The organism is Castellaniella sp. UC4447_H14, assembly GCF_052978285.1.
This window is the reverse complement of the sequence record NZ_CM129666.1, coordinates 1,636,680-1,751,008: the sequence shown is the minus strand read 5'-3', so window position 1 is coordinate 1,751,008 and position 114,329 is coordinate 1,636,680. Positions and strand designations below refer to the sequence as shown.

Here is a 114,329-nt window from a genome sequence, read left to right as displayed (position 1 = left end):
CTCATCAAGACCTCGAAGATCGTGGACGATGCCAAGGCGAAGCAGACGCTGGAGACGCTGCGTCAGCGCATCGAACATGGCGAGTCCTTTGCGGAACTCGCCAAGCGCTATTCCGAGGACGCCTCTGCGCCGCAGGGCGGTGATCTGGGGTGGCTCAGCCCGGGTGATACGGTGCCGGCTTTCGAGCAGGCCATGAACGCGCTGAAGGACGGCCAGATCAGCCAGCCGGTGAAATCGCCTTTTGGCTGGCACCTGATCCAGGTCGAGGGCCGCCGCACCAAGAACATGGAAGAGGAATACCGCCGCATCCAGGCACGCCGCCAGCTCATGGAGCGCCGCATCGGTCCCGCCTATGAGGATTGGCTGGATCAGCTTCGCAGTCAGGCTTATATCGACAATCGGTTGGACAAGAAGACCACCGGGCAATAGGCCATGACGCATCAGGCGCGCAAGCGTTTCGGCCAGCATTTCCTCAGCGACCTGTCGGTCGTGGACGAGATCGTCCGGGCGATTGCGCCTCAAGCGGGCGATCTCATGGTCGAAATCGGGCCAGGGCTGTCGGCCTTGACGCAGCCGCTGCTGCAACACCTCGATCACCTCACGGCGGTCGAGCTGGACCGTGACCTGGCGGCGCGACTGCGCCAGACCTGGCCGGATGGCCGCCTGACGATCATCGAAGCCGACGCGCTGGAGGTGGACTTTGGCGCGCTGGGTACTCCCCAAGGCGCATTGCGGGTGGTCGGCAATTTGCCCTACAACATCTCCACGCCGCTGCTGTTTCATCTGATGCGCTGGGCCGGACACATTCGCGATCAGCATTTCATGCTCCAGCGCGAGGTCGTGGACCGCATGGTGGCCGTGCCGGGTGACAGTTCGTACGGGCGGTTATCGGTGATGTTGCAGGCCCGCTATCGCATGGCTGCCCTCTTCGAGGTGCCCCCGCAGGCCTTCGATCCACCTCCCAAGGTCATGTCGGCGGTGATCCGGATGCGCCCGTTACCGCCGGACCGGTTGCGTCTGCCGCGAGATGTGGACCTGTTCGAGGCGGTGGTGGCTCGCGCGTTCGAGCAACGGCGCAAGATGGTGCGCGGCAGTCTGGCACAGTGGTCACAGTGGCTGGATTGGGAGGGTGCCGGCGTGGCACCCACCGCGCGCCCCCAGGAGCTGTCGGTTGCTCAGTTCATGGATGTGGCCGACGCGCTGTCGGCTGCGGGCGCGCCCGTCACCCCGGCGGCCTGAGCGGTCGGTTGCTGGCTCAGCTTTTGCGCGAATTGCGCTGGACGAGCTCGATCTTGTAGCCGTCGGGGTCTTCGGCGAAGGCGATCACGGTGGTGCCATGCTTCATGGGGCCCGCATCGCGGACCACCAGACCGCCGCGGGCCTTGATGGTGGCACAGGTGTCATAGGCGTCTTCGACTTCGATCGCGATATGGCCGTAACCGTTGCCGATGTCGTAGGATTCCGTGTCCCAGTTGTGGGTGAGCTCGATCACGGCACCCTCGTCTTCGTCCTGGTAACCCACGAAGGCCAGCGTGAAGCGCCCCTCCGGGTAGTCTTTGCGGCGCAGGAGATGCATGCCCATGATGTCGGTGTAGAACATCAGGGAACGATCCAGGTTGCCGACGCGCAGCATGGTGTGTAACAGGCGCATGGTGAGATCCTCTGTGAGAGCCAGACTTCATCATACGCAAATGCGCGGCCCGCCGGAAACCGGGCGCACCCGCGGGAGGCCCTCGGCCGGCATGCCGCCCGTTGGCCCGCGTCCGCCGTCAGAACAAGGGCAGGGTTGCGGGCGTGTGGCGCGCCAACATGTCGCGCGCCTGTTTGAAGCCGGGATACAGGCGGTCGACTTCGCGCCAGAAGCGGGGGCCGTGGTTCATGTGTCCCAGATGCGCGACCTCATGGGCGACCACGTAGTCGATCAGGTGGGGCGCAAAGTGGATCAGCCGCCAGTTCAGGCGGATATGGCGCTGGACGGTGCAGGATCCCCAGCGCCCCTGGGCTGACGACAGGCTCCAGCCGGCCATGGACCGCCCGGACCGCATCAGGCAATCATGGAGCCGCGCTTCGAAGTCGATTCGGGCGCGCTGCTGCAGCCATCCCTGCGCACGTTCCTGGATCCGGCCGGAGTCCGCGTCCCGTGGCAGCGGCAGCCACAGACTGTCGCCGGTGTGCGGGGCCAGCGGGTCCCCTTGGTAGCGCAGCGGACCGCTGCCATCCAGGTGCAGTGTGACGGTTACGCCCAGGTAGGGGATTCGGCCGCCGTCCCGCCATTGTTCGGCCTGCAGGGCGAGCAGTTCCAGCCGTTCGCCGCGCGCACGAAGCTTGTCGCGGATCCAGGCCGACTTTTGCGCGATGGCTTCTTCGATCTGGCGTTGGCTGGCCCAGACGGGAGCCTGGATGAGCAGTCCCGTGTCGCGCACCACCAGGCCGATCGATCTTCGGCGTGATCTCCGCAAGGCATAGCCCAGCGCTTCGCCCGCCACGGTCAGGACGTGCCAGCTGCAGTCGTCGGGCAGCGTGGCCGGCGGCGTGTCGGGCCGCGCCGGAAACAGGGCGAGCTGCTGCGGGGCCACCTCAGTGCGGCGCATACCTTTCGGGGTTCAGAACACGCATTTCCCCCTCGATCCAGTCGCGTACCGCACGGTTCAGAGTGGCCGGGCTGTAGTTCGCCGGATCGATGACCGGACCATACGACACGGTCACCACGCCCGGCGTCTTGATGAAGGCATTGCGCGGCCAGCGTTCGCCGGCATTGTGAGCCACCGGGATGACCGGGGTTCCGGTGCGGCAGGCGAGCAGGGCTCCGCCCTGCTTGTAGCGGCCTTCCTTGCCAGGGGCGACGCGGGTCCCTTCCGGAAACAGCACCGGCCACCGGCCTTCCCGGAGCCGCTGGCCGCCGATGCGGACGACCTGCTCGAACGACTCCCGGCCCTTGGTGCGGTCGATGGGAATCATGCTCAGCAGCGCCAGGCTCCAGCCGAAGAACGGAACGTGGTGCAGTTCCCTCTTGTAGACGAACACGACGTCACGCGGCATGCTGACGGCGAAATACAGGGTTTCCCAGGCGGACTGGTGCTTCGAAAGGATGATGACCGGCCCGTCGGGCAGGCGTTCCATGCCTTGGGTCCGGTAGCGGATGCCGAGGATCCAGGTGGCCGCCCACAGCGCCAGGCGCGGCCATCCCAGCGTCAGCCGATAGCGCCAGGCCAGCGGCAGCGGCGCCCACAGGATGCAGCACACTGCGTAAGGGACCACCGTGATCACCAGAAAGACCATGAAAAGCAGGGAACGCAGGAAAGTCAGGGAGCGCGCGAAAGTCATGGCGTGCTTTTGATCAGTGCGTCGGCCACGGCGGCCAGGTCGTCCCGGACTTCGGTGCCGGCGGGAAGCCCTCCGGTGGGGCCGTGCGTATCCCAAGTCGCCCGGCCCTTGCCAGTGAGTACCAGCCAGGGGCGGCAGTTGCACGCGGCGGCCGCCTGCAGATCGCGCAGGCTGTCGCCCACCACGGGGACGCCTTCCAGGCGGACGTCGAGCCGCTTGGCGATGTCGTGCAGCATCCCGGGGTTCGGTTTGCGGCATGCGCAGCCTTCGTCCGGCCCGTGCGGGCAGAAGAAAATCGCATCGATGCGGCCCCCGGCGGCGGCGACGGCCTGCCGCATCCTGGTGTGAATGGCTCCCAGCGTTTCCATGGTGAAGAGCCCGCGCGCAATTCCGGACTGGTTGCTGGCGACCACCACGGTCCAGCCGGCCTGCGTCAGCCGCCCCATGGCTTCCAGGCTGCCAGGCAGCGGAATCCATTCGTCGGGCGTCTTGATGAAGGCACCGCTGTCCTCGTTGATGACGCCATCCCGGTCCAGGATGATGAGCTTCACCGGGCCAGCCTCGAGAGATCCGCGACCTGGTTCATCAGCGCGTCCAGCGATTGCAGCAGGGCCAGCCGGTTGGCACGGATGCGGAGATCGTCGGCCATGACCATGACGTCGGCGAAAAAGCGGTCGACGGCCGCACGCGCCTGTGCCAGGGTCGTCAGGTTGCCGGTGAAGTCGCCCTGGGCCAGCGCGGCGGCCGCTTGCGGCGCCAGCCGCGTGATCATGGCCGCCAGATCGCGTTCGGCGGGTTCGGCCATCAGGTCCGCATCGAACGCCGGCAGGGTGTTTTCCGCCTTCTTCAGCAGGTTGCTCACGCGCTTGTGGGCGGCTGCCAGAGCCTCCGCCTCGGGAAGCGTGGAAAACTCCATGCAGGCCCGCACGCGCGCGCCGACCTGATGGATCGGGGGGTGCAGCGCCAGCACGGCATCGACCGCCGCACGGTCGCAGTCGCCCGAGAGCTGGTTGCGATACCGCTCGTAGACGAATTCCAGCACGTCCTGGGCGGTGCCGTCGGCCAGCGTGCCGACCGGGAAGCCGGCGGCGGCCCGTTCCAGCAGGGTCGAGAGGCGGGCCGATGTGTCCTGGCTGGCCCGCAGGAACCCCCCCGCGGTCAGTTGTTCGTACGCGCTGATGAGCCCCAGGGCCGCGCGGCGCAGGCCGTACGGATCGCGCTCTCCCGTCGGGACCAGGCCGATTCCCCAGATGCCGACGAGCGTCTCTGCGCGTTCAGCCATGAAGAGCGCCGCAGAGGTCAGGGTGTCGTCGGCGATGGCCTCATCCAGGCGGATCCGGTACTGATCGCGCAATGCACGCACCACGTCGGCACGCTCCCCGTCGTGGGCCGCATAATAGGCTCCCATGATGCCCTGAAGCTCCGGGAACTCGCCCACCATCTGGGTGCCCAGGTCGGCATGCGCCAGCCACGCGGCCCGGCTTGCGGACTCGGGGTCGCCGCCCAGTTGCGGGGCCAGCCACTGCGCCAGCGCCTGAACCCGTTGCGTGCGTGCGAGCTGGGATCCCAGTTTGTTGTGGTAGACGCTGTGTTCCAGTTGGGCGACGCGGTCGGCCAGGCGAGTCTTCAGGTCGGTCTGGTAGAAGAACTGGGCGTCGGCCAGGCGTGGCCGCACCACGCGCTGATTGCCGTGGATGATGTGGCGGGGATCCTGCGGACGCATGTTGCTCACGATCAGGAACTGATGCGTGAGCCGCCCGGTCGTCGGATCGAAGAGCGGGAAGTACTTCTGATTCAGGCGCATCGTGAGGATCAGGCACTCCGGCGGTACGCTCAGGAATTCCTGTTCGAAAGCGCCCACGTACACTGTGGGGAATTCCACCAGCGCGGTCACTTCGTCGAGCAGGGCCTCGACTTCCGGTCCCTGGCCGATGGTGGCGCCCACACCTTTGGAGGCGCTGGCCAGTTGCTGCTCGATCTGGTGTCGACGATCCTGGAAAGACGCCAGGACGTGGCCTTCACGCAGCGTGTCCAGCCATTGATCGGCATGTTCGACCGTCAGGACGCCGCTGCTCATGAATCGGTGTCCCAGCGTCGCGCGGTCTGCCTGCAGACCGAGGGCGTGTACGGGTATGACCTCGTCGCCCCAGAGCGCCAGCAGATGATGGGCGGGGCGCACGAACTTCACGCTGGTGTGCCCGTCGGCCAACTGGTATTGCATGACCTTCGGAATCGGCAGGTGCGTGATGGCGTATTCGAGCGCCTGCTGCAGCCCATCGGCGAGCCGCGCGCCCGGCGCCGTGCCTTCGGCGTAAAGGAGTTCCTGCTTGCCGTCGTGGCGGCGTGTCAGGCTGTCCACCGCTGTGTGTGCCAGTCCCCGGGCCTTCAGCTTCTTCAGGAGGGCGGGCGTGGCGGCGCCCTGGGTGTCCAGGCCGATCGCGACGGGCATGAGTTTTTCGGCGTAAGGCTGATCCGCCGCCTGACCGAGAACAGCGTCCACGCGCACGGCCAGGCGGCGTGGCGTGGCATAGGCTTGCCAGCTGGCGTCGGCCGCCACCAGACCGCGATCCCGCAGGACCCCGTGGAGGCCTTGTGCAAAGGCGGTGCCCAGCGCGTTCAGCGCCTTCGGCGGAAGCTCTTCGGTCACCAGCTCGACGACCAGCGGACGCGTGGCGATGCTCATGCGGCCTCCTGGCGCTGCATGGGGAAGCCCAGGCGTTCACGCGAATCGTAATAGGCCTGGGCCACGGCGCGGGACAGGTTGCGGATGCGGCCGATATAGGCAGCACGCTCCGTCACGCTGATCGCTCCGCGCGCATCCAGCAGATTGAACGTGTGGGCAGCCTTGAGGGTGGCCTCGTAGGCCGGTAGGGCCAGCGGGACGGTGATCAGCCGCCGGGCCTCGGCCTCGTAGTCGTTGAAATGGGCAAACAGCATGGTGGTGTTGGCGTGTTCGAAATTGTAGGTGGACTGTTCGACCTCGTTCTGGTGGAACACGTCGCGGTAGTAGACCTTGCGGCCATCCGGCGCCTGTGTCCAGACCAGGTCGTAGACCGATTCCACGCCCTGCAGGTACATGGCCAGGCGCTCCAGACCATAGGTGATCTCGCCCATGGTCGGATTGCAGTCCAGGCCGCCGACCTGCTGAAAATAGGTGAACTGGGTGACTTCCATCCCGTTCAGCCACACCTCCCAGCCCAGGCCCCAGGCGCCCAGCGTGGGGTTTTCCCAGTCGTCCTCGACGAACCGGATATCGTGCTGCTGGGGATCGATGCCCAGGCTGCGCAGGGAGCCGATGTAGAGATCGAGGATATGCAGGGGGGCTGGCTTGAGCACGACCTGGAACTGGTAATAATGCTGCAGGCGGTTCGGGTTTTCGCCGTAGCGGCCATCATTGGGACGGCGCGAAGGCTGGACGTACGCCGCGCGCCAGGGCTCCGGCCCGATGGCGCGCAGGAAGGTGGCCGTGTGGGAGGTACCTGCGCCGACTTCCATGTCGTACGGTTGCAGCAGGGTACAGCCCTGCTTGTCCCAGTACTGCTGGAGCGACAGAATCAGTTGTTGGAATGTGAGCATGACGGGGCAGGCGGCGCCTGCAAGGTTGGTCCGTATCATGGGTTCGACCGAGGCCGTACCCAAAGCGCCCATTTTATCCACTAATGGTATCGTCTGATTTGTCGTTGGGGAGAACGGTATGAGCGATTGTGTGGCAGTGCAGCGTCTGGACGGGGTCTGGATCATGCGGTTGAACCGTCCGCAGGCGCGCAACGCCGTGAATCTGGAAACGGCCCAGGCGCTGGCGGCCGCGCTGGACGTGCTGGATGATGATCCGGAGCTCCGGATCGGCATCCTGACCGGCGAAGGAGGAAATTTCTGCTCCGGCATGGATCTGAAGGCTTTTGCGGCGACGGGGCAGCGGCCCTATGTCGGGGATCGCGGCTTTGGCGGCCTGTGCGAGCGGCCCCCCGTAAGGCCGCTCATCGCGGCCGTCGAAGGCTACGCCCTGGCCGGCGGCTGCGAGCTGGCGCTGGCCTGTGACTTGATCGTGGCCTCCCGCGAGGCGCGCTTCGGCGTGCCCGAAGTCAAACGCGGGCTGGTGCCGGGTTCGGGCGGGATGCTGCGCCTGCCGTCGCGGATCCCCTACCATGTGGCGATGGAGGCCGTGCTCACCGGCGATTTTCTGGGCGCCGAACGCCTGCATCAACTGGGGCTCGTGAATCGCCTGGCCGAGCCCGGACAGGCGCTGGATGCGGCCCTGGATATGGCGCGCGGGATTGCGGCGAACGGGCCCCTCGCGGTGCGCGTGGCGAAGTCCATCATTTCCCAGTCGCGCAATTGGCGCCCTGAAGACCAGTTTGACCTGCAGCGGCCGCGTATTGCGCACGTGTTTGTGTCCGAGGACGCGCACGAGGGCGCGACGGCCTTTGCCGAGAAGCGCAAGCCTGTCTGGAAGGGGAAGTGATGCCCGAAGCCGCCCTGCGTTCCGCGTTGTTCGTCCCGGCCATCCGGCCCGACCGTTTTCCCAAGGCCATCGCCAGTGGGGCCGATGCGGTGATCGTGGATCTCGAGGACGCCGTGGCGCCCGAACAGAAGGCAGCCGGCCGCGAGGCGCTGGCGCGCTATGCGCAGGAACATCCCGACGACCGGCTGTGGGTGCGGATCAATGATGGCACGACCGCGTGGTTCGAGGAAGATCTCGCGCTGTGCCGTTCGCTGCCGTCGATTGCCGGCATTGTGCTGCCCAAGGCCCAGAAGGCGGAGCACGTCTACATCGTCTCGGGCGCCGGCAAGCCGCTCATGCCGGTGATCGAATCTGCCGCCGGCGTGCGGGAACTGAGCCACATCGCGGCGGCAAACGGAGTGGTGCGCCTGTCCTTCGGCATCCTGGACCTGATGGTGGAACTCGGTACGCGTCCGGGGTCCCGCGCCGCGCAGTTCGTGCTGGATCAGATGCGCTTCCAGATTCTGGTAGCCAGCCGCATGCATGGTCTCGCTTCTCCGCTGGACAGCGTGTTCGCCGATTTCTCCGACCTGGAAGGCCTCGCGGCGGCCGCCGGCATGGCCCGCGACATGGGGTTTGGCGGCATGCTGTGCGTGCACCCGGCCCAGGTTCCGGTGGTCCACGACGTGTATCGGCCATCGGCCGAGGACCTCGATTGGGCGCGGCGCGTGGTTGCCCATGCGGATGAGACGGGAGAATTCGCGTTCCGGCTGGATGGCCGTATGGTGGATCGGCCGCTCATCGAGCGCGCGCGCCGCGTTATGAGGCAGTCCGCATGAAGCCGTATCTGGATCTGGTGCGGACCATTTTCGAGCAGGGCAGCTGGCAGGACAACCGGACCGGCGTGCGTACGCTCAGTCTGCCGGGCGCCTGTCTGAGATTCGATCTGCGCGACGGTTTTCCGGCCGTCACGACCAAGCGCCTCGCATTCAAGTCCGCCATCGGTGAACTGGTGGGGTTTCTGCGGGCCGGTGACAGCGCGGCCGATTTCCGCGACCTGGGGTGCCGGGTCTGGGACCAGAATGCGAATGAAAATTCGGCTTGGCTCGCCAGCCCCTGGCGCGATGGCGAGGACGATCTGGGCCCCGTCTATGGCGTGCAGTGGCGGCAGTGGCCCGCCTACAAGCTGCTGCCTGAAGGGCAGGCGGCCCGCATCGAAGCCGCGGTGGCCGACGGGTACCGCCGTGTCGCCGCCATCATGGACGGCGGCCAGCCCCAGGTATTGCTGTACAAAGCCATCGACCAGCTTCGGGCGTGCCTGGATGCGCTGATCCGGAATCCGGGCAGCCGGCGCATCCTGTTTCATGGCTGGAATTGCGCCCAGATCGAAGAAATGGCGCTGCCGCCGTGCCATCTGCTCTATCAGTTCCTGGCCAATCCGCAGACCCGCGAATTGTCCTTGTGCCTGTATATCCGCAGCAACGACGTGGGCCTTGGCACGCCCTTCAATCTGGCCGAGGGCGCCGCGCTGGCGCACCTGGTCGCGCGCCTCACCGGCTACGAGCCGCGCTGGTTCACCTACTTCATCGGTGATGCCCACATCTATGAGACGCATGTGGACATGCTGCGCGAACAGTTGCAGCGCGCGCCGTACCCCGCGCCCGTCCTGCGCCTGTCCGACCGCATCCCGTCGTATGCGCGGACGGGCCGCTACGAGCCGGAGTGGCTGGAACAGGTGAAACCGGGTGATTTCAGCCTGGAAGGCTACAGACACCACCCCCCGCTGACGGCGCCCATGGCCGTCTGACGGCGCCCGGTGCTCCGGTGCGTTCGCCAGGAGGCTTCGGGACTTCGGCCCCGCCCGCGGCATCCGGAATCAGGGCGCTCCCCGCGCCCGTAGCGCGGGTCAGCCTTCGGCGATATCGACCGAGAAGGTGATCTTTGCGGTCTTTTCAAGCATGCCGACGGCCGAGCAGTATTTGGTGTGCGAGAGTTCCACCGCTCGTTCCACGGCCTCTCGCGGCAACTGGTGGCCGGTGACTTTGAAGGCGTAGTGAATCAGCGTGAAGACCTTGGGGTCGGTTTCCGCGCGTTCGGCCGTGAGCCTGGCCTGGCAGCCAGTCACGGCATGGCGGCCGCGCTTGAGGATCAGCACGACATCGTACGAGGCGCAACCGCCCGCGCCCACCAGGACCAGTTCCATCGGGCGCGCGGCCAGGTTGTTGCCGCCGCCGGCGGGGTTGCCATCCATGGCCAGGACATGCCCGCTGCCCGTTCGGGCCACGAACAACATGCCTTCCGGGCCTTGCCAGTCGATGGTGCATTCCATGATGCGCGATTCCTTGAGTGGGTCTGGCCGCGGGCTATCGCAGCCGGTTGGAGGGGGCCAAGTTGTCCTTGTCCAGCATGGGGTAATTCAGGATTGAATTCGGCAACGCGGTTTATCATAAACCAAATCTCAGACTACAATACCGTGTTTGCCTAGGGCTCGATTTTCGGGGCCCTGCGTCACTTTTTTGAACCTCGGAAGCGCTGTGGATACCGTAACCGTATTACTCCTGACTTTCATCCTGTCCGTGACGGGGCTGTTTGTCTTCATCTGGTCGTTGCGCCGGAGCATGTTCGACGATAATCCCGAGGCCGCGAAGGTGATCTTCTCGACGGGCGAAATCGGCCACGTCGAGGATCCCTCCGCCACGCCTGAACAGCGGGCCGGCCTGCAACAGGTCGTGATCGACAGCGGCAAGGCCGTGATCGATCCGTCGCTCGCCCAGCAGCTCAAGGAAGAGCTGGCCGAGCGCCTGGAGGCCGACCGCTCCACTTCTTATGTCTGTTTCATCTTCCTGGCCTGTGCCATCGTCTGGTTGATCGCCGCGTCGACTTTCGGGCTCATCAGCTCGATCAAGCTGCATGATCCTGAATTCCTGACGCAGTACGCATGGCTGACCTTCGGGCGCACGCGCACCCTCCACCTCAACATGGTGGCGTATGGCTGGTGTCCGATGGCGGCCTTCGGGGTGGCCATCTGGACGCTGCCGCGTCTGTTGAAGACGCCGCTGATCGGCGGGCGTTTCGCGCTGCTGGGCTGTGTGCTCTGGAATGCCGGGCTGATCGCGGGGCTGGGCGCCATTGCGGCCGGCATCAACGACGGGCTGGAATGGCTGGAAATTCCCTGGCAGGTCAGCATCCTGATCGTCCTGGGCGGCGCGCTCATCGCGCTGCCCCTGGTGTTCACGCTGCGCAACAGGCGCGTGCAGCACATCTACGTGTCGATCTGGTACATGGGCGCGGCGCTCTTCTGGTTCCCGGTGCTCTACCTGGTCGGCAAGGTTCCCGGCGTGCACTTCGGCGTGGAGCAGGCCACCATGAACTGGTGGTTCGGCCACAACGTGCTCGGTCTCTACTACACGCCGATCGCGCTGGGCTCCATTTATTACTTCCTGCCCAAGATCATCGGCCGGCCGATCCAGTCGTACAACATGTCGCTGATCGGCTTCTGGGCATTGGCATTTTTCTACGGCCAGGTCGGCGGCCACCACCTGGTCGGCGGCCCGGTGCCACACTGGCTGGTCACGCTGTCCATCGTGCAGTCCATGATGATGATCATCCCGGTGCTCGCCTTCTCGGTGAACCAGCACCTGACGATGAAGGGCCACTTCAAGACCACCTACTATTCGCCCACGCTGCGGTTCATCCTGCTCGGGGCGATGATGTACACGCTCAGTTCGTTCGAGGGTTCGTTCGAAGCCTTGCGCAGCGTGAGCACGGTCGCCCACTTTACCCACTTCACGGTAGCGCACGCGCACCTGGGGCTGTATGCGTTCTTCACGCTTACCATGTTCGGTGCGATCTATTTCGTCATGCCGCGCATCATGTCGTGGGAATGGCCACACCCCAAGCTCATCATCGTGCACTTCTGGCTGGTGGCGCTCGGCTTCGCCATCTACTTCGTGAGTCTGTCGATCGGTGGCTGGCTGCAGGGACTGGACATGCTGGACCCGGCCAAACCCTTCATGGATTCCGTGCGCGTCACGCTGCCGTATCTCGAGGGCCGCTCCGTGGGTGGTGCTCTGATGACCCTGGGGCATCTGGTCTTTGCGGTGCATTTCGTCCTGATGGCTCTGCGCTATGGCACGAAACGCGTCGGCCCCGCCTTGTTACACAAACATCGTTTGCCTGAGCAGCAGGCGATTGCAGGTGCCTGAATCATGGAAAGCGAATACAAACTCCTCAGCGGCGCGATGGTGACGCTTGCGCTGGCTACCGCCACGCTGGTGGTGCTGCCTTACATGCAGCTCGACAATGTGCCGCCGTCGCCGGGCCTCAAGCCCTATACCGAGCAGCAGCTTCGCGGCCGCGAAGTCTACATCGCAATGGGTTGCCTCTACTGTCACTCGCAACAGCCGCGCAGCCAGTCCCAGGCGCCGGACTTCGAGCGCGGCTGGGGCCGCGCACCGGTGGCGGGCGATTACTACTACGATCACCCGCACCTGCTCGGAACCAGCCGGACCGGGCCGGACCTCTTCAATATTGGCGCCCGCCAGCCCAGCGTGGACTGGAATCTGGGCCACCTGTATGAGCCGCGCGCCTATACGCCCGGCAGCATCATGCCGGCGTTCCCGTTCATGTTCGACCTCAAGGACAAGGCAGAGCCGGGCGACAAGGTCGTGAATCTGCCCCCCAGCTATGCGCCCCCCGGCAAGGTGGTGGTCGCCAAGCAGGAAGCGCTGGACTTGGTGGATTACCTGGTCAACCTGAACCACACTTATCCCGTGGATCCGGGCGCACAGTTGCCGCAGTTGTCTCCTGAGCAGGCGGCCAAGGACGGAGTCAAGCAATGAGCGAAAAAAGAGATGCCCAGCAGCGCCGCGAGTACTCCGAACCGTACGAGGGCGGTCACCCGGTCCCCCGGGTAGTTCTGGTCATCATTGGGCTGCTGGTGGTCTGGGCGGTGTATCACCTCTACGTCAGCTTCAATCCGATGCCGGCCTCGGTGGGCGACGACCGTGTCGCTCAGGACTTCATCGTGCCCAAGACGGCCAACGGCGGCCAGCTCTACACGGCCAACTGTGTGGCCTGCCACCAGGCCAATGGCGCAGGCGTGCCCGGCGTGTTCCCGCCGCTGTCCAAGTCCGAATTCGTCGATGCCAAGGATCCGGGCGTGATGGTACGCATCGTGTTGCACGGCATCCACGGCCCCATCACGGTTGAAGGCAAACAGTACAACGGCGAGATGCCGCACTTCCAGGACAAGTTCTCCGACGAGGAGGTTGCGGCGCTGGTCACCCATGTGCGTTCCAGCTTTGGCAATAGCGCTTCAGCGGCTGATGCAAAGCTCGTGGCCAAGGTCCGTGAGGAAACCAAGGACAGGACCACTCCCTGGAAGGGTGACGAGGACTTGCGTCCCTTGTTGAAGTAGCCAGGTTTTTGCGGGGTTGCCGTGCGGCTGGTATTGGCCCTGGTGTTGGCCCTGGCAGCGGGCTTGGGGTCGCTGTACGCGGTGACCTCGGGCTTCACCGTCCTGACCGCCGAGGGCGCGCGGCGCCAGAGCGTCGCTGCCCATCCGCGCGTCTTGCCCGACGCGAGGGTAGTGGATTCGGCCGGCCATGCGTTCCCGCTCGATGTCGACCTGCGCCGTGACGGCCGCGTCGCCATCGTCAATTTCTTCTACACGCGGTGCGTGGCCCTGTGCCTGGCCCAGGGGGCGCTGACCGATCGTTTGCAGCAGGCGATCACTGCTGAAGGTCTGCAGCATCGCATCCGACTGATCAGCATCAGTTTCGATCCCCGCGACAAGGCGCCCGACCTGGCGCGCTACGCCCAGCGGATGGGTGCGGACCCGGACACCTGGCAGTTTCTCTCCTTTGCGGACCCCGTGCAGGCACAGGCCGTGCTGAAGGCGTTTGGCATTCTCGTGGTGCCGGCGCCATTGGGTGAATTCGAACATAACGCCGCGTTCCACCTGGTGACGCCGGATGGGCGGCTCGCCCGCGTTCTCGATCTGGATCAGGCCGGCCGGGCGCTCGAGGCTGCGAAACAGTGGCTGGCGCTTCGAAGCCCGGGCGGCACCCCGACTTCCATAAGGCCCCAGGCATCGTCGGTGGGGGTGCCCCGCTCATGATGAACGTGGCGCGCGGCTGGAAGTTCTCGCTGTTGGCGGCCGTTGTTGCGCTGGGTCTTGCGCTGGGATTGCGCCATGCATTGACGGCGCTCATGAGCCTTCATATGCTGGTGCAAATTCCATTGCTCGTGTTGGCGGGTCTGTTTGCCGAGCAGGCCTGGCACCGGTTCCACGCGGGTGCGGCATCGGCAGTGGGACGGTCCGCGGCACCGTCCGTCCGCTGGTCCTGGAATGCCCATGGTCTGCCCGGCCTATTGCTGGTCAGCCTGATCGGCGCCTGCTGGATGATTCCCAAGGCGCTCGACGATGCCCTCGTCGACTGGCGGGTGGCGGCGTTCAAGTATCTCGGCCTTCCGGTCTGCGGCTGGGTCCTCCGGGCCTCGCTGCGGGAGTCGAACGTCGTCGTTAAACTGTTCTTCCTGGGCAATTTTTGCTGGATGAGCGCCATCGTCGGTATCGAATACATGAGTGAGCCCATCCGGCTGTGCAACGCCTATCTGCAGGATGATCAGGACTGGTCGGGCAGGGGACTGATCGCGCTGGCCATCATTCTGCCGTCCTGTTGGCTGTTGGCGGAACTCAAGCCTATCTGGCGTTTTCTGAATCGTTGAACGGAGGGCATCATCATGGTGGATGCGGACAATGCGACGACCGCGGAAGCTGTCTGGACACGCGAGGGGTTTCGCCACGAGGATTCGGCATCGACCGGGTGGCAGCGCCGGGATCGCTGGGTGGACCGCGTGTTGGCGGAGGCTGGGCGGGCGCTGAATGTACTGGACGGATCGGTCCCGCATGCGCGGCCGTATCCGGCTGGTCCGGCCCTGGGTGGGGAACCGGCGCTTTCCGAGGCCGAGGCGCGCCATGCGGCTGGCCTCATGCGGGTCAACCATGTGGGCGAAATCTGTGCGCAGGCGCTGTATCGAGGCCAGGCGTTGCTGTGCCGCGATGCCTCCGTTCGTGGGGTGATGCAGCATGCCGCCGAAGAAGAAGTCGATCACCTGGCATGGTGCCGTGAGCGTCTCAACGAATTGCACAGCCGGCCGAGCTTGCTCAATCCCGTGTGGTATCTGGGCTCGTTCGGGCTGGGTCTGATGGCCAGCCGCGCCGGCAGTGCACGGAATCTCGGTTTCATGGCGGAGACCGAGCGCCAGGTCGAAGAGCATCTCGACGGCCACCTGTCGGCGTTGCCGGCGCAGGACCTGCGCTCGCGCCAGGTGGTCACGCAGATGCGCGATGATGAAATCGGCCATCGCGCGACGGCGGAACGACACGGGGCGGTGTCGTTGCCGGCGCCCGTCCGGATCGCCATGCGCTGCATGTCGCGGGTCATGACCGTCACGGCTTACCGCCTTTAGCGACGCCACGGGAAAGCGGGAAGATGTAACGATATCTGAGGAACAGGGCCATGGCGGCAGCGTGCGCTGTCGGGCGGGCGGGCTAAACCCTAGGAATCATAACGTTTTCCCTTTGTTGTTGCCCTGGTGCAACGAAACTAAGGCCGATATCTATTGACAACAATTTGAACTTGATCGGCGGTGAAAGCCTTCTATATAATTTGCTTATTGGATGTCGAGACGTGATTGCAGCGGGAAAACCCTAGCCAAAGTCACGGGCGGCTCGGACCCAGGTCCTAGTAGCCGCGACATGCCCCGGTTGTCTCCTCCACCCTCCTCCTTTGGTGGATTTAGCCCAGGATCTTCGGATCTTGGGCTTTTTTTTGGCCTGATTCACCGCCATTGCCGTACGCGGGGCGGCTTTTTGTTGCATTTGGGCCTCCCCATAGGCGCGCATGTGTCACAAATCGACCGATAATAGGGTTTATCCTCGCTTTTCGTGACTGACTTGAACCCCTCCAACCTGTCTGCTTCCCTCGGCTGGCCCATCATCGGCATTGTGGCCTTCACGGTAGGGGGGCTGATCGTAGCGTCGGAACGCTGGCATGGCCGGTTCACGGATGATACGGATATGCACAAACCCCAGGCCATGCACAAAAAGCCTGCGCCCCGGGTGGGCGGCCTGGCGGTGGTGGCGGGCAGTCTGGCGGGGCTGCTGGTGCTGGGGCCGCACAATATGACGCTGACCTGGCTGTGGCCGGCGCTGTTCGTCGCGGCGCTGCCGGTCTTCGTGGCGGGCCTTCTCGAAGATATCACCAAGGACGTGGGCGCGGGCAAGCGTCTGCTGGCCGCGTTCATCTCCGCCGGCATCGCGTGGTGGCTCCTGGGCGGCGTGTCCCGGGTGGGCCTTCCATGGGCGGACGGGCTTTTGTCGAACTGGCCCATCATTTCCCTGGTCTTCACGATCGTGGCGGTCGGTGGTTGCACCCACGCGCTGAACATCATCGACGGCATGAACGGGCTGGCCGGCATGATTGCGACCCTGATGGCGGTGTCGCTGGCGCTGGTGGCATTGCAGGTCCAGGACACTCCCATTTTTCTGATTTCGACGGCCCTGGCCTCGGCCGCGCTGGGCTTTCTGGTCTGGAATTTTCCTTTTGGCCGTGTCTTTCTTGGGGACGGCGGAGCGTACTTCCTTGGCTTCATGTTGGCCGAACTCGCCGTGCAGCTTGTCGTGCGCAATCCCGGCGTCTCGCCTTTCTATGCGTTGGCCGTGTTGTTCTATCCGGTGTTCGAGACGCTGTTTTCAATCTGGCGGCGCAAGTTCAAGCGTGGCGTCCCTGTCGATCAGCCGGATGCCCTGCACTTGCATCAACTGGTTTTTCGCCGCCTGGTGCGTGTGACCTTCAGCCGGGATCGGCGTCACGCGCTGCCCGCGCTCTGCAATGCCATGACATCGCCTTATCTCTGGGTGCTGGCCCTGATCGGACTGGTACCCGCGACGATCTGGTGGGACAACGCCTGGGCTTTGTGCGTCAGCATGCTTTGCTTTGCGGCGGTGTACATCTGGCTGTATATCCGCCTGGTCAAATGGCGCCGGCCACGCTGGCTGTTGCTGCCGTCGCTGGGCCGAGGCGGCCGGCACCATTAGAGTGGGATCATCAACATTATTCTGCACAACACGGCACATGAGCCGGGGAGAATCAACTTGAACATTCAGGACGTCAAACTGGCCGTTGTGGGCCTGGGTTATGTGGGCCTGCCGCTGGCGGTGGAGTTTGGCAAGCAACGATCCGTTCTTGGTTTCGACATCAACGCGCGGCGCATCGACGAGTTGCGCGCGGGAAGAGATCACACGCTGGAGGTCAGCGGTCAGGAGCTGGGCGAGGCCAGCCATCTGCGGTTTTCCAGCGATCCGGCGGAGCTCGCCTCGGCCAATGTCTTCATCGTGACCGTGCCGACCCCCATCGACGAATACAAGCAGCCAGACCTCACACCGCTGGAGCGCGCCAGCGAACTCATCGGCCGCATCCTCAAGCGCGGTGATACCGTCATCTATGAATCCACGGTCTACCCCGGCGCAACCGAGGAGGTCTGTGTCCCGGTGCTCGAACGCGTGTCGGGGCTGAAGTTCAACGTGGATTTCTACGCGGGCTACAGTCCCGAGCGCATCAACCCGGGCGACAAACAGCACCGGGTATCGACGATTCGCAAGGTCACCTCCGGCTCGACGCCGGAAGTGGCCGATCTCGTGGATGCGCTTTATCGCCAGATCATCAAGGCCGGAACCCACAAGGCCTCGTCGATCAAGGTGGCCGAGGCCGCGAAGGTCATCGAGAACACCCAGCGCGATGTGAACATTGCGCTCATCAACGAACTCGCACTCATCTTCAACCGCATCGGCATCGACACGCTGGACGTGCTCGAAGCCGCTGGCACCAAGTGGAACTTCCTGCCGTTTCGCCCCGGGCTGGTGGGCGGGCACTGCATTGGCGTCGACCCCTATTATCTGACCCACAAGGCGCAGGCCATCGGCTACCACCCGGAGGTCATCCTGGCGGGGCGCCGCCTGAACGATTCCATGGGCACCTACGTGGTGGCGCAGCTCGTCAAGGCAATGACCAAGCGTCGCATCCAGGTCCAGGATTCGCACGTGCTGGTGATGGGCCTGACCTTCAAGGAAAACTGTCCGGACCTGCGCAATACACGGGTGGTCGACATCGTGCGCGAGCTGCGCGAGTACAACATCAAGGTCGACGTCTACGATCCGTGGGTGGATCCCGCGGAGGCCAGGCACGAGTACGGCATCACGCCGATCGCCAAACCGGAGGCCGGCTCGTACGACGGTGTCATCGTTGCCGTTGCACACCACCAGTTTGCCGAGATGGGCGCCGCTGCCCTGCGCGCGCTGGGCAAACCCCAGCATGTGCTCTATGACCTCAAGTACATTCTCGCCCGTGGCGAGTCTGATCTGCGTCTGTGAGGCGGGCATGACGACACGTTATGAGGCGGTCCGTGCTGAATTGCAGGCCAAGCCGCGCACCTGGCTGGTGACCGGGTGTGCCGGCTTCATCGGCTCGAACCTCCTGGAAACCCTGCTTTCGCTCGACCAGACGGTGGTGGGGTTGGACAACTTTTCGACCGGCTATCAGCACAATCTGGACGAGGTCCGGTCGCTCGTCACTCCGACGCAGTGGGTGCGCTTTCGGTTCATCGAAGGCGACATCCGCGATCTGGATACCTGCCGCCAGGCGATGGAGGGCGTGCAGCACGTGCTGCATGAGGCCGCGCTGGGCTCGGTGCCGCGTTCGCTGAAGGACCCGATCACCACCAATGCGGTGAACGTCGGGGGGCAGCTCAATATGCTGGTGGCTGCGCGCGATGCGCAGGTGCAATCCTTCGTCTATGCGGCCTCCAGTTCGACCTATGGCGATCATCCGGGCCTGCCCAAGATCGAGGACCAGATCGGCAAGCCGCTGTCTCCCTACGCGATCACCAAATACGTCAATGAGCTTTACGCCGATGTGTTCGCGCGCGCCTACGGGTTCAAGGCGATCGGGTTGCGGTACTTCAACGTCTTTGGCAGGCGCCAGGACCCGGATGGCGCCTATGCGGCGGTGATTCCGAAGTGGGTCTCGTCGATGATCCGCGACCAGGAAGTCGTCATCAACGGCGACGGTGAAACCAGCCGGGACTTCACCTTCATCGAAAACGTGGTCCAGGCCAATCTGCTGGCCTCCCAGGCGGGCCCGGAGGGCCTGAACCAGGTTTACAACGTGGCGTTCAATGCCCGCACCACCCTGAACGAGTTGTTCGGCCATTTGCGTGATGTCCTTGGGCGCAACGGCGTCAGCTACGCGCGCGAACCGCGCTACGGCGACTACCGTGCGGGCGATGTGCGCCACTCGCAGGCCGATGTTTCGAAGGCTCGGCGGCTGCTGGGCTACGATCCACTCTTTGACATCCTGCACGGGCTGGAAGTCGCCATGCCGTGGTACACGCAGTTTCTGCGCTGACAGGCAGGGCGCGATCACCGTCATGATCGGGAGTGCCGCGTGTTTGCGCCCCTGAAGCGCTGGTACGGCAGCCTGCCGGCTGATCATCTGCGGATTGCGCAGGGGGCTGCCCGCGTCGCGTTCTTCCTGCTCATGGGCAAGGCGGTCGGTGCGTTCAAGGAGATGGCGGTCGCCTACCGCTACGGCGTCAGCGACGTGGTCGATGCCTATCAGTTCACGCTGACGCTGGCGAACTGGCTGCCGCTGACCCTGGTGGGTGCTTGCTCGGTGGTTCTGATCCCGGTGCTGGTGCGCAGCCGCCACGGCAATCGGAGGATGCACGGGCGGTTCGTAGGCGAGCTGCAGGGCTGGTCCTGGCTGCTGGGCGCCCTGATTGCGCTGCTGCTGGCCCTCGGGTGGCCCGTCGTGTTGCGCGTGGCCGGGTCCGGCCTTTCTCCGGCCGTGCGCGGCATGAGCCTGGAACTGATCCTGGCTTTTGCCCCCGCGGCGCTGTTCACGATCTGGACCGGCCTCAGCGCGGCCCGACTGCGCGCGCATGAGCGCCACATCAATACGCTGCTCGACAGTGTGCCTGCCCTGATGATCATGCTGTGGGTCCTGCTGGCCTCGCCCGGGGCGGGCGTGCTGCCGCTGCTGTGGGGCACGCTGCTCGGGTATGCGCTGCAGTCCTTGCTCGTGGAATGGCTGGCGAGGCGCGCGGATGCCGTGCCGGTCCGGGTCCGTTTGCACCGCCGTGCGCCGCAATGGACCAGCCTGACGGCTGCAGCGAGCATCATGCTGCTCGGGCAGCTCGCCATGAGTTTCGTGGGGCCCATCGATCAGTACACTGCCGCTCGGCTCGGACAGAACGCCAACGCTACGCTGGGCTATGCGGCGCGGCTGCTGTCGCTGCTGATCGGACTGGGCGCGGCATCGGTGGGGCGAGCGGCGCTGCCGGTGCTCTCTGACGTGCAGGCGCGTGGCGACGCGGCTCACGCCCGCGGGATGGCGCTGAAATGGTCAGCCGCCATGCTGCTGATCGGTGCTGTGGTGGTGGGACTGGGCTGGTGGCTGGCCCCCTGGGGCGTGTCGGTGCTGTTCGAACGGGGCGCCTTCACCGCACAGGATACGGTGCTCGTGGCCGAGGTCCTGCGCTGGGGGCTGTTGCAGATTCCGTTTTACTTCGGGGTGCTGATCCTCGTGCAGTTGCTGGCCAGCCAGAACCGCTATGGCTGGATGGCCACGATCGCAGTCGTGAATTTTCTCATCAAGGCATGGATGAACACGGTGCTCGCACCGCGGATGGGTGTCGCCGGCATCATGCTGGCTACCAGTATCATGTATGCCATGTCGTACGTGTGTTATCTGGGGCTGGCCCTGAAGGGGCTTCCTGATACAGCACGCCGGACGGAGTAGATACAGGTGGACAGTATCCGGGAGCGGTCGCATCTGATGATCGTGATTCATTCCTTGCAAGGTGGCGGGGCCGAAAGAGTGGCCGTGGATATGGCCGGTTACTGGCTGGAGCGCGGCTCCGGGGTGTCCGTGGTGACGCTGATGGACGCGTCCGAAGACGCCTATCGCCTGCCCCAGGGCGTCACCCGGTATGCGCTGCGCCTTGCCGCGGATACCGGTGGCGGCGTGCGGGCATTGTGGAGCAATCTGCGGCGCATTCTGGCGGTGCGCCGGCTGGTGCGCCGGCACCGGCCGACCGTGGTACTTGGGATGATGACCCGAGGTTCCATCCTGGCCGTGGCTGCCGCGAGGGGACGGTGCCGCGTGGTAGCCACCGAACATACCCATCCGCCGATTCAGGCTCTTCCACCCTCTTGGCAACGCCTGCGGCGCTGGGCTTATCCACGCGCCGACGCGGTGGTCGCATTGACGCATGGCACCGCGCGGTGGCTGGACAGCCACGTACCCGGCGTGCAGGCGCAGGTCATTCCCAATGCTGTCCATTGGCCGCTTGAAGCGGGCGAGCCTGCCGTGCCGGTCGCCCGGACCACCGGGCGGCTGCGCCTGCTGGCCGTGGGCCGCCTGCATGCCGTCAAGGGCTTTGCGTGCCTGCTGCGCGCCTTTGCAATGCTGGCCGCGATCTTTCCGGACTGGGATCTGACCATCCTGGGCGAGGGAGGCGAGCGCCTGGCGCTCGAGGCCTTGCGCGACGAGTTGGGGTTGCAGGAACGTGTCAGCCTGCCCGGGCGCGTCGGGAACGTGGGGGCGTGGTACCAGGCCTCGGACCTGTACGTCCTGAGTTCGGTGGCCGAGGGGCTCTCCAATACGCTGCTGGAGGCGATGGCCAGCGGTTTGCCCTGCGTGGCTTTCGACTGCGAGACCGGGCCGCGCGAAATCATTCGTGATGGCATCGACGGCGTACTGGTGCAACCCGTCCAGGATCCTGACGCACTGGCCGCCCGCCTGTCCGAACTGATGGCGGATCCGGCCCTGCGCATGCGCTATGCGGACCGGGCGGTGGACGTGCGGGATCGTTTCAGTACCGCACGTATCATGGCGCTGTGGGGCCAGGTTTTTTGCGGCAATCGGGTAAATTGACATGCGGATACTGTTTCTCGTCAGTTCCATGCATGGAGGCGGCGCCGAACGCGTGGCGGCGACGCTGGCCAGTGCCTGGGCGCGTCGCGGGGACGAAGTCATCCTCGTGAGCTGCTACACGGGTCACGGGGGCTGTGATCAGCAGCTCGATCCGGGCGTCCGGCTGCTCTGGCTGGCGGACCGTATCCGGGGTCCCGCCTGGTTGCGGCCGGCGAGCAAGCTGCTGGCTTTGCGCGCGCTGGCGCGTGAGTTGCATCCGGACCGGGTGTTGTCGTTTCTCACCAATGTCAATGTCACAGCGCTGCTGGCGCTCTATGGACTGGGCTTGCGGGTGGTCGTGTCCGAGCGCACGGATCCGGCTCAGGGCGCGCTTCTGCTGGAACGTTCCTTGCGCGGGTTGCGGCGCCTGACTTATCCCCTGGCGCATTGTGTGGTCGTGCAGACCCGGCAAAGCGTGCCGCATCTTCGCCAGGTCGCGCCGGGCGTGCGGCGCATCGCGGTCATTCCCAATCCCCTGCCGGACGGCTTGCCGCCCGTGCGCGACGCCGAGGCTTCGGCCGGGCGTTTCGTGCTGGCCGCGCTGGGCCGGTTCGATCCCGCCAAGCAGTTCGACCGCTTGATCGAGATCTTTGCCGGGCTTGCCAGTCAGTTCCCCGACTGGGATCTATGGATATGGGGCGATGGCCCCCAGCGCGAGCCGTACCAGCGGCGGGTCCGCGATCTGGAATTGGAGGATCGCATCCATTTGCCGGGCTTCAGCCGCACTCCGTGGGAGAACCTCCGCGCCGCGCACGGGTTCGTGCTCAGCTCCCGGGTGGAAGGCTTCCCCAACGCGCTCCTCGAAGCCATGGCACTGGGATTGCCGTGCGTCAGTACCGACTGCCCCTCTGGTCCGGCGGAGTTGACGCGCAACGGCCAGGATGCGACGCTGGTCCCCCTGGACGACTCCTCGGCCATGGCCGACGCGCTGGCCGCGCTCATGCGGTCAACGCCGGCGCAGCGGCTTGCGAGCGGGCTGTCCGCGGCGGCCTCCGTGCGCAGCCGGTATGGACTGACCGCCGTTCTGCGGGACTGGGATGCCGCCTGGGAGAGCGATCCCCCCCCGACAATATCCGCCGCCGCAGGCGACACCGACATCGAATGAACGCAAAGGACATCATGATGGCAGACCGCACAGAAGGCGATCTTCCCGAGCCAGATTTCCAACAAGGCACTTCCGGCGTCGCCGCGCCGCTGCACGTCGTCCACATCATCTCGGGTCTGCTGCATGGCGGCGCGGAGACGGTACTGCGCAGACTGGTGACGGCGCCCGGAACTTCCATGCGGCATACCGTCATCTCGATGGGCGGCGAGGGCGTCATAGGGCCGGTGTTGCGCGAGGAAGGCGTCGAGGTGCTGACCCTGGAGATGCAGGGGGTCTGGGGCGCGCTGCGCGGATTGTGGCGATTGTTCCGGATCCTGCGCGAGCGACGGCCGGATGCGGTGCAGACATGGATGTACCACGCCGATTTGCTGGGGGGGCTGGTGGCCCGCCTCGCGGGCGTCCGGGCGGTGGCCTGGGGGATTCGCAATTCGGGGGTGGGTCTGGCCGAAACCAGCCGCTCCTCCCGCGCCGCCGCATGGGTCTGCGCGCGCGTGTCGGGCTGGTTGCCGGGAGTCATCGTGGCGTGTGCACGCCGTGCCGCCCAGGTGCACCAGGAGTGGGGCTACCGTGCCGATCGCATGCTGGTGGTGCCCAACGGCTACGATCTGTCAGTCTGGCACCCGGACGCGGAGGACCGCGCCCGCTGGCGTAGCCAGTGGGGCGTCTCGGATGGCACCGTGCTGCTGGGCAGCGTGGCGCGCTGGAACCCGCAAAAGGATCACGCCAATCTGCTGGCGGCGATGGGGCTGGTGGTTCGCCGTCATCCGGCCTTGCGGTGTGTGCTGGTCGGCCTGGGCATGTCGCGCGACAATGCGGCGCTCATCGATCTGGCCCGGCACTATGGACTGTTGGATCATCTGATCTTTCTCGGGCGCCGTGACGATGTGCCGTCCCTGATGCGCGCGCTGGACGTGCACGTACTCTCCAGCAAGGCCGAAGGCTTTCCCAATGTGGTGTCCGAGGCCATGGCCTCGGGGGTCGCGTGTGCCGTCACCGACGTGGGCGATGCCGCCGATATCGTGGGCGAACATGGATGGGTGGCGCCCGCCCAGGATGCGGCCGCGCTGGCCGAGGCCATCGAACAGGCCATCGCGGCGGTGCAGGGTCCGCAATGGAGGTCGTTTTCCGAGGCGGCTCGCGCTTCCGTGGCGCAACGCTATAGCCTTCAGGCCATGGTGGACCGCTATGAGACTGTCTGGCGGCGACTGGCAGCCGATTATCCCGCGCGACGACCGGGTGCAGGCCGCGCGTCCGCCGCGGCACGGGCCGGCGAGCCTCGCGCCACCCGGCCTGCAGGGTCCGGCGACGCCGTTCCGGCGGCCTCCCGCCTGCTGTTCCTGGTCAACAACCCGGCCTTCTTCCTGTCGCACCGGCTGCCGCTGGCGCTCGCCGCGCGCGATGCCGGTTACGACGTGCATGTCGCGACCATGGACGGGCCTTCGGTTTCTGAAATCCGCTCCCATGGCCTTGCGCACCACGTCGTGCGGATGTCGCGCAGCGGGATGAACCCCTGGGCGGAGGCAAAGACCCTGTGGGCGTTCTGGCGCTTGCTGCGGGCGCTTCGCCCCGACCTGGTGCATGCCGTCACCATCAAGCCCGTCCTGTATGGCGGAATTGCCTGCCGGTTGGCCCGGGTCCCGGCGTTCATCGCGGCGATCTCGGGACTGGGCTATGTGTTCCTGCAGCCTTCGGGAAGCGGGGGCCTGTTGCGGCGGCTGGCGCTCGTGCTCTATCGATGCGCGTTGGCGGGCCGCAACAGCCGCGTGATTTTCCAGAACACTGCCGATCGGGACGTGCTGGTGGCCGCCGGGGCCGTGCGACCTGAACAGGCGGTGATGCTGCGCGGCTCGGGGGTGGATCTGGACCGGTTCACCCCGCAGCCGTGGCCTGAGGAGCCCGTCACGGTCTGCATGGCATCGCGCCTGCTGCGGGACAAAGGCGTCGAGGAGTTCGCCGCTGCCGCGCGCCTGGCGCGCGAACAAGGTGCCGCGCTGCGCTGGCGTCTCGCGGGCAGCCCGGACCCGGGCAACCCTGCGTCAATCGATCTTGCGCTGGTACGGGGCTGGGAGTCCGCGGGATTGCTGGAATACGTCGGCGAATGCACGGACGTCGCCGTCCTGTATGCCCAATCGCATATTGTGGCGCTTCCGTCCTATCGCGAGGGTCTGCCCAAGTCCCTGATTGAGGCGGCCGCCTGTGGGCGTCCGGTGGTCACCACCGATGTGCCGGGGTGCCGGGATGCCGTGGAACCGGGGATGAGCGGCCTGCTGGTTCCCGCGCGCGATGCACGGGCATTGGCAGAGGCCGTCCTTCGGCTCGCCGGGGATTCGTCGTTGCGGGAACGCATGGGTGCGGCGGGACGTGCGCTGGCCGAGCGGGACTTCGGCCTGGCGGGGATCGTCCGCGCTCACCTGGACCTGTATGCGGAACTGACCGCCTCAGAAGGGCAGCGCGTGGCCGGGCAATAGCGCGCGGATCGCGTCGCGGAATTCATCCTGGATCTGTTTCAGCGCCTCGGGGGTATCGCCCTCGAAGCGCAGCACGACGACGGGGGTGGTGTTCGAGGCGCGCGCCAGCCCGAAACCGTGAGGGTATTCCGCGCGGATTCCATCGATCGTGATGCGCTCGGTTGCGCCGGGGAATTTCCCTTCGGCCTGCAGCCGGGCGATGAAGCGGTGAGGTTCGCCCTCGGCCATGGCGAGCTTCAGCTCGGGCGTCGATTGGCCTTGCGGCAGGCTCTCCAGCAATGCGCCGGGATCGGTACTGCGCGACAGGATCTCCAACAGGCGCGCCCCGGCGTACAGACCGTCGTCGAAGCCATACCACCGTTCGTTGAAGAAAATGTGGCCGCTCATTTCGCCGGCCAGCGGCGCGCCCGTTTCGGCCAGCTTGGCCTTGATGAGCGAGTGCCCGGTCTGCGACATGGTCGGTACGCCGCCGGCGTCGCGGATGGCCTGCACCAGGTGGCGGCTGCATTTCACATCGAAAATGATAGGGGCGCCCGGAACCCGTTGCAGAATGTCGCGTGCAAACAGGATGAGCTGGCGATCCGGCCAGATGATCTGGCCATTGCGGGTGACCACGCCCAGCCGGTCGGCGTCTCCGTCGAAGGCCAGGCCGAGTTCGCAGTCGGTGTGCCGGAGATGGGCGATCAGATCCTGCAGGTTGGCCGGATCGGCGGGATCGGGATGGTGATTGGGAAACGTGCCGTCCACCGTGGCGTAAAGTTCATCCACCGTGCAGCCCAGCGCGCGGAACAGTCGGCCCGCGACCACAGCGCCCACGCCGTTGCCGCAATCGATGGCAATCTTCAGCGGACGCGCCAGGCGGATGTGGTCGGTGATGTGGCGGATGTAGGTGTCGACCAGATCCTGGCTGTTGCCCTGGCCCGGCGCGATGCCTTTTGGCGCCTCGATGTCGGCCATGGCCGTGCGCAATGCCTGGATGTCATCGCCGTGCAGCGTGCGGCCGGCGATCATGAGTTTGAAGCCGTTGTACTCCGGCGGATTATGGCTGCCGGTGATTGCCACGCCGGATCCGCTGCCGTCCAGGTGCGTCGCAAAGTAGACCAGCGGCGTGTGGACGAGCCCCAGGTCCACGGTATTGAGGCCGCCCGTCTGCAAGCCCGCCTGCAACGCATCAGAGAGCGCCGGACTGCTGATCCGGCCGTCATGTCCCACCACCATGCCGCGGACGCCTTCCTGGCGCGATTGCGCGGCCAGCGCCAGCCCAAGGCGATAGGCAAAGCGCTCATTCAACTGGGCGGGGACGGTTCCGCGAATGTCGTAGGCCTTGAAGACGGCGGCGGGCAGGGAAGTTTGATCGGTCAAGGCAGTCTCCAGAGTTGGGTTTCATTATCGCCGATTACAATCGGGGATCGATTCGTTGACCGGATGCAGAAGGCCCTGACCATGGAAACTCTGGAAGCTTTGCGCGCGATGCTGGGAGCACCGCATGTCCTCACGGGCGCCGACGCGCAGCCCTTTATGGTGGACTGGCGCGAACGGTACCGCGGCCAGGCCCTCGCTGTCGTGCGGCCTGCTGATACGGGCCAGGTCGCCCAGGCTGTGCGTTTCTGCGCGGATCACGGCATCCCGCTGATCCCCCAGGGCGGCAACACGGGGTTGTGCGGCGGCGCCACGCCGGACGCATCGGGCTCGGCCATCATCCTGTCCCTGCAGCGGCTCAACCGCATTCGGGGCATCGACACGGACAATGACACCATGGAAGTCGAGGCGGGCTGCGTCCTGCAGTCGGTGCAACAGGCCGCCCGTGAAGCCGGCCGCCTGTTTCCGCTCAGCCTGGCGGCCGAAGGCAGCTGCACGATAGGGGGTAACCTGGCCACCAACGCGGGCGGCACTCAGGTGCTGCGCTATGGCAACATGCGCGAGCTCGCATTGGGGCTCGAGGTCGTCACCGCGCAGGGCGACGTCTGGCATGGCCTGCGGGGCTTGCGCAAGGACAATACCGGATACGATCTTCGCGACCTGTTCATCGGCAGCGAGGGAACGCTGGGGGTGATCACCGCGGCCACACTGAAGCTCTTTCCATTGCCGGTGGCGCGGTGCACGGCCTTGCTGGCGCTGGAATCCATCGAGGCGGCCATCCAGATGCTGGGGCGCGCGCGCGCCGGGTTGGGAGCCTCGCTCACCGGTTTTGAACTCATGGCCGGCGACTGCCTGCGCGACGTGGTGCGCTGCTTCCCGCAGCAGCGTTTTCCCTTCGAGGGTCCATCGGCCCAATTGCCGTGGTTCACGCTGCTGGAGCTGTCCGACAGCGAATCCGAGACCCATGCGCGCGAACGCTTCGAGGTCGTGGTCGGCGAGGCCATCGAGAATGGCTGCGTGCAGGACGCCGTGATTGCCGAATCGGTGGCGCAGAGCCATGCCCTGTGGCACTTGCGCGAGAGCATCCCGTTGGCCGAAAAGGAAATCGGCAAGAGCATCAAGCACGATGTCTCGATCCCGGTCTCCCGCATGGCCGAATTCGTAGAGGGCACCAATGCGGCGCTCCAGGCTGCGTTCCCGGGGATTCGCCATGTGATCTTCGGACACCTGGGCGATGGCAACCTGCACTACAACGTAGCGCGCGGCGCAGACTGGGCCGAAGGCCAGCTCCTGTCACGCCAGGACGATGTGTACGCGCTGGTGCACGACCGGGTTCACAGGGTCGGCGGGTCGATCAGCGCCGAGCATGGCGTCGGTCAATTGAAGCGGGATGCCCTGCCGCGCTACAAGGACCCCGTCGAAATGGCCCTGATGCACAGGATCAAAGCAGTACTGGACCCCCAGGGCATCATGAATCCCGGGAAGGTGCTGCAGTAGAGCCGTTGCCTGTCGCGGACGCCTTGCCGTGAATCGGCGGAGCGCTCCGCAGGGCGCGCGCCCGGAATCGTCAGGCCGCTGGGGCGGGGGGCCGGGTGCGGGCGCGAATCGCCAGCGCGAGCAGGATCCCCAGGGCTGACAGCGTGCTGGTGGCGACCCAGGTCCACTGCCAGTCGTTCCCCGCCGTGTGCACCACCCAGGCCACCAGCGGCGGGCCTGAGAACTGCCCCAGCGACGAGCATTGCTGCATCCAGCCCACAGTGGCGGATGCGGTCTGCGGGGTGGGTGCCAGCGTGAGGGCCAGCACGAACAGCGTCGCCGGCACCAGGCCGCCCACCAGCGAAAACAGCAGCACGGCCACGAACTGGCCTGCGGCCGGCAGGCCGGCGCCGAAGGCTCCCCAGGCGCAGACGATCATGGTCGCCAGACCGAGCACCAGCAATTGCCAGGCGGCTGCCCCGCTATGCAGCAGCCGCCCCGCCAGCAGGTTGCCGATGGCGTTGGATCCGGCGACGATGGCAGTCAGCAGGCCGGCCGTCGTGCCCGAGACCCCTTCGGCGGCGTAAATGATGGGCAGGAAGCCGATGATGGCGATCCATTGCCCTGAATACATGCCGAAGGTCAACGCCACCAGCCAGGCGTTCAGCGATTTCAGCGTTGTCGCCGCCAGGGCGAACGCGGAGACAGAGCCTCCCGGAGGTGCGGTGACTTGGTCGGCCGGAACGAGGCGAAGAACCAGGATCAGGCAGAGTGCCGTCAGGGCCGACAGCAAAAACCACAGAACCTGCCAGTGGCCAAAATCCAGAATCCACGAGCCCGCCAGCAGGATGACGACTGTGCCAACCGGCATGTAGCAGCCCCACAGGCCCATGACGCGGCTCAGGCGCCGGGGAGGGACCAGACGGCGGATCAGCGCGGGAATGGGCATCACGACCATCAGGAAGCCCACGCCTTCGACGGCGCGGCCCAGCAGCACCATGAGGCCGGAATCGAAGACGGCGCCCAGGGCCGACGCAATCGACAGGATGCCCAGGCCAAGGATGATGCAGCGGCGCAGGCCCACGCGTTCAGCCAGCAGGCCGACAGGCAGGCCCAGCAGCATGCCGCCCATCTGGACGACCGACAGCAGGAACCCCGAGGCCACCAGTCCCAGGTGGAAGTCCGCCTGCAATTGCGGGAGGGCGGGTGGAAGCTTCCAGATGTGCAGGGCCGCGCAAATGCCCACGAGCACCAGAAACAGGGCCGCGCGCGCGTGGTCGCGTGACGGAGGGAGCTCGGGGTGGGCGGGTTCGGGCGAGGACGCGGTGGCCGGTGGTGTCATCGTGTGGCGGGGCTGCGGAATCGTCGGGCTCCTATTGTGGCATAGGCGGCGGCCCCGAGCGGCCGCGCCGCGAGCGGGCCGGGAGCGGATTCAGCGAGTCTGGCAGTGAGGGCAGAAGTAGGTCGCCCGCTGCCCCTGCACAATGCGCCGGACCAGCGTCGCGCAGCGCGGGCAGGGCTGCCCCTCGCGTTCGTACACCGCCGCGTGCAGCGTGAAATAGGCGCCCGGTGTGCCCTGGGCGTCTACGTAGTCGCGCAGGGTGCTGCCGCCGGATTCCAGCGCCTGAGTGAGAGTTCTCCGGATGGCGGCGTGCAGCCGCGCGCAGCGGGGACGGGACAGGCGATCCGCGCGCGTGCGGGGGTCGATTTCCGCCTGGTACAGCGATTCCGAGGCGTAGATGTTCCCGACACCCACGACGACATGGCCGCCCAGCAGCACTTGCTTGATCGTCTGGCGATGCGCGTGAATGCCGGCGTGGAGCGCTTCGGGGGTGAAGGCCGGATCGAATGGCTCCAGTCCGAGGCTGGCCAGCAGTGGATGCGCCAACAGGGGGCCGGCGTCCGATGGATGCCACAGAAGGGCGCCAAAGCGCCGGGGATCGTGTAACAAAAAACGCGCATCGTCGAACAGGAATTCGACGTGATCATGCTTGCGCAGTGGGGCTTCCTGGGGGACGCGCCGCAACGATCCCGACATACCCAGATGCAGGATGATCGTGCCGTGCACAAACCGGATCAGCAAGTATTTTCCGCGCCGTTCACAAGCGACGACCTGGCGGTTCCGGACTTGCTCCGGCAGGGTGGGTGGAATCGGCCAGCGCAGTCTGGATTCATGGACGATGAGCGCACGCAGGACGCGCCCCGGCATGACCGTGGCGATTCCACGACGAGTTGTTTCAACTTCGGGCAGTTCGGGCATGGCGGGGTGATAACATCCACTTTCGTATGACGCAATTTTGCCACCAGACGCGATGATGATCCGCGTACCGGCTCATGGTTACCGCAAATGAGATTCCCCGCTTCTGTGTTTCCCGTTGTGCTGGCGCTGGCCGCCGCACACGAGACGGCATGGGCTGCGCCGCCATCGGCGGTACCGGCCGACCCGGTCGAAACGATTCATTTGCGTAGCGGCGAGCCGCCGGCCGTCAATCTCTCTCCCGATCTGCTGTATCGCATCCTCGTCGCCGAACTCGCCGCGCAGAATGACCAGTTCGACGATGCGTCGCAGGAACTGCTCTCGCTGGCGCATGACACGCTGGATCCCCGCCTGGCGCGGCGCGCCTTCCAGATGGCGATGTCGGCCCATAATTTGAACCTGGCCCTGCGGGCGGCCCGCGAATGGGCATTGCTCGCGCCCAAGGACCCGGAGGCGGTTGCTGCGTCGCTTGCGCTGTCGGCCTCCAGCGGCCAGACCGAGGGACTGGCGCGGACGCTGGCGCGCCGCATCCAGTCGGCATCGGACCGGGATGAGGCCATCGTGCAGGCGGCCGGCATTGTCGGCAAGATGACGGACAAGCGGCTGGGGCTGGAAGTGCTGGACCGTGCGTTGGCCGGCGTGCAGGACGCTCCGCTGGCTCACCTGGCGCTGTCCGATGCGGCCTGGGCGGCCGGCGAGGCGCGCCGTGCCGTGGATGAGGCCCGGAAGGCGCAGAAACTGGACCCCGATTCGACGGATGCGGCCCAGCGCGTGCTGGAATACGGCTTGCGGGTGGCCCCGCAGCGCGCACTGCGCGACACCTACGCCTTTCTGGACAAACACCCCAATGAACGGGCGCTTCAGCTTTTGCTGGTGAGTCGCCTCACCGGGATGGGTTCGTACGATGATGCGCTTTCGCTGCTGGGCAAGATGCTTCAGCGCACGCCGGAGGACTTTGATCTTCTCTACACCGAAGCCGAGGTCAATACGCGGGCGGGCCGGTATGACGCGGCCAAGACTCTGCTGGCCGAATACCTGACGGTGCAACAGTCTCGCCGCAAGGCCCTGGCTGAAGGCGCCACCAATGCGCAGGCCGATACCTCGGATGCCCGTCTGCTGCTGGTGCAGATTGCCGAACGTCAGCACGACTACCAGGAGGCCATCCGCCAGTTGCGGCTGATCGATGAGCCTTCGTTGCGTTTCCAGGCACGCACCCACGAAGCGGTGCTCTACGGGAAGATGGGGGATCTGGCGCGTGCCCGCGCCACGCTGGATGCGATCAAGCCGACGGATCGGCACGAGCGGGTGGTGGTCCAGCTCACGCTGGCATCGATTTATCGCGATGCCGGGCGCACGGATCAGGCCGCCGAGATCCTGAAAGCCGCCGACCTGGCGATGCCTGATACTCCCGAAATCAAATACGACCTGGGGATGCTGCTGCACCAGCAAGGCAAGGCGGCCGAATTTGAGCGGCTCATGCGGCGTGTCATCGAGCTCGATCCGGACAATGCCAACGCCTACAACTCGCTGGGCTACACGCTGGTCGAACAGAACCGGCGCCTGCCCGAGGCGCGCGATTTGCTGGAGCGAGCCCTGGAGCTGGAGCCGGACAACGCCTATGTGCTTGACAGTGTCGGCTGGTACCTGTTCCGCACCAAGGACTACCAGGGGGCGCTGGAATACCTGCGCCGTTCCTACGAACAGTTGCAGGCGCCCGATGTGGCGGCACACCTGGGCGAGGCGCTCTGGATGCTCAAGCGCCATGAAGAAGCCCGGGCCGTCTGGTCCGAAGGACTGAAAAGCGATCCCGGGAACGAAGCGCTGCGGTCCACTCTCAAGCGCCTCGGGGTCCATCTGCCATGAAGGGGCCATTCAGCGTCCGGCTCGTGCGCGCATGGCTGGCCCTGGCGCTGATAGGGCTCCTGGCCGCCTGTGCCACGCCGGGCCGCATCGCTGGCGAGGGGGCGGCTTTTGAACGGGTAGGGCGCTTCGCCGTGAATCTGCAGCCGGTCGCCGAGGCGCCCTACGCCGCCCAAGGCGGATTTTCGTGGCGTGATGACGGCCGCGCGCTGCGTCTGGATCTCACCACGCCGCTGGGCAGTGTACTGGCCCGGATCCAGGTGGAGTCCGGGCAGTCAGTGCTGGAACGCGCCGACGGCAGCCATGAGGCGGCCGCCGATCCGGACGCGCTGCTGGCGCTCATCTGGGGGCATGCCATGCCGGTTTCCGGACTGCGTGCCTGGATCCGGGGACGGCCTGTATCGGGGCGGCCGGTACAAGACGCCCGGCGCGACGGGCAGGGCCGTCTGGTGGCGATGGAACAGGATGGCTGGCAGGTGGAGCTGTCCGACTATGATGACCAGGGGCCCCGGCGGATTCGCTTGCAGCGGCGCGACGATCAGGGGCAATGGCGGCTGCAGCTCATCGTCGACCGGGGTTGAGGGGTGCAGTCCCTTCACGACGTGCCGGCCCCGGCCAAGCTCAATCTCTTTCTCCATGTGGTCGGGCGGCGGGCGGACGGCTACCATCTGCTCCAGACCGTTTTTCGCTTCGTCGATTTGTGCGATCTCCTGCACTTTGAGCGCACTCCGGACGGCCGTGTCGTGCGTGAGGGCGATGGTCTGGCCGGGCTTTCGCCGGACGATGACCTGGTCGTGCGGGCAGCACGGGCACTGCGGGTCGCGACGGGCGCCCGGTACGGGGTCCGCATCCGCTACGAAAAGCGCATTCCGGCGGGTGGCGGCCTGGGGGGCGGCTCCAGTGACGCGGCTTCCACCCTGGTGGCTCTCAATCGCCTGTGGGGAACTGGACTGCGGCGCGCGGAACTGGGCCGGCTGGCGGTCACCCTCGGTGCTGACGTCCCGATATTTGTGTTCGGGCAGCCGGCCTTCGCCCAGGGCATCGGTGAGGAGCTGACCGCCGTCACGCTACCGGACTGTGCGTATTGGATCGTCCAGCCTCGGGCCCAGGTGTCCACGCGGGAGATTTTTGCAGATCCTGATTTGACAAGAAATTCTGAATCGGTAAAAATCGCTGTCTTTACTGATTGGCAGAAAGGGCGATCAGGCCTATTTGGCCGCAACGACCTTGAAGCCATCGTCTTTCGACGACATCCGGCGGTTTCGCGGGTAGCGCAGGTCATGCGCGAAGCGGGACTGGAAGTTCGCATGACAGGTTCGGGCGGATGCCTCTTTGCTCCCTTCGAAAATCTGGCCGATGCGCGGCTGCAGCAGGATCGAATAATCAGTAAAATATCCAGCCTGCCTGGTGGCGCGGTTGGCGGATCCTGGGTTTGCCGGGGTTTGGCCGATCATCCGCTGCGCGGTTGGATTGTGGACTGAATATTGGGGAATCGCCAAGCTGGTTAAGGCACCGGATTTTGATTCCGGCATGCGAAGGTTCGAATCCTTCTTCCCCAGCCACTTCTGCGCTTAGCAGGCAGTATCCAGGCTGTTGAGTCGGCCCCTTCGGGGAGCAGTTCAACAGCCTTGTCATTTGACACATTGGTTCGAGACCATGGCACAAGACAGATTCATGATTTTCACCGGCACGGCCAATCCTCGTCTGGCGGTCGATGTGGTGAATCACCTGGACATGTCGCTGGGCAAGATGACCGTCGGCCGTTTTTCCGACGGCGAAGTCATGGTCGAGATCAACGAAAACGTGCGCGGCAAAGACGTCTTCGTGCTGCAGCCGACTTGTGCACCCACCAATGACAACCTGATGGAAATCATGGTGATGGTCGATGCGCTGCGGCGTGCTTCGGCCCGCAACATCACGGCCGCCATTCCGTACTTCGGGTATGCCCGCCAGGATCGCCGGCCGCGGTCGGCGCGCGTGGCCATCTCGGCGCGCGTTGTGGCCAACATGCTGCAGGTCGTGGGTGTGGACCGGGTGTTGACCATGGACCTGCATGCCGACCAGATCCAGGGGTTCTTCGACATTCCCGTGGACAACATCTACGCCGGTCCCATCCTGCTGGGCGACATCTGGAGCCGCAACTTCCGGGACCTGGTCGTGGTGTCTCCCGACATCGGCGGCGTGGTTCGGGCACGGGCACTGGCCAAGCAGCTTGAATCCGACCTGGCGATCATCGACAAGCGCCGCCCGCGGGCGAATGTGTCCGAGGTCATGAACATCATTGGCGACGTCAACGGTCGCACTTGCATCATCATGGATGACATGGTGGATACGGCCGGTACGCTGTGCAAGGCCGCGAAGGCCCTGAAGGAACGCGGCGCGGGTGCCGTCTATGCGTATTGCACGCACGCGGTCCTGTCGGGCGAGGCCGTCAAGCGCATCGTGGAATCCGACCTGAACGAGGTCGTGGTCACCAACACGATCCCGCTGTCCGAAGCGGCCCGCCAGTGCGGCAAGATCCGCCAGTTGTCCTGCGCGGCGCTGCTGGGTGAAACCATCCAGAGGATTTCCACGGCGGAATCCGTCAGTTCTCTGTTTGCCGATTGATTTTTCGTCTCCCGCTGGTCGCGGCGGGAGATTTTCGGGTGGCGTAGCCGCCCACAGCCACGGGGGCCGATCATGGCACCCGCCATTTGGAGTTTTCCATGCAATTCACCGCTTCTTCGCGTGGCGTTCAGGGTTCGAGTGCGAGCCGCCGCCTGCGCCGCGCCGGTCGCGTCCCTGCCATCGTCTACGGTGGCAAGTCCGCTCCGGCCAACATCGAACTGGATCACAACGAGATCTACCACGCACTGAACAAGGAAGAGTTCCACGCCTCCATTCTGGATATGATCCTGGACGGCAAGAGCGAACAGGTCCTGGTGCGTGCTGTGCAGTGGCACCCCTACAAGCAACTGGTCCTGCACGTGGACTTCCAGCGCGTGGATGCCACCCAGGCCCTGACCACGCGTGTGCCAGTGCACTATCTGAACGCCGATCAAAGTCCGGCCGTGAAGCTGGCCGGTCAAGTGATCACCCACGGCCCGTCCGAGCTCGACATCTCCTGCCTGCCGGCCAACCTGCCGCAGTTCATCGAAGTGGACCTGAGCGGCCTGATCGGCAGCGCTCGCCTGTACCTGGCGGACATCACGCTGCCGATCGGCGTGAAGTACGTCCCGCATGGCGGCGATACCAACCCCATCATGGCCCAGGCCGCCGATGTCAAGGAAGTGAAGGACGATACCGCCGCCGGTACGCCGGCCGCCCCGGCCGCGCCGGAAGCGCCGGCTGCCGAGTAAGCCTGCTGCTGTCGTGATCTTCGGACCCCCGCACGGCGTGAGCCGGCGGGGGTTTCGTCCTATGATGGACATCGCTCGAAATACGAACTGATAAGGTTGCCTGCCAGATGACTACGCCGATCCGTCTCATTGTGGGGCTGGGAAACCCGGGCCCGGAGTACGAGGCGACCCGTCACAACGCCGGCTTCTGGCTGGCGGATCACTTTGCCGACGATCTGCATGCCGCCTTTCAGCTCGAAAAGCCTTTCTTTGCCTGGGTGGCCCGTGCCCGCCATGCCGGCCAGGGCGTAGTCCTGGCCAAACCGATCACGTTCATGAACAAGTCGGGCCAGGCTGTGGGTGCGCTGGCGCGGTTCTACAAGCTGCAGCCCGAAGAAATCCTGGTGCTGCACGATGAACTCGACCTGCTGCCGGGCGCCGTGAAGCTCAAATTCGGCGGCGGCCATGCCGGCCACAACGGTCTGCGCGATATCCAGGCTGTCCTGGGCACGTCGAAATTCTGGCGGCTGCGCATCGGGACGGGTCACCCGCGCAGCCTGGGACTGGATCAACCCGTGATCAATTTCGTGCTCCACCCGCCGCGCAAGCAGGACATGCCCGGTATCGACGATGTGATCGACCGGTGCCGCGGGGTGTTGCCGCAGTTGCTGGATGGGGATCTGGACCGCGCCACGGAGCGATTGCACCAGAGTAACGCTCATGCCTAGCGTCCCGTCGGGCTGGCTCGCGACATGAACGGACCGAACAGGACTCTTGCCGCCATGCTTGGCTTTTGGCGCCCGCCCGGTCTGCCCACCATGGGCGAGGAGATCCTCGATTTCCTGCGGTTCCTGAAACGGCCGCGGCTTGGTCCGCGCCTGGGCGCCCATGCCGCTGGGCGTAGTATTCGCGCAGACTTTTCTCCCGGGGTGCCCTGGTGGCGATTGCTCGGCTGGGCGCTGCTGCTATGGCTGGTGAATCTCTTCGTGTTTGCGCCGCTGGCCCTGTCGGCCGCTCAGGCCACGGGTGCCCAGCATCGCCTGGATCTCTACAACTTGCCGTGGCTGACGGCGCTGATCTGGGCTCCGGTGATCGAAGAGCTGACTTTTCGTTATGTCCTGCGGCGCCCCGCCATGATCATCTGGTTCGTGCCGCTCATGATCGCCATTCTGGTCCAGGGGCCCGGGGCCACTTCCGCGGCCATGGCTATCCTGGCGCTGTTGCTGTTGGCGGCGCCGGCCTGGTATCCGGCCGGCCATCGGTGGCAGCGGGCCTGGACTCTTTCCTGGCCTCAGCGCAGGGCGGCGCGTCGGCTCTATCCCTGGTTATTTCACTGCAGCGCCGTGGCGTTTGCGGCCGTTCATCTGTATAACTTCCGTTTCGATCGCATGTCGCTGTTTCTGTTGCCCCTGTTGGTACTGCCGCAGTGGGTGACCGGCATGGTGCTGGGCTGGATGCGGACCCGTCGCGGGGTCGGCGCTTCGATGGTGCTGCACGCACTGTTCAACGGCGGGCCGTTGCTGTTGCTGGCGGTGATCCTGCATTTTGCCTCAGGGCTGGCGCCGGGGTGAGGGGTGCTCAAGAGGCTCCGCCGTGCGGCCCCCTCCGGGGGCGGGTAGGCGCACGGCGCCGACGGTACAATAGCGGCGGCGGGTGGCCTCTCGGGGAGTCGTATCCGGCCTCCGGCCACGGGCGTGCGCCGTCGCCCCCGTCCTCTTTTCTTCTCTGATTCGGAATCCTCATGGCACTGCAATGCGGCATCGTTGGCTTGCCCAACGTCGGCAAATCCACCCTGTTCAACGCCCTGACCAAGGCAGGCATCGCGGCGGAAAATTATCCGTTTTGCACCATAGAGCCCAACGTCGGCGTCGTGGAAGTTCCCGATGCGCGGCTGGCGAAATTGGCCACTATCGCGAAGCCGGAGCGTATCGTCCCGGCCGTCGTGGAATTCGTGGATATCGCGGGCCTCGTCGCCGGCGCTTCCAAGGGCGAGGGCCTGGGCAACCAGTTCCTGGCCAACATTCGCGAGACGGATGCCATCGTCCACGTCGTGCGCTGCTTCGAGGACGAGAATGTGGTGCACGTGGCGGGCCGCGTGGATCCCATCTCCGACATCGAAGTCATCAATACCGAACTGGCCCTGGCGGATCTGGCGACAGCCGACAAGGTGCTGCAGAAAAACCGCAAGCTCGCGGGGTCCGGGGACAAGGAAGGCATCCGGATCGCGGCCCTGATGGAACGCATCGTGACGGCCCTGGATGCCGGAAAATCCGTGCGCAGCCTGGGGCTTGACGAGGACGAGCAAGCCACTATCAGGGGCTATTGTTTCATCACCGCCAAGCGGGTCCTGTACGTGGCCAACGTGAAGGACGATGGTTTCACCGACAACCCGCACCTGAAGGCCGTCCAGGATTATGCCGCTGCCGAACATGCGCCCGTGGTCGCCGTCTGCGCCGCCATCGAAGCCGAGATCGCCGATCTGGACGATGAGGACAAGACGGTCTTCCTGGAGGACATGGGCATGACCGAACCCGGCCTGGACCGCGTCATCCGTGCGGGCTACCAATTGCTGGGGCTGCAGACCTACTTCACCGCTGGCCCGAAGGAAGTCCGGGCCTGGACCGTGCGTGTGGGCGCCACCGCGCCGCAGGCGGCGGGCGTCATCCACACTGACTTTGAAAAAGGCTTCATCCGCGCCCAGACCATAGGCTTCGAGGACTTCGTGGCCTGCGGGGGTGAGCACGGCGCCAAGGACGCCGGAAAAATGCGCGCCGAGGGCAAGGATTACGTCGTGCAGGACGGCGACGTGATGAACTTCCTGTTCAATGGGTGAGCTCCGGTCGCCGAATCCCGCTGTCCAGCCACGCTTGGGGCACCGGGCAAGTCGCTAGAGCGACTCCTCCAGCATGCGGATGTAATCGTCGCGCGTGGCTTCGCGCGGGTTGGTCTTGTGGCTGTGGTCTGCGAAGGCGCCTTCGATGATGTGCTCGAATGAGCTTCGCTCCACGCCGAGTTGGCTCAGCTTTGCCGGAAGGCCCAGGCGGTCGTTGATCTCCTCGACAGCGCGGGCGATGTCGCCGTTGGCCGGCAAGCCCATCGCGCGCGCCATGCGCTGCAATTTCTTTTCTCGAACCATGGATTCGCACGGGGCGTTGAAGCGGATCACGGCGGGCAGAAAAATGGCATTGAGCGTGCCGTGGTGCAGCTTCGGATTGATGCCCCCCAGCGAATGGCTCAGGCTGTGGACGCAGCCCAGCCCCTTCTGGAAGGCCATGGCGCCTTCCATCGACGCGCACATCATGTTCAGCCGCGCCTCCCGGTTGGACGGCTCCTGGGTGGCCAGTTCTATGTTCGCCCAGGCCTTTTGCAAACCGTCGAGCGCGATCCCGTCCGCGGGTGGGTTGTACGCGGCCGACATGAAGGTCTCCATGCAGTGCGTCACGGCGTCCATGCCTGTGGCGGCGGTGAGCATCTTGGGAAGGCCCAGGGTGAGCGTGGGGTCGCAGATGGCCAGCTTGGGCACGACGTGAGGCGAAATGAGGGCGACTTTGCGCCCGTCGTCCAGGATGATGAGCGCACCCCGGCCGACTTCGCTGCCCGTGCCCGCCGTGGTGGGAATGGCGATCAGCGGGGCCGTCGCCGCGGTGATGTGGGTCGCGCCCCCTTCGATGAAGGCGAAGTGCTTCAGGGGGCCCTCGTGGGTGGCGCATACCGTGACCGCCTTGCCCAGGTCGATCGAAGAGCCGCCGCCAATGGCAATGACCCCGTCGCATTGCTGGTCGCGGTAAATTTTCGCGGCGGCGCGCACCGCGCGCTCGTTGGGGTTCGGAGGCGTCTGATCGAATATCTCGTAGGGGATGTCCAGATGCCGGGTGACCTGCGCCAGGATGTCGGTCCTGGCAATGCCGGGATCCGTGGTGATCAGCGGGTGTTTCAGGCCCAGTTGCCGACAGCCTTCGTTGAGCGTATCCAGGCTGCCGAAGCCGATCTGGACCTGGGTAATATAATGGATCGTTGCCATGGAGTCCCCTTTGTTTTCTGGGTGCGCCGGGCTCCGTGGTGCGATTCACGGAGACGGGCCACAATGCCTCCAGGCAGCGGAAATCGGCACGGATCCCCGCTCCAGAGGTTCCCTTATCGGAAGAAGCATACGGGAACCGGATGGCGGGGGCAATCGACGGGGCGCTGTCCGCGCCTGTGGCGGATGTCATACGGAAGCGCAGATGACGGCATTGACGATCGCATTCCCTCCTGAACGGATTCGCAACAACCCGTCATTGAATGGCTGATCAACCCACACAGCGTTCCATCGAGTGGCTGCTGGGCGCCTGTTGTTTCGCCAGTTTGGCCTCCATGCGGGCCTGCGACACGCTGTTGCCGGCGCTGTCGGACGAGTTTTCAGTGACGGTGGGACAGGCGGCGCGGGTGATCTTCGTGTTCGCGATTGCGTATGGCGCCTGCCAGCTATGTTTCGGTCCGCTGGGGGACCGTTGCGGCAAGCTGCGCACCATCGCAGGGTGCGCGCTGGCGTGTGTGTTCGGCAATGGCATGGCGTTCGCGGCGCCCGACCTGCACTGGCTGGTGACCGCCCGCATCGTCTCGGGGGGCTGTGGGGCCGGCATTTTTCCCCTGGCGATGGCGTGGATCGGCGATAACGTTTCCTATGGCAATCGTCAGGAGGCGCTGGCGCGCCTCGTCAGTGCCGGCGTCACGGGGATGCTGGCCGGGCAGTGGCTCAGCGGCGTGATCGCGCAGTGGATAGGCTGGCGCCCGGTCTTTGTGTTGCTGTCGGGGGTGTTCCTGGTGGCGGGCGGGTTGCTGCTGCGGGCCTCATCGGCGGATGTCCCGCAGGCCAGCGGAGCCGTCCGGGGCCTGAAGGCGCTGGCGGCCGTGCTCGCGGTGCCCCGAGCCCGCTGGATTCTCGCCGTGACCACGATCGAAGGTGCGTTTGCCTACGGCGCGCTGGCCTTCATTCCCAGCCTCTTGCAGCGCCATCATCAGGTGTCACTGTCCACGGCGGGGGGGATTGCCGCGTTTTATGCAGTCGGCGGCTTCGTCTACAGCCGCCTGGCCGCCAGGCTCCTGCGGCGCATCGGCGAAACGGGCCTCGCGGCTTTGGGCGGGATCCTGTCGTGTGCGGGATACTTGTCCTTCGCTTATGCGCCTTGGCTGCTGTGGACGCCGGTGGCGTGCGCACTGGCGGGTTTCGGATTCTACAGTCTGCATAACACGCTGCAGACGAATGCGACCCAGATGGCGCCGGGGGCGCGCGGTTCGGCCATGTCGCTCTTTGCCTGCGTCCTGTTCCTGGGCCAGTCCGTCGGAATCATGGCGGCTGCCTGGGTGGCCGATCATCTCACGGATGCGCTCATATTTGCGTGGGCCGGGAGCGGCCTGCTGGTTCTGTCGCTCGTCGTGGCGCGCGCTCTCCGCGTGCGGTTGCGCGAGTCCGTGCCGTGACGAGTGGTGCGGCCCCGGCGTGAGGGCCGGCGTTTCACCGTATTCCGAGCCAGGGTACAGCGAGGACGGAGATCATAAGGCCTGAACGTCGCGGGGATACGCCATGCAGGAACCCTGGATCCGCAGGCGAACGCGGTCATTCAACGGCGGTGCCGACAACGAAGGCATGCGCAGATCCAGACACAACTCACCCAGCGTCAAGCGGACCAGCGTGTGGTCGCCCCGGAACGATCGGTGGTCGACATGCGCCGGAACGCCCGGCCCATCGGTCGCCCATTGGACCTGTTCCGGCCGCACCATGACCACGGCCGGTCCGGCGGCCGCGACGCTGGCGTGCACGGGCAGGTCCCCCAGGGGGCAGACGACGCGGCCGGCGTGGGCCTCGCCGGGTACAAAGATGGCGGCGCCCGTCAGTCGTGCCACATCCGGGTTGGCGGGTTGCCAGTAGACGGCCTCGGGAGGTGCGCATTGCATGATGAGGCCGCCCTGCATGGCCGCCAGTTGATCCGAGACGGCAAATGCCTCGCCCGGGTCGTGCGTGACCAGCACGGCCGTCGTGCCGGTCCGCCGCAGCATTCCGGTGACGTCTTCGCACATGCTGCGGCGCAGGTCCAGGTCCAGCGCATTGAAGGGTTCGTCCAGCAGCACCAGCGAGGGGTCAGGCGCCAGTGCACGCGCCAATGCCACGCGCTGTTGCTGGCCGCCGGACAATTCATGCGGAAAGCGCTCGCCCAGCCCTTCCAGCCCGGTGAGCGCCAGAACCTCCTGGATGCGGCGCTGGCGGTTCGCCCGGCTGGGCAGGCCGAACCGGATGTTGCCCTCTACCGTGAGGTGCGGAAATAGCGTGCCTTCCTGAGGCACGTAGCCGATGCCCCGACGCTCCGGCGGGACATAGATTCTTGGCGAGGCGATGGTCCGGTCATCGAATGCGATGCGGCCCTGCTCCAGGGGGTCGAAGCCGGCGATGAGCCGCAGCAGCGTTGTCTTGCCGCATCCGGACGGCCCCAGCAGTGCCAGCACGGAACCTTGGGAAAGCTCCAGATTGACGCCACGCAGGACAGTGGTCTCGCCAAAGCGCTTGTGAACATCGGTGATGGTGATATGGCTCATGAATTCAGCGATTCAGCGGCCCTGATGCAGCATGCGGCGCGTGAAGACCCAGACAGGGATGATGGACACGACGACCAGCAGGGCCGCAAAAGGCGCTGCCGCCGCGTATTCCGCATCCGCAGTGTACGACCAGACCTCGGTGGCCAGCGTCACGGTTCCGGTGGGCGCCAGCATCAGGGTGGCCGTGAGTTCGCGCACGATTTCCAACATCATGAGGGCCAGCGCGGCCCCGATGCCCGGTGCGATATTCGGCAGGACGACGGCCACGAACGCCTGAAATGGCCGGCGCCCCAGGCTGCGGGCAATGGCTTCGAACTGCGGCGGCACCAGCTCGATGGAGGCTCGCAGCGACGATTGCGCCAGCGGCAGGAAGAGGATGGCATAGGCGATCAGCAGCACGGTGATGCCCTGGTACAGCGACGGCACCGCCCGGATGGACAGATAGACCAGCGCGAGCGCGATCACCACGCCCGGCAGGCCATGCACGATGTAGGGCAGGCGTTCCGCGAGCTGGGCCAGACGGCCCCGATGGCGCACCGACAGCAGGACCAGCGGGATCGCCAGGATGCTGGTCAGGATCGCTCCGGAGCCGGCCAGCGTGACCGTCCCGCGGATGGCGGGCCAGATCTGGTCGTAGCCCGCGCCTACCGATCGGCCATGGATCAGCCAGTAGCCCAGGGTCGTCAGGGGTACTCCCAGCGACAACACCCCAAGCAGCAGGAACGCGGCCAGGATCGCCCCGGTGAGACGGCCCAGGCGGATCGGCACTGCGACGCGCGCACTGCCCCGGCCGGTGCGCGCAATGCGGCGCCGGCCGCGCAGCCGCATCTCGGCCCACGCGGCCGGGATGCAGAGCAGCATCAGTACGATGGACTGCGTGGCGGCGGAGGCGCTGTCGAACTGCAGTTCGTAGGATTGGAAGATTGCTGTGGTGAAGGTCTGGACGCGCAACAGGGCCAGCGCGCCGAATTCCGCGAACATATGGGTCAGGACCAATAACGATCCCCCTCCCAGCGCGGGCAGAAGCTGCGGCAGCAGTGCCCGGGTGAAGGTGCGCCAGGGACCATGTCCCAGCGAGCGGGCCACATCTTCCACTCCCGGGTCGGTGCCGCGCAGGGCGGCGGCCACCGGCAGATACACCAGCGGGTAGGTGGCAAGGGCCAGGATGAAAATGGCACCCCAGAGATTCTGGAAGCTGACCGCGATGGACGACCAGGCGTAGCTGGACACGAAGGCGGGGACCGCGAGCGGGAGGCCGGCCGCGACTCGCCATACCTGCCGGCCTGGCAAGTCGGTGCGTTCGACGCACCAGGCGACCGATAAGCCGATGGCGGCCGCCAGCACCATGACGCCGGTCGCCAGGATCACGGTATTGGCGAGCAGTTCGGCCGTATAGGGACGGAACAGTTCGCTGGCGACACCGGACAGCCCCGAATGGACGGCCCGTACGGCAACGTAGAGCAAAGGAAGAGCCACCAGGAGGGTGGGTACCAGGGCGGCACCCGCCATCCAGTTGGGTCGCCGGGTAAAGTGACGACCCATCAGGTGGCTCGCAGAGGTCACGCCAGCCCGGCCTCTCGGCGCAACGCCAGCGCATCGGCGGCATCGCCCAGATCCGCTGGCGTGACGTCCGGCGGGTTCAGGTCAGCGAATGGCTTGAGCGCGAAGGGCGACTTCACCCCGGGACGCAACGGGTATTCCGCGACCGTGTCGACGATGGCCTCCTGGCCCGCCTGGCTCGTCATGAAGGCCAGCAGCTTTTCGGACGCTGCCCGGTTCTTGCCGGTCTTCAGGATGCCCGCGGCCGACACGGTGATCAGCCCGCCTGGGTCCTTGGGACCTGCATAGTGGATCGCCGATTTCATCTTGTCGGCGCCGACCTCGTTGGCCACGATGAACCAGTAGTAGTTGTTCACCAGCCCGGTGGCAACCTCGCCGCGCTCGACCGCGCGCATGGCCGCCATATTGCCGTTATAAGCCCGGCCGTATTCCTTCAGACCCTTCAACCAGCTGAGTGCCGCGTCGCGGCCCTTCAGCAGCTTGATGGCGATGATCTGTTCCTGGAAGGAACCGCTGGTGGGAACGAATCCCACCCGGCCCTTCCAAGCCTGGGTGGCCATGTCCATGATCGAAGCCGGCAGTTCGGATTCTTTCACCATGTCGCGGTTGAATACTGTCACGCGGCAGCGGGCCGACACGCCCGTCCAGCTCCCGTCCTTGGCGGTGTATCCCGGCATCACCTGCTGGAGCGTGCCGGCTGGCAGTTGGGTCAGCAGGCCTTTTTCCGCCAGTGCGGCGACCGGGGGGCTTTCCTCGGCGTAGAACACGTCGGCGGGCGAGCGGGAGCCTTCTTCAATGATTTGATTGGCGAGTTGCGTGCTGCTGCCCTTGCGGATCTCTACCTGGATGCCGGAGGCTTTGGTGAAAGCCGCGACCAGCGCCTGCGTCGTCTTGGCATGCTGGCCGTTGTACAGCACCAGGGTCTGGGTATCGGCTGCGTACGCGCCGCGCAGCGCAGGTGCGCCGATCAGGGCGCCCGCACCAAGGATCAATCCGTTGCGCAGGAACGTGCGGCGGGTGGTTTGCATCATGACAGTGGCTCTCGGAGTGGGAACGAGGGCCATTGTAAGACAAATAAGAATTATTATCCTTACGGTTTGAGACCTTCGGTTCGTTTCGAGCAACAGGGCGTGGAGTCTCACCGGGCACAGGGTGGCGCCGTTCCGCCCTCCGCCCCAGGTGGCCCCGCGCCCCCTCTGAACGGTGATTTGAACGCCGGGGGCTCCGCCTTTTACACTGGAACTTTATTGAATTCGGGCGGAGCGCGCCCAAGTTGTCATGCATTCCATTTTTTCGCAGATTGTGGCTTTTTATCTTGAGTGGCAGACCATCATTCTGGTGTTCCTGACCGTACTGGGATCATTGTTCGTCGGTGTGGTGGTGCGCACCGCGCTTCTGCGGGCGACCCGGCGCCTGCACCCCGTTCGCCATTCGTGGGTCCATGGCTTGGTGGCGGGTTCAGCGACCCCCGCTCAGGCACTGGTCTGGGTGCTGGGGGTGACGGTCGCGGGCCAGCTATTGCTGCAACACAAGGTGGGCGAAGTCTCCAGCGACTCGTTGCTCGCGCATGGGATCGGCCCCGTGAGAGACGTGGGCATCATTCTCGTCGTGATGTGGTTCCTGTTGCGGGCGGTGGGGCAGATCCAGGACAACCTGCTCGCTCGTTCGCACGAGCGGGGCCGGGATCTGGATCCTACGGCCGCCGATGCCATCGGCAAGCTCACCAAAGCGTCGGTGGTGGTGACCGCCATCCTGATGTTGATGCAGGCATTGGGCTTTTCCATTGCCGGGCTGCTGGCGTTCGGCGGCATGGGCGGGATCGCGGTCGGCTTCGCGGCCCAAAGTCTGGTGGCCAACCTGCTGGGCGGCCTGACGATCTTTGCCAGCCGGCCCTTCAAGGTTGGCGAATACATCATCATCCCCGGGACGGAACTGATGGGCGGCGTGGAGCATATCGGCTGGCGAGCCACACGGCTCATCGGCTTCGATTGCAAGCCGTTCTATGTGCCCAACGCGATGTTCAATACGCAGCCGGTGATCAACCATACGCGCATGACCAGCCGGCGCATCATGGAAGACATCCACCTGCGGTACGCCGACATCGACGCGGTTCCGGCCATCGTGGCCGAAGGGCAGGCCATGCTGGGCGGCCATCCCGGCATCAAGCATGATTTCTTTGCCTTCAACTTCAGCAGTTGTGGCAGCTATTCGCTCAAGCTCTTCCTGTATGCCTTCACGGTCAGCACGGACTACAACGAGTACCTGGAGGTGCAGCAGGACGTGCTGCTGAAGATTGCGGATATCATCCGCCGCCATGGGGCGCAGCTTACCGGCCCCGTGTCCACGGTCGAGATGCCCCAGCTTCAGGCATTGCCGCCCGGCCGCGCGCACGTGGGAGGACCCGACCCGCATCAGCCCTTGCCGCCGCCGGTGCCGCCGTCCACGCCGTAAACGCGCTGGCCACCGCGCCAGAATTTTCGAGGAGCGGAGGCGCACCGACCGGTGGCTGCGGCTCTCGTCTTGAATTCCGGCTGGCAGTCCCCACTTGTACGGGCAGCGGGGGACGCCGCTGGCTGGCGCGCCGCCCCAATCCTCAACCCGAAGCCTACCAATACCATGAGTCAAATCGAAACCGAAGCCAAGACGCCTGAAACCTTGGGTTTTCAGGCCGAAGTCAAACAGTTGCTGCAGTTGATGATTCACTCGCTGTACAGCAACAAGGAAATCTTCTTGCGCGAGCTGGTATCCAATGCGTCCGATGCCTGCGACAAGCTGCGCTTCGAGGCGATTGACCATCCGGAGCTGATGGACGGGGACACGGATCTGCGCATTCGCGTGACGTTCGACAAGGCCGCGCGTACCATCACGATCGCGGACAACGGAGTCGGCCTGTCCCGGGACGAGGCCGTTGCCAATCTGGGCACCATCGCCCGTTCGGGCACCCGGGAATTCTTTTCGCAATTGACCGGTGATCGGCAGAAGGATGCCCAACTCATCGGCCAGTTCGGCGTGGGCTTTTATTCCTCCTTCATCGTCGCGGAGAAAGTCTCCGTACACAGCCGGCGGGCCGGCCTGCCGGCCGACCAGGCCGTGTTGTGGGAATCCGATGGACAGGGCGAGTTTTCCGTCGCTGCGCTGGACAAAGCCGAGCGTGGTACTTCCGTGACGCTGACGCTGCGCGCCGACGAAGACGAATTCCTGTCGGGCTGGAAATTGCGCGAGGTCCTGCGGCGCTATTCGGACCACATCTCGCTGCCCATCCAGATGCTGAAGGAAGAGTGGGACGAGAAGAAGTCCGAGCAGGTCGTCACCGACGAGTGGGAAACCATCAACCAGGCCAATGCGCTCTGGACGCGGCCCAAGGCCGACGTCACCGACGAGCAATACAAGGAGTTCTACAAGCACGTTTCCCACGACTACGAGGATCCGCTGGCGTGGACCCACAATCGCGTCGAGGGCCGCAGCGAATATACGCAGCTGCTCTACCTCCCGAAGCATGCGCCGTTCGATCTGTGGGATCGTGATGCCCGCCGCGGGGTGAAGCTGTACGTGCGCCGCGTCTTCATCATGGACGATGCCGAACAGCTCCTCCCCGCCTATCTGCGTTTCGTGCGCGGTGTGGTGGACTCGTCCGACCTGCCGCTGAACGTTTCACGCGAGATCCTGCAGGAAAGCCGCGACGTGCGCACCATCCGAGACGGATGCGCCAAGCGAGTCCTGGGTTTGCTGGAAGACATGGCGGAGAACAAGCCGGATGACTACAAGGTCTTCTGGGAGCAGTTTGGCCAGGTATTGAAGGAGGGCACTGGCGAAGACCCCGCCAACAAGGACAGGATCGCCAAACTGCTTCGGTTCGCCTCCACTCAGGCCGACAGTCCCGCCCAGACGGTGTCGCTGGCCGACTACCTGGGCCGCATGAAGGAAGGCCAGGACAAGATCTACTACCTGAGCGCGGATTCCCATGCGGCGGCGGCCCATAGCCCTCACCTGGAAGTATTCCGACGTAAGGGGCTGGAGGTCCTGCTGCTGTCCGACCGAGTGGACGAGTGGATGCTGTCGTACCTGCGCGAGTTCGACGGCAAATCGCTGGCCTCCGTGGCGAAGGGGGACCTGGACCTGGATGCGCTCGCCGACGAGGCCGAAAAGAAACAGCAGGCCGAGGCTGCGGAAGCCTTCAAGCCCACCATCGAGCGCTTGAAAACGGCGCTGGGCGACCGCGTGAAGGACGTGCGTGCCACCTCGCGCCTCGTGGATTCACCGGCCTGCGTGGTCGTGGACGAAAATGAATTGAGCCCGCATCTGTTGCGCATGCTCAAGGCCGCGGGACAGGAAGCGCCGGACGTGAAGCCTATCCTGGAGGTCAATCCCGAGCATCCTCTGGTCAAACGGCTGGAAGCGCAGCCCGATCCGTTTTTCGGCGACTGGGCCGAACTGCTGCTGGACCAGGCGATGTTGGCCGAAGGGGCTTCTCTGAAGGATCCGGCAGCCTTCGTCAAGCGCATGAATGCGCTGCTGTTGAAGGCGTAAGGGCGAGGCTGTCGAGAAGGCGGCCGACAGGCCGGGGGGTGTCCTGGAGCCTGACAGTGGGTTTCGGGCTCTCTCCTTGCGGTCAAAGCGTCGGGTTGGCAAGCCCGGTTTCACGTGTGAAGCGTCCCCAGTCGAAGGCGGGGCCGGGGTCTGTCTTGCGACCCGGCGCGATGTGCTCATGGCCTTGGGCCCACCGGATCGCGTGCCGCGTCCGGAGCGCCGCCGTCAGCCTGTGGAGGCTCGTGTATTGCGCCTCTGTGTAGGGAAGGACATCGGTGCCCTCCAGCTCGATCCCGATGGAGAAGTCGTTGCAGCGCTCGCGTCCCTGGAAGCAGGAGACGCCGGCGTGCCATGCGCGCAGCAGTGTCGACACGAACTGCACGATGGTGCCATCGCGGCGGATCAGAAAGTGCGACGACACATGCAGGCTGCGGATGTTCTCGAACCACGGGTCCGATGACATGTCGAGCTGGTTCTGGAAAAACTCGATGATCGCGTCGCCCGCGAACACCCCGGGCGGAAGGCTGATGTTGTGAATCACCAGCAGGCTGGGATCCTCGGCGCCGGGCCGCTGGTCGTGGTTCGGGGAAGGGCGGTGCAGCACCGCCGTGCCGGCGTGCAGCCACCCGTCGGAATCGAGGTGGAGCGGTGGCGCGGGCGGCTCGGCGGCAGGCCGGCTGGCCTCGCAGCCCGCGTCGTTTCCGCTCGCGGTCGGTGACTTCACCCTTTCAGCCCGAGCCGCGCATGTTCGGCGCAGCAGAATGTCTGCCCCTGGCTCATGTAGGCCTCGGCGCGCGGCAGGTAAATACGGCAGTGCGCGCACCGCACCATGGTCTCGGCTGCAGCTTGCGAGTCGGCCGATTGTCGACGGGCGGCCTGGCGCGCCTGGTGCTTTTGGGCGTTCAGAATGCGAGAAACCAGCAGGACGGCCAGGATGATGACGGCCCAGATGAGTAGCTTAGCCAACGGTGCCTCGATGCAGGATGACTTCCAGGACGAAACGGCTCCCGGTGTAGGACAGTAGCAGGAACGCAAATCCGGCGAGCGTCCAGCGCAATGCAAGGCGGCCTCGCCAACCCTGGATGTGGCGACCCGCCAGCAGCACTCCGAAGGTCACCCACGACAGCAGAGTGAACACAGTCTTGTGGTCGAACGGCAGTGGATAGCCGCTCAGGCGCATGGACACCACGATGCCGGTGATCACCGTGAGCGTGAGCGCGCCGAAGCCGATCCAGATCAGGCGGAACAGCAACTGCTCGAGGGTGAGCAGCGGCGGCATGGCAGCCATTGCACGCGCCATGGGTCCCTGGTCGCCCCTGGCCTCGATCGGCCGGTGCAGATGGCGATCGAGTACGGTCATCAGCATGGCGTGCAAGGCCGCCACCGTGATGAGGCCGTACGCCATCATGGCGATCAGCAGATGCGTGCGCAGCCAGTCGCTGTTGGCGTGCGGAACGACGTACCCGTGGGGAAAGACGGCCGCCAGAAGGCTGACGACGGCTGCTACGGGCAGCAGCAGCAGAAGCAGGCTGTCCAGCCGCAGCAGGAAATTTTCGACCCAGAATACGATCATCCCCAGCCACATGGCGGTGGACAGCGCCAGCGCCCAGCCCAGATGCAGCCCCGCGGGCACAATGACGGCTGCTGCCAGCCCAATGCCATGCAGCGCGATGGCACCGAGGAGGCAGCTGCGGCCGATGACGCCGGTGGGTGCGACCTGGTCCACCCGGGCAATCGGCCGCCAGAGCGCAAGGCCCAGGGTTGCGTAGGCCAGCGCGGCAAGCAAGTGAAATACAATGCTGACAGCCATAAGTCCTATCGGTGTCCGGCGCGGTGGGCGCTCCAAAAGCTTCCATTTTATGCGCGGATCGGTGGATCAACCAGTTTCGTGGATACTGCATCATGCTCGATAACCTGACTTCCCGACTCTCGCGCATCGTCAAGACCATGCGCGGCGAGGCCCGGCTTACGGAAGCCAATACCCAGGAAATGCTGCGCGAAGTCCGTCTGGCCCTGCTGGAGGCGGACGTTGCGCTGCCTGTGGTCCGCGAATTCGTGGCTCGCGTCAAGCAGGCGGCGCTGGGTCAGGACGTGATCGGCAGCCTCAATCCGGGCCAGGCGCTGGTCGGCGTCGTGCATCGTGAATTGACCGCGCTCATGGGGGGCGATCTGGGCGACGAGGCCGCCGAGCTGTCGCTGGCCACGCAGCCGCCCGCCGTGATCCTGATGGCCGGCCTGCAGGGCGCCGGCAAGACCACCACCACCGGAAAACTGGCCAAATGGTTGTCCGAGGGCGGTCATGTGCAGCATGGCCGCAAGACCGGCCGCAAGAAGGTTCTCACCGTCAGCGCGGACGTCTACCGCCCGGCTGCCATCGACCAATTGCGCACGGTGTCCGAGCAGGTGGGCGTGGATTTCCTGCCGACCGATCCGTCGCAGAAGCCAGAGGACATCGCGCGACTGGCACTGGATCATGCGCGCCGTCACCATTATGACGTGCTGCTCGTCGATACCGCGGGGCGCCTGGGTATCGACCAGATGATGATGGACGAGATCCGGGCCTTGCACGGGCTCCTCTCACCCATCGAGACGCTGTTCGTGGTGGATGCGATGCAGGGTCAGGACGCGGTCAATGTCGCGCGGGCGTTTTCCGATGCCTTGCCCTTGACCGGCGTGGTGATGACCAAGCTCGATGGGGATGCGCGGGGCGGCGCCGCGCTGTCGGTGCGTCAGATCACCGGCAAGCCTCTGAAGTTCGTCGGCGTATCCGAGAAGCTCGACGGGCTGGAGCCTTTTCATCCGGAGCGCATGGCCCAGCGCATCCTGGGCATGGGCGACATTCTCTCGCTGGTCGAGCAGGCCCAGAAGAACATCGACATTGCCGAGGCGCAGAAGCTTGCGGCGCGGCTCAAATCCGACAAGCGGTTCGACCTGAACGACTTCCGCGAACAGTTGCAACAGGTGAAAAAACTGGGCGACATGGGGTCGCTGCTGGAAAAACTGCCGGCCCAGTTTGCGCAAGCGGCTGCGCAGGTCCAGGGCGGGCAAGCCGACAAGCATCTCGCGCGCACCGAGGGCATCCTGAACTCCATGACCCCGCGCGAGCGCGCCAAGCCCGATCTCATCAAGGCCTCGCGCAAGCGGCGCATTGCCACCGGCGCCGGGGTGCCGGTCCAGGAAGTCAACCGCCTGCTCAAGCAGTTCGACCAGATGCAAGGCATGATGAAGCAGATGAAAAAGGGCGGCATGGCCAAGATGATGCGCGCCATGGGCGGCCTGAAGAACCTGGGCGGTTTCGGGCGCGGCGGGTTCCGCTGAGAACCCGCCCTGTCGGGACACTAGTCCCGGGCGTAGCGGTCCGTTGCGGCCAGGAGCTGCTTCAGGTTCCCGGGCTCGTCAAAGGCGTGGCCCGCGTCCGCAATCATGTGAAAGTCGGCCTTGGGCCACGCACGGTGCAGGTCCCAGGCTGAGCGCGCGGGGGTGCAGCAATCGTAGCGCCCCTGGACGATCACTCCCGGGATGTCGGCCAGCCGGCTTGCATCGCGGAGAAGCTGGCCATCGTCCATGAAGCCGTGATTGACGAAGTAGTGGTTCTCGATGCGCGCAAAGGCCAGAGCGGCCTGGTCCGTCGCGTGGGCCCGGATGTGCTCGGGGTTCAGCAGCAGGCTGATGGTGCGGCTTTCCCATTGCGTCCAGGCATGGGCGGCCTGCAATTGGCGAGCCGGGTCACTTCCCGTCAGACGCCGACGATACGCCCAGATCAGGTCGCCCCGCTCAGCTTCCGGAATGGGGGCCAGGTAGCCTTCCCAGTAGTCAGGGAACAGCCACGAGGCGCCCTCCTGGTAGAACCAGCGCAATTCTTCCGGACGCAGCAGGAAAATCCCTCGCACGATCAGCGCCCGAACCCGCTCGGGATGGGCTTCGGAATAGGCCAGCGCCAGCGTGGAGCCCCAGGAGCCGCCGAACACCAGCATCTGTTCGGCTTTCAGCACTACGTCCCGCAACTGTTCGATGTCGGAGACCAGGTCCCACGTCGTGTTGTGGTCCAGGCTGGCCGAGGGGGTGGACCGGCCGCAGCCACGCTGGTCAAAGATCAGGATCTTGTAGCGCTTCGGATCGAAGAGCCGGCGGTGGGCGGCCGAGCATCCGGCACCGGGCCCCCCGTGCAGGAAGACGGCCGGGCGGCCCTCCGGGTTGCCGCACAGTTCCCAATACACGCGGTGGCCGTGCCCAGCATCCAGGAAGCCACTCGCATAGGGTTCGATTTCCGGGTACATCATGCATTCTCCAGGGTTGGAGCGGCGTGCGCCGGCGCGCGTCGCGTGAAAATCAGGTCCCAGACGCCGTGTCCCAGGCGCAGGCCCCGGTTCTCGAATTTTGTCAGCGGCCGGTAGTCGGGCCGGGGAGCGAAGCCGTTACAGGTGTTCCGGAGTTCCGAAGCGCCGGAAAGCACGTCCAGCATCTGGAGCGCGTAATGTTCCCAGTCAGTGGCGCAGTGGATGTATGCGCCCTCGGCCATGCGGCTCGCCAGCAGCGAGATGAATGCGGGCTGGATGAGCCGCCGCTTGTGGTGCCGCTTCTTCGGCCAGGGGTCGGGGAAATAGATATGCACGCCCGCGAGCGCCCCGGGCGCGATCATGTCGCGCAGGACTTCGACGGCGTCGTGCTGGACGATGCGCACGTTGTGCAGGTCGTTCTCGTGGATGCGTTTGAGCAGAGCGCCCACACCGGCGTTGAAGACTTCCACACCGAGGAAGTTGTCCTCTGGCCGTGCTTGTGCGATCTGCTGCGTGGTTTCTCCCATCCCGAAGCCGATCTCCAGAATGGTGGGCGCCGTGCGGCCAAAGGCCTGTGCCAAGTCCAGGGGTTCGTTCCGGTACGGGACGGACCATTGCGGCAGCCATTGGACGATGGCGTGTTCCTGGCTGGGAGTGATGTGAGCCCGGCGGTGGACGAAACTGCGGATGTGGGTGCTGCCGGACGGATCCTGGGCTGTGAGAGGGGGCAAGGGAGCTTTGGAGAAATTCAAAATGGGGTAAACTGTTGGGCTGCAGCTGGGTTGGGTAGACTCTGATTTTACTCAAACGCCGCGACACGCGGCACCCGGGCGGCACAGGCCAATCTTCAGGCCTCGTAAGTCAAAGGCTTACGAACGCGGGCGTAGTTTAATGGTAAAACTTGAGCTTCCCAAGCTTACGTCGTGGGTTCGATTCCCATCGCCCGCTCCAGGATTCGGTCAGAGCTCGGACTTCGGTTTGGGCTCTGTCGTTTTGGGCTTTATCGGCGGCCACGTCCCGGCGTGTTGCCGCGTGGCCTGCGCAAGCCCAGGTGGCCGCGCAGCGTGCTGGTCCCGTAGTCCGTGCGGAACAGCCCGCGTTTCTGCAGCACCGGGACGACCTGCTCGACGAAATCCTCGATGCCCCCGGGCAGGGTGGGCGGCATCAGGTTGAATCCGTCGGCGCCTTCGTGGGTGAGCCAGTATTCCATCTGGTCGGCGATCTGCTCGGGTGTGCCGACCATGGTGCAATGTCCGCCGCCGGCGGCCAGCCGCCCCAGTAGCTGGCGCACGGTGGGCCGTTCGGCCTCGATGATGCGCAGGATCGTGGCGTAACGGCCTTTCGGGCCTTCGAACGCCGACAGCGGTGAGAGGGGCGGGACGGGCGCGTCCAGGTCCCAGTCCCCGCAGTCCTGGCCCAGATACATGCCCAGTTGCCTGAGCGATGCCTCCGATGGCAGCAGCTCGTCGAGCTCGCGCTGCTTGGCGCGGGCCTCCGCTTCCGTCGAGGCCACATATGCCACCAGCCCGGGCATGATGGGTACCGGCTCCGTCCGGCCGGCTTCCCAGACGCGGCGCTTGATGTCCCGGTAGTAGGACTGGGCAGCCGGGAGATCGTAGGCGACCGCATAGATGGCTTCGGCGCGGCGGGCCGCCAGGTCGCGCCCTTCGGCGGACGCGCCTGCCTGGAACAGGACGGGATGGCCTTGCGGGGGACGAGGCACGGTCAGCGGGCCGTCCACCAGAAAATGGGTGCCGTGGTGATTGATGGGCCTGATTCGGTCGGCTTCCCCGTAGATGCCCTGTGCGCGATCCAGCAACAGCGCGTCGTCGGCCCACGAGTCCCACAGCCGCAGCACGACGTCGATGAATTCCTCTGCTCGGCCGTAGCGCCAGGCGTGATCGGGCATGGCTTCGTAGCCGTGATTGCGCGCCTCCGCGTCGAACATCGACGTCACCACGTTCCAGCCCATGCGCCCGCCCGAGATATGGTCCAGCGAAGCGACCAGGCGTGCCGCGTGGAACGGCGTATAGAAGGTGCTCGAAACCGTGCTGATCAGGCCGATGCGCTCGGTTGCGCGGCTGATTGCCGCCAGCATGGTCAGCGGCTCAAGATACCAGCGCGGTCCGTCCTCGATGTGGCTGACCGAGGCGCCGTCGGCGAAGAAGATCGCGTCCAGCTTGCCGCGTTCTGCGATGCGTGCCAGTTCTTCGTAGTAGCCGATGTCGCCCAGGCGTTCCACAGCCGAGGCAGGATGGCGCCAGGCCGCCCGATGATGTCCGCAGCCGAATATGAAGAGATTAAGGTGCAGCATGGTGCTCTTGCGGCTCAGTTGTGCACCAGGCCGCCGTCGACCACCAGGTTCTGTCCCGTGACGGAACGCGACCAGGGCGATGCGAAGAACAGCAGCGCGTCGGCGAATTCCGTCGGGGTGGTGACGCGCCGCAGGGGCGTGCTGCCAGCGATGAGTTCGAACACGGCCTCGGGCGTGGCGGCGGACGCGTCGGTCGTGCGCAGCAGGCCGCCCGAGACCATGTTGACGGTGATGCCGTCTGGCCCCAGGTCGTGCGACAGCGTGCGCGTGAAGGCCAGCAGCGCCGCTTTGGCCGCTGTGTAGTCGTGATAGGGTACGACCGGATTCTGAAAAAGGTTGGTGCCCACGTTGATCACCCGGCCAAAGCCCGCGGCGCGCATGCCGGGCAGCACCGCCTGGACGGTGTTCAGGGCGCCGCGCAGGGTGCCTTCCATCTGCTGGCTGAGGTTTTCCCACGACAGCGTGTCGGCGTGCGGGCGCTGGTCGCCGTTGAACTGGAAATCGGGCAGGGCATTGTTGACGACGGTGCTGATCGGCGTTCCGAAACGCCGGCTCGCCTGGCCGACCATGGCCTGCACGGCGCCCGCATCGCGCACGTCGGCCTGGACGGCGAGTGTGCGGTCGGGAGCCTGCGCGGCCAGCGCGGCGGCTGCGTCGGCACTACGGAAATAATTGACGATCACGCGCGCACCTTCGCGCTGGAAAGCCTGTACGATGTGCGCGCCCAAGCCACGCGCGCCTCCGGTGACGAGGACTGTTTGTTCGTTCAGGGGTAGAGCTTGTTTGGGTCCGGGCATGATGTCTCTCGCAGGGCAGGCGAAAGGCCGAACCGCGGGCACGATGTGCCCCGTCGCGAACATCCCTCCGCCAGTATGAACTGAATCAGGTTCTACGGGTGTCGTCTCAGCCCCGACGTCGTCGGGACACCCCGTGTCGCTATTGCGCAATTTACCACACAGACTCGGCGAACGTCGTTGACAGTCGGGCCCGGCTCTTTTAGTCTTACGCCAGTCCTGGGGGAGCTCATAGCGAGCTGAGATTGCGCCAATTCCGCGCTGACCCTTAGAACCTGATCCGGGTAATGCCGGCGAAGGGAAGGAATCGCGTCATGCGCGAGCGCCCTTGGGCGCGTTCTTCCCGCCAATTCACTGATGGGAAGGACTTTTGCCATGCTCAGCACTTCAACGGCCATTTCCTGGCTGCTTCTTTGTGCGTTCGGCTATGCCGCCGCGGGCATTCTGTATACCCGGCGCTTCAAGAAAGGCCTGGAAGACTACATCACGGCCCGCAACAGCCAGAGCGCCGTTGCCACCATCTTGACCCTGATGGCTTCGACCTTGGGGGCGTGGATTTTGTTCGCCCCCGCACAGGCCGCAACGTGGGGCGGGCTGGCGGCCATCATTGGGTACGCGCTGGGCGCCATGTCGCCGCGCATTGCCATGATCCCGCTGGGGCGGCGTATGCGCGAACTGATCCCCAACGGCCACACCCTGACCGAATTCCTCATTGCCCGCTATGGCCGGCCCATGTACGGCCTGGCGCTGCTCATCATGGTGTTCTATCTGTTCATCGCCATGTCGGCCGAGGTCACCGCCGTGGGCAAGCTGGTTCGGCTACTCGCGCCGGTTCCCATCTGGGCCACGGCCATCGTCGTCGTCGGCGCCACTCTCATATACACTTCTTACGGCGGCCTGCGCGCGTCGATTTTCACCGACCGGGTGCATATGATCGTCATCGTGCCGCTGCTGCTGTTCCTGGTCGCATTGGGCTGGTACACGGCGGGCGGGGCGCTGCCCACGATCGAGGGATTGCGCGCCCGGGCCCCGCGGCTGCTGGACCTGAGCGATCCGGCGGGGGTGAAGGCCGGCTTCACCTTTTTCGTGGCCATCCTTCTGACCGGCCTGTTTCACCAGGGCAACTGGCAGCGAATCTACGCCGCGCGCGACTCGCGCACCATGCGCACCGGCTTCCTGCTGGGCGGCTTGATGGTCGGGCCGTTCATCTTCCTGATGGGCCTGTTCGGACTGGCCTTCATCGGCCTGGCGCCGGGCGGGGACAGTTCCGTGGCCTTGTTCAGCGTACTGATTCCGCACGCCTCGTTGTGGCTTGCGCTGCTCTTGATCCCCCTGGGCCTCGGGTTGGTGATGAGCAGTTCAGACACCGCCATCAGCGCCGTCTCCAGTCTCATTGCCGTTGACCTGGGCAGGTTGCTGCCCGGTGCGGGCAGTGCCACCATGATGCGCCTGGCGCGGGGGTTGATCTTCGTGCTGGCGATTCCCGTCGTGGTGGTCGCGGCGCAGGGGTTCAGCGTGCTTTACCTGTTCCTGTTGGCCGACCTGCTGTGTTCCGCAGCGGCTTTTCCCGTTTTCTACGGCCTGTTCAGCAAGCGTCATGACGGCTTCGCCGCCATGGCTGGCACCCTTTGTGGTCTGGTCGCCGGCCTGTCCCTGTTCCCGCTGCCCGGCGCCAAGCCCGAGCATCTGCTGGAGTCGTTCCTGGCGGCGGCATTGGTGCCAGTCGTCGTGATCCTGATCATGCGTCCGCTGCGCCGCTCGATGCGGGAGTTCGATTTCGCCACGCTGGGCGCGTCGGTGCGATTGCTTGACGATAACGGGGCATAGTGGGCGTTCCACCCATAACCCTATGTATTGACGGGGAAATAGCGCAAGACTAGCATGTCCAGTCGGACCGGACATACACAATAATTTCCCGGCCGATTTCCCCAGGAGGATTTCGATGAGACAGCTACGCTTCGTTTTGGCGACCGCGGCGGCGGCCATGCTGGGCTTCTCCGGCGTCGGCCACGCAGCGAGTCAGGATCCGATTCTGATCGGTGTGAGCCTCACTCAATCGCCCCCCGGTTCGGTGGTCCAGGGCACGGAAGTCAAGCACGGTCTTGACATCATGGCCAAGATGATCAACGACAAGGGCGGCGTTCTGGGCCGTCCCCTGAAGCTTCTTTACGAGGACGATCAGGGCATCCCCGAAAAGGGACGCGCCGCCGTTGAAAAGCTCATCACCACGAACAAGGTCGTGGCGATAGCAGGCGGGCACCAGAGTTCGGTATGTCTGGCTGAAATCGAAGTCGTGCACCGCTACAAGGTTCCCTACATCGACACCAACTGCTGGTCCGACGACATCCGTACCAAGGGCTACCCGGAGGTCTTCAATCCGGCCAATTACAACACGCACGTTGCAACCGCCATGGCCGAAACCATTGCGGCCATGAAGGTCAAGAGCGTGGTCGCCCTGGCTGAAAACACCGACTACGGGATCGGACAGGCCAAGGTGCTGGGCAAGCTGCTGGCAGAACATTCTCCCAACATCAAATACAAGTACCTGACGCTGGACCGCGCCAGCAAGGATTTCACGCCCACCGTCCTCGCGTTGCGCGCCGATCCTCCGGATATGGTCGCCAACATGGCCTTGCCGCCGGCGGCCTACATCATGATGAACCAGCTCTACCAGCAGGGGGTTGCTCCCAGCAAGAAGACCTGGTTCTATGACGGCGGGGGCATCTCCGACTATCCCGACTTCTGGCAGAACGTAAAGGACGCCGGGAAATACATGATCTCCTTCGGGCTGTACCACCCCGGCATGCCCATGCCGCAAATCGGCAAGGACGTGGCCAAAGCCTACGAAGACCAGTTCAAGCATGGGCCCAACCGCCTGACCTTCCAGGCGGCGGATTCGATCCTTGTGATCGCACAGGCCATCGAGATGGCCAAGTCCACCGATCACGCGGCCATCATCAAGGCGCTGCAGACCGGGACTTTCAAGGGCGTGCGCGGGGAATTCAAGTTCTCCGAAAAACCCGGGATCACCTTCCAGCAATGGGTGGACATTCCCTACGTGACCTACCAGATCACGGCTGTCGACCAGCCGCTTGCCAAAACGGTGCTCGTCCAGGCGCCCGGCCAGCCGATCGACGTGAGCAAGCTCCAGCAGCCCGCCAACTAAGCTCGTGACACCGGCCGCCCCCTCGCGGGCGAGCCGATGCACCCGGTCCCCGGCCGTCCGGGCCGGAGAAAAGGACGCCTATCGTGCTGCAGCTAGACCTACTCGTCACCGGGCTGATCACCGGCCTGTATTACGCGCTCATGGCGGTCGGATTGACCATGATCTTCGGCATCCTGAAAATCGTGAATTTCGCCCATGGCGAGTTCTACATGATCGGGGCCTACACCTATACGCTCATTGCCGTGGGGCTGGGCGTGTCGCCCTGGCTTGCCTTGCCCGTCGCAGCCGTCGCAGGCGCCTTCATCGGCTGGGCCACGGAGCGGCTGCTCATGCGGCCGATGTACTCCGGCTACGGCTCGTGGCGCTTCATGAAAGACGAATACGCCGTGGTCGTCACCTTCGGCCTGTCGCTGTTGCTCATCAATCTGGTCAACCGCATCGTCGGACCGTACCCGATGCTCGGGCCGGCACTGTGGGATGCCCAGCGTGTCGCCATCGGGCCCTTTCTCATGAGCGGCCAGAAACTCATCACCTCGGGCCTGGCCATTCTGCTGCTGGTGGGGCTCGCGCTGTTCATCAAGTACTCGCTCTGGGGGCGGCAGATCCAGGCGGTAGCGCAGAACCGCTTCGGAGCCTCGATTGCCGGCATCAATTCGGCGCGTGCCAGCAACCTCGTCTTCGTTGCGTCCGGCGTGCTGGCGGCCACCTCGGGGGCCTTGCTGGCGCCCGTCATCAATCTGGATCCCGCCGTGGGCATTTTTCCCGCCGTGAAGTCTTATGTGATCGTGGTGATCGGCGGCATGGGCTCCATCCCGGGCAGTATTTTCGCGGCGCTTCTGCTGGGGGTCATCGAAAGCTTCGGCGCCGTTTATCTGTCCTACAGTTATCGCGACGCCTATGGCTTGATTCTGCTGATTCTCATCCTGGTGTTCCGCCCGCAAGGGCTGTTTGGCGAGCGGGCGCGGGAGGTCTGAGCCATGGTGCATGAGCACTCGAATCTTCACTCCAGCAAGCTGCGCAGCGAGATTCGCCTGAGTCTGGCGATTCTGCTGCTGTTGGCGCTGGTTCCGCTGGGGGTGCAGTCGCCCTACTGGCTGGGCGTGCTCATCGTCAGCATGTACTTCGCCATCGTGACGTCGGGCTGGAACCTGCTGGCCGGCTGCGCAGGCCAGTTTTCGCTGGCGCCGGCGCCGTTTGCCATGCTGGGCGGATACGCCACCGGGCTGTTCGCCTACCACCTGCATGCCCCGTTGTGGATCGGGTTGCCGACGGCTATCGTCATCCCCGCTCTGGTCGGGCTTGCGCTGGGGCGCATCGTGCTGCGCCTCTCGGGCGTGTACCTGGCACTCACCACGCTGTCGTTTGGGGAGATCCTGCGCGTGGTCGTCTACAACTCGATCGACTTCACCCGGGGAGACCAGGGCCTGAACGTGCCAGGCCTCGTTGAAAGCCGCGTCGCCTACTACTACATTTTTCTGGCGGCGCTCGCCGCCGTCGTGGTCCTTTTGTACTATCTGCTGCGCTTGCCGCTCGGCCGCTTCCTGCAGGCGATCCGCGATGATGAACTCGGAGCGGCGAGCCGGGGTATCGACGTGGTGCGCTACAAGACGGTCGCCTTCGTGATCAGCTGCGCCATCTGCGGCCTCGGAGGGGGACTCTACGGTACCTTTGCGCAGTTGGTCAGCCCCGAACTCGGCCTCATCCAGTCAACCGGACTGGTGATCGCGATGGCCATGATCGGCGGCATGGGTACGCTGGTCGGCCCGCTCATCGGCGCGCTCCTGGTCTATACGGCTTCGGAGCTGCTGCGCAGCGTGGGCAACATCCAGATGATCGTTTTCGCCGTGCTGGTCATCGTCTTCGCACGCTTCTTCCAGGAAGGCCTGTGGGGACTCGTGCGGCACGTTTTCGTGCGTCCGCGCGCCGCCAGGGAGACCGCTTCATGACGCTGCTCAGCGCATCTGATCTCAAGAGGCGCTTTGGCGGTCTGCGCGCCGTCGATGGCGTCAGCCTGGAGGTGCAACAGGGCGAACTCCTGGGCTTGATCGGGCCCAACGGTTCGGGCAAGACGACCCTGCTGAACATGCTGTCGGGGCATCTGCGTCCGGATGCCGGCGGCATTCGGCTCGAAGGCCGGGAGGTCCATGGCGGTCCGCTGGAATTCACGCGCCTGGGCATCCTGCGCATGTTCCAGATGACCCGGGTTTTCAACCGGATGTGCGCCTTTGACAATCTGGTGGTGTGTGGCATCGCGATGGGACTGGACGACGCCGCCGCCCACGAGCGGGCCGCCGAACTGCTCGAAGAACTGGAACTGACGCGCGTCATGTATCTGGATGCCGGACAGCTTTCGGGGGGCCAACGCAAGCTGCTGGAGTTCGGCACCTGCTTCATGGTGACCCCGCGTCTTGCTCTGCTGGATGAGCCTTTCGCCGCCGTCCATCCGGTCATGCGCCAGACCATGGCCCGCTTCATCCGCAAGCGCAACGCCGCAGGCCAGACCTTCGTCCTGGTCAGCCACGACATGCCCACCATCGTCGATCTGTGCCCGCGCTCCGTCTGCATGAATGCCGGCAAGGTGCTGGCCGAAGGCGAGACGCACGAAGTGCTGCAGTCGGCTGCCGTCATGGAAGCCTATCTGGGCGGGGGCGATGCTGAACACGAGGTGCGACATGCCTGATACGCCTCTGGAAGGTGCCGGCATCCCCCGTGCCGAAGGCGATGCCCACCGCCCGGCGCCCACAGCCGCGGCCGGGGCGGGACCGATCCTGGAAATGGCGCAGGTGACCTCCGGCTACATGAGCGACATCGATGTCCTGCGCGATGTTTCGCTCACCGTGTACCCGGGGCGCATCAGCGGCCTCATCGGGCTGAATGGCGCCGGTAAATCCACTCTCTTCAAAACGATTTTCGGCTTCCTGAAGCCCAAGTCGGGATCCATACGGCTCGAAGGGCGGGATATTTCCGGAGCGGAGCCCCATACGCTCATTGACCGCGGCATGTGGTACATCCCGCAGGAATCCAGCCTGTTTCCATTCCTGTCCGTCGAGGAAAACCTGCGTTTGCCGCTCGAGGGGCGCAGGAGGCAATTCGGCGTGACGCTCATCGCGCGGAGGCTGGACGATACTCTGAACCGGTTCCCCATGCTGCGACAGAAATTGCGGACTCAGGCGGGGGACCTCTCGGGTGGTCAGCAGAAGTCGCTCGAATTCGCCAAGGCCTATATGGTCCGGCCGCGCGTATGCCTGATCGATGAACCCAGCATCGGGCTCGCCCCCAAGGTGGCGGCCGAGACCTTTGATTGGGTGCGACAATTTGCCGCAGCCGGCATGGGCATCCTGCTCGTCGACCACAACGTCCGCCGCGTGGTGGCCCTGGCCGATCACGTCTACGTGCTCAGTCTGGGCGAAATTGCTGCTTCGGGCACCCCGGAAGACTTCCAGGGGGATCTGTATGCCCAGGTCAAGGGCTGGTTGGGCATTACCTTCTGAAGAAAGGGGACCGTTCCTCTTCATTCACAGGGGTCCATTCGGGCCCCTGTTGGCGGTGCGGGCGACAATTTGTCGTAAAACCCCTTGAAAGATGGAGAACTCGGAAGTCAAGGTAACGGCGGGAAAAAGACGGGAACGGCGGGCGGGATTAGGGTTCTAATCCTTATCATGAAAACTCACCTCTCTTCTCGCGCAAGGCAGCTTCTGGTGGCACTGGCTGCTGTTTCCGCCCTGGGCGGTTGCGCCGTCTACACCCCCGCGCCAGCCTATTATGGCGATGACAGCGGTGTCGTGTACGCGGCGCCGGCTCCCGCCTATGTCGGTCCCCCGGTGTACCTGAACTTTGGCGTCTGGGGTGGCGGCTATCATCGCGGCTACCATGGCGGTTATCGGGGCGGTTATCGCGGGGGCTGGCATCGCGGCTACCGCTAGCGGGCGGGTCCGAACGCGACGCGCAAAAAAGCAGTATCGTTGCGCAGTTCTGGCGCAGCAGCTCAGGGTGGCTGCTCGTCCACGGTCACGTTCGACGATTCGGTACCCCCATGATCAAGATCAATGAGCACCATCAAAAGCTGCAGGCCAGCTATCTGTTTGCCAACGTCAACAGGCGCGCGCGCGAATTCCAGCAGAAGCATCCAGAGCGCGAACTGATCTGGCTTGGGATCGGCGATGTCACCCAGCCCCTGCCCAATGCCTGCATCTCAGCCTTCCACAAGGCGGTCGACGAACTGGCATCCACCCGCACTTTCCGCGGCTATGGCCCTGAACAAGGCTACGATTTCCTGCGCGAGGCGATTGCCCGTCACGATTTCGCCGCGCGCGGTGCGGACGTCCAGGCCGATGAAATCTTCGTCAGCGACGGCGCCAAATGCGACGTGGGCAATTTCCAGGAGCTATTTGCGACTGACATCCGCGTGGCAATCACCGATCCCGTCTATCCGGTCTACGTCGATACCAATGTGATGGCCGGCCGGACCGGGACATTCGCGGATGGCCGCTATCCCGGGCTGGTTTATCTCGATTGCACTCCCGAAAACGGTTACTCGCCGCAATTGCCGGACGAACCGGCTGACCTGATCTACCTGTGCTCCCCCAATAATCCGACGGGCGCCACCATGAGCCGCGAGCAGCTGCAGGCATGGGTCGACTATGCCCGGGAGAACCGGTCGCTGATCCTGTTTGACGCCGCCTACGAAGCCTTCATTCGAGACGATAGGCTCGTGCATTCCATTTACGAGATCCCGGGGGCTCAGGACGTGGCCATCGAGTTCCGCAGTTTCTCGAAGACAGCGGGCTTTACGGGGGTCCGCTGTGCTTACGCCGTGGTGCCCAAGCGCTGCATGGCGTACACGGCGGCTGGCCAGGCTGTCTCGGTCCGCGATCTCTGGCTGCGCCGCCACACCACCAAGTTCAATGGGGTGTCCTATCCGGTGCAGCGGGCGGCGGAGGCGGTCTTCAGCCCCGAAGGCCAGCTTGAAGTGCGCAAGCTGATCGACTACTACCTGACCAACGCGGCCTATGTGCGCGAGTCCTTCCAGCGGATGGGGATCCCGTGCGTGGGCGGCGACAACTCGCCCTACATCTGGGTCCAGACCGACCGGGATTCCTGGTCGTTCTTCGACTTCCTGCTGGACAAGGCCGGCGTGGTGTGCACGCCGGGGGCGGGATTCGGGCGCTGCGGCGAGCACCATATCCGCATCAGCGCCTTCAACAGCCACGAGAATATCCGGCAGGCCATGCAGCGCATCGCTGACGCTGTGCGGGTATCGTCGCCGTCCAGTCAAGCTCGCTGAGGATTACGTCATGCCCATGCCTTCCGGCTTCCGGGAGCGGCTGTTGCCGTTGCTCCCCGATATCGCCGCCCGTTTTGGTACGCCGTTTCACGTTTACGATGAGGCCGGCATCCGCGGGACCGGCGAAGCGCTGAAACGAGCCTTTGCCGATGTCCCCGGATTTCGCGAATACTACGCCGTCAAGGCGCTGCCCAATCCTGCGATCCTGGGGATCATGCGGGAAATGGGGTTTGGCTTTGACTGCAGTTCGGTGGCGGAACTGGTCCTGTCCCGGCAGCTTGGCGCGCGGGGTGCCGACATCATGTTCACCTCGAACAACACGGCACGGGCCGAGTTCGAGGCTGCGTTGAGTGATGGCGGCTGCATCCTGAACCTGGACGATATCAGTCTGGTCGACAAGGCGCCCCGGTTGCCGGACCTGGTGTGCTTCCGCTACAACCCTGGGTCGGTGCGGTCCGGCAACAGCATCATCGGTGCCCCCGAAGAAGCCAAATACGGCGTGACGCCGGCGCAATTGCTGCCGGCTTTTCAGAAGGCCCGCGAGCGCGGGGCGAAGCGGTTCGGGCTGCATACCATGCTCGCGTCCAACGAGCTCAACGCGGACTACATGATCCAGACCGTCGCGATGCTGCTCGAAGTCATCGAGCGGGTCGGCCGCGAGCTGTCGGCGCCTTTCGAGTTCATCAATATCGGGGGCGGTCTGGGCATTCCGTACCGCCCGGAGCAACCGGTCTTCGATGTGAAGAAACTGGGCGCGGAAGCCGCCGTCCTGCTGCGGCAGTTCAAGCAGCGTAACGGCTGGCAGCCCAAGGTCTACATGGAAAGCGGGCGCTACATGACGGGCCCGCACGGCGTATTGGTGACCACGGCCATCAACCACAAGGACATCTATCGAACCTATGTGGGGGTCGATGCCAGCATGTCGGCGCTGATGCGGCCGGGCATGTACGGCGCCTATCATCATGTCGAGGTGCTGGGCAAGACGCTGGATGAGCAGGATCCCCTGGTCGATGTAGTGGGTTCGCTGTGCGAGAACAATGACAAGTTCGCGGTTCAGCGGCAGCTTCCGAAGGTGACGGACGGTGATCTGCTGGTCATTCACGATTCGGGGGCTCACGGCCATGCCATGGGCTTCAACTACAACGGCAGGCTGCGGCCGAAAGAGCTGCTGCTCAAGCAGAACGGCGACGTCGCGCTGATCCGGCGGGAGGAGACGCTGGCGGATTATTTCGCCACGCTCACCTTTGAACCGCAGGTTTTTCGACCGGACGCCGCCGCTACGGCGCGGGCTTCATAAGCAAATAGCAAGCCGTTCGTTTGCCGCTGCCCTGTCCGGAATTAACGTAATGACACTGCGTTTTTCCCGGTGCGGCGGCTTTGTCGCGCGCCCGTTTGCGACCTATGTCAAAGATCTTCGTCATTCATGAAAACAACGCCTGGGTGGAACCCCTGCGCGCGGCATTTGCGGAACTGAACCTGAGCTTCGAGGAGTGGTTCCTGGACGAAGGGGTGCTGGATTTTTCCGCTCCGCCCCCGGATGGGGTCTTCTATAACCGCATGAGCGCATCGTCCCATACGCGCGGACATCGTTACGGCCCCGAATACACGGCGGCGGTTCTTGCCTGGCTTGAGTCGTATGACAGGCGCGTCGTCAATGACAGCCGCGCCTTGCGGCTGGAGGTAAGCAAGATTGCCCAGTATGCCGCGCTGCGCCGTTACGGGGTCCGCACGCCCCGGACGCTCGCCGCGGTCGGTGCGGATCGTATCGTGCAGGCTGCGCGCAACATGCCGGCGCCATTCATTACCAAGCACAATCGTGCGGGCAAGGGGCTTGGGGTCCATCTGTTTCATGACATCGCCAGCCTTGAGCGCTATGTCGCCAGTCCCCAATTCGAACAGTCCGTCGATGGCATCACGCTGATTCAGGAGTACATAGAGGCGCCTGAGCCCTGCATTACGCGGGCTGAATTCATCGGGGGAAAGTTTCTGTATGCCGTGCGGGTGGACACGTCCCAAGGATTCGAGCTGTGTCCCGCCGATGTCTGCCAGATTGGCGACCTGGCCTGCCCTGTGGGGGGTGAAACCGCCGCGGTTCGTCCTCGCTTCGAGGTCATTCCGGACTTCGATATCCCCGACCTTGAGCGCTACCGGCGTTTCATGGCCGACTACGGCGTCGGTATTGCGGGGATTGAATCCATCGTCGACGCGCGCGGCGAGCGCTACACCTACGACGTCAACACCAATACCAATTACAACAGCGAAGCCGAGGCGCAAGCCGGGCTGTTCGGCATGCGCACGATCGCGGCGTATCTCGGGCGTGAATCCGGCCAGATGTCGGAACGCGGGCCCGCCTCGCAAGCCGCTTGAAAACAGGAGAAAAAATGAACGGAACATTGGCCCTCGCGGCCATGGCGGCGACGCTTGGCTTTTCCATGGTGACGGCGGCGCATGCCGACGCTGTCAGTGACATACAGGGTCGAGGAACCTTGGTGGTCGGGGTGAAGGCCGACTATCGGCCCTTCGGCTACCTGGATACCTCGGGGACCATCGTAGGGTTCGGTCCCGATCTGGCGGCCGATATTGCCAAGCAACTGGGTGTGAAACTCCAGATGGTCCCGGTGGTGGCGTCCAACCGCGTGCAGTACTTGCAACAGGGCAGGATCGATCTCATCCTCGCTACGCTGACCGATACGCCGGAACGAGACAAGCTCATGGAGATGGTCCAGCCCCATTATTACGGGGCCGGAGTCAACATCCTGGCGCCCAAGTCCGCCGGTTTCAAGAATTGGGACCAGTTGCGCGGCAAGAAGGTCTGTCTAATCCAGGGAACGTTCACGAACAAGGATCTTCAAGCCAAATACGGGGTGCAGGGATTGGCATTCCCGGGTACGGCCGAAGCGTACACCGCTCTCAGAAACGGCTCGTGCGCTGCGTTCGCCTACGACGACACGGCCATCCAGGGCGAGCTGCTCAAGCCGCAGTGGAAGGACTATGACATGCCGCTGACGTCGATCTTTTTCACGCCGTGGAGCGTAGGCGCGAAAAAAGGCGAGGACCATTTTGCATCCCTGCTGTCCGGGATGGTCACGGGGTGGCACAAATCGGGCAAGATCCTGTCTCTCGAAAAGAAGTGGGGTATCAAGCCAATCGCCTTTGCCCAGCAGGAACATGACAAGTACCGGTGATCTCGGTCGGCGCGGACCCCTCGCGCGCGCACCTGGCTCGCCGTTCGGTGAACTCGTCGATCTGACCTGACCGGACAGTAACGCCGGGTGGCTGCCATGCAGGATTTCTGGGACTGGTTTCGCTGGTTGTACGAGGCGACGGGGATCAACCTGTCGATTTTTTACGATGCCTTCGACAGGGCGCATTTCCTGGCCGGCGCGATCATGACGCTGCGCCTGTCGGCCGTCTGCATTGTGCTGAGCGTCGTCATCGGGATCGTGGGCGCCTGGCTGCAGGAGTCCAGGCTGAAATTCGTTCGTTTGATGGTGTACTGGTATATCCAGTTCTTCCGCAATACGCCGCCCCTGGTTCAGCTCTTTTTTTTCTACTTCGGGCTAGGAGGCTTGCTCACCTCCGCCACCGGTTCGGGCGAGCATGTCCCGCTGGTCGGCAATGTCACGTGGGCGATCGTGTCGCTATCGTTTTTTGCCGGCGCCTTCAATACCGAGATCTTCCGGTCTGGCGTCCAGGCGATCTCGAGCACGACCATCGAGGCGGCCGAGTCCCTGGGGTTCAGCAGGCTGCGCATCTATTGCCTCATTGTGTTCCCGCTCGCGCTGCGCGTCAGCCTGCCGGCATTGACCAACAATCTCGTCAATCTCGTCAAGACCACTACGCTGGCCTATGCCATCGCCGTGCCGGAGATGCTGTATGTGACGAGCCAGATCTGGTCCGACGAGCTGAACGTGCCGGAGCTGATGAACGTGTTGCTGGTCTCTTATGTGATCCTGGCCGGAGCGCTGGCGTATCTCATGAGGCGTTGGGAGCGGGCCCTCCATTTGCCGGGCTTTGGCGCATGAAGCCCGATTGGCGGACCGATCTGCCCGTTCTGGTCCCGGAAGCGCTGCGCGCCGTTTCGACGACGACCTTTCCGAATGACTGGAGAGGGCGCCATTGGAGACCGACCGTGCCGGCGGGCTTGGGCCTGTTGCTGCTGTTTGTCGCCTGCTGCGGCGTGGCGCAGGCCCAGGCGGGTCCGGATCAACCGTCTGTATGGGCCACGCTCTGGAAGTGGACACCGCTGCTGCTGCAGGGCTTCCTGCTCAATCTCGCGATCAGCGTGCTGGCCATGCTGCTGGGTACGGTCCTCGGACTCTTACTGGGGTTTGCGCAGATTGCCCAGTCGGCCTGGGCACGCAAGCCATCGTGGCTTGTCACCCAATTCTTTCGCAATGCCCCCTGGCTGGTACTCCTGTTCTATTGCATGTATCTGCTGCCGTTTCGCGTGACTGTACTGGGAGGCACGGTTGCGATTCCGGGATGGGTCAAGGCGACGCTGGGGCTTTCTCTTCCTGTCATGGCGAACGTGTCGGAAATCCTGCGCGGCGCCGTCCAGTCCATCCCGACCGGGCAGTGGGAGTCCGCCGCGTCTCTGGCGTTTTCCCGCCGCTGGATCCTGTGGATGATCATCCTGCCCCAGTGCATCAGGCGCATGCTGCCGCCATGGATGAACTTGTATTCGATTCTGACAATGGCCACGGTGCTGGCCTCGATTGTCGGTGTTGACGAACTCCTGACTCTGACAGCGCGCGCGCTCAGCGCAGAGGACAGGCCAGGATTGCTGTTGCCTTTTTATAGCTACGATCTGCTGTGGTTCTTCATCTATTGCTATCCGATCGCTCGACTCACCCTTTATCTGGAGCGCAGGTATGCCGTTCCCGACTGAAGGCGCCGCGATGAGCACGCCCGTGGCCGTGAGTGTCCGGGAGGTCCACAAGTCATTCGGCCGGACCGAGATCCTGAGGGGTATGTCCCTCACCGTCCCTCAGGGGCAGGTGGCCTGCGTCATCGGCCCTTCGGGTGCCGGGAAATCTACGTTGCTGCGCTGCATCAATGGCCTGGTGTCCATCGATGCAGGCAGCATTCGTGTCGGGGATTTCGACGTTCAGACGCTGAAGACCGAAGTGCAGAAAATCGCCTTGCGTAAACGCGTTTCCATGGTGTTTCAGCAGTACAACCTTTTTCCGCACAAGACGGCGCTGCAAAACGTCATGATGGCGCCGGTTCACGTCCTGCGCGAGGACAGGCTCGAAGTCCGGACGCGCGCACTGGCGCTACTCGAGCAGGTTGGATTGGCCAGCAAGATCGATAGCTACCCGGGCGAATTATCGGGAGGCCAGCAGCAGCGGGTCGCCATCGCGCGAAGCCTCGCCATGCGCCCGGAGGTCATGCTGTTCGATGAAATCACGGCCGCCCTGGATCCCGAGGCGGTCAAGGACGTGCTGGATGCCGTGCGTCAACTGGCGGACGGCGGCATGACCTGCATTCTGGTCACGCATGAGATGCGCTTTGCGCGGGAAGCGGCGGACATCGTTTATTTTACCGACGGTGGCGTTGTCGTCGAAGCCGGCGCACCTTCGGAACTTTTCGATCATCCGTCGAATCCGCGCACCGCGGCGTTCCTGTCACGCGTTTTGTAGGGCCCGGGTTGATGGCCGTTTGGCGGCGACCGGACGCAGCAGTCTGAGGCCGTTCCCGATCACCAGCAGGCTGGCGCCTACGTCGGCGAAGACCGCCATCCACATCGTTCCCAGACCCGCGACCGTCAGGATCAGGAAAATGAGCTTGATCCCCAGGGCCGCCACGATGTTCTGTACCAGGACTCGGTGGGTGGCGCGCGACAGCCGGATGAACCACGGGATCTTGCGCAGGTCGTCGTCCATCAAAGCCACGTTGGCGGTCTCGATGGCCGCATCGGCGCCCATCGCACCCATGGCAAACCCGATGTCGGCCCCCGCCAGGGCCGGCGCGTCGTTGATGCCGTCGCCCACCATGCCGACCACGGTGTCGGGCCCCGACAATTGCTGGATGGCTTGCAATTTGTCCTCCGGAAGCAGGTTGCCCTGGGCGCGCGTGACGCCCGCGGCCTGCGCGATGGCCGCAACCGTATGCGGGTTGTCGCCGGAGAGCATGGCGGTCTGTACGCCCAGGGCATGCAGATCCCGGATTGCGGCCGCACTTTCCGGTTTGATGGTGTCTGCGACGGCGTAGAGCGCGAGTACCGACGTGGTGTCAGAGAGCAGCGCGACGGTGCGCCCCTGAGCCTCCAGTGTTTCCAGTGCCTGTTCCAGCGCCGGCGAGCATAGGCCCCGCTCGTGGACGAGCCTGTGGTTGCCCAGCAGGTAAGGGTGCCCGTCCACGACGCCCCGGACCCCCCGGCCGGCCAACGCCTGGAATTGCGAGGGCGCCTCGGCCGATGTCTGGCCCAGTCCGCGGGCAATGGCTTGCGACACCGGGTGGTCCGAGTGTCGCGCCAGCACGGCCGCCAGCCTGTCGCACTGCGCGGCCTCCAATGGACCTAGCGGTCGGCAGTCGGTCAGGCTGGGGCGGCCTTGTGTCACGGTACCTGTCTTGTCCAGCGCCAGCCAGTGCAGCCGATGGCCGCGCTCAAGATGGGTGCCGCCCTTGATCAGGATGCCATGGCGCGCGGCGGCCGCCAGCCCGCTGACGATAGCGACCGGCGTGGAAATCACCAGCGCGCAGGGGCACGCAATCACCAGAAGGACCAGCGCCCTGTACACCCAGTCGTACCAGCCCCCGAAGCCGGCGAGCGGGGGTGCGATTGCGATGATCAGCGCAAACAGCACGACCACAGGCGTGTAGATTCGGGCAAACTGGTCCACGAATCGCTGGGTGGGTGCGCGTGAAGCCTGGGCGGTCTCGATGGAACGGATGATGCGGGCCAGTGTCGATGCGCTGACGGGTGACGAGACGCGGTATTCGATTGTACCGGTGGTGTTGATGGTGCCTGCGTAGACGGCGTCGCCCACCGCCTTGTCGACAGGCAGGCTTTCGCCGGTGATGGGCGATTGATCGATGGCCGAGTGGCCCGAGACGATCTCGCCGTCGAGCGCGATGCGTTCTCCGGGGCGGGCGCGCACTTCTGCGCCCGCTGCCACGTCAGCTGCCGGCATGACGATCCATTGGCCATCGGGCTGTCGGACCGTGGCATGGTCCGGCGCCAGCTGCATCAGGTCGCCAATGGCGTGGCGGGCTCGGGCCAGCGACCGCTCCTCGATGCGTTCGGCGACGGTGAACAGCACCATGACCATGGCGGCCTCGGCCCATTGCCCCAGGATCAGGGCGCCCGTGACGGCAATGCTCATGAGCGCGTTGATATCCAGCCGGCCGTGGCGGATGGCGATCCATCCCTCGCGGTAGGTCCCCAATCCGCAACCGGCAATGGCCAGCACGGCCAGGGCGGCCGGAATCCAGTCCGGCGCGGTCAGCCAGTGCGCCGCTTCGGCTGCGACGGCTGCGGCACCGGCCAGCGCCATCAGCGGCCAACGCGTTGGGGCGGGGTGCGCATGATCGTGTTCATTGCCGTGTTCATGGCCGTGCCGCCCACTGGGCGCGTGGGGCGCGTGCCCGTCATGATCATTGGCCGGTGCGGGCCCCGCGGTGTGGCACGCGCAAGATTGCGGAGAGGTTTCGAACCCCATGGCGGTTGTCCGGAATACGTTTTATGATGGTATTGAACACCCTGAAGTAACTATAGGGTCAACGTCCGTCTGACCACCGATCCGCTGGGTGCCCCGGTTCGGACGTGGTCGATGGGACCCAGGACACCCCCATGAAAATCGGTGAACTCGCGCGTGCGGCCCGATGCTCGGCCGAGACCATCCGCTTCTACGAAAAGGCCGGGCTGCTGCCCGAGCCTGCCCGCAGCCAGGGCAATTATCGCCAGTATGGCCGGGGCCATCTGGATCGTCTGAGGTTCATCCGGAACTGCCGCAATCTGGACATGGCGCACGATGAGATTCGAGCGCTGCTCGACATGGTGGATCTTCCGGCGCGGGACTGCGGCACCATCAACCACCTGCTGGATGAGCACATCGCCCATGTGGACGTGCGCTTGCGCGAACTGGCGGACCTGCGGGCCGAACTCGCGGGTCTGCGGGATCAATGCCATGCGGCTCAGGCCGTGGACGCCTGCGGCATTGTCCGGGGGCTGGCCCATATGAAAACCGCAGCGGCACCGGCGCGGGCCACGCATCTGGGTTGAACCCTGTTCGGGATGCTCCGCGGGCCGGGACAGGCCTGATGGTTCAGACCGGGTCGAAGTGCGTCATGACGTCCAGTACCGGCATATCCGCCATCACCCGCCGGCGGGCCTCGACCGCGATGGCGTGTCCTGCCTCGATGGTGAGCTGGCCGTCCATTTCGATGTCCACTTCCACCCAGATCATGTCGCCCATCTTGCGCGTGCGCAAATCGTGGATGCCGCGCACGCCCGGCGTGCTAAGGATGCGTTCCCGGATGGCGCGCTCGGTGTCGCCGTCGGCAGCCCGGTCCACCAGATCGTTGAAAGCCTGCCAGGAAAACTTCCAGCCCATGCGCATGATCATGAGTCCCACCACCAGTGCGGCCAGGGGATCCGCCAGCGGCAGCCCCGCCAGATTGGTCGCCACGCCCAGTGTCACCACCAGGGAGGAGGCGGCATCCGACCGTGCATGCCAGGCGTTGGCCACCAGCATGGTCGAGCGCACCCGCTCGGCGACTTTCAACAGGTAGCGGAACAGTCCTTCCTTGGCCAGCAGCGCCAGGAGCGCCGTGTACAGCGCCGATACGTGCACCACGGTGATCAGGGTGGGGTCCTCCAGGCGCCGAAGGCTGCCCCACAGCATGCCCGTGCCCACGACCAGCAGCAGGGCGCCGATGCCCAGCGTGGCTGCGGTCTCGAAGCGGAGATGACCATACGGGTGGTCTGCATCCGGCGCCTTGGCGCTATGCTTGTTGGCAAACAGCACCACGGCATCGGAGACCAGGTCCGACAGCGAATGAATGGCGTCCGCCACCAGCGCCTGCGAGTGTGCCAGCAGACCGATGGTGAGTTGCGCGGCCGTCAGCATGAGGTTCACCCAGACACTCACCCAGGTGCTGCGGCGCGCCGCAGCGTGGCGTTCGGGCGACTCGGCGGGTGAAAGGCTGGTGGGTGGCATGCGAGCAGTATACGGGCAGCGACACCGTGGCTGTGCAGTACACTGCAAGCCTTGTCGGTGATAGAGGCATGGCATCGGGATGCTGATTCCAAGGGCGAACTGGCTGGCGCGGCCGCTGCGCCTGCTGCGCACGTTCTGGCGCGCATTTCCGTGGCACTGGCTGTTTGCCGTGCTCGTGGCCGTGGACGGGTATCTTTTCCTGGACCCCGTGCTGACAAGGCTTTCGGGCCACGGGGCGCTGGATTCTTTGCGTACGCTGGATAGCGAGCAGCTCGCCTCATTTGTGCAGACCGGCGGCATTTCGCAACTCTCGCGCCTGATGCTGGGCCTGGGCGTGCAGGTGATGGCCATCGGCCTGTTCATGCGGGCGCGCCTGGCGTGGGCCATGAGCATCCTGCTGCTGGCCGTCGTGGGCACGTTCTCGTTGTGGCGCGGCCAGGGGCACTTGGGGCTGCTGGTCTACACCGTCGTGCTGGCGGCCATGCTGACGGTCTACTGGCGGCATTTCGACCGGTCCAGCCTGACGGCGGGCAGTCTGTTCGCCATCATCAGCGTCGGCTTCCTGCTGGTGTATTCGGTGTTCGGGGTGCTGTATCTGGGCAACGAATTCAATCCCCCCATTCATGACCCCATCACGGCGTTCTATTTTTCCATCGTCTCCATGTCCACGGTGGGGTATGGGGACATCACGCCGCACACCGGGGCGGCCCGCCTCTTCACGGCTTCCATCATCATTCTGGGAATCACGGTCTTTGCCACCTCCATCAGCGCCGTCGTGGGGCCCCTCATCGGCGGCAACCTGCGGCGCCTGATGCAGGGGCGGATCTCACATGCCATGCGAAAGAATCACATCATCATTGCGGGAGTGAGCCCGCTGGCCCAAAGCGTCTATGGTGCCCTGCGCCAGCGCGGCCACGACGTCACCGTGATCGTCCCCACAGCCGAGCCGCATCCGTATCCGCCGGACGCGGATGTGCTGGTGGGAGATGCGTCGGATGCCGACGTGCTGCTCCAGGCCGGCGCGGCCCAGGCGCGCTACGTCCTGGCGTTGCGCATGGACGATTCCGAAAATGCGTTCATCATCATGGCGGGGCGCGAAGTCGCGGGTCCATCCACCAAGCTGGTGGCGCTGGCGAATTCGTCCGTCCATCTGGCCAAGATTCGCCGCGTCAACCCGGACATCGTGATTTCGCCGCAGATGCTGGGCAGCGAGATCCTGGCACGTACGCTTAGCGGCGAGGCCATCGATGAGGCGATGATCACGCGGCTGTTGTTCGGGGAGAATGCCCCCGAGGGCCAGGCCTGATCGTTCCCGGGCCGCGCTGGAGCGGGCCGGGCCTAGTGAATCCGCATTCCCGGCTGCGCCCCCGGCCATGGTTCCAGCAGGTAGATGCCGGGCTGCGCCTTTTCATCGGCATGGCTGGCCGCCAGCACCATGCCTTCGGACACGCCGAAGCGCATCTTGCGCGGCGCGAGATTGGCCACCAGCACGGTGAGCCTGCCCGCCAGTTCCTCGGGCTTGTAGGACGATTTGATGCCCGAAAACACCTGACGCAGGCGGCCTTCGCCCACGTCCAGTGACAGGCGCAGCAGCTTGCTGGAGCCTTCGACTTCGGTGCATTCCACGATGCGGGCGATACGCAGGTCGATGCGCGCGAAATCGTCGATCCCGATCGTGTCAGCGATGGCCTCGCCGCCGGGGAGGGCCACGGCTGCGGGCTCGGGCGGCTCGAACAGGGCGTCCAGTTGCGCCGGATCCACGCGTTGCATCAGATGCCTGAAGGCAGCAACATGCACGGGCAGATCGTCCGCGTCGGTCCAGCGATACGGGTCACTGCGTCCGAACAGCTCGCGCGCCACGCGTTCGGTCAGTGCCGGCAATACCGGCGAAAGCATGACCGAAAGGGCCTGGAACCCGGCCAGCGCGCGCGAGCAGATGTCCTGCAACGTGGCCTTCTGGGCGGCGTCGGCTTGAGCGATGCCCTTGGCCAGCACCCACGGCTGCGCCGCGTCGAACGCCTGGTTGATCCGGTCGGCTTGGGCCATGATGCGGCGGATGGCCCGGCTATAGTCGCGGTTTTCGAAATCGCCGCGGACCTCGTCGGCCAGCAGGCGGAGCTCGCCGCGCAGGGCCTCCGTGTCGCCGGTGTAGGCCAGCTCGCCGCCAAAGTGGCGGGTAATGAACGGTGTGGCCCGGCTGGCGATGTTGACGTATTTGCCGATCAGATCGCTGTTGACCCGCGCGATGAAGTCCTCGGGATTGAAGTCCACGTCTTCCACGTGGGCGTTGAGCTTGGCGGCGATGTAATAGCGCAGCCATTCCGCGTCCATGCCGATGTCCAGGTATCGCAGCGGCGAGATCCCGGTGCCCCGGCTTTTAGACATTTTTTCACCGCTGACGGTGATGAAACCATGCACATGCAACAGGTCGGGCGTCTTGCGGCCCGAGAATTTCAGCATGGCCGGCCAGAACAATGCGTGGAAGTACACGATGTCCTTGCCGATGAAATGGACCTGTTCGGTCGCGCCATCGGGCGACAGCAGGGCGTCGAAGTCCAGCCCCTGCTTCGCGCAGTAGGCCTTCAGAGAAGCGAGGTAGCCCACGGGGGCGTCCAGCCACACGTAGAAGTATTTTCCCGGCGCGTCCGGGATCGGGATTCCGAAGTAGGGTTCGTCGCGCGAGATGTCCCAATCAGCCAGATTGGCCTGGGCGCCGTCGGCCGTACCCAGCCATTCGCGCGTCTTGGCCAATACTTCGGGCTGCAGCCGCAGACCGCCGTCGGCGCGGGCCCCCGTGGTCCAGTCCTGCAGGAAAGCCACGCAGCGCGGGTCCGAGAGACGGAAGAAGAAATGCTCGGAGCTGCGCAGGACGGGACGCGCTTTCGTCAGGGTGGAATAGGGCTCGATGAGTTCGGTAGGGCGGTACACTGCGCCGCAGACCTCGCACGAATCACCATATTGGTCTTTCGCGTGGCAGCGCGGGCATTCGCCCTTGATGTAGCGATCCGGCAGGAACATGCCCTTCACCGGGTCATAGAATTGCTCGACCTCGTGCCGGTCGATGAAGCCGGCGGCTTTCAGCGCACGGTAAATGCCTTGCGACAGGACCACGTTTTCCGACGTGTCGGTGCTGTGCCAATGATCGAAGCGGATGTGGAAGCCGTTCAGGTATTTCGGACGCTCGGCCGCGTAGCGGGCCACCAGGGCCTGGGGGGTGATGCCCTCGGATTCCGCCTTGAGCATGATGGGCGCCCCGTGCGCGTCGTCCGCCCCCACGAAATGCACCGTGTGGCCCGCCATGCGCATGGCTCGCACCCAGGTGTCGGCCTGGATGTATTCCATGATGTGGCCGATGTGGAAAGAACCGTTGGCGTAGGGGAGGGCGGTGGTGACGAAGATCGTGCGCGGCATGGGACAGGAGTGAGCAGGCAAAAACTCCTATTCTAGGGGATTTCGCGCATCTCGATGTCCACTACGTCCCGGTCGCGCCGGCTGGCGTGTTGCGACCCGGCGCCCCGGTGCCCGGGCATGTTCGGCCTGCGCCGCTCGTCCCAGTAGGCCTTCACGCCAAAGGGCCGCCCTTGAAGGCGCGCCACGATGTACAGCACCCCGATGGCCAACGCCGTCGAAGCCATGAAAATCAGGGCCATGATCACGCCGAAGAAGGCGAGAACCAGGAACAGGGCGGCGCGCAGAGTGTGTTGAATGATGTTCATGTGGCTCTCCTTGCCGTTGAATATCGGTCGCCGCACGGGCGGACCGCCGCGATCTTGTGTCCATATCGGGGTCAATGCAGCGGATTCCAAGGGCGATCCGCTATGCTTTGAGTTTCGAACGATTTCATCCGGATCCCGACATGACTGCCACTATTCAGGACGTCCGCACGGTTTTGTCGCGCGTCGTCGACCCCGAAACGCACAAGACGCTGTCTGTGACCGAGCCCGAACTGCAGATCGTCGCCGCAGGCGACGCTTTCAATATCACTGTAACTCTGGGCTACCCCATATTCAATGGCGTCCAGACGCTGCGGGCGGCGATCGACGCTGCCCTGCAGGCTGCGGGACAGCGTCTTGGGCATCTGGACGTGCAGATGAAAGTGCGCACCCATGCTGTGCAGCGAGGCTTGCGTCCGCTCGATACGGTGCGCAACATCATCGCGGTGGCCTCCGGCAAGGGCGGTGTGGGCAAGAGCACGACGGCCGTCAACCTGGCTCTGGCCCTGCAGGCCCAGGGGGCGCGCGTGGGGCTGCTGGACGCCGATATCTACGGGCCCAGCGTGCCCATCATGCTGGGGCTGTCGGGCAAGCCCAAAAGCGTGGATGGCAAGAGCATGGAGCCTTTGATCGGCCATGGGCTTCAGGCCAATTCCATCGGCTTCCTCATGGATGACGACGGCCCGGCGATCTGGCGCGGGCCCATGGTGACGCAGGCGCTCACGCAGTTGCTTTCACTTACGAACTGGAACGATTTGGACTACCTGATAGTGGACATGCCGCCGGGAACCGGCGATATTGCCCTGACGATGGCGCAGAAGGTCCCCCTGACGGGAGCGGTGATCGTGACCACTCCGCAGGACCTCGCGCTCGCCGATGCCCGCAAGGGCCTCATCATGTTCCAGAAGGTGGATGTCCCGGTGTTGGGGATCGTTGAAAACATGTCGGTGCACGTGTGCTCGAACTGCGGGCACGTGGAACCTATTTTTGGACAGGAAGGTGGTCGGCACCTGGCCGCCAACTATCATTTGCCCTACCTCGGGGCGTTGCCTCTGCAGCTCGACATCCGCGAGGAAACCGATTCCGGGCGGCCCAGTGTGGTGGCCTCCCCGGCCGGCAAGGCCGCGCAGCTCTACCATGAGATTGCCCACCAGCTTGCCATTCACGTGGCGGGCCAGCCGCTGGACGACTCCGGCACGAAGCCGCGCGTAGTGGCTCGCAAGTCCTGATGCTGTGGCGAGGCGTTGCCTTCCTGTGCTGCGTCGCGCTTTCCATGACGCAGTCCGCGCAGGCAGCGCCTCCCCAGGTGATCATCGACCCTGGAGGCGCGCCTCCCAAGGTGCTACGAGACATTACCGCTGCGGTGGGCGCGATCACGCGTCTGACGCAGGACCAGGACATACGCGAGGTTTCGCGCCTGCGCCGTCGCGCCCGGGACGCCGCGGTGGCCGCCCTGCAGACCCAGGGGTACTTTGCCGCCCAGGTCACGCTGGACGCCGAGCCGGGCGGGCCGGGTGAAGGCGAGTTCTGGAACATCACGATCGATCCGGGCGAGCGCACTCAAGTCCGACAGCTTGGTCTGACCTTCAGCGGCGCGATCACGGGCGACGCCTACGCTTCGCGCCGCGAGCGCTTGCGGCAAAGCTGGCTGCTCAAGCCCGGCATGCCATTCATCAATGACGACTGGAGCAAGGCCAAGTCCGATCTCTTATACGACGTGACGTCCGAGGACTTTTATTTCGGACGCGCTGACGAGACACGCGCCGAGGTGGACCCCGTGCAGGCGCAGGCCAGCCTTCAAGTCGATGTGAACAGCGGCCCCCCGGTGCGCCTGGGCGAGCTGGAAGTCATCGGCTTGAAGCGCGTGCCTGAATCGCTGATTCGGCGCTATGTTCGCTACGCTCCTGGGGACCCGTACAACAGGAAGCAACTCGAGGATTGGCAGCAGGCCCTGCAATCCACGACCTTCTTTCGCGGGGCGTTCGTGACGCTGGACGACGGCACCACCCAGCCTGCCGGCCAGGCACAGACGGCGGCCAGACCGCGCAAGGCCGTGGAGGCAGCTCGCAACGGTTCCGATGCCGGCACCGGGCTGGTGGATCCGGGCCGGCTGCGTCAGGGTGACGCGCCGGTCACGCTGCCCGTCCGGATCCAGGTGACCGAGGCGCCCGCGCGCCAGTTCAGCGGTTCTCTGGGGGCCGACAGCGATCATGGCGTGCGCGTCGAAGGCCTTTATCGGCAGAACGTGGTGGCCGGCCTGCCCATCTGGATCGAGACCGGCGCGGGTGTGGACCTGCACCAGCAGCGGGCGTTCTATGACGTGCATTTGCCGCCGGGGCTCGACGGCTATCAGGACAGCTTCGGCGTGTTGTACGACCATTCGGACATCGAGGGCCTGGAGAACAGCCGCACGGGGATCGGGTGGAAGCGCAGCCGCCAGCATAAGGCCGCGGATGGCAGCCGGGTGGAATACGAGGTTCGCTGGAGCACACAGATCACCTATGACAAGACGCGAATTGCGGACGCGTATCGCTATGAGGTTCCGAGCGCGTCGGTGACCTGGCAGGGGCTGCGCCGGGATGTGGACAACAAGTACGATCCCCGAGAGGGGAACCTCGTTGAACTGGGAGTGGGCGTGGGCACCACGCTGGACGACGGCAAGCCGTTTTACCGCGCCAGCCTGCGTGCGCAGAAGTGGTGGCCGATCGGCGAGCGGGACGTGCTGACCGTGCGCGGCGAAATCGGGCAGGTCTGGTCGCAGACTGACCGGCTGCCCCAGGATTTTTCCTGGCGCACTGGCGGCGCACGGACTATCCGGGGCTATCGCTATCAGAGCATCGGGCTGCAGCGCGGCGATGCCATCATAGGGGCTCCGGCGCTGGGCGTTGCCAGCGTCGAATACACCCACTACTTTACTGATGTGCTGGGCGCCAACCTGTTCGTCGACGGGGGCGATGCGGCGCCATCCTTCAGGCAGTTCGACTGGCATCTCGGATATGGCGCGGGGCTGGCCGTGCGTACGCCGGCCGGGCCGTTCTTCGTTGATGTGGCCTGGGCCCAGAAAGATCAGCGCCTGCGGCTGCAGTTTTCCATGGGGATCGCGTTTTGAAGGGCTTGCCGCGCCTGTTGCGCCTCCCGTTACGCGGCCTGCGGCTGCTGGCGTTATGGGTGCTGCCGCCGGTGGTGCTGGCCTTGCTGTTGGCGTTCGGGTTTGCCTGGTGGTGCGTATCCAGCCAGGCGGGGACCCGCTGGGTACTGCACACGGCGGTCGGCTATCTCCAGGGCGACATACGCGGCATCAAGGGCACGATCGCCGACGGCGTGTCGGTCGATGATCTGTCGGTGTCGCTGCCGGATGCGAACGTCCGGCTCACCGGCCTGCATCTCCAGGCCGTATGGCGTGATCTGTGGGGGGGACGCCAACTGCACCTGGCTGACCTGTCTGCCGTGCGCGCCGACGTGGCCGTGAATACGCATCATGCGGCACCTTCGACCGGGCCGTTTCACTTTCCGGTGCTGCCGGTGGACGTGCGCGTGGATCGGCTGGCCTTGGGCGGGCTGGACCTGACGCTGGACGGCCGGCCGCTTCCGGTGGCGGTCGGGGCGGTATCCACGGGGCTGACGCTCGATCGTTCGGGTGCCACCGTGGCACTGAATCAATTGCAGGTGTCGGGGCATGAGGTGCAAGCAACGTTGACCGGACATGCGGTCCTGCATGCCCTGGCGGCGCCCTGGCCCTTCGAGCTTGATCTCCAGGCATCCGCGGGCGCGGATGGACCCGATTCTCCCGTCTGCCTTCAGCACCTGTTGCCGGACGGAGGGGCGGCGGCCGACCCCGCCTGCGATATCCGGCTGAAGGTCCGCGCGGCCGGCACGATCGAGGATGTGCACATGCAGGCCAGCGGTGACGGCCAGGGGCTGCGGCTCCAGGCCGATGCGCGCCTTACGCCGGGTCGGGCGTTTCCGCTGAACCGGGCGCATGTGGATCTGGCGCTGCCGGGCGACACCGCGCTTCAGTTGACCGTGTCGCCGCAGCCGGCGGCCGCGGACGGTTCACGCACGGTGCAGGCCCAATGGGCTGTACGGCAATTGCGGCTGAACCCCTGGCTGCCCAAGGCCGTGGGGCCCTCCGTGCTGAATGTGACGGGCGATGCTCAAGTCCGCCTCACAGCGGCACGGCAGCTCGACGATCTGGCGGTACAGATCAATCTCGATGGCCCCAATCGCTGGAACGGAGAGCCGCTCTCGGGGCATGTCACGATCGGCCGCCTGGGGCGAGCCCAGGGCGTGCTGCTGGATCCGGCTGCACCCGGCCCCTGGAACCCGCGTGCCCTGCGGCTTTCGGGTCTGGACGTGAAGTTGGCGCTAGGGCCGAATCACGTCGAGGCGCACGGCGATGTTGCGGTCTCCAGCGCCAGCCTGTCGTTGCAGGCCCAGGTTCCGGCGCTGAAGGCTGCATGGCCCGGTTTGTCCGGGGGCGGCTCGGTCAGCCTGACCAGCGACGGGTCGATCGCGGACCAGCGCAGCGAGCTGAAACTGCGGCTGGTGCCGGATCATCCTCGGAAAGGTATCCCCGGCCGCGCGCCGCTGTCCGCGGACCTGACAATGGTCGGGGGCTGGACGGAGGGTCAGGGCTGGCGGGGGCAAGTCTCCGCGCTGCAGCTGGACCACGCCGGCCTGGCGGTGCGCAGCCGCACGGCCGTTCCCGTGTCGGTGGCCGATTCGGGTGCCTGGGAGGTGGGCCGGGCCGTACTGGATGTGACGCTGGAGGGCCAGGAACTGTTGCAGCTTCAGCACCAGGGTTCCAGCGGGTCGCCGGGGGAATGGGCGACGCGCGGACAGATCGACCCGCTGCTCGTGACGCCCGGGCGCATTCAGAAGATCCGTTCCTGGCTGCAACCTGCCGGCGTCCCGACGGGAGGCGTTCACACAGCCCTGTCCGACCGGGTGCGCGGCAGCCGGCTTGAAGCCCGGTTGACCTGGAATCTGGCATTCAAGAAGGCCTTGAGCGGCGACATCCGGCTCGTGCGCACCGGCGGCGACCTGGTCGTACCGGGGGATGTGCCCATCAAGCTGGGCCTGCGAGCCGCCAGTCTGGACCTGAGCCTGCGCCCGACGAGCGGGCCCACCAGCACGGCCCGGCTGGATCTGCAGCTTCAGACGACGAAAATGGGCAGCCTGCGATTGCAGGCGGATATGCCCGTGCATGCGCAGCAGGGGGGCGGTATCGTGCTCCATCCCAAGGACGTGAAACATGTGCGCCTGGAGGCCGATTCCGAGGATCTGACGTGGGTGAACCTGCTGCTTGCCGGCACGGTGGAAGTCGGCGGCACCGTGCACGCCGACGTGCGCGGGCAGAGCCGGCCTGATGGCCGCTGGACCTTCTCCGGGCCCATACGAGCCGAAGGTTTGCGTGTCCTCGTGGTGGATGAAGGCATCCGTCTGCTGGATGGAACGCTGCAGGCTCACCTGGACGGCTCGCGCCTGGTGCTGGATCACCTGCGGTTTCCCGCCCAGCGCCGTGTGACTCCCAAGGAATGGCGTACGGCCACCTGGGTCGCCGAGAATCCCGATGCGCAGAATGGAAGCCTGGACGTCTCGGGTGCATGGGATCTGTACCAGGACCAGGGCGAGGTGCGGATCGCCTTTCGTCGTTATCCGATCGTGCAGCGCGCCGATCGCTATGCCATGGTGACCGGCGATATTTCGGTGCAGGCCAGCCTCCCGTCGATCCGGGTGACCGGCAAGATCGTCGCCGACGCGGGCTGGTTCGACCTGGACATGCTGAACAATATCCCGAGACTGGATGGCGACGTCGTGATCCTGCAGCCCGGCAAGCCGGCGGCGGCGAAGCCGGAAGCGGAACCTCCCGTGCCGATGGATCTGGACGTGGATCTGACCGTGGACCTGGGGCCGCGCTTCTATCTGACGGGCTTCGGCGTGAACTCCGGCCTGGTGGGCAGTCTGGATCTGCGCATGCGCGCCGGGAAGCTGACCGCCCTGGGAGCATTGCGCACGCGCGGCGGGTCCATTGATGCCTATGGCCAACATCTGCAGCTGCGGCGCGGCACAGTGACCTTCCAGGGTGACATCTCCGATCCTGTGCTGTCCATCGAGGCCTTGCGCACCGACGTGGCCGTGCAGGCCGGGGTGCGCGTGGCTGGAACGGCCCGCCGTCCGCGCATTGACCTGGTTTCGCACCCCGATGTGAGCGAAACCGAAAAGCTCACGTGGCTGCTGCTGGGCCATGGTCCGGACGAAGGGGGGGGCGGCGACGTATCGTTGCTGTTCTCGGTCGGCAGCTCACTGCTGTCGCACGGCGAGCCGTTCTACAAACGCTTCGGGCTGGACGAATTGAGCATGCGTTCGGGCGAGCTGGGCAGCCCCGGCAGCGTGCTTCCAGCGCAAAGCGTGGTCACTGACCTGGATACCGGCGCGAGTCTGTCCGAGCAGCGCTTCGCGGTGGCCGGCAAGGCACTGACCGACAACCTGCGGGTCAGCCTGGAGCAGGCGTTGGCGCAAACCGGAACGGTTGCCCGTCTGACCTACCGGCTCACTCGTCGTCTGCGTGTCGAAGTCACGGCCGGGACCGTCAGCGGTCTGGCGCTGGTCTACCGATGGTTTTCCATGGAATGACGGCCGAGCGCGCATGTCGCGGCGCCCGCAGGGGATCTTGACTAAAATATCTGAAATTTCAGAGGGACTCCATGAGCATCAAGAACGATCGCTGGATCCGGCGCGCCGCCGATGCGGGCATGATCGAACCTTTCGAGCCTGGGCAGGTGCGTTCCGTCGACGGGCAGCGCATCGTCAGCTATGGCACCAGCAGCTACGGGTACGACGTGCGCTGTGCGAACGAGTACAAGATCTTCACCAACATCAATTCCACCATCGTCGACCCGAAAGCCTTCGACGAGAAATCTTTTGTGGATTTCCGTGGTGATGTCTGTATCATTCCGCCGAATTCGTTCGCGCTGGCGCGCACTGTGGAATATTTTCGCATTCCGCGTTCCATCCTGACGGTCTGCCTGGGCAAGAGCACCTACGCGCGCTGCGGCATCATCGTGAACGTCACGCCGCTGGAACCGGAGTGGGAAGGCCATGTCACGCTGGAGTTCTCCAACACGACGCCGCTGCCGGCCAAGATCTATTCAGGCGAGGGCTGCGCCCAAATGCTGTTCTTCGAAAGCGATGAGGTGTGCGAGACTTCATACGCCGACCGGGGCGGGAAGTACCAGGGGCAGCGCGGGGTGACCTTGCCCCGCACCTAGGGTTCCACCGGCCGCCCCGCACGGGCGGGCCGGACGGGACATGAGCCATTCGCATGGCGGGATTCCGGTCCATGCAGACCTTCTCTTTGAGGTCAGTGCAATGAAATTTCGTTTTCCGATCGTCATCATTGACGAAGACTATCGCGCCGAAAATACGTCCGGCTTCGGCATCCGCGCGCTCGCTTCGGCCATCGAGGCCGAGGGCGTGGAGGTCCTGGGCGTGACCAGCTACGGCGACCTCAGTTCGTTCGCCCAGCAGCAGAGCCGTGCCAGCGCGTTCATCCTGTCGATCGACGACGAGGAATTCGACGAGGATTCCCCCGAGGACGTGGCCAATGCCATCAAGAACCTGCGCGCCTTCATTGGCGAGCTGCGTTTTCGCAACGAGGAAATCCCCATCTACCTGTACGGCGAGACGCGGACCTCGCAGCACATCCCGAATGACATCCTGCGCGAGCTGCATGGCTTCATCCACATGTTCGAGGACACGCCGGAGTTCGTCGCGCGCCACATCATCCGCGAGGCTCGCGCCTACCTGGACAGCCTGGCGCCTCCCTTTTTCCGCGAGCTGCTGGAGTACGCCTCGGATGGTTCGTATTCCTGGCACTGCCCGGGGCATTCGGGCGGCGTGGCGTTCCTGAAAAGCCCCGTGGGGCAGATGTTCCACCAGTTCTTTGGCGAGAACATGCTGCGGGCCGACGTGTGCAACGCCGTGGACGAACTCGGGCAGCTCCTGGACCACACCGGGCCGGTGGCAGAGTCCGAAAAGAACGCGGCCCGCATCTTCCATGCGGACCACTGCTTTTTCGTGACCAACGGCACGTCCACTTCCAACAAGATCGTCTGGCATGCCAACGTGGCCGCCGGGGACGTGGTGGTGGTGGACCGCAATTGCCACAAGTCCGTGCTGCATGCCATCACCATGACGGGCGCGATCCCGGTATTCCTGCGTCCGACACGCAATCACCTGGGCATCATCGGGCCCATCCCGCTCGAAGAATTCGATCCGGAAAATATCCGGCGGAAGATCGAGGCCAACCCGTTTGCGCGCGCGGCGGCGAACAAGCGCCCGCGCATCCTGTCGCTGACGCAAAGTACCTACGATGGTGTCATCTACAACGTGGAGATGATCAAGGAAAAACTCGGTTCCTATATCGATACGCTGCACTTTGACGAGGCCTGGCTGCCGCACGCCGCGTTCCACGAGTTCTACGAGGACATGCACGCGATCGGGCCCAACCGCCCGCGCAGCAAGGACACGATGATCTTCGCCACGCACTCCACGCACAAGCTGCTTGCAGGACTCTCGCAGGCGTCGCAGATCGTGGTGCAGGACTCCGAGACGCGCAAGCTGGACCGCAACCTGTTCAACGAAGCGTTCCTCATGCACACCTCGACCTCGCCGCAATACGCCATCATTGCGTCGTGCGATGTGGCCGCTGCCATGATGGAACCGCCGGGCGGTACGGCGCTGGTCGAGGAATCGATCCGTGAAGCCATGGATTTCCGCCGGGCCATGCGCAAGGTCGAATCCGAATATGGCCGCAACGACTGGTGGTTCAAGGTCTGGGGGCCGAACCGGCTGGCATCGGAGGGCATCGGCAACCGGGAGGACTGGCTGCTCACGTCGGGCGACGAGTGGCACGGCTTCGGCGATCTGGCCGAAGGCTTCAACATGCTGGACCCCATCAAGTGCACGGTAGTGACGCCTGGCCTGGACATTTCCGGCACTTTTGCCGACAGCGGCATTCCCGCGGCGCTGGTCTCGCGCTATCTGGTGGAGCACGGCGTGGTGGTCGAAAAGACCGGCCTGTATTCATTCTTCATCCTGTTCACCATCGGCATCACGAAGGGTCGCTGGAACACGCTGCTGGCGGCGCTGCAGCAGTTCAAGGACGAATACGACCGCAATCAGCCGTTGTGGCGCGTGCTGCCGGAATTTGCCAAGGCGCACAAGCGCTACGAACACCTGGGGCTGCGCGACCTGTGCCAGGAAATCCATGAAGCCTACCGCCATTACGATTTCGCGCGTCTGACCACGCGTGTGTATCTCAGCGATATGGAGCCCGCCATGCGCCCGTCGGATGCCTACGCCCGCATGGCGCACCGCGAGGTCGAACGCATCCCTGTGGCCGATCTGGACGGCCGGGTGACTGGTGTGCTGCTGACCCCTTATCCGCCGGGCATCCCCTTGTTGATCCCCGGCGAGCGTTTCAACCGCGATATCGTGGACTATCTGAAATTCACGCAGGAATTCAATCACCAGTTCCCCGGGTTCGAGACGGACGTGCACGGCCTGGCCTACGATGCGGATGACAGCGGCCAGCGCCACTACTATGTGGACTGCATCCGCGAGGACGCGATCGATGCCTGAATCCGGCTCGGGGGCGTCCTTGCCCAAACCGCTGTCCGGCATTCGGGTGCTGGAAATGGGCCAGCTCATTGCGGGTCCGTTCGCGGGCAAGATGCTGGGGGAGTTCGGCGCCGAAGTCATCAAGATCGAGCCGCCCGGTCAGGGCGATCCGTTGCGCAATTGGCGCCTGCTGCATCGGGGCACGTCCGTGTGGTGGCAGGTGCAGTCGCGCAACAAGAAATCCATCACCCTGGATCTGCGCGAGCCGGAGATCCAGGATCTCGTGCGCCGCCTGGCCGGCGAGTGCGATGTCGTGATCGAGAACTTCAAACCGGGTACCCTCGAATCCTGGGGCCTGGGTTGGGAAGCGCTGCATGCGCTGTATCCGCGGCTGGTCATGCTGCGGGTCTCCGGATACGGGCAGACGGGGCCCTATCGTGATCGGCCGGGTTTCGGGGTGGTGGCCGAGGCCATGGGAGGCCTGCGGTATCTCAGCGGCGAGCCCGGCCGTACGCCGGTGCGCGTCGGGGTGTCGATCGGCGATTCGCTGTCGGCCCTGCATGGCGTGATCGGCGTGCTGCTCGCTTTGCGGGCCCGGGATCAGCAAGGCGTGGGGCAGATGGTCGATGTGGCGTTGTATGAGTCCGTCTTCAACATGATGGAGAGCCTGCTGCCGGAATACGCGGTGTTTGGCGAGGTCCGCCAGCCGGCCGGCAGCAGCCTGCCGGGCATTGCCCCTACCAATGCGTACGCTTGCCGCGACGGCCATGTGTTGATCGCCGGCAATGGCGACAGCATCTTTCAGCGGCTCATGCACGCCATCGGTCGCGCGGATCTGGCCGCCGATCCGGCGCTGGCGCACAATACCGGGCGCGTCGCGCAGGTGGCGCGCCTGGACGCCGCGATCGGCGAGTGGGCGGCCAGCCGTACCCAGGACCAGGCGCTGGAGGCGCTCAATGCGGCCCGTATCCCGGCCGGGCGCATCTACAGTGTTGCGGATATTGCGGCCGACCCCCATTACCGCGCGCGCGACATGATTCTGGATCGTCCCTTGTCCGACGGGACCCCGTGCCAGGTGCCGGGCATCGTGCCCAAGCTGTCCGCAACGCCGGGCGGTATCGAGCGCCCTGCGCCCACTCTCGGCCAGGATACTGGCCAGGTTCTGGATGAACTGGGCGTGGAGGCGGAGACTCAGGCGCGCTGGCGGGCCCTCGGTTACATCTGATTCCCACCGCATTTTTCGATTGTTGGGCAGCCGCTTTTCAGGGTATGCTTTGCCCTTGCTGTCACCCGATGCGGGTGGGAGAGCGCCGCCCGCATGGGTTGGCCGCCGAAGGCGCAATTCGCCCGGAATCGCTCAGGCACCCCGTACCATCCGCATGATGCCGTGTGCGCATCGCAGCATTCTGGAGAGACCCGCCCGGTTGGGCTGGGCGCCGAAGGTGAACCCCCGGTTGTTGTGGGGCAACTCTCAGGCAAAAGGACAGAAGGGCGTTGCCGGCACATGTGCCGCCCCCATTTATTGTCCGGAGCCTCCATGTCCGCCCAGACCCCCCTGTTCGAGACCCATGTCGCCTTGGGCGCCAAGATCGTTGATTTTGGCGGCTGGGACATGCCGCTGTCCTACGGTTCGCAGCTCGAAGAACATCATGCCGTGCGCCAGGCGGCGGGCGTATTCGATGTCTCGCACATGCTCAATCTGGATATTGCCGGCGACCGCGCACAGGATTTCCTGCGCCATTTGCTGGCCAACGACGTCGCCAAGATCGCCGGCCACCCCGGCAAGGCGTTGTATTCGTGCATGCTGCGTCCCGATGGCGGGGTGATAGACGATCTGATCACGTATTTCTTCGCGCCTGATCGCTGGCGCATGGTGGTGAACGCCGGGACGGCCGACAAGGACACCCGCTGGATCCGCGAGCAGGCTGTCGCGTATGGGGTGACGGTGACGCCGCGCCGCGATCTGGCCATGCTCGCTGTCCAGGGGCCGAAGGCGCGTGAGACGGTCTGGGCCGTGCATCCCGAATGGAAGCCTGCGACCCAGGATCTGAAGCCCTTTACCGGAGCGCTGGTCGACGAAAACACGCTGGTGGCCCGCACGGGTTACACCGGCGAGGACGGATTCGAGATCGTGCTGCCGGCGGTTGCGGTGAAGGCATTCTGGGATGCCTTGCTCGCGGCGGGGGTGCATCCCTGCGGTCTGGGTGCGCGCGATACGCTGCGATTGGAAGCGGGCATGAACCTCTATGGCAACGACATGGACGAGACGGTCCATCCCCTGGAATCCGGCCTGGCCTGGACAGTGTCGCTGAAGGACGCCGAACGCCATTTCATCGGGCGCGAGGCCCTCGAATCCGCTCCTGCCTCGCGCGAGCTGGTGGGCCTGAAGCTGCTCGAGCGCGGCATCATGCGAGGCCACATGAAGGTGCGCACCGCCCAGGGAGAGGGCCAGGTGACCAGCGGCACCATGGCGCCGACCATTGGCGTTTCCATCGGGCTGGCCCGCGTGCCGGTGGGCTCGACGCCGGGCGACGGCGCTGAAATCGAGATCCGCGGCAAGTGGGTGCCGGCACAGATCGTGCGCCCGCCGTTCGTGCGCAATGGCAAGGTCCTGGTGTCCGCCCCGGGGAATCCTGCGTCAGGCGCGCCGACTCTTCACACAGGGCACTAGCTTGAACACTGACCGGCTTTCTTCCATCCATTCCTTTTCAGAGGTCCATCATGTCCATTCCCAACGATCGCAAATACACGACCTCCCACGAGTGGGTCAAGGCTGACGGCGACTGTTTTCTGGTCGGCATTACCGACGACGCCCAGGACCAGCTCGGTGATCTGGTGTTCGTCGGCGACGTGCAGATCGGCGCCAAGGTCGCCGCTGGCGACAACGCGGCTGTGGTCGAGTCGGTCAAGGCCGCTTCCGACATCTATGCGCCGGTCGCAGGTGAAATCCTCGCCTTCAACGAGGCGCTGAACGACCAGCCCGGCCTCATCAACGAAGCAGCCTACGATCACTGGATCTTCAAGATCCGCGCCGACAATCCAGCGGATGTCGACGGGTTGCTGGATGCCGCCGCCTACGAGGCGCAGGCCTGAACTGAAATCGCAATACTCAGATTGATCCCGGAGAACTCCATGCTGCGCGATCCCGCCACGCATTCCGAATTTGTATCCCGTCATATCGGGCCGTCCGAAGACGATCAGCGGGCCATGCTGGCCGCGGTCGGCGTCGCCAGCCTGGATGCGCTGGTCCGTGAAGTCGTGCCGGGCAATATCTTGTCCGAGGCCCCGTACCTGGAACTGCCCGGCCCGCTGGGCGAGGTCGAGGCACTGGCGGACCTGAAGGCAGTGGCCGCCCATAATCAGGTGTTGCGCAGCTACATCGGCCAAGGCTATTACGGCACGTACGTGCCGCATGTCATCCTGCGCAACATCCTCGAGAATCCCGCCTGGTATACGGCCTACACGCCCTACCAGCCAGAGATTTCCCAGGGTCGCCTGGAGGCGCTTCTCGTCTATCAGACCATGGTGACGGATCTGACCGGCCTGGACATCGCCAATTCGTCCCTGCTGGACGAGGCGACCGCGGCGGCCGAGGCCATGACGCTGGCGCGTCGCGTTTCGCGGGCAAAGGCCAAGCATTTCTTCGTCTCCAGACACGTGCATCCGCAGACGCTCGAAGTCGTCCGCACACGGGCGGCGGGTCTGGACATCGAAGTGGTGGTGGGCGACGAGTCGCAGGGCCTGCCCGATTGTTTTGGCGTGCTGCTGCAATATCCCCATAGCCTCGGCGGCGTGGGCGACTATCGCGCGCTGGTCGAGCAGGCGCATGCCGCCGGCGCCGTGGTGGCGGTGGCTACGGATCTGCTGGCGCTGGCATTGCTCACGCCTCCTGGCCAGTGGGGGGCGGACATTGCCGTGGGCTGCACGCAGCGCTTTGGCGTTCCCATGGGATATGGCGGTCCTCACGCCGGGTTCATGGCCTGCAAGGACGCCTACAAGCGGCATCTGCCCGGTCGCCTGGTCGGGGTCTCACAGGACGCACGGGGCGAGCCTGCGCTGCGGCTGGCGCTGCAGACACGCGAGCAGCACATTCGCCGCGAGAAGGCGACTTCCAATATCTGCACGGCCCAGGTGCTGCTGGCGGTCATGGCGGCCATGTATGCCGTGTGGCACGGCCCGCGCGGCATTGCGCGCATCGCGCAGCGCGTGGCTACGCACACCGGGCAGCTGGCTGCCGCGCTGAAGGCGTGCGGCTTGACAGTCTGCAACGACACCCATTTCGATACGCTTTTGCTGGAGACGGGCGCGCGCACGCAAGCCGTGCTGGACGCTGCGGTGGACGGTGGCATGAATCTGCGCCATGTCGACGATTCCCACGTCGCGCTGTCGCTGGACGAGACGGTCGGCGAGGCCGACATCGAGACGCTGGTCGGCGTGCTGGCGGCCGCCACGGGCGCGCATCGCGTGGCACCGGATTTCACGCGGACGGACGACGGTATTCCGTCCGGCCTGCGCCGCCAAGGCGCGATTCTGGCGCATCCGGCCTTCTCGCGCGTGAAGTCCGAAACGGACATGCTGCGCTATCTGCGCTCCCTGGCCGACAAGGACCTCGCCCTCGATCGGACCATGATTCCGCTCGGCTCCTGCACCATGAAGCTGAACGCCACCGCCGAAATGATCCCGGTGACGTGGCCCGAGTTCGGCCATATGCATCCTTTCGCCCCCGCCGGGCAGGCCCAGGGCTACCAAGAACTCATCGATCGCCTGTCGGCGGCCCTGTGCGAAATCACGGGATATGACCGCGTCAGCCTGCAGCCCAATTCCGGTGCTCAAGGCGAGTACGCTGGCTTGCTCGCCATCCGTGGCTATCATCAGGCCAACGGCGAGCACCAGCGCAATGTCTGCCTGATTCCGGCTTCGGCGCATGGCACCAATCCCGCGTCGGCTCATCTGGCGGGCATGGACGTCGTGGTCGTGGCCTCATCGGGAGACGGCAGCATCGACATGGACGATCTGCGCGCGAAGATTGCCCAGGCAGGCGACAGGCTCGCCGCGCTCATGATCACCTATCCGTCCACGCACGGGGTGTTCGAGACGACGGTCACTGAAATCTGCGATCTGATCCACGCGGCAGGCGGGCAAGTCTACCTGGACGGCGCCAACATGAACGCCCTGGTGGGCGTGGCACGGCCCGGTCGTTTTGGTTCGGACGTCTCTCACTTGAACCTGCACAAGACCTTCTGCATTCCCCACGGCGGCGGCGGCCCGGGCGTGGGCCCGGTGGCGGTGCGCGAACACCTGGCGCCTTACCTGCCGGGGATTGTGGGCGAAGACGGTCGTCTGCCGGCCGGCCAATCCGGTCCCGTGTCGGCGGCGCCCTACGGTTCGGCCAGCATTCTGCCGATCTCGTATATGTACATCGCCATGATGGGCGCGAGCGGTTTGCGGCGCGCGACTCAGGTGGCGATCCTGAACGCCAACTACCTGGCTACGCGCCTTGCGCCGTACTACCCCATCGTGTACGCGGGGGCCAACGGCCGCGTGGCGCACGAGTGCATTCTGGACGTCCGGCCCATCAAGGAAGCCAGCGGCATCGACGCCGAGGACATTGCCAAGCGCCTGATGGATTACGGGTTTCACGCGCCGACCATGAGCTTCCCGGTTCCGGGTACGCTGATGGTAGAGCCCACGGAATCCGAAGGTCTGGAAGAACTGGACCGCTTCATCGAGGCCATGATCGCCATCCGGGCGGAAATCGCCGCGGTCGAACGTGGTGAACAGACGATCGAGGACAACGTGCTGGTGAATGCGCCGCATCCGGCGTCAGTACTGCTGGTGCGGGACTGGACCCATCCCTATACGCGGGAACAGGCGGCCTACCCGGTTCCTGGGCTGGCAGCGCGCAAGTACTGGCCCCCGGTTGCTCGGGTGGATAATGCCTGGGGGGACCGGAACCTGAGCTGTGCCTGCCCGCCGGTGGAGGCCTATTTGCCGGACGAGGAACACGTCACGGCCTAGGGCGGTCGCGGGGACTTCGGGCCGGCAGGCCCGATGCGCTTTCCATTCGGCCCCGCCGCTGCGGCGGGGCCTTTTTGCATCACATGAGAAGAGGAGACTTCGATATGCCGTTCGTCAACATCAAGATCACACGTGAAGGCGCGACTGCGGAACAAAAGGCCAAGCTCATCCAGGGCGCGACCCAACTTCTGGTGGACGTGCTGGGCAAGAACCCCAAGACCACCTTTGTGGTGATCGAGGAAGTCGATACCGATAGCTGGGGAATCGGGGGCGAGACCGTGACCACGCTGCGGGCGCGCGCGAAGGCTCAGTCCGGGAAGTCCTGACGCCGAGGAGCGGCGCTGCGGTATCGGCGGTACGAGTACCGGCCGCCGCAGTTCGTGAATCCGCTGGCCACGAAAGACATTGCCCCTGTCTCGCGCAACGCGAGACAGGGGCAAGTCGTCTATGGCCGAAGCTGTAAGACGGGGAGGCCGGATCTCTGACCCGGACGGGCTCTCAAGCGACCTCGCCCAGAACCTCCGACACGGTATCGAACAGCTCGTGGATCTGGGATTCTTCGATGATGAGCGGTGGCGAGAAGGCCAGCGTGTCGCCGGTGTAGCGCACCAGGACGCCCCGGTCGAAGCAGCGCGAGAAGATCTCGGCGGCGCGGGCACCCGGTGCGCCTTCGCGCGGCGCGAGCTCGATGCCGGCCACCAGCCCGATGTTTCGGACGTCTATCACGTTCGGACGACCGCGCAGGCTGTGAGCAGCATCCTCGAAGAGCTTGGACAGCGAGTCGGCGCGCTGGAACAGTCCGTCGCGCTCGTAGATATCCAGCGCCGCCAGGATGGCCGCCGTCGCCATGGGGTGCGCCGAATAGGTGTAGCCGTGGAAGAACTCGATGCCGCTGTGGCTGGCCGACAGGATGGCGTCGTAAATGCCGCGCTGTACGGCCACGGCGCCGGCCGGAATGGCTGCGTTGCTGATGCCCTTGGCCATCGTGATCAGATCCGGCGTGACGCCAAAGTGCCCGCTGGCGGTGGCGGCGCCGAGCCGGCCGAAGGCCGTGATGACTTCGTCAAAAATCAACAGGATGCCGTATTTCGACGTAATTTCACGCAGGCGCTCCAGGTAACCGACGGGCGGTACGAGCACGCCCGTGGATCCCGCCATGGGTTCCACGATGACGGCAGCGATGGTGGAGGCGTCGTGCAGGGCCACGATGCGTTCGAGTTCGTCGGCCAGATGTGCGCCCCACGCGGGCTGCCCGCGGGAGAAGGCGTTGTGGTCGGGCGCATGCGTGTGCTGCAGGTGATCCACACCCGGCAGCAGTACGCCTGAAAATGTCTTGCGATTGGGAGAAATCCCGCCGACGGAAATCCCGCCAAAGCCTACGCCGTGGTAGCCGCGTTCACGCCCGATGAGGCGCGTGCGCTGGCCTTCGCCACGCGCGCGGTGGTAGGCCAGGGCAATCTTCAGGGCAGTGTCCACGGATTCCGACCCGGAATTCGTGAAGAAGATGCGGTCCAGGCCGTCCGGCATGAGCGCCGCCACGCGCGACGCTGCGCGGAACGAGTCTTCGTGACTGATCTGGAAGCTGGGCGCGTAGTCCAGTTCGCGGGCCTGGCGCGTGACGGCCTCGATGATCTCCGGACGGGCGTGTCCGGCGTTCACGCACCACAGGCCGGCCGTGCCGTCCAGGATGCGGTGGCCGTCCGCCGCCGTGTAGTACATCCCCTGTGCACTTTTGAGCAGCCGCGGGTTCGCCTTGAACTGGCGGTTTGCCGTAAACGGCATCCACAGATTGGACAGATCGATGGGAGGGGATTGCGTGCTCATTGCGGCCTCATGGACGAATGTGGAAGTGGACATAAGAACCTCTCATTCTGGGCCAGACACGCGCGGCTCACAAGCGCACTTTCCCTGATGGGATGGAAGGCCTCTGACGCACGGCCGCATTCCGCCCCCCGCGACGAGCCAGGGCGACGAGCCACGCCGACGAGCCACGCCGACGAGCCACGGCGACGCGGCGGAGGGCCGCCTCGAACCGCGGCTGCCGGGTCAGCGGATCCGCTGATAGGTCACGAAATCGAACGCCAGGCCGTTTTCGGGTGGCTGCGGCAGGCGTTCCGCTTCGCGCCATTGCTGGTTGGGCACGGCCGGAAACCAGGTGTCGCCGTCGATTGAAGCGTGGATTTCCGTGGCAATGATTTCGTCGGCCAGGGGCAGCGCGAGCTGAAAGAGCTGCTCGCCGCCGATGATGCAGACCCGGTGCGCGCCGGCGCATGCGGCCAGCGCGGCGTCCAGGCTGGCGAACCGTTCGGCGCCCTCGGCGGTGAAACCCGCGTCGCGGCTGAGCACCAGATTGCGGCGCCCCGGGAGCGGCTTGCGTGGCAGCGATGCCCAGGTCTTGCGCCCCATCAGGATGGGGTTGCCCAGCGTGCTGCGCTTGAAGTGGGCCAGATCGGAGGACAGGTGCCAGGGCATGGTTCCGTCCCGCCCAATGACCCGGTTGTCGCAGTAGGCGACGACCAGACGGATGAGCGGGCGGGTGGCGGAAGCAGGATCGTTCATGCGCGCAGTGTAACCCGGCCGTCGGGCCTTTCCGTGCCCGGGCGGGGATGTGGGGTGACGCGGCCTCTCAGTTCGATCCGTCCTGGTTCGGAGGCGCGTCACCCATCCGCTCGACGGCCTGGCCGGTACAGCGGCGGAGCAGCTCGGCGATGGGTCCCTGGTCCAGGACCAGACCGGGGGCCAGGTCCTGAAGCGGCCGCAGCACGAACGCCCGCTCGTGCATGCGGGGGTGGGGCACCGTCAGCAGCGGCTCCCGGATGTGGCGTCCGTCATACCACAGCAGGTCCAGATCCAGCGTGCGCGGTGCGTTGCGGTAGGGGCGTTCGCGCCCGTGCCGATGTTCGAGGGCCTGCAGCGCGACCAGTAAGGCCAGCGGTGAGTGAAGTGTCCGGATCTCGGCTACGGCATTCACATAATCCGGTCCCGAGCTGTCCACCGGCGCTGTGCGGTAGAGCGCCGACAGGCGCAGGAATGGAATTCCGGGATCCTGGCGCAGCGCGCCGGCGGCTTCCAGGACGCTGGACGCCGCATCGCCCAGGTTGGCGCCCAGGCCGACATAGGCCAGCAGGGGCGCGGATCCGTCCGGTCCGGCGGGCGTGCGGGTCGGGGTCATTGCGGGGCGGTCGCTATTCGCCGAGCGCGTTGCCGCTGGGAAGAGAATCGTCGGGAGAAGCGGCTTCTGATGAGCGTCTGCCACGCCGTTTCGGCTCGTCGTTTCCGACCGTTGCGTCCGGGTGCGGGCTCGTGCCGGAGGCGTCATCCGAAGATGCCGCGGCGTCCGACGTGCGGTGCCGGCGTCGGCGGCGCCGCGTCGTACCGGCCGTCAGGCGCCGCGCACCCGAGTGTCCCGCCTGCCATGTGTCGATCATCTGTGAGCGGCGCTCGTCCCCGCTGTTGGACAGATCCATCCACCATTGCGCCAGCACGCTGTCGACTTCGCGCGCTTCCGCGCGCAACTGCAAGAAATCGACCGACGCGCGGAAGCGAGGCTGTTCCATCATGCGCCAGATGGAACGGACCGTTGCGCGCTCGAAGCGCGCCTGCATGAGCCAGATCTCGCGCATGTCGGCCTGGTGACGCCGTTGGATGGCGAGCTTGTCCATCTGTGCTTCGATCACCGAATCGGCGGCGCGAATCAGCGCCTCGTTGCGCTGGACGCCCTGGGCGACTTCCGCCCCCCAGCGCTTTTCGACCAGCCGCCAGAGCAGGGCGGCAAACAGGAAGCTGGGGCTCACGGCCTTGCCCTGGCGCACGCGGTCGTCGGTGCGTGACAGCGCGATTTCCACGAAGGCCTCGCCGCCTTCTTCTTCGAAGATGCGGTCGATGAGCGGAATCAGGCTTTTGGTCAGACCCGATCGGGACAGCTCGCGCAGGCAGTCCATGGCATGGCCGCACGTCAGCAGTTTCAATGTCTCGTCGAACAGACGGGAAGCGGGCACGTGCTCGATGAGGGCCGCCAGGCGGCTGATGGGTGCCTCTGTGGCGGGGTCGATGCGCGCGCCAAGCTTGGCCTGGAAGCGCAGCGCTCTCAGCATCCGCACCGGATCTTCGCGAAAACGCGTTTCCGGGTCGCCGATCATGCGCACCACGCGGTTCTTCAGGTCGGCCACGCCCTGGTGGAAGTCGATCACTTCCTCTTTCAACGGGTCGTAGTACAGCGCATTGATCGTGAAGTCGCGCCGGGCGGCGTCTTCCTCGTGCGTGCCGAAGACGTTGTCGCGCAGGATCCGGCCGTGCTCGTCGGTTTCCTGGTCGCCCGAAGAAGGCGCACGGAAGGTGGACGTCTCGATGATTTCCTGGCCGAAGACCACGTGCACAAGCTGGAACCGCCGCCCGATGATGCGCGCGCGGCGGAACAACGGCCTGATCTGGCCGGGCGTGGCGTTGGTGGCGACGTCGAAATCCTTGGGCTGCAGCCCCACGATGAGGTCGCGCACCGCGCCGCCGACGATATAGGCGTCGAATCCTTCCTGGTTCAGGACCTCGCAGACTTTGATCGCGTGCCTCGACACCAGGCGGCGGTCGATGCCGTGTTTGTCGCGCGGCAGGCGCACGGGTCCATTGGCGGGCGTCGTGAACAGGCGCGAGACGAAGTGTTTGATGGTCTGCTTTAGCATGGCGCGTATTTTAAGGCCGAATGTCCGCGAAAAGGTCCAGGATTTGCCATCCGCGCCCCTTGGCAAGCTCGCGCAGCGCCGGGCTGGGGTTGGTTGCCACCGGGTGGTCGACCACTTCGAGCAGAGGCAGGTCGTTCACGGAATCGCTGTAGAACCACGATTCCTTGAAGCTTTCCAGATCCAGTCCCAGTTCTTGCAGCCAGGCGCGTACGCGCAAGACCTTTCCGGCCTGGAAACTGGCCGTGCCCGATATGCGGCCGGTATAGCACCCCTGGGCATCGCATTCGGGGATCGTGGCGATCAGATCCCGAATCCCCAGGGCGTCTGCGATGGGTCGCGTGACGAAGGCGTTGGTGGACGTCACGATGGCGCACAGGTCGCCGCGATCCTGGTGGCGTGCCACCAGCTCGCGCGCCACCGGCAGGATGCCCGGCAGGATGATCTCTTCCATGTATTCGCCCTGCCACTGAGCCAGCTCTTGCGGGGTTCCCAGACGCAGCAGGCCCAGCATGAAGTCGGCCGCCTCTTGGGCGCCCAGCGTGCCTTCATCGTAGCGCCGCAACAGCTCATCATTGCGCTGCCGGGCGATTTGAGGATCGCCTGCGCGTCCCGTGCGGGCCAGAAAATCGGCCCACAGGTGGTCGCTGTCAAACGGCAGCAGCGTGTGGTCCAGATCGAAGAGGGCAAGGCGGTCGGCGAGGGTCATGGGATTCCTGGTGCGGACGGGTGGGCCAGCAGCTCCTTGAGCAGCGGCAGCGTGATGGGGCGGTGGCGCTCCAATGAGTAGTGATCCAGCGTATCGATGAGGGCCGTCAGGCGCCCCATGTCGCGGTCGTGATGCGTCAGGATCCAGTTCAGGACCTCTTCGGACAGCTTCAGGCCCCTGTTCAGGGCGCGTTCCTGCAGGGCCCGGGCCCGTTCGTCGTCGGTGAGCTGTTCCAGCCGGAACACCAGGTCCCAGCCCAGGCGGGTGCGCAGGTCCTCGCGCAGGGGCATCGTCAGCGGCGCCCGCCCGCCTGAGGTCAGCAAGGCAAAGGCGCCGGACGTGGTGGCCGCTGCCCGCCATCTGTTGAAAAGCGCAAACAGCGCGGCCTGACCCGCGTCGTTCAGGTCGCCCACGTCGTCCACGGCGACCAGCGCGAGCGTGCGATCCTCGTCGGTTGCCAGCGCGCGCAACAGGTGGACGGGTGCCCGCGCATCCAGATAGTGGCAGCCTTGGCCCTGGGCCCGCGCGCGCAGCAGGTGGCTGCGGCCTGAGCCGGCGCTGCCCCAAAGGTACACGGCATGGCCCGGGGACAACGCCCGGATCGATGCGACGGCGGCTGCGTTGCCGCCGGGCACAAAGCCGTCCAGCGTCGGGACGGCGCCGGGCAGGATATCCAGAAGCAATTGCTGCGTCATGTGGATCGGTACTTCATCGTAAAATCAGGGTTGTACGTCGTCCAAACCCGCAATTCTTGCACATTCGGCAGCTTTTCTCATGACTCACGGAACCCCACCCTCCATGACCTACCGCGATGCCGGGGTCGACATCGATGCTGGTGACGCGCTGGTCGATCGCATCAAGCCTCTGGCGGCGCGCACCATGCGTCCGGGCGTGATGGCCGGCATCGGCGGTTTCGGGGCGCTGTTTCAGGTGCCTGTGCATCTGCGCGAGCCCGTGCTGGTGTCCGGTACAGACGGCGTAGGCACCAAACTGCGTCTTGCCTTCGAGTGGCAGCGCCACGATACGGTCGGTATCGACCTGGTCGCGATGAGTGTCAACGATATTCTGGTCCAAGGCGCGGAACCACTCTATTTTCTGGATTATTTCGCTTGCGGCAAGCTGTCCGTGGACACGGCGTCCCAAGTGGTGGCGGGCGTAGCGCACGGCTGCGAGCTGGCCGGCTGTGCCTTGATCGGCGGCGAGACGGCCGAAATGCCGGGCATGTACCCAGATGGCGAATACGATCTTGCCGGTTTTGCGGTCGGGGCGGTCGAGAAATCCGCCATCATCGACGGCAGCACCATCCAGGTCGGCGATACCGTACTGGGGCTCGCCTCCAGCGGCGCGCATTCGAACGGTTATTCGCTGGTGCGCAGGATCCTGCAGCGGGCGGGTGCGCGCCCCGATCAGGATTTGGGCGGCAGGCCGCTGGCCGATGTGGTCATGGAGCCGACCCGCATCTACGTGAAGCAGGTCCTCGCCGCACTGGCCGCGCACGGCCCGGCTATTCGCGGGCTGGCCCACATCACGGGGGGCGGGCTGCTGGAAAACGTGCCGCGCATCCTGCAGCCCGGCCTGTGTGCACACATCCATCGCGACGCCTGGCAGTGGCCGGCCCTGTTCCAGTGGTTGCAGGCCCAGGGCGGCGTGGACGATCACGAGATGGCCCGCGTCTTCAACTGCGGCATCGGCATGGTGCTGGTGGTTGCACAGGGCCAGGCCGATGCCGTCGCCGCCACGCTGCGCGCCCAGGGGGAGACCGTTCATGTGCTGGGTGCCATCGAGCCCCAGGCGCCCGACGGTGTCCAGACCCTCGTGGATTGAGCACGTGTTGTGCCGTCCGCCCGCAGCTTCGCGTTCCTGCCGGACAGCGGTGCGATGCCGTATTGGCGGCGCCCCGGCATCGGCGGGCGGCTTCAGCCCAATGATCGCCTGAATTGCGCGACGACTTGATGGGCCGCGTGCTCTGAAAGACAGTCGATGATCGTGCGCTCCGGCATGGCCCGCAGCCACGTTATCTGGCGCTTGGCGAGCTGGCGGGTGGCGGCAATCGCCCGTTCGATCGCCTCCTCCCGCGTCACCCGTCCGTCCAGATAATCCCACAGTTGCCGGTAGCCGACGCAGCGGATGGAGGGCAGGCCGGGATGCAGGTCTGATCTTTCGTGCAGAGCCTTTACCTCGTCCAGCAGTCCTGCGGCCATCATGTCGCGATAGCGCCGGCCGATGCGTTCATGCAGGACACTGCGGTCCACGGGCTCCAGGCTGATGGTCGCAAAGCGCCACCCCGGCAGGATCGGGCGCAGCGGCTGCGACAGCCATTCACTCATGGTGCGGCCGCTGCTGCGCCAGATCTCCAGTGCGCGCTGCACCCGCTGGCTGTCGTTGGGTGCCAGCCGCGCGGCGGTTGCGGGGTCCACGCGCGCCAGTTCGGCATGCAGCGTGGGCCAGCCGCGTTCTCGCGCCTCATCGTCCAGTTGCCGTCGGGTGGCCGGGTCCGATGCAGGCAGATCGTTCAGGCCCTCGCGCAGCGCCTTGTAGTAGAGCAGGGTGCCGCCGCAGACGACCGGGATGTGGCCTCTCGAACGGATGTCGCACACCAGTGCGGCGGCGTCCTGGGCGAAGTCGGCTGCGGAATACGACTGCGCCGGGTCGCGGATGTCGAGCAGATGGTGCGGAAACCGTGCCCGTTCCTCGAACGTGGGCTTGGCCGTTCCGATATCCATGCCGCGGTAGACCGTGGCGGAATCCATCACGATGAGCTCGATCGGCCAGCGGCGCCCCAGCGCCATGGACGCTGCCGACTTGCCCGAGGCCGTGGGGCCTGTGAGACAGACGAGGATCGAAGTCGGGTCCGTGTCAGCCGGTGGAGGCGTAGGGAGTCCCATGTGCGCTACTGCCCGCGCATGAACAGCTTGTCCAGGTCGCTCATGGACCACTGGAACCACGTGGGGCGTCCGTGGTTGCACTGGTCCGCGCGTTCCGTGCGCTCCATCTGACGCAGCAGGGCGTTCATTTCGTCCAGTGTCAGGCGCCGGTGGGCGCGGACGGCTCCATGGCAGGCCATGGTGGACAGCAACTCGTTGCGTTGCTCCGTCAGCCGGGCCGACTGGCCGATGCGCTCCAGGTCCGCCAGCACGCCCACGGCCAGCGCCTCGACGTCGCCCTGAGCCAGCAGTGCCGGCACCGCGCGCACCGCCAGCGAGGCAGGCCCTGTGGCGCGGATGCGCAAGCCCAGGTGGTCCAGTGTGTCCTGATGTTCCAGTGCAATGGCGACCTGGGTCTCGGTTGCCGTGAACACCGCTGGAACCAGCAGTTCCTGGGTGGGCAGGGTCGCTTCATCCAGGGAGCGCTTCAACGTTTCGTATACCACCCGTTCGTGGGCGGCATGCATGTCCACCAGGATCAGACCCTGGGCGTTTTGCGCCAGGATGTAGATGCCGTGAAGCTGGCCCAGCGCCATGCCCAGCGGCAGTTCGGCCGCCGCTCGTGGGTGCTGCAAGTCCGGCGTATCCTGCCGGGGTTGAGGCTCCGGCGGATCGCCGTTGCCCGAACCTGTGCCGGTTTTCCCGGGCAGCGGCGCGTAGAGTGCGCGCCAATCCGGGGTGTGTTCCTGCAACTGAAATCGCTGCTGGATGAGTCGACCTGCGGGATAGCGGGGGAGCGGTGCTCCTGTGGGGCCGGTGCGCCCGGCCTGGTCCGCCGCGACGGACACGCCGGCGGCGGGACGTTGGGTCGCCTGAGCCCCCGTTGTTGTGTGGACGACGGTCAACACGCCGGCGCCGCCCAGCGTGGGCGCGGGCGGCGCCTCCACCGGGCCGCTGGCCGCCGCCCCGCCCCGCTGCGCCAGAGCCTGCGCGAGGACTTGGCCGACGTAGCGGTGTACCGCGCCGCTGTCCCGGAATCGGACCTCGAGCTTGGCGGGATGCACGTTCACGTCCACCCCGGCGGGGTCCAGGCTCAGGAACAGCACATACGCCGGCTGGCGGTCGCCGTGCAGGACGTCGGCGTAGGCTTGGCGTACCGCGTGCGAGACCGTGCGGTCCCGCACGAAACGTCCATTGACGTACAGGTATTGCCGGTCGGCCCGGTTGCGCGCGAATGTGGGCCGAGTGATGCAGCCTTCCAGCAGGATCAGGCCCTGGCCCGCCGATACCGGAAGACTCTGGTCTTCGAATTCGTCACCCAGCACGTCCCGGATCCGGCCGTGGATGTGTGTGGCCGGCCAGTTGCGCTGGGGTTTGTCGTTGTGGAAGACGCGGAAGCTCACGCCGGGGTTGGCCAGCGCGATCCGCTCGATGGCGCCCAGACAGTGGCCGTATTCCGTCGCGTCGGTCTTCAGGAACCGGCGGCGGGCCGGGATGCGGTCGAAGAGCTGTCGCATGTCGACGCGCGTGCCGACGCTGCCCGCGGCCGGCGTGACTTCGCCGCCGCCCGCGGTCATTTGCCAAGCTTGGTCCTCATCGGCGGTCCGGGAGGTCAGCGTCAGTTGTGCCACTGAAGCGATCGACGCAAGCGCTTCGCCCCGGAATCCCATGGTGGTCACCGATTCCAGTTCCGATAGTGAACCGATCTTGCTCGTTGCATGGCGCTGCAAGGCGAGCGCCAGTTCGCCCGGTGGAATGCCGCCGCCATCGTCCGCCACCAGTATCCGCCGAATCCCGCCGCCTTCCAGGCGGATCTCGATCGCCTGCGCCCCCGCGTCGAGCGCGTTTTCCAGGAGTTCTTTCAGAACGGAAGCGGGGCGCTCGATGACTTCGCCAGCCGCGATCTGGCTGACGAGCGTATCAGGCAATGCGGCGATCGGTCGCGTCATGAAAACGATTATAGTGGGGCGTCATCCGAACCTGCGGTTGCCTGGCCCAGGCAACCGCAGGCCTTCGGTGTGCTTCATGCGCTTCTTTTGTCGGGGACACTGCCCTTCATGGCTGAATTTCTGAATCTGGTCTTGCATATCGACCAATCACTGGGGGTGTGGGTGACCCAGTATGGCGCCTGGATATACCTGATCCTCGGGCTGATCATCTTTGGCGAGACTGGCTTGGTGGTCTTGCCGTTCCTGCCGGGCGACTCGCTGCTTTTCATCGCGGGCGCGTTTGGGGCCTCGGGCCTGTTGGACCCGGTTTTGCTGGGAGCGCTGCTCATCGTGGCCGCCATCCTGGGGAATACGGTGAACTATAACGTGGGGCGATACATCGGCCCGAAGGTCTTTTCACGCGACTACCGATTCCTGGATCGCAAGGCACTCTTGAGGACCCACAGCTTCTATGAGCGGCACGGCGGCAAGACCATCGTCCTGTCGCGTTTCCTGCCGCTGTTCCGGACTTTTGCGCCTTTCGTCGCCGGCGTGGCGGGCATGGGCCGCGTGCAGTTCCAGCTCTACAACGCCATCGGGGCCGCCTCGTGGGTGGGCCTGCTCATCGCCCTGGGGTATTTCTTCGGCAATGTGCCCATCGTCAAGGAGCATCTGAATACCATCGTGCTGGTTGGCGTGGCGGCCGCCGCCGTCCCGGCCGCCCTGGGCGTGCTGTGGAAGATGTTCCGGCGCAAGAAGCCCGAAAACGCGTAGCACTCAGGCGCGACGCGCCAGCGCCGGGCTGTTGGAGAAATAATCTTTCACCCCGCCCAGGATCGCACTGGCGATCTTTTGCTGGTGGGCTGGCGTGCGCAGCAGCGCTTCTTCCTGGGAATTGCTGATGAACGCCGTCTCCACCAGGATCGAGGGAATGTCGGGCGCCTTCAGCACCGCGAACCCGGCCCGTTCGATGTGGTTTTTGTGCAGATCGTTGATTTTGCCGATTTCATGCAGCACCTGGGTGCCGACCTTGATTGAATCGTTGATCTGCTGGCCGGTGGACAGATCCAGCAATACTTCGGCAACCTGGCGATTGTGCGCCCCGAGATCCACTCCGCCAATCAGGTCGGCGTCGTTTTCACGCTTCGCCAGCCAGCGTGCGGCTGTGCTGGTAGCGCCGTGTTGCGACAGCGCCCATACCGACGAGCCTCGCGCGGAGGCGTTGATGAAGGCGTCGGCGTGGATGGAGATGAACAGATCCGCCTTCACGCGGCGCGCTTTTTGCACCCGGACCCCGAGCGGCACGAAGTAATCCCGATCCCGGGTCATGTAGGCCCTCATGTTCGGTTGCGCGTCGATGAGCTTTTTCAGGCGGAATGCAATCTGCAGCACGATGTCCTTTTCGTGCGTGCCGCGCCGCCCGGTGGCGCCTGGATCCTCGCCGCCATGGCCAGGATCGATGGCAATGAGGATAGGCCGGTTCTGCCGGCCGCCCGACAACGGAGGCACCGGTGGCTCGGACGGCTTTTCGTGCGCAACCGGAGGGAGCTGTTGTCCCCGGACGGACGGAATGGGAGCCTGATCGGGTTCGTTTTGGGCCAGGCTGTCCAGGATGCCGGCCAGCGGATCGTTCTGGGAATCCTTCAGGAGCGCCATCAGGGGGTCCTGGGCCACTTTGGGATACAGGTCCAGCACCAGACGGTACTTGTATTCGCCGATGGGTTTGAGTGTGAAGACCTGGGGCGCCACGGCCTGCTTCAGATCGAACACCAGCCGGACCACGTTCGGCCGATTCTGGCCCACCCGCACCGAGCGAATATAAGGGTCATTGGGCTTGATCTTCGACACCAGGTCATTGATGGCCCGGCTCATGCTCAACCCGTCGATGTCCACGACCAGACGGTTCGGATTTTCCACGGTGAAGTGCTCAGCCTTCAGTTCCGTGTCCATTTCCAGCGTCACGCGCGTGTATTCCTCCGCCGGCCAAGTGCGCACGGCCAGGATGGTCGCGGCGTGGGCGAGGGTGGGAATGACGGGCAGCGCCAGTAGTGTGCAGCCGCGCACCAGCAGCTTGCGCCGCAGCGGTTTGGCGAGTGGGTTCAGTGGGCGGGCGGATTCAGGGATGTCAGCCATCGTTGTCCTTTTTCGCTGCTGGCGCGCAGCCGCGCGGAGCGCCCGGCACCTGCATACGCCAAGTGGATGTCCAGATCCGGTGGGGGCAGACGGGTCCCAGCCTGTTCAGGCCATTCGATCAGAACGATGGCGTGTTCGTCGAAAAGCTCGGCAAACCCGGCGTCCCGCCATTCATGGGCATCGCTAAATCTATAGAAATCAAGGTGATAGAAGTATAAGTTCGAAATATTATAGCTTTCAAGCAGTGTGTAGCTCGGACTTTTGATCCGGCCCGTCACTCCGGCCGCTCGCAGCAGGGCCCGCGCCAGGGTGGTTTTGCCGGCCCCCAGTTCACCGCGCAGGTAGATCCGCCCGCCTGGGGAGTGGGACGGGCCGGGCGGCGTCCCCTGGCCTAGAGCCAGCATTGCCAGGCGTTTCCCCAGGGAAAGGGTGGCCTCTTCGTCGGGAAGTGGGAGATCGAGAATCGGATCGGCAGCGGACATGATGGGTCGAGGAACCGGAGAAAACAGGCGCGGCATTTCAAGAGGACTTAGGGATTGTACGGGTATGAGGTGTGGCCTGATGACAACGTTGAGAGAGGCCCGTGATGCGTCCGTTCCACGCCGAAAATCGGGGGTTTCCCTAGACCTTCTTCTGAATAGGGTATTTACATATGTAAAACACTGCTCACGCCTGCAATATCTGCGTACAATGCAATCGCGTTCTGCAATGGATCGCGATTTAGACGCAAGTTCATGCCCCAAGAATATCAGCCAGAAGCTGATAGCTCCGACTTGCCTTCCTATTGAGCCCAAGCGGGCTCGTGTATCAGTCACAGAGGCGCCACCGCGGCGTCCCACTCGATAGGTATTTCGTTTACATGTGACACGTGCCGTCTCTTCTGTAACAAATAGATAGATGGCAGTGTCGACGTCCGGTCTTCAGCAGCAGTGCAACGGATGCCGATTTTGATATATGGGGTCTCTGGCGGCAAGCCCGGGATCCGCTACAGGAGCGTTCATCATGGGTAGTCCGAAGCTGTCATCGTCTCTTCTGGGGGCCGCCGTTGCGCTGGCGTTTTCCGCAGGCGCCATGGCCGAGAACACCACCTTGCCCCAGGCGGTAGAGTCCGCCGTCCTGCACAACCCCGAAATCTCTGCACAGTTCCATAACTTCCAGTCCAGCACCGAAGGCCAGAAGGTCGGCCGCGGCCGTTTGTTGCCGGAGGTCAATCTCCAGGGCTGGACAGGGCGCGAATGGCGCGGAAGCGGTGAGAATCAGACAGCTACCGACTGGACCCGCAACGGCTACAGCCTGTCCTTGCGCCAGCTTTTGTTCGACGGGTTCTCGACCATCAATGACGTGCGCCAGCTTGGGTTCGAGAAGCTGGCCGACTACTACAAGCTGAAGGCCACGGTCGACGACCTGGCCCAACAGACTGTGCAGGCCTATCTCGATGTGGCCCGCTACCGCGAACAGGTGGCGCTGGCCAGGCAGAACTATCAGTTGCACAAGGACATCCTCGGCCAGATTTCCCAACGCAGCGCGTCGGGTGTGGGGCGCGGGGTGGACGAGGTCCAGGCCCAGGCCCGCCTGGCGCTGGCCCAGACCAATGTGATGACGGCCACCGGTAACCTGAATGACGTGACCCAGCGCTACCAGCGTCTGGTCGGGCGAGTACCGGGGGATACGCTGGCCGAAACGCCGGACGTGGAAAAGGATCTGCCGAAGAACCCCAAGGACTTCAGCGCTTCGGTGCGCATCAACCCGACAGTGCTGGCCAAGCAGGCGCTGGTCCAGGCCGCCGAGCGCGGGAAGGCCTCCGCCCAGGGGCATTTCGCGCCGACCATCACCGTGCAGGCTGCCACGGGCCGCGACCCCAACCAGCCGCCGGGGTTCCCGGGCCGCGATTCCCAGGCCTCCAACGTTCAGCTTCTGGCGAATTTCAATCTGTTCCGCGGCGGTTCCGATCTGGCGCGGGTGCGCCAGACGGCGGCCCAGACTTATGCTGCGCGCGATGTCCGGGACTTCACCTGCCGCAACGTGCAACAGGAACTTGCGATCGCCTGGAACAACGTGGCCCGTCTGCGCCAGCAGATGCCCTTCCTGCAAGCGCACGAACGTGATATCTCCCAGGTGCGCGTTGCCTACCTGCAGCAATTCAAGATTGGCCAGCGCAGCCTCCTGGACCTGCTGGATACCGAAAACGAACTCTTCGATGCCCGCCAGGCACTGACCAACGGCATTTTCGATCTGCGGATCGCCGAATACCGGTGGCTCAGCCTGTCGCACCGCCTGTTGCCGGCGCTGGGCCTGGGCGATCCATACAAAGACCAGCCCGACGAGGCGTCCAAGCTGCAATTTCCGGACGAAATCCTCAAAGCCTGCCTGACGCCGCTGCCCAACATCGGCGACCTGCAGCCGATCCAGGTCGACTACAAGTCCGGCCTCCAACCTCCGGAACTCAAGCCGGCCGGGGGCAGCAAGAAAGCTGGCGGCGGCTGGAACTGACGGCGTTCCCAGGTCAGTTCCAGCGGATGGCGCCGGTCGGCTTGGAATGTTGGCGACGGCTGTCTGACTGACCGAGGAGATCTGATGACGATGGACGATACGCGCCTTCGGCAGGATCTTTCCGCCCTGGACGCAGATTTCGTCCGGGTGCTGGAAGACCTGATCGATGCCCTGATTGCCAACGGCTCGCTGCGGCTGACCGATCTGCCGCCGCGAGCTCTGGAAAAGCTCAACCGGCGCAAGCAGACCCGTCAGCGTCTGCAGGATGCGCTGGATCTCATCCCTGACGATGATGCCATTTTGTAGGCCGGAAGAATAAATGGCAGCGCAACCCGAAGCTCCGTCCGGAAAGGAAATCCTGCAGGATGCGCCCCAGGCCCCGCCTGGGCCCGGACTCGCCGGGGTGACGGCGCAGCAAGTGCATGACGACTCGCTGCTCGCCAGCCTGGTGGTGATCACCCGCTTGCTGGGGCGTCCTTGCACCGCCCAGCAGCTCTCTTCCGGACTCCCCCTGGAAGATCAGAAACTCACTCCTTCGCTCCTGGCGCGGGCCGCCTCCCGGGCCCAATGCAGCGCGCACATCGTACGGCGCCGCCTCGGCAGCTGGTCGCGGGCCGTGCTGCCGGCCATTTTGCTGCTGAACAACCAGCGAGCCTGCGTGCTGATTCAGGAGCACCCGAAGTTCTATGTCGTGCATTATCCGGAGGCCGCCGAACCTGTCGAGGTCCCGCGCGCCGATCTCGAGGCCGAATACAGCGGCTTGGCGTGCTTCGTGCAGCCGCGCTATCGCACCGAAGGACGGACTCAGGACGCGCACATGCGCGCACGCAGCGGCCACTGGTTCTGGGCAGCGATGCTGGGCAACTGGAAGCTCTATCGCGATGCCGTGGCGGCTGCGGTCCTGATCAATATCTTCGCGTTGGTGATGCCGCTCTACACCATGAACATCTACGACCGGGTGGTGCCCAATAACGCGGTCGAAACCTTGTGGGCGCTGACCATCGGAATCGCGCTCGCCATGGTGTTCAATCTGGTGCTCACGGCCATCCGCGCCTTCGTGGTCGACATCGCCAGCAAGCGGGTCGATGTGGAATTGTCGTCACGCATCATGGAACAGGTCCTCGATCTGCGCATGGAAAGCCGTCCGGTCTCGGTGGGGTCGTTCGCGTCCAACCTGCGGTCCTTCGAGTCCGTGCGCGACTTCATCGCCTCCGCCAGCCTGACGACTTTGGTGGATCTGCCTTTCGTGGCGCTGTTCCTGGCGGTGCTCGCCTGGATCTCGCCCTGGATGGTGCTGCCTCCGCTGGTGGCCATTGCGCTCATCGTCGTTGTATCGCTGGTGTCGCTGGCGCGCGTCGAGAAGATGACACTGGAATCCTTCCAGGCGGGCGCCCAGCGCAATGCCGGCCTGATCGAAGCCCTGAACGGCATGGAAACCGTCAAGGCCCTCAATGCCCAGAGTTACTCCCAGCGCATGTGGGAGGAATCCACCCGCTGGCTGGCGGAGCTGGGCGCGCACATCAAAGTCACCTCGTCCGTGACGGTCAGCTTCGTGCAGACCTGCCAGCAGATCGTGAACATCAGCGTGGTGGTGATTGGCGTCTATCTGGTCCAGTCGGTGGGACTGACCATGGGCGGCATCATTGCGGCGTCCATGATTTCGGGACGCTGCCTGGCGCCTCTGGGGCAGGTCGTGGGCCTGATGATGCAATACCACAACGCCAAGGCTTCGCTGAAGTCCATCGACAACTACATGTCCATGCCGGTGGAACGTCCCGCCCATCACTCTTTCATGCCGCGGCCTGTCCTGCAGGGCGGTATCGAGTTCCAGGGGGTGACCTTCGCCTATCCGAATACCCAGGTCCCTGCGTTGGACGAGGTGAGCTTTCGCATCCAGCCGGGCGAAAAAGTCGGCATCATCGGCCGCATCGGGTCGGGCAAGACCACGCTCGAGAAACTCATCCTGAAGCTTTATGCGCCCACCGCCGGCACACTGCTCCTCGACGGCATCGATCTGAATCAGATCGATCCCGCCGACGTGCGCCGCGCCATCGGCTACGTGCCCCAGGACCCGGTGCTGTTCTACGGCACGCTCAAGCACAATCTGACCATCGCCACGCCGTTTGCTTCAGACGAGGACGTGCTGGCCGCTGCCCGCATGGCGGGTGTGGACGAGTTCGCGGCCGCGCACCCGGAGGGCTACAACATGATCGTGGGCGAGCGCGGCGATTCACTGTCCGGCGGCCAGCGCCAGTCCATTGCCATTGCTCGCGCGCTGGTGAACAACCCTCAGATTCTGCTGCTGGATGAACCCAGCAGCAACATGGATTACCAGAGCGAATCCCAACTGAAGGCGCGCCTGAAGGCCGCCGGTCAGGACAAGACGCTGATCCTGGTGACGCACCGCACGTCGCTGCTGGATCTCGTCGACCGGCTGATGGTGATCGACCACGGGCGCATCATGGCCGACGGGCCCAAGGCCCAGGTGGTGGACGCCTTGCGCCATGGCCGCATCGGCAGCGCGCGGAGGGTCTGACATGGGACTGTTGCCATCGTGGTTCGCTGGCTTGCAGCGCCCGTTCGCGCCGCGCCACGAAAAGAGCGCCGAACCGCGCGACATGATCGGCGACGCGACTTGGGCGCTCAGCCAGCAGCGCATGCGCGGCTCCCGCCTGCTCATCTGGGTGTCCTTGCTCGCCACCGCCGTGCTGATCGGCTGGGCCTCGACGGCCAATATCGACGAGGTCGTGCGCGGCGAGGGCAAGGTCGTGCCGTCGCGCCAGGTCCAGGTCATCCAGAGCCTGGATGGCGGCGTAGTGCAGAAGATCCTGGTGCGCCCGGGCGACAAGGTCCAGAAAGGCCAGGTGCTGCTGCAGATCGACCCGACGCGATATTCCTCTTCCCTGGGTGAAAACCGTGCTGAAACCCTCGCCCTGAAGGCCAAGGTCGCCCGTCTCGAGGCCATTGCCAATGGCACGCCGTTCCAGGCGCCCGAGGACGTGCAGACGCAGGCGCCCGAGTTGGCCGAACAGGAACGTCATGTGTGGCAAGCCCGGACGCGCGAGCTGCAGGCCAACCTGGAGGTCGCCAACGAACAATTGAACCAGCGCCAGCAGGAACTGCGTGCGACCATTGCCAATCGTGATCAGGCCGCCACGAGCTGCGGGCTGGCCTCGCGCGAATATTCGATGACTCGGCCGCTGCTGGCCAGCGGCGCGGTCTCGCAGGTCGATCTGCTCCGGCTGCAGCGCGATGTGGCGAAGTTCTGTGGAGACCAGAAGGCTGCCGCTGCGCAAATCGACAAGATCCAGGCGGCCATCCAGGAAGCCGAAGCCAAGGTCAAGGAAACCGAGGTCACTTTCCGCAACCAGGCGCGCACCGATCTGTCCGATTCGCGGGCCAAGCTGTCGTCCCTGCTCGAGGGCCAGATCGCGCTGGCGGATCGTGTGACGTCCTCCAACATCCGCTCCCCCGTGAACGGCACGGTGAAGACGCTGACCGCCAATACCGTGGGCGGTGTGGTGTCACCCGGAAAGGACATCATGGAGATCGTCCCGTCCGACGATACGCTGTTGCTGGAAGTCCGGGTCAATCCCCGGGACATCGGGTTCCTGTATCCGAGCCAGCCGGCCGAAGTGAAATTCACCGCCTACGACTTTTCCATCTATGGCGGGCTCAAAGGCCACGTCGAGGAGATCGGCGCGGACTCGATCACCGACGAAAAGGGCAATTCCTATTACATCGTGAAGGTTCGCACGGTCGGGACCGACGTGGGCAGCGCCGACCGGCCCATCATCCCCGGGATGATGGCCGAGGTCCACATCCTCACCGGCAAGCGCACGCTGATGCAGTATCTGCTCAAGCCCGTGCTGCGCGCCCACGAAAATGCCTTCCGTGAACGCTAGGGTTTTGGGGGAACACCATGACCATTCCGGTTCTGTTGCTGACGGCTGACGACCTTCTGTACCGGCACTGGGCCGGGCTTGGGGCCATGGTGTGGGCGCCGGCGCGCGCCACGCGCCTGATCGAGCTCGAACCCTGGGGACGGCGCGGCGTCCTGGCGCTCATGGACGAGCGGGCGCTGGCGAAGCCTTCGGGGGCCGGTGCTCCTTTGGCGGCATTTCCCGCAGGCCTGCAGGTCATCGTGGCCAGCGCCCACCCCAGCGACCCGGATGGTCAGCGCGTGCTGGTGGCGGGCGCTGCGGGCTACATTCACGCATATATGCCGGTGCAGGGCATTGCCCGCGTGCTGGAACATGTCATGGGCGGCGAAATTTGGGTGGGCAAAAGCATGCTCAGCCGCATGCTGTCGCAGATCGGCCACGCAGCGCCTGAACCCAATCAGGACTGGGCGCGGGAGCTGACCGTGCGCGAGCGCGACGTCGCCCGCTACGTGGCGCTGGGCCATTCCAACCCGTCGATCGCCGATGCGCTGGGCATCACCGAGCGCACCGTGCGCGCGCATGTCTCCGCCATATTCGAGAAGCTGGGCGTCGCCGACCGCCTGATGCTGGCGCTGCGCGTGCACGGAATCGACCGCCAGACAGTACCAGAGTGACACGGCTTCTGCCGTGATGATGTCGCGAAACCTGTCGTCCGCGCCAATATCAGCCTTCTGAGCGAGTCGGTAGCATTTGTCCCCATGATGGCCGCCATGGCGCAGCATGCGCGATGGCCGGCACTAACGAATCAACCCCGGGGAATCCACATGGCTACCGATACCGTCCTCATCACACACGTCACTGGCAAAGCCTGGATGCGCGCATCCGACGGCACCTTGATCGCCCTGCACGACGGCATGCGGGTTCCCGTCGACGCCCATATCCTGACGGATGAAGGCGCCTCGGTTACGCTGCAAGCGACCGGCGTGCCGCCGGTCATCGTCGGCCAGAACACCGACATGCTGGTGAGCGAAGACCTGGCATCGGCCCAACCCCAGCCGGCTGACCACGCGGTGACGCCCCCGGCTGACACCCTGGCGGGCCAGGTCCTGGCAGCCCTGGAAAACGGCCAGGACCCGTTCTCCGTCCTGGATCCCACGGCGGCCGTGTTGACCGGCGGCGGCAGCGGCGGTGCCAGTTTCACCCGCCTGGCCAGCATTGTCGAAACCGTGAGCCCGCTGGCATTGTCCTATCCGCGTCCGGGAGCTGAAACGCCGGAGTTCGTGGATCTGAGCGGGGCCGGCGGCGGGGCGGCCGCTGCGGACGCCCCTGTGCCGGCCAGTCCCACGCTGACCATTCCGGATGAAAACAATCATCCCGGCGAAGGCCAGGAACAGCCTGCGGTGCTGCCTGGCATCATCAATCTGTCCGAGGACAACACCTTCGCAGGCGGGCATCCGGGCGCGTCCGGCGCTTTTGCCTTCACGGCGGCGGCTGGGCTGGATCATCTGCAGTTCACTTTCGTGAACGAAGGCGGCTCCATCGAATCCCTGTCCGTGACCGCCGCGCAGTTGAATGCGCTGGCCGCCGCCGGCGCCGAGCCTGTGGTGATCGATACCCAGCGCGGTCTGATGCACTTGACGGGCTATGACCCGGCCACGGGCACCGTCAGCTATACCTACTGGTCCGACGGGGCGCAGAACCACGGCGGCGCGTCTTCGGATCCGGCCTTTGGCGGCGATCCGCGCACGAACGATTATGTGATGGATTCCATCCAGATTACCGTCGTCGACGGGCTGGGCCGGTCCTCCACATCCGGAAATCTGGACGCGGCCATCACGGATACCGCGCCCGACGCGAATCCCGATACGGCGACCGTGGTCGAAGACACCACCCTGGTCGCGGAAGGCAATGTCATCACCGGGACGGGCGAGCCGTCTGCCGGAGCCGATACCTTGGGCGCGGATGCGTCCACGGTCACGGGGGTGAAGGGGCCGTTGGACATCAATACCACGGTAGTCCCTACAGGCGCCGGCGGTGTGACGGTGCACGGGGCCTACGGGGACCTCGCGATCCACGCAGATGGTTCCTATACCTACACCCTGGTCAGCGACGCGGGCGACCCCCGCTTCGAGGCCGTCCAGGCGTTGGCGGACGGGCAGACAGTGCAGGACGCGTTCAGCTACACCTTGTCGGATGCCGATGGTGACAGATCCATCGCGACCCTGACGGTGAACGTCAATGGCACCAACGATGCGCCGGTGATTACGTCGGGCACGCAAGGCGCGACGGTGACCGAGATTGCGGACAACGCGGCGGGCGAGAACGTGGACAACCATGTGGCCGACGGCCTGGTGAGCTTCAGCGACGTGGATGTGCTCGATACGCACACGGCGACGGTGACGCCGCAGGGCGCGGACTACCTGGGGACATTCACGCTGGGCGCAGTGGATCAACCCAGCAAGAGCGTCGCGTGGGACTTCAAGGTCAACGATGGCGTGCTGGATTCGCTGGGCGAAGGCCAGACGCTCACGCAGGTCTACACGGTGACGGTGGACGACGGCCACGGCGGGACCGCCACCCAGGACGTGACCATTACGCTGGTGGGCACGAACGACGCGCCGGTGATCACCTTCGGGAACAACGGCGCCGACGCCAGCGCGGCTGTCTCCGAAGAGGGCCTGGGCCGGTCTGGAGTGTGGGACGGCCTGGTGCTCAATCCTCACGGTCCCGGCATTCCCGATGGCACGGGTACGCCCGATACAACCAACAGCGTAAAGGACAGCGGCACGTTCTCGGTTCAGGATGCCGACGCGGGTGACACGCTCGCCGTCCGGCTGGGCGTGCCCACCTCCGGAGTGCCGCTGACTTCGGACGGTCATACGGTGACGTGGACGGTGTCCGGGGACGGGCAGACGCTCACCGGACATGTGGGCAGTGGCCCGCTTGCGGTCGATGTCATTCGAGTGAGCCTGCATAACGATGGCG

General features: G+C 65.0%; 100 protein-coding genes, 2 tRNA genes, 1 pseudogene and 4 riboswitches (2 of these 107 cut by a window edge). Of the genes and pseudogenes, 68 read left to right on the top strand and 35 right to left on the bottom strand.

The genetic code is table 11. From position 1 onward, the window contains the following. Window positions 1-429, top strand: partial view of a peptidylprolyl isomerase gene (locus ACVCMJ_RS08405; protein WP_447080971.1) — the end only. The gene continues 1,131 nt to the left of window position 1, outside the view; the window shows 429 of its 1,560 coding nt (coding positions 1,132-1,560); its start codon lies off the left edge, out of view; the stop codon is at window positions 427-429. A gap of 3 nt (window positions 430-432) precedes the next feature. Then, complete coding sequence (gene rsmA, locus ACVCMJ_RS08400; RefSeq protein ID WP_447080970.1) at window positions 433-1,239, top strand: 16S rRNA (adenine(1518)-N(6)/adenine(1519)-N(6))-dimethyltransferase RsmA; 807 nt, start codon at window positions 433-435, stop codon at window positions 1,237-1,239. Between the two features lie 16 nt (window positions 1,240-1,255). On the opposite strand, the gene gloA is transcribed toward rsmA, so the two are convergent. The 6 genes from gloA to glyQ form a co-directional block, all read right to left on the bottom strand. Further along, on the bottom strand, window positions 1,256-1,651 hold the full coding sequence (gene gloA / locus ACVCMJ_RS08395; protein WP_447080969.1) for a lactoylglutathione lyase: 396 nt from the start codon (window positions 1,649-1,651) through the stop codon (window positions 1,256-1,258). Between the two features lie 118 nt (window positions 1,652-1,769). After that, a complete protein-coding gene (locus ACVCMJ_RS08390; RefSeq protein ID WP_447080968.1) occupies window positions 1,770-2,591 on the bottom strand; it encodes a M48 family metallopeptidase in 822 nt (273 codons plus the stop codon). Next, window positions 2,578-3,306, bottom strand: a complete 729-nt coding sequence (locus tag ACVCMJ_RS08385) for a lysophospholipid acyltransferase family protein (protein ID WP_447082708.1) — start codon at window positions 3,304-3,306, stop codon at window positions 2,578-2,580. The genes ACVCMJ_RS08390 and ACVCMJ_RS08385 overlap by 14 nt, the downstream gene beginning before the upstream one ends. Window positions 3,307-3,320: 14 nt before the next feature. Next, window positions 3,321-3,875, bottom strand: coding sequence for a D-glycero-beta-D-manno-heptose 1,7-bisphosphate 7-phosphatase (gene gmhB / locus ACVCMJ_RS08380; RefSeq protein WP_447080967.1), 555 nt, complete (start codon window positions 3,873-3,875; stop codon window positions 3,321-3,323). Beyond that, the gene (gene glyS / locus ACVCMJ_RS08375; protein WP_447080966.1) at window positions 3,872-6,007 is read right to left on the bottom strand and encodes a glycine--tRNA ligase subunit beta; all 2,136 of its coding nucleotides are present in this window, start codon (window positions 6,005-6,007) and stop codon (window positions 3,872-3,874) included. Before glyS ends, gmhB begins: the two co-directional genes overlap by 4 nt. Continuing rightward, the gene (gene glyQ / locus ACVCMJ_RS08370) at window positions 6,004-6,900 is read right to left on the bottom strand and encodes a glycine--tRNA ligase subunit alpha (protein WP_447080965.1); all 897 of its coding nucleotides are present in this window, start codon (window positions 6,898-6,900) and stop codon (window positions 6,004-6,006) included. Before glyQ ends, glyS begins: the two co-directional genes overlap by 4 nt. A gap of 118 nt (window positions 6,901-7,018) precedes the next feature. Between glyQ and ACVCMJ_RS08365 the strand changes: the two genes are divergently transcribed. The 3 genes from ACVCMJ_RS08365 to ACVCMJ_RS08355 are packed head-to-tail and all read left to right on the top strand — an operon-like array spanning window position 7,019 to window position 9,572. Continuing rightward, complete coding sequence (locus ACVCMJ_RS08365; RefSeq protein WP_447080964.1) at window positions 7,019-7,786, top strand: crotonase/enoyl-CoA hydratase family protein; 768 nt, start codon at window positions 7,019-7,021, stop codon at window positions 7,784-7,786. Further along, entirely contained in the window at window positions 7,786-8,604 is an 819-nt protein-coding gene (locus ACVCMJ_RS08360) for an HpcH/HpaI aldolase/citrate lyase family protein (RefSeq protein ID WP_447080963.1), read from the top strand. The genes ACVCMJ_RS08365 and ACVCMJ_RS08360 overlap by 1 nt, the downstream gene beginning before the upstream one ends. Then, window positions 8,601-9,572 (top strand): thymidylate synthase, encoded by a 972-nt coding sequence (locus ACVCMJ_RS08355; RefSeq protein ID WP_447080962.1) that lies wholly within the window; start codon window positions 8,601-8,603, stop codon window positions 9,570-9,572. The genes ACVCMJ_RS08360 and ACVCMJ_RS08355 overlap by 4 nt, the downstream gene beginning before the upstream one ends. A 99-nt stretch (window positions 9,573-9,671) precedes the next feature. On the opposite strand, the gene ACVCMJ_RS08350 is transcribed toward ACVCMJ_RS08355, so the two are convergent. Then, entirely contained in the window at window positions 9,672-10,094 is a 423-nt protein-coding gene (locus ACVCMJ_RS08350) for an OsmC family protein (RefSeq protein WP_447080961.1), read from the bottom strand. Window positions 10,095-10,299: 205 nt separating this feature from the next. Between ACVCMJ_RS08350 and ACVCMJ_RS08345 the strand changes: the two genes are divergently transcribed. From ACVCMJ_RS08345 to ACVCMJ_RS08280, 14 genes and pseudogenes are all read left to right on the top strand, one after another. After that, window positions 10,300-11,970, top strand: a complete 1,671-nt coding sequence (locus ACVCMJ_RS08345) for a cbb3-type cytochrome c oxidase subunit I (protein ID WP_447080960.1) — start codon at window positions 10,300-10,302, stop codon at window positions 11,968-11,970. A gap of 3 nt (window positions 11,971-11,973) precedes the next feature. Next, the gene (locus tag ACVCMJ_RS08340) at window positions 11,974-12,606 is read left to right on the top strand and encodes a cbb3-type cytochrome c oxidase subunit II (RefSeq protein WP_447080959.1); all 633 of its coding nucleotides are present in this window, start codon (window positions 11,974-11,976) and stop codon (window positions 12,604-12,606) included. Then, on the top strand, window positions 12,603-13,184 hold the full coding sequence (locus ACVCMJ_RS08335; protein ID WP_447080958.1) for a c-type cytochrome: 582 nt from the start codon (window positions 12,603-12,605) through the stop codon (window positions 13,182-13,184). Before ACVCMJ_RS08340 ends, ACVCMJ_RS08335 begins: the two co-directional genes overlap by 4 nt. Window positions 13,185-13,205: 21 nt before the next feature. Then, window positions 13,206-13,886: an SCO family protein gene (locus ACVCMJ_RS08330; protein ID WP_447080957.1), complete on the top strand. Its 681-nt coding sequence runs from the start codon at window positions 13,206-13,208 to the stop codon at window positions 13,884-13,886. After that, entirely contained in the window at window positions 13,883-14,497 is a 615-nt protein-coding gene (locus ACVCMJ_RS08325) for a hypothetical protein (protein ID WP_447080956.1), read from the top strand. Before ACVCMJ_RS08330 ends, ACVCMJ_RS08325 begins: the two co-directional genes overlap by 4 nt. 15 nt (window positions 14,498-14,512) lie before the next feature. Next, complete coding sequence (gene coq7 / locus ACVCMJ_RS08320) at window positions 14,513-15,241, top strand: 2-polyprenyl-3-methyl-6-methoxy-1,4-benzoquinone monooxygenase (RefSeq protein ID WP_447080955.1); 729 nt, start codon at window positions 14,513-14,515, stop codon at window positions 15,239-15,241. Between the two features lie 487 nt (window positions 15,242-15,728). Then, window positions 15,729-16,871 carry an MraY family glycosyltransferase gene (locus ACVCMJ_RS08315; protein WP_447082707.1) on the top strand — a complete coding sequence of 381 codons (1,143 nt, stop codon included), beginning with the start codon at window positions 15,729-15,731 and terminating at the stop codon, window positions 16,869-16,871. 57 nt (window positions 16,872-16,928) lie between these two features. After that, the gene (gene tviB / locus ACVCMJ_RS08310) at window positions 16,929-18,203 is read left to right on the top strand and encodes a Vi polysaccharide biosynthesis UDP-N-acetylglucosamine C-6 dehydrogenase TviB (RefSeq protein WP_447080954.1); all 1,275 of its coding nucleotides are present in this window, start codon (window positions 16,929-16,931) and stop codon (window positions 18,201-18,203) included. Window positions 18,204-18,210: 7 nt separating this feature from the next. Continuing rightward, window positions 18,211-19,236 (top strand): NAD-dependent epimerase/dehydratase family protein, encoded by a 1,026-nt coding sequence (locus ACVCMJ_RS08305; RefSeq protein WP_447080953.1) that lies wholly within the window; start codon window positions 18,211-18,213, stop codon window positions 19,234-19,236. 39 nt (window positions 19,237-19,275) lie between these two features. Further along, a complete protein-coding gene (gene murJ / locus ACVCMJ_RS08300) occupies window positions 19,276-20,631 on the top strand; it encodes a murein biosynthesis integral membrane protein MurJ (RefSeq protein WP_447080952.1) in 1,356 nt (451 codons plus the stop codon). Window positions 20,632-20,667: 36 nt separating this feature from the next. Beyond that, a complete protein-coding gene (locus ACVCMJ_RS08295; RefSeq protein ID WP_447082706.1) occupies window positions 20,668-21,768 on the top strand; it encodes a glycosyltransferase family 4 protein in 1,101 nt (366 codons plus the stop codon). A 1-nt stretch (window position 21,769) separates the two neighbouring features. Next, on the top strand, window positions 21,770-22,912 hold the full coding sequence (locus ACVCMJ_RS08290; protein WP_447080951.1) for a glycosyltransferase family 4 protein: 1,143 nt from the start codon (window positions 21,770-21,772) through the stop codon (window positions 22,910-22,912). After that, window positions 22,909-23,949, top strand: a pseudogene (locus tag ACVCMJ_RS08285) (glycosyltransferase); the annotation flags it as partial. The gene ACVCMJ_RS08290 and the pseudogene ACVCMJ_RS08285, both read left to right, overlap by 4 nt. 291 nt (window positions 23,950-24,240) lie before the next feature. Then, complete coding sequence (locus tag ACVCMJ_RS08280) at window positions 24,241-25,380, top strand: glycosyltransferase family 4 protein (RefSeq protein ID WP_447082705.1); 1,140 nt, start codon at window positions 24,241-24,243, stop codon at window positions 25,378-25,380. Here ACVCMJ_RS08280 and ACVCMJ_RS08275 read toward each other — a convergent pair. Further along, window positions 25,351-26,742: a phosphomannomutase/phosphoglucomutase gene (locus ACVCMJ_RS08275; RefSeq protein ID WP_447080950.1), complete on the bottom strand. Its 1,392-nt coding sequence runs from the start codon at window positions 26,740-26,742 to the stop codon at window positions 25,351-25,353. The genes ACVCMJ_RS08280 and ACVCMJ_RS08275 overlap by 30 nt on opposite strands. Before the next feature lie 81 nt (window positions 26,743-26,823). Here ACVCMJ_RS08275 and ACVCMJ_RS08270 point away from each other — a divergent pair, with 81 nt between their 5' ends. After that, a complete protein-coding gene (locus ACVCMJ_RS08270; protein ID WP_447080949.1) occupies window positions 26,824-28,236 on the top strand; it encodes an FAD-binding oxidoreductase in 1,413 nt (470 codons plus the stop codon). Between the two features lie 70 nt (window positions 28,237-28,306). On the opposite strand, the gene ACVCMJ_RS08265 is transcribed toward ACVCMJ_RS08270, so the two are convergent. Next, the gene (locus tag ACVCMJ_RS08265) at window positions 28,307-29,557 is read right to left on the bottom strand and encodes an MFS transporter (protein ID WP_447080948.1); all 1,251 of its coding nucleotides are present in this window, start codon (window positions 29,555-29,557) and stop codon (window positions 28,307-28,309) included. A gap of 90 nt (window positions 29,558-29,647) precedes the next feature. After that, window positions 29,648-30,475 (bottom strand): bifunctional DNA-formamidopyrimidine glycosylase/DNA-(apurinic or apyrimidinic site) lyase, encoded by an 828-nt coding sequence (mutM, locus tag ACVCMJ_RS08260; protein WP_447080947.1) that lies wholly within the window; start codon window positions 30,473-30,475, stop codon window positions 29,648-29,650. An 87-nt stretch (window positions 30,476-30,562) separates the two neighbouring features. Here mutM and ACVCMJ_RS08255 point away from each other — a divergent pair, with 87 nt between their 5' ends. The 9 genes from ACVCMJ_RS08255 (at window position 30,563) to ychF (ending at window position 38,482) form a co-directional block, all read left to right on the top strand. Further along, on the top strand, window positions 30,563-32,335 hold the full coding sequence (locus tag ACVCMJ_RS08255) for a tetratricopeptide repeat protein (protein WP_447080946.1): 1,773 nt from the start codon (window positions 30,563-30,565) through the stop codon (window positions 32,333-32,335). After that, on the top strand, window positions 32,332-32,913 hold the full coding sequence (locus tag ACVCMJ_RS08250; protein ID WP_447080945.1) for an outer membrane lipoprotein LolB: 582 nt from the start codon (window positions 32,332-32,334) through the stop codon (window positions 32,911-32,913). The genes ACVCMJ_RS08255 and ACVCMJ_RS08250 overlap by 4 nt, the downstream gene beginning before the upstream one ends. Window positions 32,914-32,934: 21 nt before the next feature. After that, the gene (ispE, locus tag ACVCMJ_RS08245; protein ID WP_447080944.1) at window positions 32,935-33,813 is read left to right on the top strand and encodes a 4-(cytidine 5'-diphospho)-2-C-methyl-D-erythritol kinase; all 879 of its coding nucleotides are present in this window, start codon (window positions 32,935-32,937) and stop codon (window positions 33,811-33,813) included. A 4-nt stretch (window positions 33,814-33,817) separates the two neighbouring features. Next, window positions 33,818-33,894 (top strand) — tRNA-Gln (locus ACVCMJ_RS08240). A 94-nt stretch (window positions 33,895-33,988) separates the two neighbouring features. Beyond that, window positions 33,989-34,939, top strand: a complete 951-nt coding sequence (locus ACVCMJ_RS08235; protein ID WP_447080943.1) for a ribose-phosphate pyrophosphokinase — start codon at window positions 33,989-33,991, stop codon at window positions 34,937-34,939. 98 nt (window positions 34,940-35,037) lie between these two features. Next, complete coding sequence (locus ACVCMJ_RS08230) at window positions 35,038-35,670, top strand: 50S ribosomal protein L25/general stress protein Ctc (protein WP_447080942.1); 633 nt, start codon at window positions 35,038-35,040, stop codon at window positions 35,668-35,670. Between the two features lie 107 nt (window positions 35,671-35,777). Then, window positions 35,778-36,377 carry an aminoacyl-tRNA hydrolase gene (pth, locus tag ACVCMJ_RS08225; RefSeq protein WP_447080941.1) on the top strand — a complete coding sequence of 200 codons (600 nt, stop codon included), beginning with the start codon at window positions 35,778-35,780 and terminating at the stop codon, window positions 36,375-36,377. 54 nt (window positions 36,378-36,431) lie between these two features. After that, a complete protein-coding gene (locus ACVCMJ_RS08220; RefSeq protein WP_447080940.1) occupies window positions 36,432-37,220 on the top strand; it encodes a CPBP family glutamic-type intramembrane protease in 789 nt (262 codons plus the stop codon). Between the two features lie 170 nt (window positions 37,221-37,390). After that, window positions 37,391-38,482, top strand: coding sequence for a redox-regulated ATPase YchF (gene ychF, locus ACVCMJ_RS08215; protein WP_447080939.1), 1,092 nt, complete (start codon window positions 37,391-37,393; stop codon window positions 38,480-38,482). Between the two features lie 54 nt (window positions 38,483-38,536). On the opposite strand, the gene ACVCMJ_RS08210 is transcribed toward ychF, so the two are convergent. Further along, window positions 38,537-39,670: an iron-containing alcohol dehydrogenase gene (locus ACVCMJ_RS08210; RefSeq protein WP_447080938.1), complete on the bottom strand. Its 1,134-nt coding sequence runs from the start codon at window positions 39,668-39,670 to the stop codon at window positions 38,537-38,539. A 260-nt stretch (window positions 39,671-39,930) separates the two neighbouring features. Between ACVCMJ_RS08210 and ACVCMJ_RS08205 the strand changes: the two genes are divergently transcribed. Next, window positions 39,931-41,109 (top strand): MFS transporter, encoded by a 1,179-nt coding sequence (locus tag ACVCMJ_RS08205; protein WP_447080937.1) that lies wholly within the window; start codon window positions 39,931-39,933, stop codon window positions 41,107-41,109. A 72-nt stretch (window positions 41,110-41,181) separates the two neighbouring features. On the opposite strand, the gene ACVCMJ_RS08200 is transcribed toward ACVCMJ_RS08205, so the two are convergent. Genes ACVCMJ_RS08200 through ACVCMJ_RS08190 form a run of 3 tightly spaced genes read right to left on the bottom strand, consistent with a single transcriptional unit; the run spans window position 41,182 to window position 44,810 of the window. Then, window positions 41,182-42,219, bottom strand: coding sequence for an ABC transporter ATP-binding protein (locus ACVCMJ_RS08200; RefSeq protein WP_447080936.1), 1,038 nt, complete (start codon window positions 42,217-42,219; stop codon window positions 41,182-41,184). Window positions 42,220-42,231: 12 nt separating this feature from the next. After that, window positions 42,232-43,761: an ABC transporter permease gene (locus ACVCMJ_RS08195; protein WP_447080935.1), complete on the bottom strand. Its 1,530-nt coding sequence runs from the start codon at window positions 43,759-43,761 to the stop codon at window positions 42,232-42,234. A 17-nt stretch (window positions 43,762-43,778) separates the two neighbouring features. Further along, entirely contained in the window at window positions 43,779-44,810 is a 1,032-nt protein-coding gene (locus ACVCMJ_RS08190; protein ID WP_447080934.1) for an extracellular solute-binding protein, read from the bottom strand. Window positions 44,811-45,057: 247 nt separating this feature from the next. On the opposite strand from ACVCMJ_RS08190, the gene ACVCMJ_RS08185 reads away from it, so the two are divergent. Further along, the gene (locus ACVCMJ_RS08185; RefSeq protein WP_447080933.1) at window positions 45,058-46,230 is read left to right on the top strand and encodes a mechanosensitive ion channel family protein; all 1,173 of its coding nucleotides are present in this window, start codon (window positions 45,058-45,060) and stop codon (window positions 46,228-46,230) included. 165 nt (window positions 46,231-46,395) lie between these two features. Continuing rightward, window positions 46,396-48,306: a molecular chaperone HtpG gene (gene htpG, locus ACVCMJ_RS08180; protein ID WP_447080932.1), complete on the top strand. Its 1,911-nt coding sequence runs from the start codon at window positions 46,396-46,398 to the stop codon at window positions 48,304-48,306. A gap of 82 nt (window positions 48,307-48,388) precedes the next feature. On the opposite strand, the gene ampD is transcribed toward htpG, so the two are convergent. The 3 genes from ampD to ACVCMJ_RS08165 form a co-directional block, all read right to left on the bottom strand. Continuing rightward, window positions 48,389-48,928, bottom strand: a complete 540-nt coding sequence (ampD, locus tag ACVCMJ_RS08175; RefSeq protein ID WP_447082760.1) for a 1,6-anhydro-N-acetylmuramyl-L-alanine amidase AmpD — start codon at window positions 48,926-48,928, stop codon at window positions 48,389-48,391. A gap of 98 nt (window positions 48,929-49,026) precedes the next feature. Then, window positions 49,027-49,272: a PP0621 family protein gene (locus ACVCMJ_RS08170; protein ID WP_447080930.1), complete on the bottom strand. Its 246-nt coding sequence runs from the start codon at window positions 49,270-49,272 to the stop codon at window positions 49,027-49,029. Continuing rightward, entirely contained in the window at window positions 49,265-50,116 is an 852-nt protein-coding gene (locus ACVCMJ_RS08165) for a cytochrome C assembly family protein (protein WP_447080929.1), read from the bottom strand. The genes ACVCMJ_RS08170 and ACVCMJ_RS08165 overlap by 8 nt, the downstream gene beginning before the upstream one ends. 92 nt (window positions 50,117-50,208) lie before the next feature. Between ACVCMJ_RS08165 and ffh the strand changes: the two genes are divergently transcribed. After that, entirely contained in the window at window positions 50,209-51,624 is a 1,416-nt protein-coding gene (gene ffh, locus ACVCMJ_RS08160; protein WP_447080928.1) for a signal recognition particle protein, read from the top strand. A gap of 20 nt (window positions 51,625-51,644) precedes the next feature. Here ffh and pip read toward each other — a convergent pair whose 3' ends face one another. Further along, complete coding sequence (pip, locus tag ACVCMJ_RS08155) at window positions 51,645-52,586, bottom strand: prolyl aminopeptidase (protein WP_447080927.1); 942 nt, start codon at window positions 52,584-52,586, stop codon at window positions 51,645-51,647. Beyond that, window positions 52,583-53,338: a tRNA (guanosine(46)-N7)-methyltransferase TrmB gene (trmB, locus tag ACVCMJ_RS08150; RefSeq protein WP_447082704.1), complete on the bottom strand. Its 756-nt coding sequence runs from the start codon at window positions 53,336-53,338 to the stop codon at window positions 52,583-52,585. Before trmB ends, pip begins: the two co-directional genes overlap by 4 nt. A 122-nt stretch (window positions 53,339-53,460) precedes the next feature. Between trmB and ACVCMJ_RS08145 the strand changes: the two genes are divergently transcribed. Next, window positions 53,461-53,534, top strand: a tRNA-Gly gene (locus tag ACVCMJ_RS08145). A gap of 49 nt (window positions 53,535-53,583) precedes the next feature. Here the strand turns inward: ACVCMJ_RS08145 and ACVCMJ_RS08140 are convergent. Both ACVCMJ_RS08140 and ACVCMJ_RS08135 read right to left on the bottom strand, forming a co-directional pair. Next, window positions 53,584-54,897: an LLM class flavin-dependent oxidoreductase gene (locus tag ACVCMJ_RS08140; RefSeq protein WP_447080926.1), complete on the bottom strand. Its 1,314-nt coding sequence runs from the start codon at window positions 54,895-54,897 to the stop codon at window positions 53,584-53,586. A gap of 14 nt (window positions 54,898-54,911) precedes the next feature. Further along, the gene (locus ACVCMJ_RS08135; protein WP_447080925.1) at window positions 54,912-55,694 is read right to left on the bottom strand and encodes a 3-oxoacyl-ACP reductase; all 783 of its coding nucleotides are present in this window, start codon (window positions 55,692-55,694) and stop codon (window positions 54,912-54,914) included. 45 nt (window positions 55,695-55,739) lie between these two features. Further along, a riboswitch (TPP riboswitch) is annotated at window positions 55,740-55,838 on the bottom strand. Between the two features lie 64 nt (window positions 55,839-55,902). Continuing rightward, window positions 55,903-56,010: riboswitch (TPP riboswitch) on the top strand. A gap of 56 nt (window positions 56,011-56,066) precedes the next feature. On the opposite strand from ACVCMJ_RS08135, the gene ACVCMJ_RS08130 reads away from it, so the two are divergent. The 14 genes from ACVCMJ_RS08130 to ACVCMJ_RS08065 all read left to right on the top strand — a co-directional run bounded on the left by ACVCMJ_RS08130 (window position 56,067) and on the right by ACVCMJ_RS08065 (window position 69,786). Continuing rightward, window positions 56,067-57,518, top strand: coding sequence for a sodium:solute symporter family transporter (locus tag ACVCMJ_RS08130; RefSeq protein ID WP_447080924.1), 1,452 nt, complete (start codon window positions 56,067-56,069; stop codon window positions 57,516-57,518). Window positions 57,519-57,633: 115 nt separating this feature from the next. Beyond that, on the top strand, window positions 57,634-58,857 hold the full coding sequence (locus tag ACVCMJ_RS08125) for an ABC transporter substrate-binding protein (RefSeq protein WP_447080923.1): 1,224 nt from the start codon (window positions 57,634-57,636) through the stop codon (window positions 58,855-58,857). Between the two features lie 83 nt (window positions 58,858-58,940). Beyond that, on the top strand, window positions 58,941-59,831 hold the full coding sequence (locus tag ACVCMJ_RS08120; RefSeq protein WP_447080922.1) for a branched-chain amino acid ABC transporter permease: 891 nt from the start codon (window positions 58,941-58,943) through the stop codon (window positions 59,829-59,831). A 3-nt stretch (window positions 59,832-59,834) separates the two neighbouring features. After that, window positions 59,835-60,803, top strand: a complete 969-nt coding sequence (locus tag ACVCMJ_RS08115) for a branched-chain amino acid ABC transporter permease (protein ID WP_447080921.1) — start codon at window positions 59,835-59,837, stop codon at window positions 60,801-60,803. Then, complete coding sequence (locus ACVCMJ_RS08110; RefSeq protein ID WP_447080920.1) at window positions 60,800-61,537, top strand: ABC transporter ATP-binding protein; 738 nt, start codon at window positions 60,800-60,802, stop codon at window positions 61,535-61,537. The genes ACVCMJ_RS08115 and ACVCMJ_RS08110 overlap by 4 nt, the downstream gene beginning before the upstream one ends. After that, window positions 61,530-62,348: an ABC transporter ATP-binding protein gene (locus ACVCMJ_RS08105; protein ID WP_447080919.1), complete on the top strand. Its 819-nt coding sequence runs from the start codon at window positions 61,530-61,532 to the stop codon at window positions 62,346-62,348. Before ACVCMJ_RS08110 ends, ACVCMJ_RS08105 begins: the two co-directional genes overlap by 8 nt. A 168-nt stretch (window positions 62,349-62,516) precedes the next feature. Beyond that, window positions 62,517-62,780, top strand: coding sequence for a hypothetical protein (locus ACVCMJ_RS08100; RefSeq protein WP_447080918.1), 264 nt, complete (start codon window positions 62,517-62,519; stop codon window positions 62,778-62,780). A 110-nt stretch (window positions 62,781-62,890) separates the two neighbouring features. Further along, the gene (locus tag ACVCMJ_RS08095) at window positions 62,891-64,141 is read left to right on the top strand and encodes an LL-diaminopimelate aminotransferase (protein WP_447080917.1); all 1,251 of its coding nucleotides are present in this window, start codon (window positions 62,891-62,893) and stop codon (window positions 64,139-64,141) included. Between the two features lie 10 nt (window positions 64,142-64,151). Then, on the top strand, window positions 64,152-65,438 hold the full coding sequence (locus ACVCMJ_RS08090) for a diaminopimelate decarboxylase (RefSeq protein ID WP_447080916.1): 1,287 nt from the start codon (window positions 64,152-64,154) through the stop codon (window positions 65,436-65,438). A 104-nt stretch (window positions 65,439-65,542) separates the two neighbouring features. Then, on the top strand, window positions 65,543-66,508 hold the full coding sequence (locus ACVCMJ_RS08085) for an ATP-grasp domain-containing protein (protein WP_447080915.1): 966 nt from the start codon (window positions 65,543-65,545) through the stop codon (window positions 66,506-66,508). A 14-nt stretch (window positions 66,509-66,522) separates the two neighbouring features. Then, entirely contained in the window at window positions 66,523-67,326 is an 804-nt protein-coding gene (locus ACVCMJ_RS08080; protein WP_447080914.1) for a transporter substrate-binding domain-containing protein, read from the top strand. A gap of 96 nt (window positions 67,327-67,422) precedes the next feature. Continuing rightward, entirely contained in the window at window positions 67,423-68,166 is a 744-nt protein-coding gene (locus ACVCMJ_RS08075) for an amino acid ABC transporter permease (RefSeq protein WP_447080913.1), read from the top strand. Beyond that, complete coding sequence (locus ACVCMJ_RS08070) at window positions 68,163-69,032, top strand: amino acid ABC transporter permease (RefSeq protein ID WP_447080912.1); 870 nt, start codon at window positions 68,163-68,165, stop codon at window positions 69,030-69,032. Before ACVCMJ_RS08075 ends, ACVCMJ_RS08070 begins: the two co-directional genes overlap by 4 nt. Further along, the gene (locus ACVCMJ_RS08065; RefSeq protein ID WP_447080911.1) at window positions 69,016-69,786 is read left to right on the top strand and encodes an amino acid ABC transporter ATP-binding protein; all 771 of its coding nucleotides are present in this window, start codon (window positions 69,016-69,018) and stop codon (window positions 69,784-69,786) included. Before ACVCMJ_RS08070 ends, ACVCMJ_RS08065 begins: the two co-directional genes overlap by 17 nt. Here ACVCMJ_RS08065 and ACVCMJ_RS08060 read toward each other — a convergent pair. Then, window positions 69,772-71,808, bottom strand: coding sequence for a heavy metal translocating P-type ATPase (locus tag ACVCMJ_RS08060; protein WP_447080910.1), 2,037 nt, complete (start codon window positions 71,806-71,808; stop codon window positions 69,772-69,774). The genes ACVCMJ_RS08065 and ACVCMJ_RS08060 overlap by 15 nt on opposite strands. A 131-nt stretch (window positions 71,809-71,939) precedes the next feature. Between ACVCMJ_RS08060 and cadR the strand changes: the two genes are divergently transcribed. After that, on the top strand, window positions 71,940-72,371 hold the full coding sequence (cadR, locus tag ACVCMJ_RS08055) for a Cd(II)/Pb(II)-responsive transcriptional regulator (protein ID WP_447080909.1): 432 nt from the start codon (window positions 71,940-71,942) through the stop codon (window positions 72,369-72,371). A 43-nt stretch (window positions 72,372-72,414) separates the two neighbouring features. Here cadR and ACVCMJ_RS08050 read toward each other — a convergent pair whose 3' ends face one another. Further along, a complete protein-coding gene (locus ACVCMJ_RS08050; RefSeq protein WP_447080908.1) occupies window positions 72,415-73,308 on the bottom strand; it encodes a cation diffusion facilitator family transporter in 894 nt (297 codons plus the stop codon). Between the two features lie 79 nt (window positions 73,309-73,387). On the opposite strand from ACVCMJ_RS08050, the gene kch reads away from it, so the two are divergent. Further along, on the top strand, window positions 73,388-74,614 hold the full coding sequence (gene kch / locus ACVCMJ_RS08045; protein WP_447080907.1) for a voltage-gated potassium channel protein: 1,227 nt from the start codon (window positions 73,388-73,390) through the stop codon (window positions 74,612-74,614). A 32-nt stretch (window positions 74,615-74,646) separates the two neighbouring features. On the opposite strand, the gene metG is transcribed toward kch, so the two are convergent. Next, window positions 74,647-76,719 carry a methionine--tRNA ligase gene (gene metG, locus ACVCMJ_RS08040; protein ID WP_447080906.1) on the bottom strand — a complete coding sequence of 691 codons (2,073 nt, stop codon included), beginning with the start codon at window positions 76,717-76,719 and terminating at the stop codon, window positions 74,647-74,649. A gap of 32 nt (window positions 76,720-76,751) precedes the next feature. After that, a complete protein-coding gene (locus tag ACVCMJ_RS08035) occupies window positions 76,752-77,024 on the bottom strand; it encodes a hypothetical protein (RefSeq protein WP_447080905.1) in 273 nt (90 codons plus the stop codon). A gap of 140 nt (window positions 77,025-77,164) precedes the next feature. On the opposite strand from ACVCMJ_RS08035, the gene apbC reads away from it, so the two are divergent. The 10 genes from apbC (at window position 77,165) to ACVCMJ_RS07985 (ending at window position 92,989) form a co-directional block, all read left to right on the top strand. Then, window positions 77,165-78,250: an iron-sulfur cluster carrier protein ApbC gene (apbC, locus tag ACVCMJ_RS08030; protein ID WP_447080904.1), complete on the top strand. Its 1,086-nt coding sequence runs from the start codon at window positions 77,165-77,167 to the stop codon at window positions 78,248-78,250. Next, window positions 78,250-80,130, top strand: coding sequence for an autotransporter assembly complex protein TamA (locus ACVCMJ_RS08025; RefSeq protein ID WP_447080903.1), 1,881 nt, complete (start codon window positions 78,250-78,252; stop codon window positions 80,128-80,130). Before apbC ends, ACVCMJ_RS08025 begins: the two co-directional genes overlap by 1 nt. Next, window positions 80,127-83,657, top strand: coding sequence for a translocation/assembly module TamB domain-containing protein (locus tag ACVCMJ_RS08020; RefSeq protein WP_447080902.1), 3,531 nt, complete (start codon window positions 80,127-80,129; stop codon window positions 83,655-83,657). The genes ACVCMJ_RS08025 and ACVCMJ_RS08020 overlap by 4 nt, the downstream gene beginning before the upstream one ends. Window positions 83,658-83,728: 71 nt before the next feature. Then, window positions 83,729-84,292, top strand: coding sequence for a dCTP deaminase (gene dcd / locus ACVCMJ_RS08015; protein ID WP_447080901.1), 564 nt, complete (start codon window positions 83,729-83,731; stop codon window positions 84,290-84,292). Window positions 84,293-84,392: 100 nt separating this feature from the next. Next, window positions 84,393-86,666 carry an Orn/Lys/Arg family decarboxylase gene (locus tag ACVCMJ_RS08010; RefSeq protein WP_447080900.1) on the top strand — a complete coding sequence of 758 codons (2,274 nt, stop codon included), beginning with the start codon at window positions 84,393-84,395 and terminating at the stop codon, window positions 86,664-86,666. Window positions 86,667-86,685: 19 nt separating this feature from the next. Then, window positions 86,686-87,870, top strand: a complete 1,185-nt coding sequence (locus ACVCMJ_RS08005) for a CaiB/BaiF CoA transferase family protein (RefSeq protein ID WP_447082703.1) — start codon at window positions 86,686-86,688, stop codon at window positions 87,868-87,870. 65 nt (window positions 87,871-87,935) lie between these two features. Next, window positions 87,936-88,029, top strand: a riboswitch (glycine riboswitch). 12 nt (window positions 88,030-88,041) lie between these two features. Further along, window positions 88,042-88,142, top strand: a riboswitch (glycine riboswitch). Window positions 88,143-88,182: 40 nt separating this feature from the next. Then, complete coding sequence (gene gcvT / locus ACVCMJ_RS08000; protein ID WP_447080899.1) at window positions 88,183-89,316, top strand: glycine cleavage system aminomethyltransferase GcvT; 1,134 nt, start codon at window positions 88,183-88,185, stop codon at window positions 89,314-89,316. A gap of 50 nt (window positions 89,317-89,366) precedes the next feature. Then, the gene (gene gcvH / locus ACVCMJ_RS07995) at window positions 89,367-89,738 is read left to right on the top strand and encodes a glycine cleavage system protein GcvH (protein ID WP_447080898.1); all 372 of its coding nucleotides are present in this window, start codon (window positions 89,367-89,369) and stop codon (window positions 89,736-89,738) included. Window positions 89,739-89,777: 39 nt separating this feature from the next. Continuing rightward, window positions 89,778-92,663, top strand: coding sequence for an aminomethyl-transferring glycine dehydrogenase (gene gcvP, locus ACVCMJ_RS07990; RefSeq protein WP_447080897.1), 2,886 nt, complete (start codon window positions 89,778-89,780; stop codon window positions 92,661-92,663). A gap of 104 nt (window positions 92,664-92,767) precedes the next feature. Continuing rightward, entirely contained in the window at window positions 92,768-92,989 is a 222-nt protein-coding gene (locus ACVCMJ_RS07985; RefSeq protein WP_447080896.1) for a tautomerase family protein, read from the top strand. A 172-nt stretch (window positions 92,990-93,161) separates the two neighbouring features. Here ACVCMJ_RS07985 and ACVCMJ_RS07980 read toward each other — a convergent pair whose 3' ends face one another. The 6 genes from ACVCMJ_RS07980 to hda all read right to left on the bottom strand — a co-directional run bounded on the left by ACVCMJ_RS07980 (window position 93,162) and on the right by hda (window position 98,740). Further along, window positions 93,162-94,445, bottom strand: a complete 1,284-nt coding sequence (locus ACVCMJ_RS07980) for an aminotransferase class III-fold pyridoxal phosphate-dependent enzyme (protein WP_447082702.1) — start codon at window positions 94,443-94,445, stop codon at window positions 93,162-93,164. 264 nt (window positions 94,446-94,709) lie between these two features. Next, window positions 94,710-95,222: a dihydrofolate reductase gene (locus ACVCMJ_RS07975; protein WP_447080895.1), complete on the bottom strand. Its 513-nt coding sequence runs from the start codon at window positions 95,220-95,222 to the stop codon at window positions 94,710-94,712. Between the two features lie 67 nt (window positions 95,223-95,289). Then, on the bottom strand, window positions 95,290-95,835 hold the full coding sequence (folK, locus tag ACVCMJ_RS07970) for a 2-amino-4-hydroxy-6-hydroxymethyldihydropteridine diphosphokinase (protein WP_447080894.1): 546 nt from the start codon (window positions 95,833-95,835) through the stop codon (window positions 95,290-95,292). A gap of 13 nt (window positions 95,836-95,848) precedes the next feature. After that, a complete protein-coding gene (gene pcnB, locus ACVCMJ_RS07965; RefSeq protein ID WP_447080893.1) occupies window positions 95,849-97,339 on the bottom strand; it encodes a polynucleotide adenylyltransferase PcnB in 1,491 nt (496 codons plus the stop codon). Window positions 97,340-97,349: 10 nt separating this feature from the next. Then, window positions 97,350-98,045 (bottom strand): HAD family hydrolase, encoded by a 696-nt coding sequence (locus ACVCMJ_RS07960; protein ID WP_447080892.1) that lies wholly within the window; start codon window positions 98,043-98,045, stop codon window positions 97,350-97,352. Continuing rightward, complete coding sequence (gene hda, locus ACVCMJ_RS07955) at window positions 98,042-98,740, bottom strand: DnaA regulatory inactivator Hda (protein ID WP_447080891.1); 699 nt, start codon at window positions 98,738-98,740, stop codon at window positions 98,042-98,044. The genes ACVCMJ_RS07960 and hda overlap by 4 nt, the downstream gene beginning before the upstream one ends. Before the next feature lie 79 nt (window positions 98,741-98,819). On the opposite strand from hda, the gene purM reads away from it, so the two are divergent. Continuing rightward, window positions 98,820-99,869 (top strand): phosphoribosylformylglycinamidine cyclo-ligase, encoded by a 1,050-nt coding sequence (purM, locus tag ACVCMJ_RS07950; protein WP_447080890.1) that lies wholly within the window; start codon window positions 98,820-98,822, stop codon window positions 99,867-99,869. Window positions 99,870-99,961: 92 nt separating this feature from the next. On the opposite strand, the gene miaA is transcribed toward purM, so the two are convergent. Together miaA and mutL are read right to left on the bottom strand one after the other, a co-directional pair. Then, entirely contained in the window at window positions 99,962-100,930 is a 969-nt protein-coding gene (gene miaA / locus ACVCMJ_RS07945) for a tRNA (adenosine(37)-N6)-dimethylallyltransferase MiaA (RefSeq protein ID WP_447080889.1), read from the bottom strand. 5 nt (window positions 100,931-100,935) lie between these two features. After that, complete coding sequence (gene mutL / locus ACVCMJ_RS07940) at window positions 100,936-102,858, bottom strand: DNA mismatch repair endonuclease MutL (protein WP_447080888.1); 1,923 nt, start codon at window positions 102,856-102,858, stop codon at window positions 100,936-100,938. A gap of 108 nt (window positions 102,859-102,966) precedes the next feature. On the opposite strand from mutL, the gene ACVCMJ_RS07935 reads away from it, so the two are divergent. Then, window positions 102,967-103,611 carry a VTT domain-containing protein gene (locus tag ACVCMJ_RS07935; protein ID WP_447080887.1) on the top strand — a complete coding sequence of 215 codons (645 nt, stop codon included), beginning with the start codon at window positions 102,967-102,969 and terminating at the stop codon, window positions 103,609-103,611. Window positions 103,612-103,614: 3 nt separating this feature from the next. On the opposite strand, the gene ACVCMJ_RS07930 is transcribed toward ACVCMJ_RS07935, so the two are convergent. Both ACVCMJ_RS07930 and tsaE read right to left on the bottom strand, forming a co-directional pair. Continuing rightward, entirely contained in the window at window positions 103,615-104,970 is a 1,356-nt protein-coding gene (locus ACVCMJ_RS07930; RefSeq protein ID WP_447080886.1) for an N-acetylmuramoyl-L-alanine amidase, read from the bottom strand. Then, on the bottom strand, window positions 104,937-105,452 hold the full coding sequence (gene tsaE, locus ACVCMJ_RS07925) for a tRNA (adenosine(37)-N6)-threonylcarbamoyltransferase complex ATPase subunit type 1 TsaE (protein ID WP_447080885.1): 516 nt from the start codon (window positions 105,450-105,452) through the stop codon (window positions 104,937-104,939). Before tsaE ends, ACVCMJ_RS07930 begins: the two co-directional genes overlap by 34 nt. 520 nt (window positions 105,453-105,972) lie before the next feature. On the opposite strand from tsaE, the gene ACVCMJ_RS07920 reads away from it, so the two are divergent. The 6 genes from ACVCMJ_RS07920 to ACVCMJ_RS07895 form a co-directional block, all read left to right on the top strand. Beyond that, window positions 105,973-107,460, top strand: a complete 1,488-nt coding sequence (locus ACVCMJ_RS07920; protein ID WP_447080884.1) for a TolC family outer membrane protein — start codon at window positions 105,973-105,975, stop codon at window positions 107,458-107,460. Window positions 107,461-107,544: 84 nt separating this feature from the next. Then, window positions 107,545-107,766, top strand: coding sequence for a hypothetical protein (locus ACVCMJ_RS07915; RefSeq protein WP_447080883.1), 222 nt, complete (start codon window positions 107,545-107,547; stop codon window positions 107,764-107,766). A gap of 13 nt (window positions 107,767-107,779) precedes the next feature. Then, window positions 107,780-109,996 (top strand): type I secretion system permease/ATPase, encoded by a 2,217-nt coding sequence (locus ACVCMJ_RS07910; RefSeq protein WP_447080882.1) that lies wholly within the window; start codon window positions 107,780-107,782, stop codon window positions 109,994-109,996. Window position 109,997: 1 nt separating this feature from the next. Further along, window positions 109,998-111,365, top strand: coding sequence for an HlyD family type I secretion periplasmic adaptor subunit (locus ACVCMJ_RS07905; RefSeq protein ID WP_447080881.1), 1,368 nt, complete (start codon window positions 109,998-110,000; stop codon window positions 111,363-111,365). A 17-nt stretch (window positions 111,366-111,382) separates the two neighbouring features. Beyond that, window positions 111,383-112,018: a helix-turn-helix transcriptional regulator gene (locus ACVCMJ_RS07900; protein WP_447080880.1), complete on the top strand. Its 636-nt coding sequence runs from the start codon at window positions 111,383-111,385 to the stop codon at window positions 112,016-112,018. A gap of 150 nt (window positions 112,019-112,168) precedes the next feature. Further along, on the top strand, window positions 112,169-114,329 hold the start of the coding sequence (locus ACVCMJ_RS07895; RefSeq protein WP_447080879.1) for a retention module-containing protein. 8,327 nt of this gene lie beyond the right edge of the window; 2,161 of the gene's 10,488 nt are visible here — the first part of the coding sequence; its start codon is at window positions 112,169-112,171; its stop codon lies off the right edge, out of view.

Bases quoted from the DNA above. Each gene is read 5' to 3' on its own strand.
- ACVCMJ_RS08130 (WP_447080924.1), top strand. From the start codon at position 56,067: ATGCTCAGCACTTCAACGGCCATTTCCTGGCTGCTTCTTTGTGCGTTC.
- ACVCMJ_RS07920 (WP_447080884.1), top strand. From the start codon at position 105,973: ATGGGTAGTCCGAAGCTGTCATCGTCTCTTCTGGGGGCCGCCGTTGCG.
- ACVCMJ_RS08140 (WP_447080926.1), bottom strand. From the start codon at position 54,897: ATGCTGCACCTTAATCTCTTCATATTCGGCTGCGGACATCATCGGGCG.
- ACVCMJ_RS07915 (WP_447080883.1), top strand. From the start codon at position 107,545: ATGACGATGGACGATACGCGCCTTCGGCAGGATCTTTCCGCCCTGGAC.
- ACVCMJ_RS07960 (WP_447080892.1), bottom strand. From the start codon at position 98,045: ATGACCCTCGCCGACCGCCTTGCCCTCTTCGATCTGGACCACACGCTG.
- ACVCMJ_RS08080 (WP_447080914.1), top strand. From the start codon at position 66,523: ATGAACGGAACATTGGCCCTCGCGGCCATGGCGGCGACGCTTGGCTTT.
- ACVCMJ_RS08115 (WP_447080921.1), top strand. From the start codon at position 59,835: ATGGTGCATGAGCACTCGAATCTTCACTCCAGCAAGCTGCGCAGCGAG.
- ACVCMJ_RS07935 (WP_447080887.1), top strand. From the start codon at position 102,967: ATGGCTGAATTTCTGAATCTGGTCTTGCATATCGACCAATCACTGGGG.
- ACVCMJ_RS07930 (WP_447080886.1), bottom strand. From the start codon at position 104,970: ATGGCTGACATCCCTGAATCCGCCCGCCCACTGAACCCACTCGCCAAA.
- folK (WP_447080894.1), bottom strand. From the start codon at position 95,835: ATGACCCCGACCCGCACGCCCGCCGGACCGGACGGATCCGCGCCCCTG.
- ACVCMJ_RS08350 (WP_447080961.1), bottom strand. From the start codon at position 10,094: ATGGAATGCACCATCGACTGGCAAGGCCCGGAAGGCATGTTGTTCGTG.
- pcnB (WP_447080893.1), bottom strand. From the start codon at position 97,339: ATGCTAAAGCAGACCATCAAACACTTCGTCTCGCGCCTGTTCACGACG.
- ACVCMJ_RS08205 (WP_447080937.1), top strand. From the start codon at position 39,931: ATGGCTGATCAACCCACACAGCGTTCCATCGAGTGGCTGCTGGGCGCC.
- ACVCMJ_RS07980 (WP_447082702.1), bottom strand. From the start codon at position 94,445: ATGCCGTTTACGGCAAACCGCCAGTTCAAGGCGAACCCGCGGCTGCTC.
- htpG (WP_447080932.1), top strand. From the start codon at position 46,396: ATGAGTCAAATCGAAACCGAAGCCAAGACGCCTGAAACCTTGGGTTTT.
- ACVCMJ_RS08360 (WP_447080963.1), top strand. From the start codon at position 7,786: ATGCCCGAAGCCGCCCTGCGTTCCGCGTTGTTCGTCCCGGCCATCCGG.
- kch (WP_447080907.1), top strand. From the start codon at position 73,388: ATGCTGATTCCAAGGGCGAACTGGCTGGCGCGGCCGCTGCGCCTGCTG.
- ACVCMJ_RS08390 (WP_447080968.1), bottom strand. From the start codon at position 2,591: ATGCGCCGCACTGAGGTGGCCCCGCAGCAGCTCGCCCTGTTTCCGGCG.
- ACVCMJ_RS08335 (WP_447080958.1), top strand. From the start codon at position 12,603: ATGAGCGAAAAAAGAGATGCCCAGCAGCGCCGCGAGTACTCCGAACCG.
- purM (WP_447080890.1), top strand. From the start codon at position 98,820: ATGACTCACGGAACCCCACCCTCCATGACCTACCGCGATGCCGGGGTC.
- gcvP (WP_447080897.1), top strand. From the start codon at position 89,778: ATGCTGCGCGATCCCGCCACGCATTCCGAATTTGTATCCCGTCATATC.
- ffh (WP_447080928.1), top strand. From the start codon at position 50,209: ATGCTCGATAACCTGACTTCCCGACTCTCGCGCATCGTCAAGACCATG.
- ACVCMJ_RS08070 (WP_447080912.1), top strand. From the start codon at position 68,163: ATGAAGCCCGATTGGCGGACCGATCTGCCCGTTCTGGTCCCGGAAGCG.
- ACVCMJ_RS08025 (WP_447080903.1), top strand. From the start codon at position 78,250: ATGCTGTGGCGAGGCGTTGCCTTCCTGTGCTGCGTCGCGCTTTCCATG.
- gcvH (WP_447080898.1), top strand. From the start codon at position 89,367: ATGTCCATTCCCAACGATCGCAAATACACGACCTCCCACGAGTGGGTC.
- ACVCMJ_RS08305 (WP_447080953.1), top strand. From the start codon at position 18,211: ATGACGACACGTTATGAGGCGGTCCGTGCTGAATTGCAGGCCAAGCCG.
- ACVCMJ_RS08135 (WP_447080925.1), bottom strand. From the start codon at position 55,694: ATGCCCGGACCCAAACAAGCTCTACCCCTGAACGAACAAACAGTCCTC.
- gcvT (WP_447080899.1), top strand. From the start codon at position 88,183: ATGTCCGCCCAGACCCCCCTGTTCGAGACCCATGTCGCCTTGGGCGCC.
- ACVCMJ_RS08010 (WP_447080900.1), top strand. From the start codon at position 84,393: ATGAAATTTCGTTTTCCGATCGTCATCATTGACGAAGACTATCGCGCC.
- ACVCMJ_RS08210 (WP_447080938.1), bottom strand. From the start codon at position 39,670: ATGGCAACGATCCATTATATTACCCAGGTCCAGATCGGCTTCGGCAGC.
- ACVCMJ_RS08250 (WP_447080945.1), top strand. From the start codon at position 32,332: ATGAAGGGGCCATTCAGCGTCCGGCTCGTGCGCGCATGGCTGGCCCTG.
- ACVCMJ_RS08295 (WP_447082706.1), top strand. From the start codon at position 20,668: ATGATCGTGATTCATTCCTTGCAAGGTGGCGGGGCCGAAAGAGTGGCC.
- mutL (WP_447080888.1), bottom strand. From the start codon at position 102,858: ATGACGCGACCGATCGCCGCATTGCCTGATACGCTCGTCAGCCAGATC.
- ACVCMJ_RS08190 (WP_447080934.1), bottom strand. From the start codon at position 44,810: ATGATGCAAACCACCCGCCGCACGTTCCTGCGCAACGGATTGATCCTT.
- ACVCMJ_RS08365 (WP_447080964.1), top strand. From the start codon at position 7,019: ATGAGCGATTGTGTGGCAGTGCAGCGTCTGGACGGGGTCTGGATCATG.
- ACVCMJ_RS08110 (WP_447080920.1), top strand. From the start codon at position 60,800: ATGACGCTGCTCAGCGCATCTGATCTCAAGAGGCGCTTTGGCGGTCTG.
- ACVCMJ_RS08230 (WP_447080942.1), top strand. From the start codon at position 35,038: ATGCAATTCACCGCTTCTTCGCGTGGCGTTCAGGGTTCGAGTGCGAGC.
- ACVCMJ_RS08270 (WP_447080949.1), top strand. From the start codon at position 26,824: ATGGAAACTCTGGAAGCTTTGCGCGCGATGCTGGGAGCACCGCATGTC.
- coq7 (WP_447080955.1), top strand. From the start codon at position 14,513: ATGGTGGATGCGGACAATGCGACGACCGCGGAAGCTGTCTGGACACGC.
- ACVCMJ_RS08220 (WP_447080940.1), top strand. From the start codon at position 36,432: ATGCTTGGCTTTTGGCGCCCGCCCGGTCTGCCCACCATGGGCGAGGAG.
- ACVCMJ_RS08090 (WP_447080916.1), top strand. From the start codon at position 64,152: ATGCCCATGCCTTCCGGCTTCCGGGAGCGGCTGTTGCCGTTGCTCCCC.
- ACVCMJ_RS07910 (WP_447080882.1), top strand. From the start codon at position 107,780: ATGGCAGCGCAACCCGAAGCTCCGTCCGGAAAGGAAATCCTGCAGGAT.
- ACVCMJ_RS07985 (WP_447080896.1), top strand. From the start codon at position 92,768: ATGCCGTTCGTCAACATCAAGATCACACGTGAAGGCGCGACTGCGGAA.
- ACVCMJ_RS08050 (WP_447080908.1), bottom strand. From the start codon at position 73,308: ATGCCACCCACCAGCCTTTCACCCGCCGAGTCGCCCGAACGCCACGCT.
- ACVCMJ_RS08165 (WP_447080929.1), bottom strand. From the start codon at position 50,116: ATGGCTGTCAGCATTGTATTTCACTTGCTTGCCGCGCTGGCCTACGCA.
- ACVCMJ_RS08195 (WP_447080935.1), bottom strand. From the start codon at position 43,761: ATGGGTCGTCACTTTACCCGGCGACCCAACTGGATGGCGGGTGCCGCC.
- ACVCMJ_RS08085 (WP_447080915.1), top strand. From the start codon at position 65,543: ATGTCAAAGATCTTCGTCATTCATGAAAACAACGCCTGGGTGGAACCC.
- ACVCMJ_RS08200 (WP_447080936.1), bottom strand. From the start codon at position 42,219: ATGAGCCATATCACCATCACCGATGTTCACAAGCGCTTTGGCGAGACC.
- metG (WP_447080906.1), bottom strand. From the start codon at position 76,719: ATGCCGCGCACGATCTTCGTCACCACCGCCCTCCCCTACGCCAACGGT.
- ACVCMJ_RS08185 (WP_447080933.1), top strand. From the start codon at position 45,058: ATGCATTCCATTTTTTCGCAGATTGTGGCTTTTTATCTTGAGTGGCAG.
- ACVCMJ_RS08095 (WP_447080917.1), top strand. From the start codon at position 62,891: ATGATCAAGATCAATGAGCACCATCAAAAGCTGCAGGCCAGCTATCTG.
- ACVCMJ_RS08255 (WP_447080946.1), top strand. From the start codon at position 30,563: ATGAGATTCCCCGCTTCTGTGTTTCCCGTTGTGCTGGCGCTGGCCGCC.
- hda (WP_447080891.1), bottom strand. From the start codon at position 98,740: ATGACGCAGCAATTGCTTCTGGATATCCTGCCCGGCGCCGTCCCGACG.
- ychF (WP_447080939.1), top strand. From the start codon at position 37,391: ATGGCACTGCAATGCGGCATCGTTGGCTTGCCCAACGTCGGCAAATCC.
- ACVCMJ_RS08065 (WP_447080911.1), top strand. From the start codon at position 69,016: ATGCCGTTCCCGACTGAAGGCGCCGCGATGAGCACGCCCGTGGCCGTG.
- ACVCMJ_RS08325 (WP_447080956.1), top strand. From the start codon at position 13,883: ATGATGAACGTGGCGCGCGGCTGGAAGTTCTCGCTGTTGGCGGCCGTT.
- pth (WP_447080941.1), top strand. From the start codon at position 35,778: ATGACTACGCCGATCCGTCTCATTGTGGGGCTGGGAAACCCGGGCCCG.
- mutM (WP_447080947.1), bottom strand. From the start codon at position 30,475: ATGCCCGAACTGCCCGAAGTTGAAACAACTCGTCGTGGAATCGCCACG.
- ACVCMJ_RS07900 (WP_447080880.1), top strand. From the start codon at position 111,383: ATGACCATTCCGGTTCTGTTGCTGACGGCTGACGACCTTCTGTACCGG.
- miaA (WP_447080889.1), bottom strand. From the start codon at position 100,930: ATGGGACTCCCTACGCCTCCACCGGCTGACACGGACCCGACTTCGATC.
- ACVCMJ_RS08035 (WP_447080905.1), bottom strand. From the start codon at position 77,024: ATGAACATCATTCAACACACTCTGCGCGCCGCCCTGTTCCTGGTTCTC.
- rsmA (WP_447080970.1), top strand. From the start codon at position 433: ATGACGCATCAGGCGCGCAAGCGTTTCGGCCAGCATTTCCTCAGCGAC.
- ACVCMJ_RS08060 (WP_447080910.1), bottom strand. From the start codon at position 71,808: ATGGGGTTCGAAACCTCTCCGCAATCTTGCGCGTGCCACACCGCGGGG.
- ACVCMJ_RS08355 (WP_447080962.1), top strand. From the start codon at position 8,601: ATGAAGCCGTATCTGGATCTGGTGCGGACCATTTTCGAGCAGGGCAGC.
- apbC (WP_447080904.1), top strand. From the start codon at position 77,165: ATGACTGCCACTATTCAGGACGTCCGCACGGTTTTGTCGCGCGTCGTC.
- dcd (WP_447080901.1), top strand. From the start codon at position 83,729: ATGAGCATCAAGAACGATCGCTGGATCCGGCGCGCCGCCGATGCGGGC.
- ACVCMJ_RS08340 (WP_447080959.1), top strand. From the start codon at position 11,974: ATGGAAAGCGAATACAAACTCCTCAGCGGCGCGATGGTGACGCTTGCG.
- ACVCMJ_RS08290 (WP_447080951.1), top strand. From the start codon at position 21,770: ATGCGGATACTGTTTCTCGTCAGTTCCATGCATGGAGGCGGCGCCGAA.
- ACVCMJ_RS08100 (WP_447080918.1), top strand. From the start codon at position 62,517: ATGAAAACTCACCTCTCTTCTCGCGCAAGGCAGCTTCTGGTGGCACTG.
- cadR (WP_447080909.1), top strand. From the start codon at position 71,940: ATGAAAATCGGTGAACTCGCGCGTGCGGCCCGATGCTCGGCCGAGACC.
- ACVCMJ_RS08235 (WP_447080943.1), top strand. From the start codon at position 33,989: ATGGCACAAGACAGATTCATGATTTTCACCGGCACGGCCAATCCTCGT.
- glyQ (WP_447080965.1), bottom strand. From the start codon at position 6,900: ATGCTCACATTCCAACAACTGATTCTGTCGCTCCAGCAGTACTGGGAC.
- ACVCMJ_RS08075 (WP_447080913.1), top strand. From the start codon at position 67,423: ATGCAGGATTTCTGGGACTGGTTTCGCTGGTTGTACGAGGCGACGGGG.
- gloA (WP_447080969.1), bottom strand. From the start codon at position 1,651: ATGCGCCTGTTACACACCATGCTGCGCGTCGGCAACCTGGATCGTTCC.
- ACVCMJ_RS08265 (WP_447080948.1), bottom strand. From the start codon at position 29,557: ATGACACCACCGGCCACCGCGTCCTCGCCCGAACCCGCCCACCCCGAG.
- ACVCMJ_RS07975 (WP_447080895.1), bottom strand. From the start codon at position 95,222: ATGAACGATCCTGCTTCCGCCACCCGCCCGCTCATCCGTCTGGTCGTC.
- ACVCMJ_RS07905 (WP_447080881.1), top strand. From the start codon at position 109,998: ATGGGACTGTTGCCATCGTGGTTCGCTGGCTTGCAGCGCCCGTTCGCG.
- ACVCMJ_RS08105 (WP_447080919.1), top strand. From the start codon at position 61,530: ATGCCTGATACGCCTCTGGAAGGTGCCGGCATCCCCCGTGCCGAAGGC.
- ACVCMJ_RS08125 (WP_447080923.1), top strand. From the start codon at position 57,634: ATGAGACAGCTACGCTTCGTTTTGGCGACCGCGGCGGCGGCCATGCTG.
- glyS (WP_447080966.1), bottom strand. From the start codon at position 6,007: ATGAGCATCGCCACGCGTCCGCTGGTCGTCGAGCTGGTGACCGAAGAG.
- tsaE (WP_447080885.1), bottom strand. From the start codon at position 105,452: ATGTCCGCTGCCGATCCGATTCTCGATCTCCCACTTCCCGACGAAGAG.
- pip (WP_447080927.1), bottom strand. From the start codon at position 52,586: ATGATGTACCCGGAAATCGAACCCTATGCGAGTGGCTTCCTGGATGCT.